Below are 112,683 nucleotides of genomic sequence, written 5' to 3'. Positions count from 1 at the left end.
CGCGCACGCTCCGACGGCAACAGCGTCGGCTACGACACGATCGCCGCCTCCGGCCCGCACGCGTGCTACCTGCACTGGACGCGCAACGACGGCGCGGTGAAGCCCGGCGACCTCATCCTCGTCGACGCCGGCGTCGAGGTCGACAGCCTGTACACCGCCGACATCACCCGGACGCTGCCGGTGTCGGGCACGTTCACCGACGTCCAGCGCCGTGTCTACGAGGCGGTCCGTGAAGCAGCCGACGCGTCGTTCGCGGCAGCAAAGGTGGGTGTGCCGTTCCGCCGCCTCCACGAGGCCGCGATGGAGGTCATCGCCGCACGCGTGGCCGAATGGGGTCTGCTTCCCGTGACCGCCGAAGAGGCTCTGGATGCCGACACCGGCGGCCAGCACCGCCGCTACATGGTGCACGGGACGAGCCACCATCTCGGGATCGACGTGCACGACTGCGCTCAGGCGCGGCGCGACATGTACTACGACGGGCTGCTCGAGCCGGGTATGGTCTTCACGATCGAGCCGGGTCTGTACTTCCAGATCGACGATCTCACCGTTCCCGAGGAGTACCGCGGCATCGGGGCCCGCATCGAGGACGACATCGTCATGACCGCCGACGGACCGGTCAACCTGTCGGCTGCGATCCCGCGCACCGCCGACGAGGTCGAGGAATGGATCGCCCGGCTCTCGCGATGACGTTCACGCCACCGGCATCCTTCACCACTCGTCCGACCCTGCGGGGCACCTTCGGCATGTCGGCCTCGACGCACTGGACGGCCACGGCGACCGCGCAGGCGGTTCTCGAGCGCGGGGGCAACGCGTTCGACGCCGCCGTCGCCGCGGCGTTCGTGCTGCACGTGGTCGAGCCGCACCTGAACGGCCCGGGGGGCGATCTCGTCGCCCTCATCCGACCGGCGGGAGAGAACCGTCCCCTGGTGCTGATGGGCCAGGGCCCGGCGCCCGCTGCCGCCGACATCGACCACTTCCGCTCGCGCGATCTCGACCTCGTGCCCGGAGCGGGCGGCCTGTCCGCCGCCGTTCCCGGCGCCGTCGATGCGTGGTTGATGCTCTTACGCGATCACGGCACCTGGGAGCTCGCCGACACCATCGCCTACGCCGTGGGCTACGCCCGTGACGGACACCCGCTCGTCGCGGGAGCCGCGGCCACGATCGCGCGGGTCGCCGACCTGTTCCGCGCGCACTGGCCGACGTCGGCCGAGAGATGGATGCCGACCGGCTCGCCGCCCGCACCCGACACGGTTCTGAAGAACCCCGCGTGGGCCGACGTCCTCGACGATCTCGTCGCGGCCGGCTCCGACGCCCCCGACCGTGAGGCGCGCATCGACGCGGCGCGGTCACGGTGGATGACCGAGGTGCTGCCCGAAGCGGCGGCGTTCATCCGGCGTCCGCATCGGCACGCCGACGGGCGCGATCATCCCGGCATCCTGGATGCCGACGACCTCGCTTCGTGGCGGGCGGGGTACGAGCCCGCAGTGACCGTGCGATTCCGCGGGTGGGACGTCTACAAAGCCGGTGTGTGGACGCAGGGCCCCGCCCTGCTGCAGACGCTCCGCCTCATCGAGGACGCCGACGACGCGGCCCTCGACCCCGCGACGGTCGAGGGGGCGCACCTGCTGCTCGAGGCCCAGAAGCTCGCGTACGCCGACCGCGACGCGTGGTTCGGCGACTCCGACCTCGCCGTCGATGTCGACGCCCTCCTCGACGACGATTACATCGCCGCGCGGCGGGCGCTCATCGGCTCCGAGGCCTCGACCGACCTGCGCCCCGGATCGCCCGACGGGCGATCGCCACGCCTGCCTCCCCTTCGTACCGAAGCGGGCTCGGCCGATGGGTCGACGGGCGAGCCGACCGTCGACCGTTCGGGGCAGACGCGCGGCGACACCTGCCACATCGACGTGATCGACCGGTGGGGCAACGCCGTGTCCGCGACGCCGTCGGGTGGCTGGCTCCAGTCGTCGCCGACCGTGCCCTCGCTGGGGTTCTGCCTCGGCACGCGGTTGCAGGCGACGTGGCTCGTGCCGGGCCACCCGGCATCCCTCGAGCCCGGCCGACGACCTCGGACCACGCTGACACCCACCCTGCTGACGCGGGGAGAAGAAGTCATCGCGATCGGCTCACCCGGCGGTGATCAGCAGGACCAGTGGCAGCTGCCCGTCCTGCTGCGTCTGCTGGTCGGCGGGTACTCCGGCCAGCAGGCGATCGACGCGCCGACGCTGAACACGACCGCGCTCATCGATTCGTTCTGGCCGCGCACCTGGACGCCGGCCGGCGCGACCGTAGAGGACCGCCTCGGCGACGAGGTGATCGCCGCCCTCGAGGCGCGCGGGCACCGGGTGCGCCGAACGGGTGACTGGTCGCTCGGGCGCGTGACCGCCGTCGGTCGCGATGCCGACGGCGTCGTATGGGCCGCTGCCAACCCGCGGGGTGCTCAGGGATACGCCGCCGGTCGCTGAGCCCGCGATCGCCCGCGGGCGAACGCCGTGGTGAATTCCGCGCCCTTATCCACAGGCGGGAAACGGGCGCGCGGGCGCATTCATTAGCATCCGGGCATGTCGTTCTCCGTCCAGCCCGACGAGATCGTCGGCATCGCCGATCGTGTCCGTCTCGCCCTCGACGACGCCCTCGACCGCTCGCACGCCTTGCGTGACGCGGTCGAGGCGTTGGATGTCGTTCTCGGCGGTCTCCCGCCGGCTCGCGCGGCGTTCGACGAGGTCGCTCGGGCTCGGGTGCAGCTGTCGCGTGGCATCGTGTCGCGAGGTCGGTCGGCCCTTTCGGTGCTCCGATCGGTGGTGCTCGCCTACGTCGAGGCCGACGGCGAGATGGCCGTGTCGACGACCCGCGCCGAGACCGGTTCGACTGCTTTCGACCCGGCACGGTTCGGTCGGGCGCCTCGATGACCCCCTCGATCGACGACGTCCCGGTCTGCCCGGCCGATCCTGAAGAGCTTCGTCGACTCGCCGCGTCCGTCGAGGCCGCGGGATCCGCCGTGAAACCCTCGGCCGATCGCGTCCTCTTCACATGGGGGCTGCTGTCGAGCGTGTACCGCTCCCCCGAAGCCCCCGAGCTGCAGCAGAGTCTGCGGCTGCTCGATCCGGCCGCCGCCGAAGTCGATACGGGCCTTCGTCGCGCGCGAGCGGCGCTCGAGACGCTGGCCGACGAGCTCGAGGCGGTGAACCGCCGACGCGACGCCCTCGTCGATGAACTCCGCAACCTCTCGGCGACGAAGGCTCTGACTCTCCCGGAGCCGGATGACGCCCTCGTCGGACGTCTGAGGGACGCCGCGCAGGCCGATCGGGAAGCCTCATTCCGGCGGGACTGCGCCACCCTCGTCGATGGGTGGGATTCCGCGGCGAGGGCATGCGCCGCGGCGCTGCGGACGATTCCCGACGTGTCGTGGACCCTCACCCGCGATCTCCCCGTCGATGAGGGTGAGCTGGAGGCTCCCTCAACCTCGATCCTCGACGAGGCCGCACTCCCGCTCCTCCACCGGCTCAGCCGTGGAGGGGCAGCGGATGCCGCTCGCCTCCTGCGCGAGAACCCGGAGTGGGCCGCGATCATCCGGCGCGGACGACCCGAAGCGGTAGCAGAGTGGTGGGCGGGGCTCTCGCCCTCGGCGGCTGCGGCGATCGCCGCAGGCGCGCCCGCCCTGGTAGGCAACCTCGACGGCGTCGCTCTCAAGGACCGCGTGACGGCGAACCGTAACCGCGCGGCAGCGCACCTGACCGAGCTTCGCGCGGCGCGTGACCGGGCGGTCGGCATCCATCCCTCTGCGGGTGGTCGACGATCCCGTGCCTTGCCCTCAGCCGGTATCGACGCCATCGAGCGGGAGACGGCCTATTTCGAGGCCGTGGCCGACGGCCGGAAACAGCTGTACGCGTGGGACTCCCACCAGGGCTCGCTCATCGAGATGTCAGGGAATCCGTCGACCGCGAAAGCCGCTCTCTTCGTCGTCCCCGGTACGAACACGACAGCCGACTCGTTCTATGGAGAAGACCCCGTGACCGGATTCGCGGATTGGCAGGTGCGAGGCGGCCGAGAACACGTCATTGCGTTCACCGTGATGACCGGCCCCATGCCTCAACTGCGGGATATTCCCTACGGCGGGGGTCCTCAGTGGAACGAATACGCGCACGATCGTGCACCCGAGCACGCGCGGTTCATCCAGGGTGTGCGCGCTACGGATCCGAGCCTCTGGACGATGAGCTATGAGCATTCTTACGGCGGCGGCGTCGGCAGCGCCGCCGAGGCGTACGGCGGCATCGTGGATACCCGGTTCTTGGCCGCGTCCGTCGGCGCGGTGGACGGGTACGCGCCTGCGGATGGGACAACCTATTACTCGGCGCAGGGGCCGGACGATATCAACCGCTACTACGCGGGCCTCCAACTGGGGCCGCTCGGGTTCGGTGAAGGTCCCGAGTCATTCGGCGGCGTCCAGATCGTCAATTCGGGGCTCCCTGGCACTAACCCGGCCCATGTCGCTCTGGGCGTTCCCCTGGTCGTGGCTGCGAGCGTCGAGCATCACAACGCGCTGATGAGCGATGACGAGGAAGTCAACGGGACAGTTCTGAACGCGGTCAATCAACTACTGAACAAGGCAAAGGCACACCGATGAGACGACTGACGGCACTCGGCGTACTAGTTCTCTCGGCATTCTTCGGCGGTTGCTCCGCACAGGCAGCCACCTATACCGAGGTGCGCGCCGAGACGCTGGATACCCTGCAAACAGTTTCGAACTTCGTCCCAGAGCCGAAGCAGATCCTCGTCACCCCAGAATTCGATCCGTATCCGTGCAAGGACGTACTGACCGCGCAACCCGCCGCAGGCGCTTTCTTCACGGGCCAATGGGCGCTTTTCGTTGGGGACGACTTCGATATCCCCCAATTTGTTCGAGAGGTCCCTCATCTTCTGGGCGACGACTGGCGAGTCGAAGAGCTTGGCATACCAGTGGAATTTGCCGAGGTATACCTCGTCCGAAGTGCCCCGCGTATGACCCTAAAAATCGAAGAGTCGACAATCGACGGTCGCAAAGCGCTCGATCTCCTGGCGATTTCACGTTGCGGTTCAATCACCGCAGATGAGCGCCTCGCAACCTGGCCACCACCTACTCCAGAGCCCGCACCCTGACTCGTGACGCAGCACGATTAGGCATACTCGCGCCTCGCAAGACCGCAACCGTTACTGCGCCGGCCAGGGCATCGGGTTCATGGGTTTCGACATCGCGCCCGAAAGCTTCCCGGGAGTGCGGATCGTCGATACCGGGCTGCCAGGATTCGACCCGTGGAAGCTCGCCGGCGCGTCGCCCCTCGTGATCAAGGACAGTATCGACCACCACAACGCTCTGATGAGCGACGACGAACATACCAACGGGGACGTGCTCCGTTTTGTCAAGAAATTCTTGAAGAGGGAACGGCGTGAAGCGGATACTCGCGGTCCTGGCATTGATAGCCGTGCTCGGACTTGGAGGATGTGGGATGAATAAGCCGACCTATGAGACCGTCCGTGGGGAAGTAACCTCCACCCTCGATGAGGTGGTGGCTGTCATCCCCGACCCGAAGGAGATTCAACCTCAATCCGAGGGCGAGCCCTACCCATGCGACGACCCGATGCTGCTCGCGGATCGAGAGGGAGCTTTCTTCACAGGGCACTGGTTCGTGTACGTGCCAGAGAGCTTCGATATCGATGCGTTCATTGCGAGCTTGCCCGGCCTTCTGGGCGACGACTGGGAGGTGCGTGATCCTCAGATCGAGGTCTCGTTCGCGAACGTTGACCTACTGTACAAACCGCTCAGCCTCACGGTGAGCGTCGAAGAAGCGTTGACGGGCGACCGTCCGGCAATCGAACTCCTCGCCATCTCACGCTGCGGCATCCTCCCCGACGACGCCAAACCTCGTGAGTCGCGAGGTGGCCGCGGGAGTTGAGACCGCCCTCACACCCCGCGGACGAACACCCCCACCACCGGAGCCAACCCCGCGCCGATATCGAGAGCCGGCCGCCGTGCGCCCTTCACCTCGAACGAGTGGCCGTCGCTGCCTAGACATTGCAGCCAGCCATCCTTCGGACGAGAGGTTCAGCCGAGTGAGACGCCCCCTTTGCATCGCAATTGTCATCGTGTCCGTTGGATTATTGGGAGGCTGCGGCATGTCCACACCGTCGTACACCGAAGTGCGCAGCGAAGCACTCGATGCACTGCAACTCGTTGCTGATTTCGTCCCGGGGCCGAAGGAGATCGTCCCAACCCCCGAGTTCGAACCGTACTCGTGCGACGACGGTCTGACCCTGAGCGGCGGGTCGGGTTCGTTTTATACCGGTCAGTGGGCAATCTTCGTGGACGACAGTCTCGACATCTCACGCTTCATCGAAGAAGTGCCCGAGCGATTGGGTGACGAGTGGCACGTCGAGGAGTTGGGAGTGCCGGTGAACTTCGCCGAGGTGTACCTCACTCGCGATTCGCCCCGAATGACGCTGACCGTTGAAAAGAACACCATTGATGGCCGCAAAGCCATCGACCTCCTCGCTATATCCCGGTGCGGACGCATCACGGACGAAGAGCGTTCAGCAACCTTCCCTCCGCCGACACCTCGATCAGCACCGTAGCGAGCGAGCGCGTCACCACACCCCGCGGACGAACTCCCCCACCACCGGAGCCAACCCCGCGCCGATGTCGAGAGCCGGCCGCCGTGCGCCCTTCACCTCGAACGAGTGATTGCCGTCGGCGACCCAGTGCACCCGGGCGTGCTGGCACGAGGCGACGACCTCGTCGAACTGCGACCGAGGATCGATGAATGGGTCGTTCTCCCCCTCGACGAACAGTTGTGGAACCTCGATGGCGGGCAAGTGGTCGCGTCGCGGCTTGTCGGGCCGACCGGGCGGGTGCAGGGGGTAGCCCAGGTAGACCAGCGCCGCGGGCGCGATGACCTTCTCGGCGCACGCGACCGACGCCATCCGCCCGCCGTACGACTTGCCAACGGCCGCCCAGGGTCCGGGGGCCGCGGTGCCGAGCCACGCCTGCACGCCGGCCCACGTCGCGACGGCGTGCGGGGCGGGTCCGGGCATGCGGCGACCGGCCTCGACGTAGGGGAACACGAAGCGCAGCACCGAGACGCCGTCCGCCACCAGAGCATCCGCCAGTCCGGCGAGGAACGGGTGCTCCATGCCCGCGCCCGCTCCGTGGGCCAGGGCGATCGTCGCCCACGGTGATTGCGCCCGTGCCCACAGTCCCGATACGTCTGAGACCCCCGTCGGCAGCGTGACGGGGATGCGAACGGGCTCGGTGCTCACCGTGGCGTGGAGTCGCCGTCTGAAGCTTCGGCGTCGTCGTCCCGGCGCGGTGACGGAGTCACGCGCTCGCCGTACCGGGGCGGCTCCTCGCCGCCCGGCGCGGGCGACGCAGCGGGCGTCGCCGTGGGTGCCGGCGGGCGCGGCGGAACGGCAGGGGCATCGCCCGCAGGCGACACACGCTCCCCGTACTGCGGGGGCCCTGCCTCACCGACAGGCGCGGTGACCGCCGGACGGGGCGCGGTCGAAGGAGCCTCGGCGCCCGGTGCCAGCCGCTCGCCGTACCGCGGTGGCGCCGTGTCGTCCGGGGCGGGGCGCGATACGACGGTGCGCTGCGTCCCCGTCGGGCCGACGATGCCGCGCGCCTTGTGCACACTGGCCGCGGCGACGCACACGTCGTAGTGGTCGGCGGCGACCTGCATGACCGAGGCGAAGTCACGACGACGGCGCACGATCGAGTAGGTGCCCAGGCTCAGCAGCATCCCGAGCGCCATTCCGACGAGCAGAACGCCGATGAAGGCGGAGATCTCCACGGTCGGCGTCCCGAGCACGAAGATGAACGCGAAGAGCAGACCGAGCATGAGACCGTTCAAGGCGCCCGAACGGGCGGCCGTGGCGTAGCCGAGCTTGCCGGTGATGCGCTCGATCGAGCGCAGTCCCGACCCGACGATGGCGATGTCGCGCGCGGGGACCTCACCGGCGATCAACGACGAGACCGTCTTCTGCGCCTGCTCGTACGTCGGGAACGAGGCGATCTTCTCGCCGACCTCGTCGCGACCGGCACCCGGACGCTGCGCGAACATACTCATTTCACCATCCTGTCACGCGCGCCTGACCGTTCCCGAGGTGTTCACCGAGACCTGCGGACTACGCTGGACCGGTGAGCACGCAGAGGGTTTTCGTCGCCCGCTTGACGGGCTGCACGGTGTTCGACCCGGCGGGAGACCGTCTGGGCAAGGTGCGCGACGTCGTGGTGATCTACCGCGCGTCGGCGGCGCCGCGCGTCGTGGGGCTCGTCGTCGAGATCCCCGGCCGTCGACATGTGTTCGTGTCCATCGGGCGCGTCACCTCCATCCAATCGGGTCAGGTCATCACGACCGGCCTGATCAACGTCCGCCGCTTCCAACAGCGCGGTGGCGAAGTACGGGTGATGGCCGAGATGCTCGGTCGCCGAGTGAGCCTCGTCGACGGCTCCGGTGGCGCGGTCATCGAAGACGTCGCGATCGAGCGCAACCGCCTCGGCGAGTGGGACGTGGGCCAGCTGTTCCTGCGTCGCCCGCGCACGAGCGCCTCACCGTTCGCCAAGGGGGCGACGACGTTCGCCGCCTGGGGCGAGGTGCGTGAGAACCAGGCGCCGGGCGAGGCGCAGTCCGCCGAACAACTCGTCGCCACGTACTCCGAGCTCAAGCCCGCCGATCTCGCCAACACCCTCCTCGATCTGCCCGAAGAGCGTCTGATCGAGGTCGCGGAAGAGCTCAGCGACGACCGCCTCGCCGACGCCCTCGAAGAGATGCCCGAAGACGAGCAGGTGCACATCCTCGAGCAACTGGGCGACGAGCGCGCCGCCGACATCCTGGATGCCATGGAGCCCGACGACGCGGCCGACCTCCTCGGTCAGCTGCCCGAGTCCCGCTCCGAGCAGTTGCTCGAGCTGATGGAGCCCGAAGAAGCCGACGACGTGCGCGCCCTGTTGCAGTACGGGCCCGACACCGCCGGTGGGCTCATGACGCCCGAGCCCATCGTGCTGTCGGCGGATGCGACGGTGGCCGAGGCTCTCGCCCTCATTCGCCGGCACGAGCTGCACCCCGCCCTCGCGGCATCCGTGTTCATCACCCTCCCGCCGTACGAGACGCCCACCGGGCGACTCCTGGGCACGGTGCACTTCCAGCGGATGCTGCGCTACCCGCCGCACGAGCGCCTCGGCGCCATCATCGACGACACCCTCGAGCCCGTGCCCGCCGACGCCACCGCGGCCGAGGTGGCGCGCCTGCTCGCCAGCTACAACCTCGTGTCGCTCCCCGTGGTCGATCAGGCGCATCGCCTCGTCGGCTGCGTCAGCGTCGACGACGTGCTCGACTATCTGCTGCCCGATGACTGGCGCACGCACGACGGCGACGATCCGACACCCAAGACGACGACCCGGCAGCTCTCGACGCAGAGCATCCCCACCCAGATCCCGCACACCCCGAGGAGGCGCTGATGGCACGCACAAACCGACGTCCCGCCCTCGACGCCCCACGCGGTCGCACCGGGGTGCTGGCGCCCCGGGCCCCCCAGCCCTCGCGCGACCGTTTCGGCCGCTTCACCGAGTGGGTGGCGCGGGCGATGGGTACGCCGACGTTCCTGGCCTCGCTGACGCTGTTCTGCGTCCTGTGGATGGGGTTCAACTCTCTCGCGCCCGAGGACTGGCGCTTCGACTCCGCCGCGATCGGCTTCACCGCCCTGACGCTCGTGCTCTCGCTGCAGGCGTCGTATGCGGCCCCCCTCATCCTTCTCGCGCAGAACCGGCAGGACGACCGCGACCGCGTGCAGATCGAGCAGGACCGCCAGCGCGCCGAACGCAATCTCGCCGACACCGAGTACCTCGCCCGCGAGATCGTCGCGCTGCGCATGGCCGTGCGCGACCTGACCGACGAGGTCATCACGAAGGACTCCTTGCGCGCCGAACTCAAAGCCGCCCTGGAGCGACTCGACGAGCACGACGAGCACCCGCGGACCGGCTCGTGACGGCGGAGCTCGCCTCGGCCGAACTCGCGGAGCGCGTCAGTACGGCTGTCGCGGCCGTCACCGATCCCGAATTGCGTCGTCCCCTCGGGGAACTCGACATGCTGCGCGGAGTCGAGGTTCGCGGCGCGATCGCCGAGGTCGCGATCGCGCTGACGATCGTCGGCTGCCCGGCCGCAGATCGCATCGAGCGCGATGTCCGGGATGCCGCGGCTTCGGTCACGGGCATCGAAGCCGTCGACGTGCGGATCGGCGTCATGTCGCCCGACGAGCGCAAGGCACTGACCGAGAAGCTCCGCGGTGGGAGGGCGAAGCGCGAGATGCCCTTCGGTCCCGATTCACTCACCCGCGTGATCGCGGTGACGAGCGGCAAGGGCGGCGTCGGCAAGTCGACCGTCACCGCCAATCTCGCCGTGGCCCTCGCTGCGCGCGGGCTCCGCGTCGGACTCGTGGACGCCGACGTGCACGGGTTCTCCATTCCCGGTCTGCTCGGTCTGGTCGACACCGACGGCCTGCCGCCGGCACCCACGAAGATCGACGACCTCATCCTCCCGCCCGTCGCCTACGGCGTGAAGGTCATCTCGATCGGCATGTTCCTGCGTCGTCCGGGAGAGGAGGCTGCGGGCGCGGTCGCCTGGCGCGGTCCGATGCTGCACCGCACCGTGCAGCAGTTCCTCACCGACGTGTTCTTCGGCGACCTCGACGTGCTGTTGCTCGACATGCCGCCGGGCACGGGTGATGTGGCGATCTCGGTCGGCCAACTGCTCCCCCACGCGGACGTGCTCGTCGTGACGACCCCGCAAGCGGCCGCGGCCGACGTCGCCGTCCGCTCCGGGCTCGTGGCCCGCCAGACGGGTCAGCGACCCATCGGCGTGATCGAGAACATGTCCGCGATGACCCTCCCCGACGGGACCCTGCTCGACCTGTTCGGCGCCGGGGGCGGTGAAGCCGTGGCCCGTGCCCTCTCGAGCGAGAACGACGACGTCCCCCTGCTGGCATCCGTCCCCCTGAGTTCCGTCCTGCGCGCGGGCGGCGACGACGGTCGTCCCGTCGTCATCGCCAGCCCCGACGACCCCGCCGCCCGCGCGATCACCGCCGCCGCCGCGGCCCTGGCGGTGCGCCCGCGCGGGCTCGCCGGCAAGCCGCTGCGTCTCGGCGTCTGAGGCCGCCCGGTCTCACCGACCCGAGGGAGGGAGTGGCGCCCGCGCGGTCAGGTGGCTTCGTCGTCGAACGGGGGACGCTCCCCCGCGACGAAGGGCGTCGTCTCGGGCTTCTCGCGCGCGGCCAGAGCCGCCGCGCCCGCCGCGCGCATGGTCGCGGTCGGCGTGTCGTCGAGCAGAGCCTCGCGGATGATGCGACGCGGATCGTACTGACGCGGATCGAGCTTCTTCCAGTCGACGTCGTCGAACTCGGGGCCCATCTCGTCGCGCATCCGCGACCTCGCGCCCTGCATGGTCTCTTTGGCACGCTTCGTGAACTTCGCCAACGCCTCTGCGTAGCGGGGCAGACGCTCGGGTCCGATGAGGACCGCGGCGATCACGCCGATCAGCATCAGCTTCTCGATCGTGAGGCCGAAGAACATGGCTCCAGATTACCGGCCGCGCCTGGGGGTCCCGCACCGATCAGCCGTCTAGCCTGAAACGAGGAGGTCCACGTGAGCGGTCAGCAGGCGAACGAGCGGTTCGTACAGGAGTCGACGGTCGAGCCCGAGCACATCGCTCGCGCACGGGCGCATGCGCTCGAACTGGGTGCGGCGCCCATCAGCGCGGCGGTCGGTGCGCAGGCGGCGGTCCTCGCGGCGGCATCCCGAGCCCTCAACATCGTCGAAGTCGGCACCGGCGGCGGTGTATCGGGCCTCTGGCTCCTCCACGGTTCGCCACGCGCGACCCTCACGACGATCGACAACGAACCCGAGCACCTCGGTGCTGCGAGGTCCGCGTTCATCGACGCGCGCGTGCCCGCGGCGCGTGCGCGGTTCATCACCGGCCGGGCATCCGATGTCCTCCCGCGCATGAACGAAGCGTCCTACGACATCGTGTTCATCGATGCCGATCCCGAGGGCGTCATCGAGTACGTCGAGCACGGTCTGCGATTGGTTCGCGCTGGCGGCACCGTCCTCATCCCCCGCGTGCTCGCGAACGGCGCGGTCGCCGATCCCGTGCGGCGCGACGCGGTGACTACGGCCTACCGCTCGCTCATCCAAGAAGTTCAGAGCTCGCCCGCCGTCATCGGCGCCTTGTCCACCACGGGCGAGGGCCTCCTGCAACTGACGACACGCCCGACCGACGTCTGAGACGGCCCAGCACTCGCACAGCCTACGTCCCGAGAAAACACGGAAGGCCGACCCCGAGGGGCCGGCCTTCTCACGTTGACGGTCGTCAGGCGGTGACGACGCCCCCGAGGACGTCGTACAGTTCTTTCGCCTCGGCATCGTTCACGGAGACGACGAGTCGTCCACCCCCCTCGAGCGGCACCCGCACGATGATCAACCGACCCTCCTTCACGGCCTCCATCGGTCCGTCACCGGTACGCGGCTTCATGGCTGCCATCGCGGCCCCCTTCTCATGATTGCTCTCCGACTAGTTTAGTCGGTCGCCGGCGCGACCCGCCGTCAAAGGTCGTCACCGGGCGACGCGAGGTCAGGGAATCTGCCAGTACGTGTTCCCGAGCGCGTACATGTTGTAGATCCACCACCACTGCCCGACCAGGGCGAGGGCGAGCATTCCGAGACGCCACGGCAACGATTTCGGCACCGCGAGGGCGCCGAAGAGCGGCGACGCCGGCACGAGTAGCCGGAAGACGCTGGACTGCGGGAAGAACACCAGCAGCAGGTATATGAGGTAGCTCGCCGACCAGAGGCGCACCTCGATCCCGAGCTTGTTCACCTGGGGCAGCAGAAGCAGACCGGCCGCGACGGCGAGCACCAGCAGGAAGAGGGAGATGTAGCCCATCTCGGGTCCGAGACCCCACTGCGTGAACCAGAAGCCTGCGGCCTTGACCCACCCGTCGACCGGCACGAACCCGCTCTCACCGCCCAGCCAGTTGCGCCGCCAGGCGAGCTCAGTGGCGAGGTAGGCACCCGGGTCGCCGGTCACCGCAGCGGCGATCCACTGCCATGAGAAGCCCACGAGGGTGGCCAGAGCGCCCAACGACACGATGTGCGCGACGTCGCGCGCGGGCAGCGCCTCGCGGCGACGGCGGAGGAAACGATGGATGCCGTAAAGACCGAGGAACAGAGCGAAGGCCAGGATGCCGGGGCGGGTGAAACCCATCGCCGGCACCAGCAGGTACAGCCAGCCCCACCGTCGTCGCTGGACGCACCGGATCGCCAGGAACAGGAGGAAGAGGAACAGCGTCTCGGCGTACCCGACCTGGAACAGTGCAGCGAGCGGGCCGCAGGAGAAGAGCACGACCGCCCACATCGCGGCATCCCCTCCGATGCGCTCCCGCAGCATGGCGTGCAGCACCGCGCAGGCCCCGTAGCCCGCGATGAGAGAGACGACGACGGCGCCGGCACCCCACGACCCGAGGAAGAATCCGACGCCGGCCGAGAGATACGCGTACAGCGGCATGAACGCCCAGGCGTTCTCGGCGATGTGCCCCGCCTCCGCCAGCGGAAGCTGCGACGGGTACCCCGACACCGCCACGGTCCAGTACCACTGGGCGTCCCAGCCGATCGCGAGGTCCGGCAGCGAGGGGGCGACCCCGAAGCGGGACCCCTCGGCCGACAGCGACGCCGCGAACAGGAAGAAGGCCGTCGTGATGAGACGTGCGAGCACGTAGACGATGGCGATGCGCGCCGCGACGGGGAGCCGCGTCCACGCGTTCCCGGTGGTGGAGACGGCGGCCGGGGCGGTCACGGCGCGCTCAGCCAGGCGCGGAGTCCGCGCTCGACCGCGTCGATCTGCGCGACGGGGACGCGCTCCTCGTCGTGGTGCGCGAGGTGCGGATCACCGGGGCCGTAGTTCACCGCCGGGATGCCGAGCGCCGAGAACCGCGCCACATCGGTCCAGCCGTACTTGGGTTTGGGCGTGGCACCGACGGCATCCACGAACTCCTTCGCCAGGGGTGCGTCGAGCCCCGGGCGCGCTCCCTCGGCGACGTCGACGATGTCGATCTCGAAGCCCGTGAACACGTCGCGGACGACGCGCGCCGCACCCTCGGCGTCGCGGCTGGGCGCGAAGCGGTAATTGACCTCGATCTCGCAGGCGTCGGGGATGACGTTTCCGGCGACGCCGCCCGAGATGCGCACGGCGTTGAGTCCCTCGCGATAGACGAGTCCTTCGACCTCGATCTCGCGGGCACGGTACTCGGCCAGGCGCGCGAGGATCGGTGCGGCCTTGTGGATCGCGTTCTCGCCGATCCAGGAGCGGGCGCTGTGCGCCCGCACGCCGTCGGTGCGGATGAGGGCACGGAGCGTGCCGTTGCAGCCCCCCTCGACCTCGCCGTTGCTGGGCTCGCCGAGGATCGCGAAATCGCCGGCGAACAGGTCGGGGCGGTTGCGCGAGAGGCGCCCGAGACCGTTGAGCGTGGAGTCGACCTCTTCGTGGTCGTACCACATCCACGTGATGTCGACCGCCGGGGCGACGAGCTCCGCCGCGAGTTTGAGCTGCACCGCGACACCGGCCTTCATGTCGACCGTGCCGCGCCCCCAGAGGAAGGCTTCTCCGTCGATCTCGCGGTCTTCGACCGGGAGATTGCGGTTGATGGGCACGGTGTCGATGTGCCCGGCGATGACCACGCGTCGGCTGCGACCGAGCGAGGTGCGGGCGACGATCGTGTCGCCGTCGCGAATGACCTCGAGGTGGTCGTAGGCGGAGACGGCGGCCTCGATGGCATCCGCGAGGGGGGTCTCGTCGTCGGAGACGCTGGGGATGTCGCAGATCGCCCGGGTGAGGTCGACGGACGAGGCGGAGAGGTCGAGCACGGGCATGCCCCCGATCATTTCACACGCGTCCGCGCCGGTAGCCTGAGGGTGTGAGCAACGAACGACGCATCAGCGGTGCCGGCCTCTCCACGCGGACCCTCGACGGAACGGTGCTCGACGCCTGGTTCCCGCAGCCGGTGCTCGGGTCCCCCGACGACCTTGATGCCGCACGGGAAGCCCTCGAGGCCTCCGCCGGTCCCGATGAGCGACGCGGTGTGGTCGTCGAGACGGTGGCGCTGACGATCGACGCCGACACGGCACCCTCCTCCACCGTCGACGCCTATCTGCGTCTGCACGCGCTGTCGCACCTGCTCGTGCGTCCGAACGAGATCAATCTCGACGGCGTCTTCGGACACCTCCCCAACGTCGCGTGGACCAACGCCGGTCCCGTGCACCCCGACGACGCGGCGCGTCTTCTCCCGCTGCTGAAGCGCCAGGGCATCGAGGTGCAGGGGCTGGACAAGTTCCCCCGTCTGACCGACTACGTACTGCCCGTCGGCGTACGCATCGCCGACGCGTCGCGCGTGCGCCTGGGCGCTCACCTCTCCCCCGGAACGACGGTGATGCACGAGGGCTTCGTCAACTTCAACGCCGGAACACTCGGCGCCTCGATGATCGAGGGCCGCGTCTCGCAGGGCGTCGTCATCGGCGACGGGACCGACATCGGCGGCGGCGCGTCGATCATGGGCACGCTGTCGGGCGGCGGCTCGCATCGCGTCTCGATCGGCGCACGAACGCTCCTCGGCGCGAACGCGGGTATCGGCATCTCGCTCGGCGACGACTGCGTGGTGGAGGCGGGCCTCTACGTCACCGCCGGCACGAAGGTGAGAGTCGGCGACGACACGCTCAAGGCCGGCGAGCTGTCGGGCCGCGACGGCATCCTGTTCCGTCGCAATTCCCTCACCGGCGCCGTCGAGGCCTCGGCGCGAGCCGGTGTCGGAGTGACCCTGAACGAGGTACTGCACGCCTGACGGCGCGAACCCCTCCGCGAAGAAGGACATTCGCGCGAAGAAACGCTGCGTCGCGGCCTCCCGCGGGAGGGGCGTTCTTCGCGACGATGGCGCTGCCGTCAGTCGCGCAGGCGCACCGATAGGCAGGTGACGCAGCCCTCGAGCTTCTCGAACTCGCTGACCTCCACGGCCACGACCTCGAGTCCGCGGGCGCGATGCGCGGCGGCCGTCCGCGGCGCATCCGTCGACATCAGCACCGTGCGCTCGTCGAGCACGACCACCGCGGTGCCGTGCTCCTCCGGAACGGCAGCGAAGGAGGAGAACAGCGCGGGGTCGTCGACGAGCGGCTCGAAGCCGATCACGGTGCCGTCCGGCAGTGCGGTCACGCCCGATTTCAGGTGCAGCACCTTCGTCACCGGGATCTCGCGCACCTCCCAGCCGCGCGGTTCGACGATCTCGCGCACCTGCGCGATGCCCGCGGCGTTCGTCCGCGACGATGCGCCCACGTAGACCGTGCGGCCGACCTTGAGCACGTCTCCGCCGTCGAGCGTCCCCGGCGCGACGATCTCGGCCGTCTCGATCCCGGATGCCACGACCCCGGCCCGCACGGTCTCCACCTCGCCGCGGCGCGAGGCGGCCCCCGCCCGGCACAGCACCGCGATGTCGCCGAAGATCACGACGGCATCCTCGACGAACACCCCGTCGGGCTGGTCGTCGGCCGGTGCGATCTCGACGATTTCCCAGCCGCGCGAGTGGAAGGCGTCGACATAGGCGTTCCACTGCGTGAGCGCGAGATCGGCGTCGACGGGGACACGATCGAGGTGGGTGAGCTCACCCTCGGCGAGCAGCGGCGAGGGGCGACGGACGAGCAGGCGCGGCATGCCCCGACCCTACTGGGTCAAGTCCGGGGCTTCGATCGGGGCCGCACGGCATCCGTTCCCGTGTCCCGCGCATCATGACCATGTCCCACATCGTGCCGGTGGGGTCGCCTTCAACCGCACGAAAGGGGACATGGCAACGCCCCGCCCCTCGCGCAGAGGGACGGGGCGTGGCGGACCGGCGGTCAGCCGATGCCGGGGTAGTTGCGCTCGGCAGCGCCCGTGTACAGCTGCTGGGGACGGCCGATCTTGGTCTGCGGGTCGGTGATGGCCTCGCGCCACTGGGCGAGCCAGCCGGGGAGGCGTCCGATCGCGAACAGCACCGTGAACATGCGCGTCGGGAAACCCATCGCCTTGTAGATCACGCCGGTGTAGAAGTCGACGTTCGGGTACAGGCGACGCTCTTTGAAGTAGTCGTCCTCGAGGGCGATCTGCTCGAGCTCCTTCGCCAGATCGAGCAGCGGGTCGCTGACGCCGAGGGCCTCGAGCACCTCGTCTGCGGCGCCCTTGACGAGCTTCGCCCGCGGGTCGTAGTTCTTGTAGACCCGGTGACCGAAGCCCATGAGCTTGACGCCGTCTTCTTTGTTCTTGACCCGCTCGACGAATCGCTCGACGCTCTCACCCGAGTCACGGATGCGGCCGAGCATCTGCAGGACGGCCTCGTTCGCGCCACCGTGGAGGGGGCCGGAGAGCGCCTGGATGCCGGCCGAGATCGACGCGAACTGGTTCGCCCCGGTCGAACCGACCAGACGCACAGTCGAGGTCGACGCGTTCTGCTCGTGGTCGGCGTGCAACATGAGAAGGAGGTCGAGCGCCTTCGTCATGACGGGATTGACCTCGTAGAGCTCGCTGAGCACGCCGAAGTTGAGCTTCAGGAAGTTGTCGACGAATCCCAGCGAGTTGTCGGGGTAGAGGAACGCCTGCCCGATGCTCTTCTTGTGCGCGTAGGCCGCGATCACGGGGAGCTTGGCGAGCATGCGCACCGTGTTCAACTCGACGTGCTCGGGGTTGTGCGGGTCGGACTCGGCCTCGTAGTAGGTCGACAGCGCAGCGGTCGCGGCCGACAGCACCGACATGGGGTGCGCGGTCGGGGGCAGCGACGAGAAGAAGCGCTTCAGGTCTTCGTGCAGCAACGTGTGACGGCGGATGCGCTCGTCGAATGAGGCCAGCTCGGATGCCGAGGGCAGCTCGCCGTAGATGAGCAGCCACGCCACCTCGAGGTAGGTGCTGTTCTTCGCGAGCTGCTCGATGGGATACCCGCGGTACCGCAGGATGCCCTGATCACCGTCGATGTAGGTGATGTCCGACTTCGTCGACGCGGTGTTCACGAAGCCGTAGTCGAGGGTCGTGTGACCGGTCTGCTTGGTCAGCGACGCGATGTCGATGCTCGGCACACCGTCGGTGCCCCGCAGGACCGGGAATTCGGCGGTGGAACCCCCCACCGTGAGGGTGGCCTTGTCGTGCTGAGTACCCGCGTCGCTCACCGCGCCTCCTTGCGATTTCTGGTCGCCCGTGTGGTCGATCGCGGGTCCTGAGGCCCCCGCGTCCTGTCGACCGGTGGATGCCACGGGTGTGTCATCCGGGTCGGCACGCGCACGGATGGTTGACCCGAGCACAGTGCTTTTACAGCCTAGTAGTCGCGCCGACGTACAGACGACACCGCCAAAGGATGTCCCCATCGAATGGAGGGATCCTCCTGTGCGCGTCGCGCGGCGTGCACGGGCGGCCCCGTATCGGCGGGCCGGGCGACGGGCGGTGGCTAGGCCTGGAGCCGCTCCGCCGCGGCGCCGATCCGCTCGTCGGTCGCCGTGAGTGAGAACCGCACGTGGTTCGGGAAGTGCTCCCCGTAGAAATGCCCGGGACCGACCAGGATGCCGAGATCGGCCAGGCGCCCCACGCTCTCCCAGGCATCGCGCCCCTCGGTCGCCCACAGGTAGAGGCCGCCCTCGCTGCGATCGATGGTGAAGCCGGCCGCCTCGACGGCGGGCTTGAGCAGGGCGCGACGGCGGGCGTACAGCTCACGCTGCGCGGCGACGTGGGCATCGTCGCCGAGGGCGACGGTCATCGCCCGTTGGACGGGAGCCGGCGGCATGAGTCCGAGATGCTTGCGCCCTATCAGCAGCCGCGCCACGAGCGCCGGGTCTCCGGCCAGGAACGCCGCGCGATACCCCGCGAGATTGGACTGCTTGCTGAGCGAATACACCGACAGCACGCCGGTGAAGTCGTCACCCACGACGGACGGGTCGAGCACGCTGGGCACGCGCTCGGCGTCCCACGGTGCGTCCCATCCGAGTTCGGCGTAGCACTCGTCGGATGCCAGGACCGCACCGATCTCGCGAGCCCGCGTCACGGCATCCCGCAATTCACTCGTCGACAGCACACGTCCGTCGGGATTGCCGGGCGAGTTAATCCATACGAGCTTCGCGTCGGCGGGCCAGTCCGCCGGATCATCGGATGCCACCGCCGTGGCGCCCACGAGACGGGCGCCGACCTCGTAGGTCGGATATGCCGCACGAGGGTGCACGACGGCGTCGCCCGGGCCGAGGTTCAGCAGTAATGGGAGCAGCGCCACGAGCTCTTTCGAGCCGACCGTGGGCAGCACGTTCGCCGCATCGAGACCGGGGACCCCGCGGCGACGGTCGTACCACTCGGCGATGGCCCCGCGCAGCGCCGGGGTCCCCGCGGTCTGCGGGTAGGAGTGCGCGTCGGTCGCGTCCGCCAGCGCCTCGGCGATCACGGCGGGGGTGGGATCGACGGGCGAGCCGATCGACAGGTCGACGATGCCGTCAGGGTGCCGCCGCGCGCGCTCCGCGTAGGGGGCGACGGCGTCCCAGGGATAGTCGGCGAGGTCGGCGACGCCCACGGCTCAGTGGCTCTGCGGGGGCAGCTGCGAGATGACGGGGTGATCCTTCGCGATCACGCCGACCTTGGCGGCACCACCGGGCGAGCCGATGTCGTCGAAGAACTCGACGTTGGCCTTGTAGTAGTCGGACCACTCTTCGGGGAGGTCGTCTTCGTAGTAGATCGCCTCGACGGGGCAGACGGGCTCGCACGCACCGCAGTCGACGCATTCGTCGGGGTGGATGTAGAGCGACCGTTCACCCTCGTAGATGCAGTCGACGGGGCACTCGTCGATGCAGGCGCGGTCCTTGACATCGACACACGGGAGGGCGATCACGTAAGTCACCCGCTCAGTCTAATCGCGCCGGGGAACGCGGCCCCCGCAGCGAGGCCGGGGACCTAGGATTCGGCGGGTCGAGAGGGCGCCGGGGAAGAGGCGGCGCGCAGCCGCGAGAAGTCGGGCCACATCGCCACGAGCACCATGAGTGCCGGACCCACGACGGTCCAGACCAGCGGAACCCACTCGGTTCCGGCCGTCGGAGCGGCGACGATCGCGGAGCCGCCGGGACCCACCTGCGAGAAGAGGTACGTGGCCGCGGTGATCCCGAGGCCGCCCGCGAGGGCGTTGATCCGGTCACCGGTGAGGGTGCGGAGCGCGACGAGCAGCGCGGCGCTCCCCACGGTCGCCAGGATCAGCCCGAGCGGGATCGGACCGACGAGGAACGCTTGGCCGACCGTTCCCGCCGTGCCGTAGAACGCGCCGATCAGGAAGGCGATCGCCCACCCGACGATCCGCAGAATCGTGGAACTCACCGCGTCAGTCTAGGAGCGGACGTCGATGGGGCGGCTGGGAACCCCGATCGCCGGTGACGTCGCTCGTCGCCCGAGCATCCGTCACGTCTCACGCCGCCAGCCCCCACATCCGAAGGAGCGCCGCCGTCACCGCAGCGCCCGCGACGACCACGAGGAACGGCGCCCGCGCCCACAGCAGCAGTGCCGCCACCGCCACGGCCGGAAGGCGCGCGTCCACGACGATCGCCGGTCCCGCCCCGAGCGTCTGCACCATCACGAGCGCGGCGAGGAGTGCCACCGTCAGCAGGTCGGCGATGCGCGCCGGGCGCGGGGCATCGAGCCAGCGCGCGGGGAGCAGATACCCCACCGCCTTCAGCGCGACGCAGATGATGGATGCCAGGAGCACCGCGGTCCACAGGGTCATGGCATCCCCTTCTCTTCCGCCGTGGCGCTCGGTGCGGGCGACGGTCGACGTGGATCGAACAGCCCCACCGTCACCGCGACGCCGGCGGCGGCGATGACGGGGATGCCGGGCATGAGCCACGGGGTGAGAAGCGCCGCGACCACCGCGGCACCGGCGGCGACCGCGAGGGGCTGGCGTCCGCGCAGCCGTGGCCACAGCAGCGCGAGGAACGCCGCCGCCGCGGCGGCGTCGAGGCCGTAGGTGCGGGGGTCGCCGAGCACGTCACCCAGAAGCGCGCCGACCAGCGTCGACACGTTCCAGCCGAGCCAGATCGCGATGCCGGTGACCCAGAAGCCCGCCTGCCGCGCACGCGGGGTGTCCTGCGACAGCCCCACGGCGACGGATTCGTCGATGGTGAACTGCGTGGCCGCGGCCTTCCGCCAGAAGTCGCCCGCGATGACGGGGGCCATCCGCATCGCGTAGGCCGCGTTCCTCACTCCGAGCAGAGCCGACGATGCGATGGCGGCCGGTGCCGCCGCGAGCCCTCCGGCCGCGACGACCCCGACGAAAGCGAACTGCGATCCCCCGGTGAACATCAGCAGGCTCAGCACGCAGGTCTGCCAGACATCGAGTCCGGATGCCACGGACAGGGCGTCGAACGAGATGCCGTAGGCGCTGGTGGCCAGCGCGACGGCGAGACCTTGCCGAGACGCCACACCCTCAGGTGTTCGGTGAAACGAACGCATGGACATCATCGTGAACGATACCGAGGCTGTTCGTCAAGTCGAACGATCGGTGAGCATAATGAACGCATGACGGATCTCGGTGACCGCATCGCGACGACCCTCCGACGCGAACGCGAGAGACGCGATCTCAGCGTCTCAGAACTCGCCCGTCGCGCGGGCGTCGCGAAGGCGACAGTGTCGCAACTGGAGACCGGCGGCGGGAATCCCAGCGTCGAGACCCTCTGGGCACTTGCATCCGCTCTCGAGGTGCCCTTCGCCGTACTGGTCGACGAGGGGGTCCGCTCCCCCACCCTGATCCGCGCGGGCGAGGCGGCGACGGCCGTACCCTCGTCGGCATCCGATTACCTCGCCGTTCTGCTGTCGGCGAGCCCCCCGTACGCGCGCCGCGACATCTACCTGCTCAGCGCGGAACCCGGTTCACCGCGGGAGTCCGACCCGCACCCCCGAGGCACCGTCGAACACCTGGTGATGGTCACCGGGCGCGGGCGCGTGGGCCCCGTCGACGACCCGTACGAGCTGTCGCCCGGCGACTACCTCTCGTATCCCGGCGATGCGCCGCACGTCTTCGAGGCGCTCACGCCCGGCATGAGCGCGGTGTGCGTGGTCGAGTCGCACTGACCGCCCCCTCGTCGAGTGTCCACGACACTCCGCGCGGACGGGGTCCCGGGCGGCGTTTCCTGGACACTCGGCAGGTCTCCGAAGCGACGCCGGTCGACGCGGGCGCCCGCGCGCGTTATCGTGCCGATCATGTCCCGCATCTTCGGCGTCGCGTTCTCGGCCGTCTATCCGCTCTACCTCGCGAAGGTCGAGCGAAAGGGACGCACCAAAGACGAGCTGGATGCCGTGATCCGCTGGGTCACGGGCTTCGACGACGAGGAACTCGCCCGCCACGCGGCGGGCACGACGACGTTCCGCGAGTTCTTCGACGAAGCGACGCTGAACCCGCGCGCCGACCTGGTGACGGGCGTGATCTGCGGCGTCCGGGTGGAGGAGATCGAGGATCCCCTCATGTACCGCATCCGCGTGCTCGACAAGGTCGTCGACGAGCTGGCGAAGGACCGACCCCTGGCGAAGGTGCTCCGCGATCCGGCGCCCGCGGGTGCGACGAAGGGCTGAGGTCGCGCCGCCCATCCGCCTGAGCGGAGGTTCCTGAGCTCGTCGACGGGACCGGTGACTTCGACAGGCTCAGCCACCTCGCGCCGCGCGCACGCGAAAGGCCCCGCCGAGCACGAGGCTGGGCGGGGCCGGTTCGAGAAGCGAACGCTTACGCGTTGGCATCCTGACGCTTGAGGCGCGAGGCGGCACGGCCTCGTTCGGTCGCATCGAGGTTGACCTTGCGGATACGCACGGCCTCCGGGGTGACCTCGACGCATTCGTCGTCACGGGCGAACTCGAGGCTCTCTTCCAGCGTCAGCAGACGCGGGGGCGTCATCGATTCGAAGGTGTCGGAGCTGGCCGCGCGCATGTTGGTCAGCTTCTTCTCCTTCGTGATGTTGACGTCCATGTCGTCGGCGCGCGAGTTCTCGCCGATGACCATGCCCTCGTAGACCTCCTGCGTCGGCTGCACGAAGAAGCTCATGCGCTCCTGCAGGGCGATCATCGCGAACGGGGTGACGACACCCATGCGATCGGCGACGATAGAGCCGTTCTGACGCGTGGAGATGTGACCGGCCCACGGCTCGTAGCCGTGCGAGATCGCGTTGGCGATACCGGTGCCTCGCGTGGTCGTGAGGAACTCTGTGCGGAAGCCGATGAGGCCGCGCGAAGGCACGACGAACTCCATGCGCACCCAGCCGGTGCCGTGGTTCGTCATGTTCTCCATGCGACCCTTGCGACCGGCGAGCAACTGGGTGATCGCGCCGAGGTACTCCTCGGGGGAGTCGATCGTGAGGTGCTCGAACGGCTCGTAGGTCTTGCCGTCGACCTTCTTGGTGACGACCTGCGGCTTGCCGACGGTGAGCTCGAAGCCCTCGCGCCGCATGTTCTCGACGAGGATGGCGAGGGCGAGCTCGCCGCGGCCCTGGACCTCCCACGCATCCGGTCGGCCGATGTCGACGACCTTGAGCGAGACGTTACCGATGAGTTCGCGGTCGAGGCGATCCTTCACCATGCGTGCGGTGAGCTTGTGGCCCTTGACCTTGCCCATGAGCGGCGAGGTGTTGGTGCCGATCGTCATCGAGATGGCGGGGTCGTCGACCGTGATGGCCTTGAGCGGACGCACGTCCTCGGGATCGGCGATGGTCTCGCCGATCGTGATGTCGGGGAAGCCGGCGATGGCGACGATGTCACCGGGGCCGGCGTCGTCGGCGGGGTAGCGCTCGAGCGCGCGGGTCTTCAGAAGCTCCGTGATGCGGGCGTTGCTAGTCGTGCCGTCGGCGCGCACCCAGGCGACGGTCTGGCCCTTCTTGAGCGTGCCGTTGAAGACGCGCAGCAGCGCGAGGCGGCCGAGGAAGGGGCTGGAGTCGAGGTTGGTGACCCACGCCTGCAGTGGCGCCTCGTCGTCGTACGCCGGGGCCGGCACGTGCTCGAGGATCGCACCGAACAGGGGCTCGAGGTCGTCGTTGTCGGGCAGCGAACCGTCGGCGGGACGGTTGAGCGACGCAGCGCCCGCACGGCCCGAGGCGTAGACCACCGGAACGTCGAGCAGCGCGTCGACGTCGAGGTCGGGCACATCGTCGACGAGGTCGGACGCGAGGCCCAGCAGCAGGTCGTGCGCCTCTTCTTCGACCTCGGCGATGCGCGCGTCGGGGCGGTCGGTCTTGTTGACCAGCAGGATGACGGGGAGCTTGGCCTCGAGGGCCTTGCGCAGCACGAAGCGCGTCTGCGGCAGCGGGCCCTCGGACGCGTCGACCAGCAGCACGACGCCGTCGACCATCGACAGGCCGCGCTCGACCTCGCCACCGAAGTCGGCGTGGCCCGGGGTGTCGATGACGTTGATCGTCACGGGAACGTCGCTGTGAACGCCCTTGTAGGTGATCGCCGTGTTCTTGGCGAGGATCGTGATGCCTTTTTCACGCTCGAGGTCGTTGGAGTCCATCGCGCGCTCTTCGACGTGCGCGTGGTCACCGAACGAGCCGGTCTGGCGGAGCATGGCATCGACGAGGGTCGTCTTGCCGTGGTCGACGTGCGCGACGATCGCGACGTTGCGGAGGTCAGGACGAAGGGCGTGCGCCATGGAGGGTCTCCAGGAAAATTCGGGGTGGCGCCCGGAATCGGGCCTGGCCAGTCTACCGGGCGCCCGCGACACTCCCGGCAGGCGACGTTCAGGAAAGGCTTCGGCACCCGAAGGAGCCGCAATGTCGCTCGTCCCCAGCGGGCGGATCCCGACGAGGGAGGACGCCGTCCGGCGCCCCGACCAGGGAGGACGCCGCCCCTCCCCGACCTACGACGAGGGGCGGCGTCCACCCGGACGCCGCCCCTCGTGGCACGGATCAGGATGCCGGGGTGTTCTTCAGCAGCTCGTGACGGAGTTCGCGGCGGGCGGCCTGCACCTCGACGTCGGGAACCGGGATGGCCGCGATGAGACGCTGCGTGTACGGCTCCTTCGGCGCGCGCAGGATCTCGTCGCGGGTGCCCTGCTCCGCGATCTTCCCGCGGTTGAGCACCACGATGCGGTCGGCCATGGCATCCACCACGGCGAGGTCGTGACTGATGAACAGGCAGGCGAAGCGGTGTTCCTTCTGCAGCTCGCTCAGCAGTTCGAGCACCCGCGCCTGCACCGAGACATCGAGCGCGCTGGTCGGTTCGTCGGCGACGAGCAGACGCGGCTGGAGCGACAGGGCGCGGGCGATTCCGACGCGCTGCTTCTGTCCGCCGGAGAGTTCGTGCGGGTAGCGGTTGCGGTAGCTGCGCGGCAGGCGCACCTCGTCGAGGAGCCTCTCGACCCGGGCATCCAGGGCCGCGCCCTTGGCCTCACCCGCGAGGAACAGCGGCTCGCCGATCGACTCCCCGATCGGCAGGCGGGGGTTGAGCGACGACGACGGGTCCTGGAACACGATGCCCACCCGGCGCCGCAGCGACTTGATCAGCTTGCGCGATCCGCTCGAGATGTCGACGCCGTCGACGACGAGGCGGCCGTCGGCGATGGGCTGGAGGCCGATCGCGGCGCGCCCGATCGTCGACTTGCCCGAGCCCGACTCCCCCACGAGGCCCACGATCTCGCCCTCGGCGATGCCGAGCGTGACGTCATCGACGGCGCGGAACGCGGCGACCCGGCCCTTCTTGCCGTACTCGATGGAGACGTTCTCGAGCTGCAGGACGGGGTGGGCGATCTCGGGGGCGGCCGCGGCGAGGGCGAGGGTTTCGGTGCGGGCGGGGCCTTCGGCCACCGCCGTGGCCAGTGCCTCCACCAGGTCGACGGACGACTCGCCCTCCAACGTCTCGCCCAGGCGGGGCACGGACGCCAGCAGCTCCTTCGTGTACGCGTCCTGCGGCGACCCCAGCACCTGAACGGCCGGGCCCTGCTCGACGATGTCGCCCGCCTTCATCACGACGATCCAGTCGGCGAGGTCGGCGACGACGCCCATGTCGTGCGTGATGAGCAGCACGGCCGAGTCAAGACGATCGCGCAGGTCGCGGATCAGGTCGAGGATCTCGGCCTGCACCGTCACGTCGAGCGCGGTGGTCGGCTCATCGGCGATGAGCAGGGCGGGCTCGAGGCTGATCGACTGGGCGATCATCGCGCGCTGACGCTGTCCGCCGGAGAGCTGGTGCGGGTACGACGCGAACGCCTTCGCCGGGTCGGGCAGTCCCACCAGCTCGAGCAGTTCGAGCGCTCGCGCCTTCGCCTGCGTCGGAGCGATGGGGGTGTGCGCGCGCAGCGCCTCGATGATCTGCGAGCCGACGGTCAGCACGGGGTTCAGAGCCGTCATCGGCTCCTGGAAGATCGCCGCGACCTCGGGACCGCGCAACTGCCGCATCTGCGCGGTCGACAGGTCCGTCACCTCGCGACCGTTCACCTTGATGCTGCCGGTGACGCGACTGTTGCGCGGCAACAGATCGAGCACGGCCATCGAGCTGACGCTCTTACCCGAGCCGGACTCGCCCACCACCGCGACGACCTGACCGCGGGCGATCGAGTACGTCAGGTGCTTGGCCGCGGGGACCCATACGTCGTCGACGGCGAAGTCGACGCTGACATCGGTCATCTCCAGGGCGGGGATGCCGGACTTCTCGGTCGTGCTCATGAGATTGTCCTCTCGTTCCCGCCGAGCGGGAGGGAGTGATCGGGGAATGAAAGAATCGGGGGATGCCACGCCAGACGTTCCGTTCGACGTTCACCCGGGTCCTGTGCGGGATCGTGTGGGCGATCATCGCCGTCGTGGCGATCGGCCTGCTCGTGACCCCTGCCGCGACCGACGCCCCGGCTCTGATCGTCGTGGGCGCGCTGGGGGCGGCGGCTTTGGTGGGCGGCATCCTGTGGTCGCCCTCGGTGTCGGTCGACGACGAGGGAGTCCAGGTCGACAACATCGCGCTTCGCTACCGCGTGCCGTGGTCCGCCCTCGTGCACGTCGACACCCGCTACGCGCTGCAGCTGCACACGCCCCACCGTCGCATCAGCGTCACCGCCGCACCGTCGCCCGGCGCGGCCGGCTCGCTGCGCGCCGCGCGGGCCCATCGCCGGAGCGAGAGCGCGTCGACGCCCCAGGTGCGTCCCGGCGACCTGCCGAACACCGATTCCGGCCGCGCGGCCGAGATGGTGCGCACCCGCTGGTACGCGCTGCGCGACGCCGGTCGCATCGAGGCGGGCAGGGCCGAGCAGACCCCCGTGGCCGTCGCCGCGCGCGTCGACAACGTGGTGCTGCTCGTCCTCGGCGCGGCCGGAGTCATCGCGGCGATCGCACTCGCGTGACGGCCACGCGGAGACGGTCGTCATGACGACGGTGTCTCCGGGTGCACCCGCGCCTGCGTGCTGGCCGGAGCGGTGACGGACGCGCCCGCCTGCTCCTTCGTGCGGCGCAGCGAGAAGCGCTTTTGGCGCGGGTCGAAGGCGTCGCGCAGGCCGTCGCCGACGAAGTTGACGAGTACGGCGAGCAGCACGATGAAGACGGCCGGCCACCAGAACAACCACGGGCGCGTCGAGAACGCCGACTGGTTGTCGGAGATGATCAGACCCAGCGACACGTCGGGCGGACGCACACCGAGCTGGAGGTAGCTCAGCGCGGTCTCGAGGAGGATCGCGGATGCTGCGAGCAGCGTCGCCGCGACGATCACGACGCCGATGGCGTTGGGCAGGATGTGCTTGAAGATGATCCGAGCGTCGCTGGCTCCGGCCACCCGGGCTGCTTCGACGAACTCGCGCTCGCGCAGGGAGAGGAACTCGGCTCGCACCAGGCGCGCGATCGTCGTCCACGAGATCATCGCGAGGAAGAACGCCAACGGCACGACACCCAAGCCGCCCGTCGCTCGGCCGACGACCGCACCGATCACGATGATCGGGATGACGATGAAGACGTCGGTGATGCGCATGAGCACCGCATCCACCCACCCGCGGTAGTAGCCGGCGAGGGCACCGATCACGGTGCCGACGGTCGTGCCGACGATGCTGATGACCAGCATGACGAGGATCGAGTTCTGAATGCCGCGCATCGTCATGGCGAAGTAGTCGATGCCGATTCGGTCCTGCCCGAGCGGGTGGTCTCCCACGACGAAGGGGAACACGGACAGGGTCGGTGCCCCACCGTTGTTCTGGGGGTTCAGCGTCGTGAAGTCGTATTTCCACCACCCGGGGATCGGGCCGAGGCCGATCGCGGAGACGGAGAAGATCGCCAACAGGACGAAGAGGATGCCGGAGACGACGGCGACCTTGTTCGCGAGGAACCGCCGCAGGACGAGTCGTCCCTGACTCACGCCGACGGTGTTGCGCTCGTCTGCGGGGGCCGGAGCATCCACGTTCGCGGGCTCGGGGAGCATCTGGGTCATGCGGAGACCTCCGGGAATCGGACGGCGGCGATCATGCGACGACTCGCACGCGGGGGTCGAGCGCCGCGTAGGCGAGATCGGCCAGGAAGTTGAACACGATGGCGGTGATGGCGATGACGATGAAGTACCCCATCACCGGGTTGACGTCGACGCGACGAATGGACGCGACGAACAACTGCCCCATGCCGGGGATGGCGAAAACCTGCTCGGTGATGACCGCGCCGCCGAGGAGCGCACCGACGTCGGTGGCGATCAGCGTCACGATCGGGATCAGCATGTTGCGGAGACCATGGCGCATGACCACGGTGCGCTCGGGCAGGCCCTTCGCGCGTGCCGTGCGGATGAAGTCCTGGTTCATCACCTCGAGCATGCCGGCGCGGGCGTAGCGGGTGTACCCCGCGAACGAGATCAGCAGCAGCGAGATCGTCGGCAGCAGCAGGTGGGTGAACGTGTCTATGCCGCTGATCCACATGTCGCCGTTGAACCCCGGAGTCGCCGCGCCGACGGTGGCGATCGGGCGACCGTTGATGCGGGGGTTGTCGACGTAGGCGGGCCACGACTGCATGTAGCGGTCGAGCACGACGAGGGCGAACGAGAAGAAGGCGACGATCGCTCCGATGCGTGCCGTCATCCCGCGGTCGGGGGCGCCGACGAGATAGCCGGTGATCAGACCCACCACGACGGCCACGACGATCAGGATGATGATCGTGGGCACCGTGGAGATGTCGAACAGTCCCTGCAGCACGTAGTACGCGATGTACGAGATCGCTCCATTGGCGGCCGCGACGATCAGCGCACGACGGTTCGACAGGCCCGAGATGAGCGCGGTGGTGATGACGACCACTCCGGCGATGAGCAGAAGAAGGCCCACCGGGCCGAAGCCGGGGTTTCGGAACCAGTCGGTGACGTTGAAGTACACCAGCAGGGCGATGGTCGCAGCGGCGGCGGTGCCGGCGACGATCGCGCGGCGACGAGCCGAGCCGCCGATCATGGCCTGCCAGATCACCGCCGCGACGACGGCGAGCAGCACGATCACCCAGATCGGTATCGACGTCGCCGATTCGAGGAAGCTGTTGAACCCGAGCGCCAGGAACTCCTTGAGGAGGACGGCCACGAGGAACGACGGCAGCGAGAAGAGGAAGAAGCTCAGCAGGGTGATACCGAAGTCGAACCCGCTGTACTGGCGGAGAGCCGATACGACGCCGACGACGATGCCCAGCACGATGGCCAGCACGAACGACGCCGTCACGAGCTGGAGGGTGGAGCCCACCGCGGTGGGCAGGATGTCGAGCACGGGGGCGTTGCTGATCGTCAGACCGAGGTCGCAGGTGCCGGCGAACGGGATGAGGCAGCCAGCAGCACCGCCGAGCCAGAGGAAGTAGCGCAGGGGGGCGGGGACGCTGAGGTCCAGCGCGGCGACGCGCGCGGCGATCAGCTGATCGCGGTTTGCGGCGGTGCTGTCGCGGAGGTCCTGGAGCGGGTCGCCGGAGTTGGCGGCGAGCACGTACATGATGAACGACGCGGCAAGGAGAACCAGGATCGAGACGGCGATGCGCCTGAGAATGAATCCGACCATCGCGGGAGGTCTTCTTTCGATCGGGTGACGGGCGCCGAAAAGGCGCCCTGGACAGGATAGTCGCGGGCGTGGCGAAACGGCGCTGCACGCACGCGAAGTGAGGCGCCGGAGCCGAGCGACTCCGGCGCCTCACGTGAGCTCAACGGGTCATCAACCCGCCAGCGTCCACTCCTGCGCGTTCCACACGATGCCGGTCTGGCCGCCGAAGTAATCGACGCCCGTCACGGAACCGTTGTCGGCGAACAGACCGGGCGACTGGAAGAGCGGAAGACCGTAGAAGTCCTTCGCCGTCGCCGTGTCGATCTGCACCTTGATGTCAGCGAGCGCGGTGGGGTCGACCGTCACCTGGCTCTCGTCGACGAGGGTGTCGACGGCGCTGTTGCTGTAGTTGTTGTAGTTTCCGCCACCGGCAGTCTTGAAGATCTGCGGAAGAGCGGCGTTACCCGCACCGGGCGAGACCCAGCCGAAGATCGACGCGTCGTAGCTACCGCTGCCGAGCAGCGAGCTCCAGTCGGGCGAACCGGCGTCCTCGATCACGAAACCGGCCTGCTGCGCCGACTGCTGGATGGCGCGGAAGCTGTCGACACGGTTCGGGTTGTTGGTGTTGTAGAGGATGCGCACCGTGGGGGTGGCACCGTTCAGCAGAGCCTTGGCACCCTCGATGTCGGGCTCGGTGAAGGCGTCGTATCCGCTGGAGGCGACGGCGGTGGTGTACTGGTCGCCCTCGGTGGGGAGGAAGATCTGCGAGTTGAGGACCTCTGCGTCGGGGTTGACCGGCGTGACGATCGACTCGAGGATCTGCTGGCGCGGGATCGTCTTGAGGAAGGCCTCGCGCACGTTCGCGTCGGCGAAGACGCCGCCGAAGCTCAGGTCGACGTGGTCGTAGGCGAGCTGGTTGCCCGAGTGGACCGTGGCGTTCGCGTTCTCGAGCGCGGTCAGCGTGTCGGCGGAGGCCTGCGGCTGGATGGCCTGCACCTCGCCGTTCTGGAGGGCCGTCACCTGGGCGTTCGAGTCGCCGATGAAGCGGATGATCAGCTGGTCGTACGAGGGCGACATCTCGCCCTTGTAGTTGGGGTTCTTACCCAGCGTGATGCTCTGCTCGGGGGTGAAGTCGGTCACGATGAACGGGCCGCTCGCGACGAGGAGGCTCTCATCGGTCGGCATCGCCGTGACGTCGTATCCGGTGTTCCAGAAGTCGGCGGCGGCCTTCAGGGTCGCGTTCGGCGCGACCGGCGCGGCGGTGTCGCCCTTGGGGAGCGTCTTGAGCAGGTCGACGAAGTCGGCCTCGGAGACGCCGGCCTTCTCGGCGAGCACGTGGGCCGGCTTGCCGATCGGGTTGACGAGCTCGTAGTCGACGTACGGCGTCGAGTAAGTCAGCGTCATCGACATGTTGTCGTCGCCGATCTCGGGGAACGCGGTGGTGTCGAGGCCTGCGGTGCTGCCGGCGAGGCTGAAGTACTGCGTACCGCCGTTGGTGACGTCACCGGTCGCCGGGTCGAGGATCGCGTCGTTGTAGTAGCCCGAGTTGATGGCCCAGTTGACGAGCATGTCGTCGGCGTTGATGGGCTCGCCGTCCGACCAGGTCAGGCCCTCGTTGAGGGTGTACTTGACCGTCAGCGGGTCTTCCGACACGGTCTCGTAGGTGCCGAAGTCGGTGTTGTTCAGAACCGAGAAGTCTTTGTCGAGGCGCTGGAAGCCACCGAGACCGAGACCGCCGCTGACACCCGTCAGGTAGCCGACCATGCCGTTGGTGTCGAGGTTGGCCTCGGGGGTGTCGCCGTTGAACGAGGTGAACGCGTTCGTCGTGGCGATCGTGATGGTGCCACCCGTGTTCGAATCGCCCTCGGGCGTGGCGGTGGTGGTGCATCCGGCGAGTGCCAGAGCCGCGACCGCGACTCCTGCTCCCGCCGAGAGGGCGCGCATGCGCCGAGTCTTTTCAGACACTTTGCCTCCAGTGCAAGGTTGACGAGCACCCCACCGCGCAGAACAGCCGGGGGGAGCCGTGGATACCGAAACGATAGGTACATGTCACCTGATGGTCAAAACATTTAGATGTTTCGTTACAGACCTTTAATCTCCGGGGCGCTCATCCGAGCATTCTGACAATCACACGGGTCGTCGCTCCTCGGCCGCCCTCTCGCCGGAGCGACGCTCATCGGCATCCCATAGGAATGTCTCGATGGCGCGGTGTTGAATGTCTCCCATGTCCCGGCATCCCTCGGCCACCCGCTCCGACGCGGCTGACCTGTCGACGTCGACGGTGACGCTCGGCCCCTTCCCCTCACCCATCGAGCGCTCCGACGGTTACGCACGCAGACGGCTGGCGTGGGAGGTCGTCCTCGTCCTGCTCATCAGCGTCGGCCAGTCCGCGATCTACTCGGTCGTGTCGTTCGTGCGGGCGGCCACGCGGGCGCCCATCTCCCAACAGCAGACGCAGCTGAACCCCTCGCGCAGTGCCGAGCCGCTGTGGGACGCGATCTACCAGTTCCTCGACATCTTCTTCTCCCTGGCCCTCGTGGCCGTCGCGATCTATCTGCTGTGGGAACCGGCCGGTAACGCCCTGCGCCGGACCGGTCTCGACTTCCGCCGGTTCGGGTCCGACGTGCTCCGCGGGCTCGCGCTCGTTCTGCTCATCGGCGTCCCCGGTATCGGGGTGTACGCCATCGGCCGGGCGATCGGTCAGAGCATCGCGGTCGTGCCGGCGCCGCTCGACTCGTCGTGGTGGGTGATCGCGCTGCTCGTGCTCGCGGCACTCCGTGCCGGCCTCACCGAGGAGGTCATCTTCCTCGGGTATCTGTTCGACCGGCTGCGCCGCCTGGGATGGTCGTGGACGGGAGTGATCGTCTCGACCGCGCTCCTGCGTGGGAGCTATCACCTGTATCAGGGGTGGCCCTCGGCGCTCGGCAACGTCGTGATGGGACTGGTGTTCGGCTGGTGCTACAAGCGCTGGGGGCGCGTCATGCCCCTCGTCGTGGCGCACACCGTCATCGACATCATCGCCTTCGTCGGCTACCCGCTCGCCGCCGCGTGGTGGCCGGGGATCTTCGCCCCGCCCGCGTCTCCTGCGAGCTGAGAGATACGACGCGGCCTACTGCGGGGGCGCCGACCAGGTCCAGAACGCCGGGGGCACACCGTCGGGTTCGGAGGTGTAGTCCACTCCCCCGACGCCTTCGGCGGAGACGACGGCGCCCGTGCGCTCGAACAGAGGCACGCCGGCGAACGCGGTGAACAGCGAGCGGTCGATCTCCTTCGCCTCGGCGAGGATGTCGACCGGATCGGTGTGCACGGTCAGCTCGGCGAAGAGATCGTCGGTGTTCGGGCCGTCGATGCCCTCGGCGAGGCGATCCCGCGCCGACCGGTAGAGGCTCTCGTCTTCTCCGACCCACGAGAGCGTGGCATCCGCGGTGTCGTCCGCCGTGGCTGCGCGCACGGCGATGCCGGCCCGCGCCCCCATCGACACGAGTCGCGGGAAAACCTGCGACGAGAGTTCGTCGGTCGCGTCGTAGGCCACCCGCAGGACGGCGGCGCGATCACCGAGCGCGTTGCGGGCGGCATCCACATCGCTGCCCGTGCCGGGCGCACCGTTGCCGGAGACCAGATCGTTGTACAACTGGCCGGTCGCCGATGACGACAGGAACGACTGCAGCGGTTGGGCGTCGGGGCGCATCGGGCCGAGCACGTCGCGAACGATCGACGAGCGGTCGATGGCCAACGTCATCGCCTGACGCAGATCGGATGCCGTGTCGTCGGCGAACCGCAGATGCAGGGTCTGGGTGGTGGGGCCGACCTGCACCTGATAGCCGGCGTCGGTGAGCGTCTCGCGCTCGGCCACATCGATCTCGCCGACGTTGGCGACGTCGACGACCCCCGCTTCGAGCGCGGAGAGCTGCGCGGCCCGGTCGGGGAAGAATCGGACGCTCAGATTTTCGAGGCCGGGGAAGTGCGCGCCCTGGTAGCTGTAGCGGCGGGCGAGGCTCAGCGTGTCCGCTGTCGACTCGGTCACCGTCCACGGACCCGCGGAGACGACGCTCGCCGGATCGACCGCGGTGCCGGCGGGCACATCGAAGCCGGTATTCCATGCCTGCGCCGCAGCCGTCAGCACGGGGTTCGGTTCGGCCGGTGTCTGCGGGTCGCCCTCGGGGACGGTGAGGATGGCGGTGAGCAGATCCTGCACGCTCACCCCGGCGCGTTCGGCGACGACGTGCACGGGGCGGTCGAGCAGCCACTGCCGGTTCCAGTCCGCGAAGGGTTGGTCGTAGGTGAGGGTCAGGGTGTCGTCGGACCGGTCGATGCTGGGTCGTGCGGTGCGTGCATTCGGGTCGGCCGGCATCGCGGTGTCGAAGTATCTGGTGCCCGAGACGATCTGACCGGCGTCGTCATAGGTCGCGTCGTCAAAGAAATGGGAGGTGACGGCCCAACCGAACAACAGGTCGTCGAGGCTGACCGGCGTGCCGTCGGACCAGACGCGGTCGTCGAACAGTTCGTAGCTGACCTTGAGAGGGTCGCCCTGCACACGGGTGATGCGACCGAAGCCGTCGTTGGGGACCACCTGCAGGTCGCCGTCGAGCGACCCGAGCTTCTCGTCGAGGAGGGATGCCACGGCCTGGTTGGCGGGGGTGTCTCCCGTGGAGCTGGCGGCGTTGAAGCTGGTGAGAGAGCCGACGACGCCCACCGTCAGAGTGGTGGGAGGCGCTTCCTGCTCGGTCTCGGGCGCGGGCTCCGGAGCCGAGCATCCGGCGAGGACGATCCCCACGGCGGCGAGGAGGGCGATCACGCGTCCTGGGCCGCCGCGTCGTCGGGTCGGTCGAAGTTCCTCGTTCACGCCGTGTTGCACACCCGGAACCTTACTAAACGCCCGCTGTGCGAAACCGGAGTGGGCGGGGTTCGACGTGCACGGTCCCTCCTCGCGGAGGCGACGGACGGGCTCCCGGCGACCGCCCCTGAGAGCGGTCGCCGAGAAGCCCGCGGGTCACGCGAACGCCTCCGGCGGCGGGCACGAGCACACCAGGTTGCGGTCGCCGTAGGCCTGGTCGATCCGGCGCACCGGGGGCCAGTACTTTCCGCGGATGAGCGAGCGCACGGGGTACACCGCCGTCTCGCGCGAGTACGGGTGCTCCCACTCGCCCACGACGACCGTCTCGGCCGTGTGCGGGGCGTTCACGAGCGGGTTGTCGTCGGCGGGCCACTCCCCCGCGGCGACGGCGAGGGCCTCGTGCTTGATGGCGATCATGGCATCCACGAACCGATCGAGCTCGGCGAGGTCCTCGCTCTCGGTCGGCTCGACCATGAGCGTGCCGGCGACGGGGAACGACATCGTCGGGGCGTGGAAGCCGTAGTCGATGAGGCGCTTGGCCACGTCGTCGACGGTGACGCCCGTCTGTTCCTTGAGCGGACGCAGGTCGAGGATGCACTCGTGCGCGACGAGGCCGCCCTCCCCCGCGTACAGCACCGGGTAGTGCTCCCGCAGGCGGGTGGCGATGTAGTTCGCCGACAGCACCGCCGCGGCGGTCGCCTGACGGAGTCCCTCGGCGCCCATCATGCGCACGTACGCCCACGAGATGGGGAGGATCCCCGCCGACCCGTGGGGAGCCGCCGACACGGGGCCGCCGTCGAAGGTGCCCCCGGCGTGGTCTGCGCGCTGCGAGAACGGATGCGACGGCAGGTGCGGCGCGAGGTGCGCCTTGGCCGCGACCGGGCCGACGCCGGGTCCGCCACCACCGTGCGGGATCGCGAACGTCTTGTGCAGGTTCAGGTGCGACACGTCGCCGCCGAGATCGCCGAAGCGAGCGAAGCCGAGCAGCGCGTTGAGGTTCGCCCCGTCGACGTACACCTGACCGCCGGCGTCGTGCACGGCTTGGGTGATCTCGAGCACGTCGTGCTCGTAAACCCCGTGCGTCGAGGGGTACGTGATCATGAGCGCCGAGAGCTCCGCGGCATGCTGCGCGATCTTGGCCCGCAGGTCGCCGAGGTCGACGTTGCCGGCCTCGTCGCACGCGACGACGACGACCTTCATGCCCGCGAGGATCGCCGAGGCGGCGTTCGTGCCGTGTGCCGACGAAGGGATGAGGCACACCGTGCGCTCGGTGTCGCCGTTCGCGAGGTGGTAGCCGCGGATCGCCAGCAGGCCCGCGAGCTCACCCTGCGACCCGGCGTTGGGCTGCAGCGACACCGCGTCGTAGCCGGTCACCTCGGCCAGCCACCGTTCGAGCTGGTCGATCATCTCGAGGTAGCCGTGCACGTCGGCCTCGGGGGCGAAGGGGTGCACGCGCGAGAACTCCGGCCACGACACCGCCGCCATCTCGGTGGCGGCGTTCAGCTTCATCGTGCACGAGCCCAGCGGGATCATTCCGCGGTCGAGTGCGTAGTCGCGGTCGGCGAGCGACTTGAGATAGCGCATCATCGCCGTCTCGCTGCGGTGCGTGTGGAAGACGGGGTGGGTGAGGTATTCGTCGTCGCGGTGCAACGCGCCGTCGACGTCGCGGAGGGCGATCCCCTCCGGCACGTCCTCGGTCGCGAGGCCGAAAGCTTCGAGGACGGCCGAGATGTCGGCATCCGTCGTCGTCTCGTCCACCGACACGCCCACGGTCGCATCGTCGACCCAGAGCAGCTGGTAGCCGCGCTCGCGGGCGCGGTCGACCACGTCGTGCGCGCGCCCCGGCACGTGCACGCGCACGGTGTCGAAGAACGCGTCGCTCGCCAGCGTCAGGTCGTACGCACGGAGGGCGGATGCCAGGGCGTCGGCCTTGCGCGCGACCCGCGTCGCGATCGCGCGGAGTCCGTCGGGTCCGTGGTACACCGCGTACATCGCCGCCATGACGGCGAGCAGCACCTGGGCCGTGCAGATGTTCGAGGTCGCCTTCTCGCGACGGATGTGCTGCTCGCGCGTCTGCAGCGACAGGCGGTAGGCGGGGGCGCCCACGGCATCCTGGGACACGCCCACCAGACGCCCGGGCAGCTGACGCTCGAGCCCGGCGCGGACGGCCATGTAGCCGGCGTGCGGGCCACCGAAGCCGAGCGGCACCCCGAAGCGCTGGGTCGTCCCCACCGCGACGTCGGCGCCGAGCGCGCCGGGCGAGCGCAGCAGGGTCAGGGCGAGCAGATCGGCGGCGGCGACGACGAGGCCGCCGGCGGCATGCACGGCGTCCGCGACGGGCGAGAAGTCCCACACGCGCCCGGTGGCGCCGGGGTACTGCACGAAGGCGCCGAACGCGTCGGGGAATTCGCCGTCGAAGGAGGTCTCGTGGATGCGGATCCCGACGGCGGCGGCGCGATGGTGCAGCAGGGCCTTCGTCTGCGGCAGAGCGTCGACGTCGACGAGGAAGACGTCGGTCTTGGCCTTGGACGCGCGGCGGGCGACCAGCATGCCCTCGACGACGGCGGTGGATTCGTCGAGCATCGACGCGTTCGCCGTGGCGAGTCCCGTCAGGTCGGTGACCATCGTCTGGAAGTTGATGAGCGCTTCGAGACGGCCCTGCGAGATCTCGGGCTGGTAGGGCGTGTAGGCCGTGTACCAGGAGGGGTTCTCGAGGACGTTCCGCGCGATCACCGACGGAGTGAAGGTGTCGTAGTAGCCGAGGCCGATCAGCGGGCGGGCCGAACGGTTGATCGAGGCGAGTTCGCGCAGCTCGGCCAGCGCCTCGGCCTCGGTGGCCGCGGGCGGGATGGAACTGGTGGCGCGGGCCTGCACGTGGATGGATGCCGGGACGGCGGTCTCGACGAGCGCGTCGACGCTTTCGTAGCCGACGACCTCCAGCATGCGCGCCTGCGCCGCGGCGTCGACGCCGATGTGGCGGTCGGTGAAGGCCGCCGGGGTGCCCGCATCCGTGCGGGGAGGAAGGAGAGTGCTCATGCGGTGAGGTCCTCGTAGGCGGCGCGGTCGAGGAGATCGCCGGGCAGGTCGCCCTCGACGCGGATCTTGATGAGCCAGCCCCCGGCGAAGGGTTCGGCGTTGACGAGCGACGGGTCGTCGACCACGGCGTCGTTCACGTCGATGACCGTGCCGGTGAGCGGGGCGTAGAGCTCGCCGACCGACTTCGTCGACTCGATCTCGCCGCAGACGTCGCCCGCGGACACCGCGGACTCGGCTGCGGGGAGCTCGACGAAGACGACGTCGCCGAGTTTCTCGGCCGCGAAGTCGGTGATGCCGACCGTGGCGATGTCGCCCTCCAGGGCGATCCACTCGTGCTCGGACGTGTAGCTGAGGGCGGTGAGGTCGGTCATGCGTTTCTCCGATAGAAGGGAAGGGCGGTGACGGTGGCGGGGATGCGGGTTCCGCGCACGTCGATGGTCAGTTCGGTTCCGGGTTCGGATGCCGCGGGGGCGACGAACGCCATCGCGACCGGGTAGCCGAGGGTGGGGCTGAGGGCGCCGCTGGTGATCTCTCCGACGCTGTCATCGCCGTGCAGCACCGCGTATCCGGCGCGACCGGCGCGCCGACCCTCGGAGACGAGCCCCACGAGAACGGGCGCGTCGGCGGGTCCGGACGACAGGCCATCCTTTCCGACGAACGCCTCCTTGTCGACGGCGACGACCCGGCCGAGGCCGGCCTGGGCGGGGACGATGTCGCGGGAGAGCTCGTGCCCGTAGAGGGGCATGCCCGCTTCGAGCCGCAGGGTGTCGCGCGCGGCGAGACCGCACGGGACGAGCCCCATCTCGGAGCCCGCGGCGAGAGCTGCGTCCCACAGGGCACCCGCGTGGGTGGTGGGGATCAGCAGCTCGTAGCCGTCTTCGCCGGTGTATCCGGTTCGCGCGACGAAGAGCGGCGCTCCCTCGAAGGTGCCGTCGGTCCAGGCGTAGTAGCCGAGTTCGTCGAGCGCGGTGCCGGAGATCTCGACCCCGGGCGTGGAACTCAGGATGCCGCGAGCCTCGGGCCCCTGGAGGGCGATGAGCGCGAAGTGGTCGGTGACGTCTTCGATGGTCGGGCCGGTGGAGCCGGCGACGAAGGCGAAGGAGCGTGGTCCGGTCCCTTCGGGGACCTGGGATGCTGCGCGGGTCCCGGCCTCGCTCGGCGCCGACCCGGTGGGAGCCTCCGATCCGGGAAAGCCCTCGCCGGTCTCGGTGTCGGTGCGTGACGCAGCGTCCGACGATCGGCCCCAGGCGACCCGAGCCGTCTCGAGGGCCGCGGCCACGGCATCCCGGTTGCCTGCGTTGGCGATCACGAGGAAGTGCTGCTCACCGGTGCGGTACACGATGACGTCGTCGACGATGCCGCCGCTCGCGGCGAGCACGAGGGAGTACTTGGCCTTGCCGATCTTCATCGTCGACAGGCGGCCCGCGAGCACGTAGTCGAGGAAGCCTCCGGCGTCGGGGCCCTCGACGGTGAACTCGGCCATGTGCGAGATGTCGAACAGACCGGCGGCCTCACGGACGGCGCGGTGCTCGGCCAGGTCGGAGGTGTAGCGCACGGGCATGTTCCAGCCGCCGAAGTCGGTGAACGAGGCGCCGAGGGCCTCGTGCCGATCGTGCAGCGGCGACGTGCGCGGTGGAGCGGGGGTGTTGGTCATGAGTTCTGCCGTTCGCGATGACGGACAGACGCCGGTCAGCGCCTGAAGAACTCCCCCTCTGTCATGGGCCTGAGAGTTTCGCCCACGACGTCGTTGACGTCGAGGGCTTTCACCGTCGGCGGATCCGGCGCGGTGCACCCGGATCACTTTCCAGAGTGGCCCGATCGACGCGGTACGCGTACCTGAGAGATTGGCGGGGAGGCTTGCTCCTTCGGTGCCCGGCTGCGTGCGCCGGAGCTCTCCCGCATCGATCATGGGGCCGTTGTGGACTTGTGCGGTCAGCCTACCGGAGGGGGGCGCGGGGCACAGCCCTTGCGATCAACTCAGACGTCCGCTCGGCCCGTCAGTAGGAGCCGCCTCGCCAGACGTCATCGGGGAGGCGGATGCACGCCGAGAAGGATGACACGTGTACCTCCTCCCGACCCGGGTCGAACCGAACGATCCAAGACGACTGATAGGCGCCGGTGATCTCGACGATGGAATCGCCGTCACTCTCCCATCGATCGACTCCGACACCGTCTGCATCTGAGTAACGCTGCTCGACGGGATCCAAGAGTCGCGGTGCGGTCGCCTCCGCGCGAACGTGCACCGTGAGCCCGCCAGCCCACTGTTCGCCACCGTCGCGGGTGCAGGAGAGGAATGACCCGGTCTCGTTCTGGTCGATAGACACCACGAGATCCTCGGGCAGCGTATCCGCTATCTCTTTCTCAACCGCCATGGTGCGTGCCTTCGCGTCTGGCAGAGATAGGCCGGGGTCGAGGTCCCCCCCGGGCGAGGCGCAACTCGAGAGAGTAACCAGCATGACCAAGGTGGCGGCACTGACCTGGATGCCCCTCATTTCTCCCCCTTCAGGATGGCGTCGCGGATGTCGTCGAGCGCCAACCGGTTCTCGGGCCCGTCCGAGGCGATCAGCTGATGGCTTGCGAACGGATCCAGCGACATCCGAACGGACGGGTTGTCGGGGGCAATGAAGGGTGCGAGCTCCCCGCCAAACGGCGCGTCATAGTCACCGGGTCGATCGTAGATCCGGCTCTGGAATCCCGGCATGACGTCGGGGTTGCGCCCGCCTCCCACCCACCCGAGATCCTGTGCCATCGAGAGGAAATCGGTGTAGCTCCAGTGGAAGTACTCGGTCGTCGGATCGGCCGTCCATCGCTCCGGCACCCAGGCTCCCGCGAACGAATTGACGACGTCGTAGTGTGTGCCGGCGAGCTCGGAGGCGGTCACTGGAACGAGACCCCAGCTGTATCCACCTGCGATCTGCTGGGCTCCCGCGATGGCGGTGTCCGAGCGCATCTCGGACACGAAACGCGTCAGGCTCTCGCCAGCCGGGAGCGCTCGTTGCTGATCATTGGCCTCACCTATTCCCAGCGCCTGATCGACTGGTCCCGCGCTGTTGTCGTCGCCTGGAAACTCCACGCCCTTCCAGACGAAGGCGAGCATCCCGCTGTCCTGTTTCGTCAGCCACTCCGGCAGCTGCTGCGCCCCACCCCCGTAGAAGCTGTCCAGCGACGTGAACGTTCCCGGCACGAATGTCAGGACGCGCTTCGTTTCCGGCCCCGGTGTGCCGATCATCTCTGCTATCCGCTTCTGCTCGGGCTGATAAAGCACGAGCTGAACGTCTCCGGCGACGACGAGACCGAGGTAGTCGCGCTCCGTGCGCAGACGTTCAAGAGCGCTGCGACGTTCGGCCTGCAGAGTCGCCGCCGCCCCTTCGTCGAACAGCGACTCGAGGCGCTCGATCTCCCGCTCCACCGTCGGCAGCCGATCCTGTGCCACGACACGGTTCGCCGCGACGCGGGCGAGCACTGGCACGCCGCCGAGCGCCCCTATCAGCTCGGGCGCCCCGTTGATCAGCGCCGTCTGCCGTCCGGGCGTCAGCGCGTCCCACCACACCTTCACCGCGCCCGACGCGAGAGGACGTCGTCGAAACCTTTCGATCCAGTCGGGGTGATCAGCAAGGATCTGACTCATCCGGCCCGCTCCGCCTCGGGCGATCTCGACCAGCGGCGTGAGCAGCGTCTCGGCGGCGAGCGCTTCCGTGCGCATCTGCCAGGTGATCCGCGGCCCGATCGGGGACGAAACCACTCCACCCGCCGCAATGGGCAGCGGGGGCGGCTCGCCGATCCCGGCGAGGTCGCGGCACGCGTCGTCGATCACGGCGGCGACGTCCAACCGCAGGCGCGCGATGGCGGACTCGACGTCCGCGCTACCGGACGCCGGGCCTGTCGTCTCGGTCGGGATCGCTGCGGCCTCCTCGACGAGCAGAGAACGCCTCCACTCCAGCACCGCGAGCGCATCGGCGAGTTCACCCAGCACAGCACCCACTCGCGCGAACGCCTCACTCGTCTGTCTTCCGCCCGCGGAGAGGCCGCTCATCTTTTCCGTGAGCTCCGCCGCCTCGGGGGCGTCGTAGGTCGCGCCCAGGTCGCTCCACCCTACGACGACCTCGTCGGCCGTCGGTGCGACCGCCGTTGCGCGATCGCGCAGGCGGTGCGCGGCGTGATCCAGCTCGTCGGCACGCACGGGCACGGATGGCACGGTGAGACCCTGCTCACTCACGCGATTCTCCAGCGTCCGTGCCCGCGCGAGTCGGCGGCGCGGTCGGTGTCCACGGCCATCGCGGCATCCGCGCGGCAGTACTCGACGACGGCGCGCTCGGCGGCCGACAACACCGCTCCCCCGTGCTCATCGAGTGCCGTCGCGCGCTCCATCCAGGGGTCTACCGCTCGGGCGAAGGCGCGAGCGAGATCGGGGGCCGGGGCCACGGCATCCCGCACGTCGTCCACGACGAACCGAACGCCGCACATGGTCTCGGCGAGGGAGTCGAGACGCCGTGCCGTCCGCGACGCCAGGTCGAGGAAGCCGTTCACGTCGATCGCATATCGGTCAGCCATGCCGAGACCCTAGAGAAATGCGCCCGGCTGCCTCAGAAATTCTCCACAGGCCGCGCGGGGTGAACTGCTAACGCCTGCTCCCGCCTGCGCATGTCCCGCAAGAACGCCGATGGACCGGCTCACCCGCGCGGGAGCTCGATCGCGGACGGTCGAGTCGCCCGCCGCACGACGCGGAAGCCTGCTCGTCGGGCTCAGCCCCGCGTGCAGCTCCCGGATGCCACCGGCGCCGCCAGAGCATCGATCTGCGCCAGGACGGGCTCGAGCTCGACCGGCGTCATCGCGTACCCGACGTTGTCGTCGGTGTCGGAGCGGGCGAAGACGATCCCGCCGACTTCACCACCCGTGGTGAGAAGTGGTCCGCCTGAGTTGCCGGGGCGGACGATCGCGGCGAGGGCGAAGATGTCGCGCGGCGACGACGACCCGTCGTAGATGTCGGGGACGGGAACCGTTCCCTCCGACAGCACCTGGGCGCTCCCCGAGGTGAACGGCCCTCCGCCGGGGTATCCCTGCACCACGGCGGGCGATCCGACGTCGAGCGTCGAGACGACGGGGAGGGGCGTGGCATCCAGTCCGTCGACGGACACCACGGCGATGTCGTCGATGGGGTCGAAGTAGACCACGCGTCCTTCGCGGGCGGGGCGACCGGGCAGCTCCACCACCGGGGTGTCGACACCGGCGACCACGTGGGCGTTCGTCATCACGCGGTCGGCGGCGACGACGAACCCCGACCCGCTCGACGTCACACCGCACGCGTAGGCGGTGCCGGAGATGCGGGCGACCGACTGCGCGGCCTGCGTCAGGGCCGGATCGTCGAGCGCGACCGCGGGGGCGCTCGGCACGGGGCCGATCTGGATGAGCTGTCCGAGGCGCGGGATGCCCTCCGCGAAGACCGTTCCGCGGAGCTCCGCGAGTGCGCCTCGCACCGGCGCCGGCGTCAGATCGTCGATCGTCCGGACGACGGCCGACGAGCCGAGGGCCGCCGACACGACCGGCACCCCCACGGGCGTCAACGACCCGGCGGCGAACGAGATCGCGAGCGCCGCGGCGGCGACGTTGACCACTCCACCGAGCAGGCGTTCAGGCACCCGCAGCTTGATGCGATCGGCGCCACGACGGATGAAGCCGCCCACGGCGGTGCCGAGTCCCGATCCGATGAGCAGGAGCAGGATGCCGGTGAGGATCATCGCCGGACCGCGCCACGACGGTGAGGTGACCCACTGACCCACGAAGGGCGTCGCCCAATACGCGGCCACGGCACCGACGGCGAGACCGGCGAAGAAACCGATGGTGGCGAGGAATCCCCGCGCCAGGCCCGTGATGAGCGCGATCACCAGCAGGGCGATCAGAACGATGTCGATGATCGGCATCCGACCTCCCCAATCCAACTCTCACGCTAAGCCGTGCGTCTGAGAGAACCCTTTCGACGCGGCCGGGGCACGCGCCGTTCCGGAGTCGGGGTCGGGCTGGACCGGGGCGCGATCGGCGGGTTGGGGCGGGCGAATCCCGCCCCGATCGGCGGATCCCGCCCCGAACCCGCCCGTACCCGAACCATGCCGTGTCGACGCAGCAGCCCCTGCGCGCCCGGCCGGGCCGTCACCGCGGTGCGGGGCGCGGGTTGTGCACCGGGGCGGACATTCCCCGCCCCGCTGCACAACGCGTGCCCCGCACCCGCCCGCCCCGCCACGCCAACCGCACCCGCCCACCCGGCCACCCCGCCACGCCTCCACGCCGGCCGCACCCGCCGACCCGGCCACGCCGACCGCACCCGCCCACCCCGCCACGCCGGCCGCACCCGGACCCGCTTGCCCGCCCGCCCGGCCGACACCCCACCCGGCCCGGAACCCCACCCGCCCTCGACCCGCCCCGCGACGGCACGCGCCGGACCCGCCCCCACCCCGCCTCCCACCGCCCCCGGACCGCCCCCGCCCCCGCCCCGATTCGCCCTTCGAGTCGAGATGACACTAAGATCGTCACGGAGATATGGTCACCATGACAAGAACCCCCGCCCCCGAGACCCGCGACGCCGACGTGCGCGTCGCGGTGTCGACCGTCATCTTCAGCGTGCGCCGAGATGAGCACGACGAACCGGTGCTCTCGCTCCCCCTCGTCCGTCGTACCCGAGACCCCTTCGACGGCAGGTGGGCGCTGCCCGGCGGCTGGCTCGACGCCGCTGAGGGGCTCGACGTCGCGGCATCCCGCACCCTGGCCGAGACCACGGGACTGACGCCGAGCTACCTCGAGCAGCTCTACGCCTTCGGGGCCGTCGACCGCTCCCCCACCCGCGTCGTGTCGATCGTCTACTGGGCGCTGCTGCGTTCCGACGAGGTCGACGCCCAGGTCGCCGCCCACGCGCGAGAAGGAGACGCCCCCGAGAACGTCGAGTGGTTCGACGCCACCGACCTGCCGGCCCTGGCCTTCGATCACGACGACATCGTGGAGTACACGCTGTGGCGCCTGCGCAACAAGGTGGGTTACAGCCGGATCGCGCACGGTCTGCTCCCCGACGAGTTCACGCTGGCCGACCTGCGCGAGGTCAACGAGACGATCCTCGGCAAGAGGCTCGACCCCGCGAACTTCCGCCGCCAGGTCGACACGTCCGACACCCTCATCCCCACCGAGCGCTTCCGCACCGGAAGCCACCGCCCCGCCCGTCTGTACCGCTACAACCGCGATGTGGAGCTCGCCGACCGCGGCCCGCTCCCCACCCGTCACTGATCGGAACGCCCATGGCCGCCACACCCCTCACCCTGCAGCCCCGCCCCGCGATCGACCCGAGTGTCGATCACGCGATCCAGGCGATCGTCTCCGGCGCGTCGATCGACGCCACCTGCACCACCGACCTCGCCGTCGGCCCGTGGGACTTCGACACGCGCCCCGGTTACGGCCCCGGCTCGTCGATGGGCGACGTCATCCCGACGGGTGCGCCGCGCCAGGGCGAGCTACCGCAGCGGTACCGCGATGCGTCCGACGACGAGCTCGACGCACGGATCCGCGCGGCGAAGAAGACCCTCGGCGACCGGGTCGTCGTGCTCGGGCACTTCTACCAGCGCGAAGAGGTCGTGCGGCACGCCGACTACGTCGGCGACTCCTTCCAGCTCGCCAATGCGGCCCTCGAGCACCCCCAGGCCGAGGCCATCGTCTTCTGCGGCGTGCACTTCATGGCCGAGACCGCCGACCTGCTGTCGACGCCCGATCAGGCCGTCATCCTGCCGAACCTGGCCGCCGGCTGCTCCATGGCCGACATGGCCGACATCGACCAGGTCGAAGAGTGCTGGGAGCAGCTCGAAGACGTGCTCGGCGACCTCGAGACACCGGATGCCGAGGGCCTCGTGCCCGTCATCCCGGTGACGTACATGAACTCCTCCGCCGCCATCAAGGGCTTCGTGGGCCGACACGGCGGCATCGTCTGCACGTCGTCGAACGCGCGGACCGTGCTCGAGTGGGCGTTCGCGCGCGGTCGCCGCGTGCTGTTCTTCCCCGACCAGCACCTCGGTCGCAACACCGCCAAGGCGATGGGCGTGCCGCTCGAGCAGATGCCGATGTGGAACCCGCGCAAGGCCCTCGGCGGCTCGACCGCCGAGCAGGTGCAGGACAGCCGCGTCATCCTGTGGCACGGCTTCTGCTCGGTGCACCGCCGCTTCACCGTCGACCAGATCGACCGTGCGCGTGCCGAGCACCCCGGCGTCCGCGTGATCGTGCACCCCGAGTGCCCCATGGACGTCGTGGATGCCGCTGACGAAGCCGGGTCCACCGACCTCATCCGCAAGGCGATCGCCGCAGCGACCGAGCCCACGACCTTCGCGATCGGCACCGAGATCAACCTCGTGCAGCGCCTGGCCGCCCAGTACCCGCAGCACGAGATCTTCTGCCTCGACCCCGTGGTCTGCCCCTGTTCGACGATGTACCGCATCCACCCGGGCTACCTCGCGTGGGTCCTGGAGTCGCTCGTCGCCGGCGAGATCGTCAACCGCATCACGGTCCCGACCGACGTCGCCGCCCCCGCCACCGTCGCGCTCGAGCGCATGCTCGCGGCCAAGCCCAGCGGTGCGGTGAAATGACCACCGTCGTCGTGGTGGGCAGCGGCATCGCCGGTCTCACGGCGGCGCTGCACGCGGCGGAGAACGGATGCCACGTCACGATCGTGACGAAGGGCGAGCTCTCCGAGACCAACACGCGCTGGGCGCAGGGCGGCGTGGCCGCCGTCACCCACCCCGCCGACAGCGTCGCCTCGCACGCGGCCGACACCCGCACCGCGGGCGCGGGGCTGAACGACCCGGCCGCGGTGGACGTGCTCGTCGGTGAGGGACCCTCGCTGATCGCCGAACTCGTCGCGCGCGGCGTCGACTTCGATCGCACGCCCGACGGCGACTTCGCCCGCGGTCTCGAGGCGGCGCACGCGATGCCGCGCGTGCTGCACGCCGGCGGTGACGCGACCGGGGCGGAGATCCAGGCGGCCCTCGGCGCTGCCGTCCGCGCCGCCGGGCTGCGCGTGCGCGAGCACGCGCTGTTGCGCGACCTCGTGCTGCGCGGCGGCCGCGTCGTCGGCATCGAGCTCGACGGCGGCGAGCGCATCGACGCCGACGCCGTGATCCTCGCGACGGGCGGCGCCGGGCAGCTCTACGCGCACACCACGAATCCCCGGGGGGCGACCGGTGACGGCGTCGCCGCGGCGATACGCGCGGGGGCGGCGGTCGCCGACCTCGAGTTCGTGCAGTTCCATCCCACCGCCCTCGCCGTCGGCGCGCCCTTCCTCGTGTCCGAAGCCGTGCGCGGCGAGGGCGCGACCCTCATCGACGATGCCGGACACCGCTTCGGCTTCGATGCCCACCCCGACGGCGAGCTCGCTCCGCGCGACGTCGTCGCCCGGGCGAACGCCCGAGCCATGGCCGCCCAGAACGGACGACCGGTGCGTCTGGACGCCACAGCGCTCGGCGCGGAGCGTCTCGCGCAACGCTTCCCCACCATCGACGCCGCCGTGCGCGAACGCGGTCTCGACTGGGCCGTGGACCCGATCCCCGTGACGCCCGCGGCGCACTACCTGATGGGCGGGGTCGTGACCGACCTCGATGGGCGCACCACGGTGCCGGGGCTGTACGCGGTGGGCGAGACGGCCCGCACGGGCGTGCACGGCGCGAACCGACTGGCATCCAATTCGCTGCTGGAGGGGGCGGTGTTCGGTGCGCGGGCGGGCGACGCCGTGGCGCGCGACCGCGCGTGGCCGGTCGCCCCTCCGGTGGAGCGGGAGGTCGACGCCGCGACCTCGCCGCTCTCGCGCCCGGCACCGGATGCGGTCCCCTTCTCGCGTGCGGCGCTGCAGCAGCTGATGTGGGCCGAAGCCGGCCTCGTCCGCGACGCCGTCGGTCTGGAACGCGCGGCCGGGATCCTCGCCGCGTGGAGCGCCGACCCCTCTTCCCGCTCGATCGAGGACGCCAACCTGCTCCTCGTCGCCCGCCGCGTCGTCGCCGCCGCCCGCGCGCGCACCGGATCGGTCGGAGCGCACTTCCGTTCGGATACCGGGTCGCCGATGCTCCGCGCGCGGAGCGGCACCGCTGCGGGCGAGCCCGTCCGCGCCGCGATTGCGGATCATGCGGTCCACGCGACACCTCGCCCCGCCGCCGCGCTCGACGGCGCGGCATCCTCTCCCCTTCCCCAGGAGGTCCTCGCATGCTGACCCGTGCCGCCATCGACCGCGTCGTCTCGGCCGCCCTCGAAGAGGACGCGCCCTGGGGCGACCTCACCAGCGACACGCTCATCCCGGCGGATGCGACCGCGCGGGCCGCCCTCGTCGCGCGCGTCGACGGGGTCTTCTCGGGCGCGGCCGTGTTCGCGGCCGCCTTCACGTTGACCGACTCGTCCGTCGTGGTCGAGCAGCGGGTCACCGACGGTCAGCACTTCGCGGCGGGCGACACGCTCGCGGTGGTCACCGGGCCCGCGCGAGCGGTGCTCACCGCCGAGCGGATCGGCCTGAACTTCGTGCAGCGCATGTCGGGGATCGCGACGCTCACCAACCGATATGTCGCCGAGGTCGCGCACACGGGAGCCCGCATCGTCGACACCCGCAAGACCACGCCGGGCCTGCGCGCGATCGAGCGCCAGGCTGTCCGCGACGGCGGCGGCCACAACCATCGCTTCTCGCTCTCGGATGCCGTGATGGCGAAGGACAACCACCTCGCCGTACTGACGGCGAGCGGACAGTCGGTGACGCAGGCTCTCGAGAGTGCGATCGCAAGACTCCCGCACACCACGCACGTGGAGGTCGAGGTGGACCGACTCGATCAGATCGACGCGGTGCTCGCCGCGGGAGTCGGCACCATCATGCTCGACAATTTCTCGCTCGACGACCTGCGGGTGGGGGTCGCCCGCATCGCCGGCGCCGCGCAGATCGAGGCCTCGGGCGGGGTGACGCTCGACACCGTGCGCGCGATCGCCGAGACGGGAGTAGACGTCATCTCGGTCGGGGCCCTCACCCACTCGGCTCCGTCGCTGGATCTGGGCCTCGACATCCGCATCGAGACGGCGTGACGCTCTACCTCGACAACGCCGCGACCACGCCCGTCCGCCCCGAGGTGCTCGAGGCCATGGCCCCCTACCTCACGCGGTTCTTCGGCAACCCGTCGAGCCATCACGAGGTGGGTGAGGCCGCGGCATCCGCCCTCGACGATGCCCGTCGCCGGGTCGCCGCCGTCCTCGGCATGCGCGCCGGCGATGTGGTGTTCACCTCCGGCGGCACCGAGTCGAACAACGCCGCGATCAAAGGCCTCGTCCTCGGATCCGGGCGCCGGCACCTCGTCACGACCGCGATCGAGCACGAATCGGTGCTCGCCTCGGCCGACTACCTCGCGCGCCTGCACGGCGTCGAGGTCACCCACGCGCCGGTCGACGCGACGGGCACCCTCACGACCGAGGTGCTCACCGACGCGCTCCGCGACGACACGGCGTTGGTGAGCATCGGTTACGCCAACAACGAGGTCGGCACGATTCAGGATGCCGCCGCCCTCGCGGCGACAGCTCACGCCCGCGGGGTGCCGTTGCACCTCGACGCCGTCCAGGCGGCCGGGTGGCTGCCGCTGTCTGATCTCGGAGCGGATGCCGTGACCGTGGCCGGCCACAAGATCGGCGCACCCAAGGGCACCGGCATCCTGGCCGTCCGGGGCCGGCTGCCGTTCGAGCCGCTGCTGCACGGGGGCGGACAGGAGCGCGGGCGCCGCTCGGGGACTCCCGACGTGGCCGGGGCGGTGGCCATCGCCCGCGCGCTCGAACTCGCGGAGGCGGAGCGTCTCGAGGAGGCCGCGCGGCTCTCGGCCCTTCGCGACGCCTTCATCGCCCGGGTGCTCGCCCTCGTCCCCGGTGCCCGGCTGACCGGGCACCGGACCCGGCGGCTGCCGGCCACGGCGAGCTTCGTCTTCCCGGGCACCAACGGCGAGACGGTGCTGCTCGAGCTCGAGCGCCGCGGGATCGTCTCCTCCAGCGGATCCGCGTGCGCCGCGGGCAGCGACGAGGCCTCGCACGTGCTGACGGCACTCGGCGTCGCTCACGACGACGCGCGCACCGCCGTGCGTTTCACCCTGCCGCACGCCCTCACGGCATCCCTCGACCCGGTCGCCGATGCGGTCGCCGACGCTGTTTCGGCCATAGGATCGCGCGGGTGAGTTCCCCCGCGGTCACCGTCATCGTTCCCGGCTACGACGTCGCCGAATACGCCGAAGAAGTGCTGGACTCGCTTCGCGCACAGACCCACGCCCGGTGGGCGGCCGTGCTCGTCGACGATGCGTCCACCGACGAGACGACCCGCATCTTCGCCGACGCCGCTGCCGCCGACCCGCGGTTCCGGTTCGTGCGCCACGACCGGCAGCGCGGCCTCGGCGCCGCGCGCAACACCGGACTCACCCACGTGGACACGCCGTACACCGCGTTTCTCGACGCCGACGACCGGATGCGTCCCGACGCGCTGACGCGCCTCACCGACACCCTCGAGCGCACGGGCAGCGACTTCGTCGTGGGTGCGTACGTCCGTCTGCGACCGGATGCCGAGGGCCCCGGCTACACCGCGGGCGACGTGCAACCGTGGGTCACCGCGGCCACCGACCCGGCGCGGGAGCAGACGACCCTGGCCGAGCACCCCGCGGCATCCGGGAACATCGTCGCGTGGTCGAAGGTGAGTCGCACCTCCTTCTGGCGCGCGCACGACCTGCGATTCCCCGAGGGGCGTTACTACGAGGATCAGGTTCTCGCGCAGCGCATGTACACACTCGCCGAGACGTTCGACGTGGTCCCCGACGTTGTCGTCGAGTGGAGGCAGCGCCGCGACGGCGGCTCGATCACGCAGCGCCTCGGCGAACTCGACGTGCTGCGCGACTACCTCGACGCGCTCGGCGAGGGCATCGCCGTGCTTCGGGCGGCCGGGGCCGACGCGGCGGTGCGGGAACGCGCGGCGCTCATCCGCACGCTCGACCTCCCGCCGTTGCTGCGCATCGCCGAGACGCACACCGACCCCGCGTACGGGGTGGCCCTGGAGGCGTTCGTGGAGACGCTGCCGGCCTGAGAAGGCCGCCGGGCGGGGCAGCCGTGCCCGGATAGGCGTGAAGCCCGCGCCGGGCTGCGCGGGCCGCACCGGGAGGACGCTAGGCCGGCGGCTCGTCGGCGCGACGCTCGGGCAGCGCGGCATGTGCGAGACCCGCCGCATCGTGCTGCTCTTCGGCGAGCACGAAGGAGGCCGCGAGCTGCTCGGCGGCGAGGCTCGCGTAGAGCCCGCCGGCGGCCAGCAGCTCACTGTGCGTGCCCGACTCGACGATGCGTCCGGCGTCGACGACGTGAATGCGGTCGGCACCGATCACGGTCGACAGGCGATGCGCGATCGACAGCGTCGTGCGTCCGTGCGAGGCGGTCTCGAGAGCTTCCTGCACGATGCGTTCCGACACCGTGTCGAGGGCGCTCGTCGCCTCGTCGAGCAGAAGCACCGGCGGGTCTTTCAGCAGCACGCGCGCAATGGCGATGCGCTGCTTCTCCCCACCCGACAGGCGGTACCCGCGCTCACCGACCACGGTGTCGTAACCGGCCTCGAACGACGCGATCACGTGGTGGATGTTCGCGGCGCGGCAGGCGGCCACGATCTCGTCGTCGGTGGCATCCGGTCGCGCGTAGCGCAGGTTCTCGCGCACGGTGGCGTGGAAGAGGTAGGTCTCTTGAGAGACGATGCCGATCTCGTCGACGATCGAGGCGCGGTCGAGGGTGCGCACGTCGGCACCCGAGAACATCACCGCACCGCCGGACGCCTCGTACATGCGCGGGGTCAGGTAGAGGATCGTCGTCTTGCCCGCGCCCGACGGTCCGACGAACGCCACGTGCTGCCCCGGCTCGACGGTGAACGACACCCCGTCGAGCGTGGGACGCGTGTGGGCCGGAGCATCGGGATAGCGGAACTCCACATCGCGGAATTCGATACGGCCCAGCGGTCCGGGAGCCGCCGACACGGGAAGCGCGTCGGGCACGTCGACGATCGCCGGCTTCAGGTCGAGGTACTCGAAGATGCGGGCGAACAGCGCCGACGAGGTCTGCACGTCGAGCGCGACGCGCATCAGCCCCATCAACGGCATGAGCAGCCGGGCCTGCACCGTGGTGAAGGCGACGATCGTGCCCGCCGTGATCGCCCCGGCGCCCCCGCCGATGAGGTAGCCGGAGACGAGGTAGATGATCGCCGGCACGCTCGACATGATGACCTGGACGACGGCGAAGAAGCCCTGGCCGCTCATCGCCCGACGCACCTGCAGATGCACCTGGTTGTCGTTCTCGGCGTCGAAGCGTGCCGACTCGGTCCGTTGGCGGTTGAACGACTTCGACAGCAGGATGCCCGACACGCTCAGCGTCTCTTGCGTGATGGCCGACAGCTCCGACAGCGACTCCTGCGTCTCGCCCGCGATGCGCGCCCGCACCTGGCCGACCCTGCGCTGCACGAAGATGAGGAACGGCATCAGGGCAACCGCGATGAGCGTCAGGCGCCAGTCGATGAGGATCATCGCGACCAGCGATGCGATGACGGTCACGGCGTTGCCGAGGATGCTCGTGACGGTGTTGGTCAGGACACCCGAGACACCGCCGACGTCGTTCTGCAGCCGCGATTGGATGACACCCGTCTTCGTCCGGGTGAAGAAGCCGAGTTCCATCGACTGGAGGTGATCGAACAGACGCGTGCGGAGGTCGCCCGTCACGCGATTGCCCACCGTGGCCGTGAGCCAGGTCTGCCCGACGTTCAGCCCCGCCGAGAAGAGGAAGAGCACGATCATCACGCTGACGAGCTCGGCCAGCAGGACGAGGTCGGGGCTGGATCCGTCGACCGGGAACAGCGCGTCGTCGAAGATCCTCTGCACGAGCAGCGGCGGGATGACGGCCACCGCGGCGCCCACCACCACGAGGACGGCGGTGAAGACGATCCGCCAACGGTAGGGACGGAACAGCTCGACGACCCGGCGGCCCAGGTCGGCGACGCGCGGCGCCTGGGCGTTCCGACGGCGCTGCACGTCGGCGTCGACGCCGCGGAACATGCTTCCGCCCACACCACCCGGGTTCATGCGGGCCAGCCTACGTCCGACCACCGACACCGGCTCCGCCTGCCCTGCGTCGGAGGCGCCCGCTAGACTCGGGCCTCGCCCTCCGCGGCATCCCTCCCCCGGGTTTTTCTCTCGACGTCGGAATATCCCGACGTTCCGCTCCGTTGTCGCTCATCGCAGTCACCCCCGTGGCGCCACGAAGCCCCCCGTACGAAAAGGACCTCGTCATGGCCGCCACCGGCACCGTCTCCTCCGCTCCGCCCCAGACCGCGTCGGGCGTCACCGCCGAGCAGAGCCGCGTCATCTGGCTGCTGCTCACCGCCGCCTTCGTCGCGATCCTGAACGAGACGACGATGAACGTCGCGATCCCGTTCCTCATCCGCGACCTGGGTATCACCGCCGTCGCCGCCCAGTGGCTGACCACCGCCTTCATGCTGACGATGGCGGTCGTCATCCCGATCACCGGGTTCCTCCTGCAGCGCTTCACCACGCGCCAGGTGTTCGTCACCGCGATGTCGCTGTTCTCGGCGGGCACGCTGGTCGCCTTCCTCGCCCCCGGGTTCGAGGTGCTCGTCGTGGCCCGGGTCATCCAGGCGTCGGGCACCGCGATCATGATGCCGCTGCTGATGACGACGATCATGACCATCGTGCCTCCCGCCCAGCGCGGTCGCATGATGGGTCGGGTCAGCATCGTGATGGCCCTCGCGCCCGCCATCGGCCCGACCATGTCGGGACTCGTCCTGCAGTCGCTGGGCTGGCACTGGATCTTCGGCATCGTGCTGCCCATCGCGCTAGTGGCCCTGTTCGTCGGTGCGCGATGGATCCACAACCTCGGTGAGACCCGCAGGGCCCCCATCGACGTGGCCAGCGTCATCCTCTCGGCGTTCGGTTTCGGTGGCCTCGTGTTCGGCCTCAGCCAGATCGGCGGCGGACACGGCGGCGACGCCGGAGCCGCCGACGCGTCGGTGGTCACCCTGGTCGTGTCGCTGGCCATCGGCGTCATCGGCCTGGCCTCGTTCGTGTGGCGTCAGCTGCGCCTGCAGCGCACCGACTCCGCGCTGCTCGACCTGCGTGTCTTCCGTTCCCGCAACTTCACCCTGTCGGTGACCCAGCTGGGCGTGATGTCGCTGGCCTTCTTCGGCGCGATCACGCTGCTCCCTCTGTACCTGCAGACGGTGCTCGAGAAGACCCCGCTCGAGACCGGGCTCGCCGTGCTGCCCGGCTCGCTCGCGATGGGCCTCGCCGGCCCCGTCATCGGTCGCGTCTACGACCGGTTCGGCACGCAGATCCTGCTGGTCCCCGGCGCGATCATCGTCAGCGCGACCCTGTGGTTCTACACCACCCTCGGAACCGACACCTCGTTCCCCCTGCTCATCGTCGTGCAGACGGTGATGATGCTCGGCCTCGCCCTGTCGTTCACGCCGCTGTTCACGGCATCGCTCGGCTCGCTCGAACCGCGGTTCTACTCGTACGGGTCAGCCATCGTCGGCACCGTGCAGCAGGTCGCCGGAGCGGCGGGCATCGCCCTTCTCGTCACGATCATGTCGTCGGTCTCGGCCTCGACCGGCACGGGACTCGAGGCGGATGCCGCCGGCACACGCGCGGCGTTCCTCATCGCGGCGATCATCTCGCTGCCGCTCATCGTCGGCGCGTTCCTCATCCGCAAGCCCGCGGACCAGCTCGAAGGAGCGGCGACGCCGGTGCACTGAAGGCGGGCGGTGATAGCCGCTCGGAGGGAGCGGGAACCGCGGCGCGATGACGTGAAAGGCGCTTGCGGCTCAGAGCGATTGGGCGGGTACCGCCGCCGGTGCGCGGACGCGAGCGGCTGAGCGCCAGCGGCTCAGAGCGAGCACGAGCCACCGGCGGACGGACGCAAGCAGCTGACCGCGAGCGGCGCTAGCGGCTCAGAGGGAGCAGGAACCGCCGCCGCAGCACTGCGATGCGGGAGGCGCAGCCTCATCCGCCTCGTCGGCGGGAGCGTTCAGCAGCGTGATCAGCGGCTTCTCGGCGGGCTTCGCGTCAGACATCGTGTCACCGGACATGCGATCCATGCTACGCCCGTGCGTACGCGACGGGGCCGCGGGTGCAGTCGACGCATCCGGGCCGCGCGACTCCGCATTCTCGAGCCATCCGTCAGACCCCCGTCGGCGCGTCAGCGTCGACGGCTCCGCACCCCGGACGCAACCGGTCTGCACACGACGAGCCCGCCTCCGCGGTCTAGCACTTCGGACGAAGCCGGAGGGTCTGGCGTAGCCCCCTCCCCCGGCATCCGCAACCCCCGCCCTCCGGGCGCCGCCCGTTCCTAGCGTGGCATCGACCCCCGATTGAGAAAGAGAGAGTCGACCCATGACCGATCTCAGCGGAAAGCGCATCGCCTTCCTGGCCACCGACGGATTCGAAGACAGCGAGCTCACCAGCCCGTGGGAGGCCGTGACCTCCGCCGGCGCCGAAGCCGTGCTGGTCTCGCCCAACGAGGGCAGCATCAGCGGCGAGAAGGGCCACGAGCAGAAAGTCGACCTGGCAGTCTCGGGCGCGTCCGCCGGCGACTTCGACGCCCTGGTCCTGCCGGGAGGCGTTCAGAACGCCGATGACATCCGCATCGTCAAAGACGCCGTGTCGTTCACCCGCGGTTTCTTCGATCAGCACAAGCCGGTCGCCGTCATCTGTCACGGCGGCTGGATCCTGACGGAGGCCGACGTGCTCGGGGGCCGCACCCTCACGAGCTACCCGACGCTGCAGACCGACCTGCGCAACGCCGGCGCGACGTGGGTCGACGAAGAAGTGCACGTCGACGAGGGCCTCGTGTCCAGCCGCAACCCCGACGACCTGCCGGCCTTCAACGCCAAGCTCGTGGAAGAGGTCGCCGAGGGGAAGCACTCCGGCCAGACGGCCTGACGCCACTGTCGGACGAAAGCCCCCGCGCCTCGGTGCGGGGGCTTTCGCGTGCGCGAAGGGTCAGCCCGCGCTCTGACACGACGGGCACCACTGCCCGCCGCCCTTGGTCCCGGGGATGTCTTCGACGACGCCTCCGCAGTCCGGACAAGGCTCACCCGTGCGACCGTGGACCCGCATCGCGGCGACCTTCGCCGCCTTCTGCTCGGCGATCGGGACGCCGCGGCGGGCGATCACCGCGGCGGTCATCGTGTCGTGCAGCGCGCTCCACAGGCGTGTGATCTCGTCGTCGGTGAGCGCGGCCGCGTGCATCACCGGCGACAGCCGCGCGGCGAAGAGGATCTCGTCGGAGTAGGCGTTGCCGATCCCGGCGAGCGTCTCCTGTTCTTGGAGCAGCGCCTTCAGCTGCTTGCGCCGACCGCCGAGGGCCTCGGCGAGCATGGCCCGGGAGTACGCGGGATCGGCGGCGTCCGGGCCGAGCTTCGCGACCGAGGGGACCTCGTCCGCGGCATCCACGACGTGGAGCTGGACCGACAGCCAGTCGCCCGCATCGGTGATGCCCAGCACCGCGTCGCCGAACATCAGCCGGGCGATGACCGCCGCGACCGGAGTCTGGCCCGACCGTTCCGCGGAGAGGCCCTCATCCCACGTCGCCCAGCCCGCCCGCCCGAAGCCGAGACCCAGGTGCACGCCGTCGAGATCGACGTCGATGTGCTTGCCGTGACGGGTCACGCCGGCGACGACCCGGCCGATCACCTCCTCGAGGGGGCGCGCGCGAGTCTTGAGCGCCCGCCCTTCGACGAGTTCGACCCCGGTCACGGCGCGCCCGACGAGACGCCCGCGCAGGAACGACGCGAGCGCCTCGACCTCAGGAGCTTCGGGCACGGCGCGCTCCTCAGGCCTCCGGCTGAGGTGCGGACGGCTGTGCCGGCGGCACGGTGGGCGCGGGGTACGTCGGCTTGTCCGCGGACGTCGAGGGGCGGCGCGTCGTCTCCGCGAACGCGTCGGCCACGACCCGGCCCTGGATGATCTGGGTGAGGTCGATGCCGGTCGCCGCGCGCACGGCTTCGAACGACGAGCGCAGGCCGGTGGCCGATTCCGTCGCCAGGTGGCCGCTGGCGCCCTCGCCGCCGAGGACGGTGATGTTGCCGACCCGGTCGTAGCCCTTCGCGAACTCCGCCATCATCGGAACGAGCGCCTCGAGCGCGCGCTGCGCCAGCAGCGCCTCCTGGTTGTGCGACAGCGCCTCGGCCTCGGCGCGAATGGCTTCGGCGCGGGCCTCACCGGCCAGGCGCACAGCCTGAGCGTCGGCTTCGGCGCGCACGCGCACGGCGGCCGCTTCCTGCTCGGCGATCGCGGCGCGCGCCTGCGCCGCCTTGATCTGCGAGTACGATTCGGCGTCGGCGTCCTTCTGACGTTGGTACAGGTCGGCGTCCGCGACGCGCGAGACCTCGGACTCCAGGCGGGCCTGGGTGTTCTGCGCCTCCTGCTGCAGGACGGCCTGCCGGCGCTCGGCTCGCGTCAGCGCCTCTGCCTGCTCGGCCTCGGCGTTGGCGCGACCGACCTCGGCCTTCGCCGCGGCGCTGTTCTTGTCGAGCTTCGTCTGCTCGATCAGGTTCGCCTCGTCCGTCGCGATCTGGCGTGCACGGATCTCGCGCACGGCGTTGATGCGGGCGACCTCGGCCTCTCGCTTGACGCGCTCGACCTCCGTCGCACCGAGGGCGGAGATGTAGCCGTTGCTGTCGGTCACACCCTGGATCTGGAAAGAGTCGAGGATCAGCCCCTGCGACGACAGGTCACCCTTGATCCCCTCGGCGATCTGGTCGGACAAGCGCTGACGGTCGCGCATGAGCTCTTCGACGGTCAGGGTCGCGACGACACCGCGCAGCGCACCCTCGAGCTGCTCGGTGGTGAACTGCTCGATCGCCTTGTCCTGCGAGGCGAAACGTTCGGCCGCCCGGCGCACCTGCTCGGGATCGGATCCGATCTTCACCAGGGCGACGCCGCTGACGTTGACGGTGACGCCGTTCGACGACTGCGCCGTGGGCTCCATCTTGATCTGGCGCGCTCGCAGCGAGATCATCTCGCCGCGCTGGGTGAGCGGATTGACGATGGCCCCGCCGCCGGTGATCACCGTGATGCGCGACGACTCGCCGTCGGCGCCCTTCTGACGCTTACCGACGATGACCAGGGCTTCGTCGGCCTTCGCGACCCGGTACCAGCCGCGCACGACCAGGGCGAGCACGGCGATGATGACGACCGCGATCACCACGACGATGGCCACGACGACTCCGACGGCTCCCAATGCGGCGAGTTCCATGCTTCTCCTTCGACGGGCGCCGCCGGGGCGGCGCGGGGAATTCCCTCCAACCTAACGGGGGCCCGTGCGGCCATGTCCACCCTTTACGCGCACGATCGCGTCGCACCGGGGTGGGGAGGAGCGTACCGTTGGGGGGAGGCGGCCCGAACCGCCGAAGAAGGGTCCCCCACATGAAGATCGTCTCGTCGCAGGACTGGCGCGATGCCATCCGCTTCGACGTCCCCGTCCTGGTCGCCGATGTCGTGCCGGGCGAAGCCACGCGCTGCGTCGCCTGCGGCGCCGATGGTCCGCTCTACGAGCGCACCGAGCTGTGGGCGGTCAAGCACCGCCACCCCAAGCACCACGATGGTTTCGTCCGCTTCTACTGCGACGCGCACAAGCCCGCCGCCGCTCCCCCGCCGCCCGTCGCCCCCGTCACCACCGCTCGCGCCCGTGCGGCAGCGGCCCCGCGCGCCGAGCGGCGCAGCGCGAGCCCGAAGCCGACGCCGATCACCGATCGCCCCACCCGCGCCATGTGCCCCGACTGCTTCGTCGAGGTCTCCGTCGGAGGCGACTGCGGCATGTGCGGCGCGCAGGTCGTCTGACCACACACGCATGACAGAACAGAACCGCCCCGGGATTCACCCCGGGGCGGTTCTGTCGTCGACGCGCGTCAACGGGCCGAGATGGTCCATCCCGCCTCGTGCGACACGCCCGGGTCGAGCGAGACGACGCCGGTGTCGAAGTCGTAGGCGTCGTCATTGAAGGCGTCGGGCGCGCAGGTCATCGGCTCCACCGCCAGCCCGGCGCGGTGTCCGGGCGTGCCGGGGCCGGTGGGCAGGTCGGCCGTGTGGATCTGCACCCACGGGCACTCCCCCGCCCAGCTCATCGCCACACCGGTGCCCGACGGATCGGTGACCGTCACCTCGGCCCGGCCGTCGGCATCCCGGATCAGCCCGGTGTACGCGTGGTCGATCTCGACCGCCCCGAGGACGCGCTCGTCGCGGAAGTCGAACCGGTCGGCGTCGACGGTCACGGATGCCAGGGCCACCGGCGACAGGCGGTCCGGCGTCACCTCGAGCACGGTGTCGGCCGGGAGGGCGAGGGTCCACTCGTCGAGGGTCGCGGGGCCGGCGACGAGGTAGGGGTGCGGTCCGGTCCCCCAGGGCGCGGGCGTGTCCGACAGATTCGTCGCGCGGACCGTCTGCGTCAGGCCGTCGGCCCCCAGGCGATAGGTCGTCGACACGACCACCCACCACGGGTACCCCGCCTGTGCGGTGATCGTCGCGCGCAGCGTGACGGCGTCGTCCGAGGCGTCGGTGATGTTCCAGTCGGCCCACGACAGCAACCCGTGAAGGGCGTGTCCGCGGTCGGGCTCGGTGAGGGGGAGCTGATGCTCGACGCCGTCGAAGTGGTGGACGCCGTCGACCACGCGGTTGGGCCACGGCGCGAGCGTGGTTCCCCGGTAGGCGGGGCGGAGCTCGTCGGCCTCGAACGGCACGACGAGGTCACGACCCTCGTGAGTCAGTGAGCGGAGCGAGGCACCGACGCTCGCGATGGCGGCTTCGTAGCCGTGCGCGCGGAGGACGACGGGGGTACCCGAGACGAGCGTAGGGGTCTCGGTGGGAACGGCAGTGGTCATGTCGCCATTATCGCGGTCGCGCTGGGCGAGCCATGGCATCCCGTGCCGTCGGGCCGGTCGGGCCGGCTTCCCGCCGCACTTCGGCGCACTTCAGGGCAATCCGCTGGTCGTCGGTTCATGTGGGCCGCGGCCCCGCGGCCGGCGCGAGAGCCCCGAGAACGACGAATGCCCCGACCATGACGATCGGGGCATTCGGGGAGGGCGCTTACTTGAAGGCGTCCTTGACGTTCTCGCCGGCCTTCTTGACGTTGGCCTTGCTCTGGTCGCCCTGACCCTCGGCTTCGAGACGCTCGTTGTCGGTCGCCTTGCCGAAAGCTTCTTTCGCCTTGCCGGCGATGTCTTCAGCGGCGTTCTTGATCTTGTCGTCGAGTCCCATGGCGGCTCCTCCCGTGTGGTCCTCGGGTATTTCCCGATGCCACTCACGGTAGATCGCCTCCCCTCGACCGGCGGGGGGCTTGAAATTCGTCTCGGCGTGAGGCACCGCCGCGAGTTAGGTTCGAGAGGTGCGCGTGCGTCCATCCCACTCCCTGCTCCCCTCGGAGGCTCTGACGTGAGCACCCTCGCCGATTTCCGAGACCTCCTCGACGATGCCCCTCGCGAGCCGCAGGGCAACGGTCGTGCCGGCCGCATCGCCCTCATCGTCTTCCTCGTCGTCACCTTCCTGGTGCTCGGCAGCGCGGGCGGATACGTCTGGTGGGCGTCGTCGGCCGCTCTTCCCGCACCGACCGTCACGTCGCAGACACCGATCGCGTCCGCGGGGCCGGCGGCATCCATCGCCCTGCCCGCCGAGGGCGAGATGCTGATGAGCGTCGAGGGCGGCGAGGATTATCTGGGACCGGATGCCGCGGGGGCCTTCGCCTCCACCGGCGGTAACGACGCGCGACCCATCGCGAGCATCGCGAAGCTCATCACGGCCCTCGTCGTGCTCGACGCCCACCCCCTCGACGGGCCCGGCGATCCCGGCCCGACCATCGCGTTCACCGAGGCCGACACCGACCTGTACGACCAGTTCTACGTGCAGGATGCGGTCATCGCGTCGATGCCCGACGGGCTGAAGATGTCGTTGCACGACTCGCTGGCCACCATGCTGATCCCCTCGGCGGCGAACTACGCCGTCGCCAACGCCCGCTGGGCGTTCGGCTCCGAAGGGGCGTACGTGCAGGCGGCGCGATCGTGGCTGAGCGCGAACGGCCTGAACGACACGCGGATCGTGGATGCCACCGGGATCGACGAACGCAACACGAGCACGCCCAGCGACCTCGTGGCCCTCGGCCGCATCGCGGCGGCGAACCCCGTGGTCGCCGCGATCGTCCAGACGCCGTCGATCGCCGTCCGTGGCCCCGGGGTCGTCACGAACACGAACGACCTCCTCGGGACCCTGGGGATCACGGGCATGAAGACCGGCAATCTCGGCGACGGCACCTTCAACCTCCTCTTCACGTCCACCCTCGACGTCGGCATCGGCGCACCCCTCGAGGTCACGGGTGTGCGGATGAGCGGCGCGACCCACGACAGCACCGACGAAGACGTCGCGCGCCTGCTCCGGAGCCTGCGAGACGGGTTCCACGACGTGACCCTGGGGGTTGCCGGCGATGACATCGGCACGATCTCCACGCCGTGGGGCTCGCGCGCGTCGCTCGTCCTCGCGAAGAACGCGGCGCTGCGCACCTGGTCGGACACCCCCGTCACGGTGAACCTCGACACCAGCACGCCGCAGAACTACGCCGAGGGCGAGGTCGTGGGCACCGTGACCTGGACCGCCGGCCCGCAGACAACGGCATCCGAGGTTCAGATCAAGGGCGAGATCGAGGAACCGACCCTGTGGTGGCGCCTGACCCACCCGACCGAACTCGGCTGACGCGTCGCGAGATCGCGCGGGTCACACCGCCGGCAGCTCCGCGTGAGCGACGACGGCATCGCCGGTGTCACGCAACTCCATTCGGGCGGCGTCACCGCGCAGCACCGCCGCGTTCATGCGACACACGATGGGCACGTCTGAACCGAGCACCTCTCCGGCGGTGAACTCCGTGCCGTCCTCGCCGACGAAGACGAGCTCGTACGTCGCCCCCACGTCGAGTCCCGTGGCCTCGAGATATGCCTCCGTCCCCCAGGTGTGGGCGACGACCTCCGCCGAGACGTCGACGCCGCCGACGTCGTCGCGCACCTCGATCCGCTCGACGGCCCCCAGCGTCCCGGGCGGGCCCGACGGTGCGGGCGCGGAGAACGCGCCGGCACCGTTGGCACCGACCACGAGACCCGCGACGAGGCACGCCGCGCCCACGAGCGGCGCGACCCACCGGCGGCCACGCCGCGCGACGGCAGTCTCCGGTACCGCTCCGATCGCCGTCGGGTCACCGCTGTCGACCGACCTCTCGATCCGTGCGAACAGGTCGCCCGTATCGCGCGGGGTGGTCCAGCCGAGGTCGCCCTGGCGCAGCCGCCCGGCGACCTCGTCGAGCGCGGCGAACTCCTCGGCGCGCGCACGGTCGGAACGTCGCAGCCCCTCGAACTCGGCCGACTCGGCGGGTGTCAGTTCCCCCGCCAGCGCAGCGGCGACCAGTTCGGCCCAGCGGTCATCGGGAGTGCGCATCCGGCTCCTCCATCTCTTCGAGGTGCGCCCGGAGGGCGCGGAGTGCGTGAAAGGTTCGGGTGCGCCAGGTCGCGACGGGGACGCCCGTGGCATCCGACAGCTCCTGGTACGTGCGACCGTGGAGGTGGATCGCGACGACGGCCGTACGGTGGGCCTCGGTGAGCACCGACAGCGCCTCGAGCATCCTCAGACGCTCGAGCGGATCGATGGCCTCCGCCGCCCGGCTCTCGAGTTCCGCATGATCGCCGATGAGGGGCAGCCGGGCGCGGGCGCGGACGGCGTCCACGATCACGTTCCGGGCGATCGAGAACAGCCAGGTGCGCTCGGAGGCTTCGCGGGAATCGAAGCGCTCCCGCGCCCGCCACGCCCGCAGGAACGTCTCCTGCACGCAGTCCTCCGCGAGGGGACGGTCGCGGAGTGCGTTCACGGCATAGCCGAGCAGCGCACTGCCGTTGTCGTCGAACGCGCGACGGAGGTCGAATCCCGTCCCCGCGGTGCGTCGTCGAGACGCGTCCATGCGCCTCTCCCTGCTCTGTGCGGCGGACTCCGTCATGCGCGCCCGTCCTTCCGAGGCTAACGGTCGCCCCGACGGCGGCCGTGCGGGGTATACGTCGCCGACGGGCTCGGCGTTCATCGCGGAGCAATTCGCCGCGGCGATGAACGCCCGGGCGCTCACGGTCGTACACGCCCCTAACCGGACGCTCCGCGTCCCGATCGAAAGGCACGACGATGACGAAGAAGACGTACGCCCGCCCGCTGACGATCGGCGCCCTGGCCGGTGTCGCCCTGCTGGCCGTGGGATCCCCCGCGTTCGCCGACACCGAGGTCGACGAACCGTCGCAGTTCACCAGCGCCTTCACGGTGATGGCGACGCCCGACCAGGTGATCAACAACGACGGGGTCGCCACACCCGGCCAGAGCGGTGCGACCGGCACGTTCACGTTCCGCATCAATTCCGACCAGGAGATCATCTGCTACGACATCCGTCTCGAGGGCGTCACCGGCGACTATCAGAGCCCCGCGAAGACCGCGACGCACATTCACGAGGCAGCCGTCGGCAAGCCCGGCCCGCCGCGCATCGCCTTCCCCAACCCCGCGCCGGTCGGCGACGGCCCGCGCACCTCGTCGGGATGCCTGCAGGGTCCCTTCACCACCGGGGTCGTCGCCAACGGTGCCGACACGGGGACGAACTTCTCGCTGAAGCAGATCGAGGCGAACCCCGCCGGCTTCACCGGTGACTCCCACACGGTCGATTTCGCCGCCGGTGTGGTGCGCGGCCAGCTGACGTCCATCCCCGTCGGCGGTGTCGACACCGGCGCCGGTGGAGCGGCGGCGAGCGAGTTCTCCGGCTGGGGACTCGCCGCCACGGCCGGCGGGCTGGGCCTCGTCGCCGCCGGCGCCCTCGTCGTGCAGCGCCGCCGCGCGGCCGCGGCCAAGTGATCGACGCGCGGCGCGGTGCGCGCCGGCAGACCCCGCGGGGATGGCCGGCGCGCGCCGCGTGCGCGCTCGCACTGGTCGCCGTGCTCAGCTGCGCGGGCTGCGGCGCGGTGCCGCAGGCGGCCTCCCCCGCATCTCCGCCCGCGGCCCCGGCCTCGGTCCCGACCCCTCCCGCGACGATCGATCCGCCCGACGGGGAGGCGGCCACCCCGTCTGCACCCGTCGCCCCCGCACGCGTCGTCATCCCGAGCCTCGCGCTCGACGAGCCCCTGATCGAACTGGGGATCGCCGACGACGGCGGCATGGAGGTCCCCGTCGACTACGACGAGGTCGGGTGGTTCTCCGGCGGTGGGCGCCCCGGCGGAACCGGACCCACCGTCATCGCCGCGCACGTCGACTCGCCCACCGGCCCGGCGGTGTTCCAGGCTCTAGAGGACCTCGCGGTCGGCGACGTCGTCGAGGTGTACGGCGTCGACGGCGTCTTGCAGCTCTACCGCGTCACCGAGACCGCCGACTATCCCAAGTCGGCCTTCCCCACCGCCCGCGTCTTCGGGGCGACCGCCCGCGACGAACTGCGGCTGATCACCTGCGGGGGCGTCTTCGACCGTGATGCGGGTTCGTACGTCGACAACCGGGTGGTCTACGCCGACCCGGCGTGATCGCGGGCCGTCACGACGACAGGTTGTCTCGCGCCCACAGCGCCGCGCTCGTGCGGTCGGCCACGCCGATCTGTCGGAAGATGCTGCCGAGGTGGGCCTTGACCGTGCGTTCCGAGATGCCGAGCTCGGCGGCGACCTGTTTGTTCGCCCGCCCATTGGCGACGAGGCGCAGCACCTCCTCCTCGCGTGCGCTGAGGCCGGCGCTCGGGGCTGAGTCATCGGGGAGCAGCGCTCCCGCCACGCGCGGATCGAGCGGGGCGTGGCCGCTCGCCACCGCCCGCACGGCGGCACGGAGGTCAGCCGGCTCGGCATCCTTCAGCTGATAACCGGTCGCGCCCGCGGCCACCGCGCGTCGCACCTGATCGCGATCGCCGAAAGAGGTGAGCACGAGGACCCGGATGCCGGGATGCTCCGCACGAACGGCACGTGTCGCCGCGACGCCGTCCATGACCGGCATCGAGAGGTCCATGACGACGACGTCGACGGCCACCTCCCTCACCGCGGCGAGCGCCTCCGCGCCGTTGGCGGCCGTGCCGGCGACGACGATGTCGCCATCGACGGTGAGGACGGAGGCGAGACCCTCGCGCACCATCGAGTGGTCGTCGGCGACGAGGACGCGGATCATTCGGACTCCCGGGACGGATCGTGGAGGGCAACGCGCAGGCGCCATCGGGTGCCTGCGCCGGGGGCGGTCGACAGGGCCAGTTCGGCACCCGCGTCTGTGGCGAGGTCGCGCAGCACCCGGGTGCCGAGGTGGCCGTCGGCGGGAGGACGGTGCAGCGTCGTCGGGTCGAACCCGGGACCGTCGTCCTCCACCCCCAGCTCGGTGGCGGCATCCACGCGCGCGATGGTGACGGTCACCGCACAGGGTGCCGCGTGGGTGACGGCGTTGCGGAGCGCCTCCTGGGCGACCCGGTAGAGCAGACGCTCGTGGGACTCGGGGAGCTGATCGAGGGGCGCGCGCAGGTCGAGCGTCACCTCGACGCCGCGCGTCCGGGCAGTCGCCGCAAGGTCGCGGAGGGCGGATGCCACTCCCGCGGCGCCGAGACTCTCGGGGTAGATGTCCACGAGGAGCGACCTCAGCACGCGCACGTTCCCGCGCACCGCCCCGGCGACCTCGCGCATGCGGACGGCGTCCTCGGTCCCGCCGCGTCGGTCGGCGTCGACCGCAGCGCTCTCCGCGGAGTAGCTGGTGGCGACGAGTTCCTGCACCGGGCCGTCGTGCAGCGTTCCCGCGATGCGGCGGCGCTCGGCGTCCGACGCGTCCACGGCGCGCTGGAGCAGTTCGGCGCGCCGCACCTCGGCGCCCCGGAGCTGACGCAGCAACGTCCACACGATCGGGGCCGTCAGCACGACGAACAGCAGCAGGCTGCTCGTCGTCACGCCCGCGAACCCGCGCCAGAGATCGGCGGAGCGCACGGCGACGGGCTCGTAGGGGTAGTACACCTCGAACAGCACCTGCGCGCCGCCGGGCGTCCACATCGGGCGGTACACCTCGAGCAGGCGCGAGCCGCTCTCGAAGACGTTCTCGTCCTCCGACAGGTCCGAGACGGCGGCTCGGGTGGCCGGCGTCGCGAGCGCTTCCCACTGCGCGTCTTCGAGGGGGAAGGTCCGCCCGATGAGCTGCGGCTCGTCGGCGTAGAGCACGCGCCCCTGTGGGCTCCAGATCTTCACGCGGATGACGTCGTCGCCGAGGATCTGAGCGCGCGCGGTCACATCGAACGCCGCGACCGCGGCCGGATCCCCCGCGGCCAGCGCGTCACTGAGCACCGGCTGCACCACCGCTTCGGCGAGCACGTTGGTCACCTGGGCGGCGTCGTTGACCGCCTCACGCTCGGCGAGCCACTGGGCCCCGAACCCCGCGAGGGCCGCGACCGCGATGAGCACCGCCACCAGACCCGCCGCCAGTCGCACGAGGACCGCTCGGGTCGACAGCCGTCGCGAGCGCTCCCGCGGCGCACGAGCGGCGACGAGTATTTCCCACGGGGGGAGAGGCGAGGAACCGGATGCCACTCAGTCGTCTCCCCCGTGACCGCCCCCGCCGCCGTGCCCGCCGCCGTCGTCACCGCCGTGCCCGCCGCCGTCGTCGCCCGACCGGCCGTCGCCACCCGACCCGCCGTCGTCGCCCGAGCCGCCGGTGTCGCCACCGCGATCCTCTGTCGTGCTCGAATCGTCGGCTCCCGACCCGCCCTGCGTCGAGCGGTCGTCGCCGGGTTCCGTGCGCTGATCGCGCGGAACGTCGCCGCCCCGGTCATCGGTCGAGCCGGCACCGGGCGCATCGCCGCCGCGGTCGTCGCCCGTCTCCACCCGCTCATCGCGGGGCGCGTCTCCCCCGTGGTCGTCGGGGGTCGACGTGGGTGCGGGCGTGGCCGACGGCGTCGGGCTCGTCGACACCGCCACGGTCGGCGCCGGGATCGGCACCGACTCGGCGAACGACGGATTGCCCCACAAGCCGATCGCGGCGGGGGCCGCGGCGAGCGCGAGCGCGCCGGCTCCGATGAGGATTCGCTTCTTCATGTCATCCGTCCTTCCGCCCATTGTCGCGTGCACCGCGGGGCCTCGGACTCCAGCCTCCCCACCTCGTCGCGATCGGGCCATCGGACGATGGTCGTAGTACCAAGGTCCGGTAGCCCATCCCCCGGGCCTCCGGCGACGGTGGGTACAGCTCACACCGACGAAACGAGGCCCCCATGAGCAGCAAGACCTCCGCCAGCACCCGCCTGGCCCGCACCACGGCGATCATCGCGGCCGCGCTGGTCGCGGCATCCGGAATTCTCGTCCCCGCCGCGGCGCAGGCGAAGACCACCTCCGCCGGCGGCGACTACGCGGTCACCGTCAACGGCACCGTCTACAACCCCGCACCCGGCAAGGACGCCAAGATCAAGGACGTCGCCGTCTCCGGTCCGATCACCGTCAGCGGCCGCAACAACCGTTTCACGATCGACCCGTCGACCCTCGGCGTCTACGACTACACCCTCACAGGAGCCGCCGACACGCAGCGCATGGTCACGAGCCCCACGGTGGTGTTCGCGTCCAAGGTGCCGACCCTCAGCACGGCGCAGCGTGCCGGTGCGCGTCTGTCGAGCCTCGAGGTGCGCGACGACTCGATCGTCGCGATCTTCAGCACCTCCGGCGGCAAGCTCAAGATCCAGGCCAAGGACGGCGCCCAGGGCGGCATCTTCCAGATGGAGCCGGAGTTCGCCGCCCCCGTCGAGATCGTGCACACCCTCGGTCCCGGCCTCTTCTACTTCGTGAACCAGTACACCGGCAAGATCAACTTCGGCAGCGGTGTGGATGCCGTCGCCTCCGGTCCCGACGCGCATCAGATGCTGCTCGGCAAAGACAGCCCGCAGGTGGCCACGAAGACGTACCAGGATGCCACCGTCACGAAGTGGACGGTCGCCTCGGGCGGCCGCATGGGCGGTGTTCTCGGCGAGGATGCCATCGAGCTCTCCGCGGGCGCCACCAACTGCACGAGCCAGTGCCAGGCGCAGAACCGCATCAACGGTTCGCTCCCCGTGCCGCCGAACCCGTCCAACCCCACCCCCATCGGCGGCTGACGGCCCGTGAGTGTCCCCGGCCCCGTGGCCGGGGACACTCGCGTGTCGCGACCAGCGGACGAGCACCCCCGGCCCTGTGGACGGGGGTGCTCGTCTGCCGTGATCGGCGGCTTGCGCGATTCGCGGTCGCCGCCGAGGGTGGAGGGGGCGCTAGCCTCCTAGCTGTGAGTCAGAGGGTTCCCGCGCGGTCGTTCGCCAGCCACCTGGCGTTCTTCGTGGTCTTCACCGCCCTGTTCGCGGGCGGCGTGTTCCTCACCTTCGTCGCCGCGCCGCTGTTCGCACTCACGCCGCTGCAGTGGGGCATCGCGCTGTTCATCACGCTGTCGGTCGGTGTGTCGGCGGCGTGGGAGCTGCGATGTCTGCTCCGTGCGCGTCGATCGACGGATCGTCACGACCGGCCGGGGCGGGTCTGACGGAGGAACCGGAACCTCGCGCCGCGCATGACCCGTCGCCGCTGCCCACTCAGTTGTTGAAGCGGAACTCCACGACGTCGCCGTCCTGCATGACGTAGTCCTTGCCCTCGAGGCGGGCCTTGCCCTTCGAGCGGGCTTCGGCGACCGAGCCGAGCTCGACGAGGTCGGCGAACGAGATGACCTCGGCCTTGATGAAGCCCTTCTCGAAGTCGGTGTGGATGACACCGGCCGCCTGCGGAGCCTTCGCACCCTGCGGGATCGTCCACGCGCGCGCTTCCTTCGGACCCGCGGTGAGGTAGGTCTGCAGGCCCAGCGTGTCGAAGCCGATGCGGGCGAGCTGGTCGAGGCCGGACTCGTCCTGACCGGTAGATGCCAGCAGCTCGGCGGCATCCTCGGGGTCGAGGTCGATCAGCTCCGATTCGATCTTGGCATCCAGGAAGACGGCCTTCGCGGGCGCGACGAGCGCCGACAGTTCGTCTTTGCGCGCGGGGTCGGTGAGCACGGCCTCGTCGACGTTGAAGACGAAGATGAAGGGCTTCGCGGTCAGCAGACCCAGCTCGCGGATCGGCGAGAGGTCGATTCCGGATGCCGACAGCAGCACGCCGCGCTGAAGAGCGTCCTGCGCCGCCTTGGCGGCCTCGAGCACGGAGGGGTCGAGCTTCTTGCCCTTGACCTCCTTCTCGTACCGGGTGATCGCCTTCTCGAGCGTCTGGAGGTCGGCGAGCTGGAGCTCGGCGTTGATGGTCTCCATGTCGCCGGCGGGGTTCACCTGGCCGTCGACGTGGACCACGTCGTCGTCGGCGAATCCGCGGACGACCTGGGCGATGGCATCCGCCTCGCGGATGTTGGCGAGGAACTGGTTTCCCAGGCCCTCTCCCTCGCTGGCTCCGCGCACGATGCCCGCGATGTCGACGAACGACACCGCGGCGGGCACGAGGCGCTCACTGCTGAACACGTCGGCGAGCTTCTGCAGCCGCGCATCGGGAAGGTTCACGACCCCGACGTTGGGCTCGATCGTGGCGAACGGGTAGTTCGCGGCGAGCACCGAGTTCTTGGTCAGGGCGTTGAAGAGGGTCGACTTGCCGACGTTGGGAAGGCCGACGATTCCGATGGTAAGAGCCACGGGAGTCCAGGTTACCCGGCCCGCGCGCACCTCACCGCGTCAGGGTCGTCGCGCGCGGAACGCGTGCGTGACGTACGGCAGCGCGACCGACCCTCCGTCGGCCAGGTCGGGGAGGGATGCCACGACCTCCTCGATCGCCGCGTCGACGCGAGCCCGCGTCGCGGGGTCGGCGGTGATGACATCGCTGCGCGAGACCACCAGGTCGCTCAACTGGTCCCTGGTGAGGCGGCGCTCCCAGCGCCACTCCTCGTGCTCGAGGCCGCCGAACGGGTCCGCCACGCGCGGACCGGTCGATGCCAGCAGCGCCTCCGCGTTCGACCCGCCCATCGCGGCGGTGAAACGCCGCACCCAGTCGACGCTGTCGTCGCGGATGTTCCAGATCAGCCCGAGCACGCCCCCGCTGCGCAGCACCCGCGCGACCTCGCGCGACGCCGGTCCGACGTCGACCCAGTGCCACGCCTGGCCCATCAGGACGGCGTCGAGGGCGGCGTCGGGCAGAGGGAGTCGCTCGGCCGTTCCGGCGAACGTCGGAACCCCGCGGACGTTCTCGCGGAGGGCGGCGAGCATGTCGGCATCCGGGTCGACGGCCACCACGTCGGCACCCGATTCGACGATGGTGCGGGTGAGTTTGCCCGTGCCCGCGCCCACGTCGGCGACCCGCAGCGCGCGGCCCCGCTCGCGCACCGGCTCCAGCAGCCACGCGACCGCCTCGGCCGGGTACCCCGGACGGCCGGATTCATAGGCGGCCGCCGCTTGTCCGAACGAGGTCGACTTCTCGCGATCGGTCATGCCCAGACCCTACGCTCGGCCCCCGACATCGGTCGTGCCACCCGCTCCGCCCCGCGGCTCGTCGACCTTCTCGGGGCGCGGCGGCGTACTCAACGCAGAAGATCCGCAGCGCGGAGCGGCGCGGTCATGGCGCGCGACCCGCTGCCTGCTCGAGATCTCCTGCATCGTGCACGACTCGCTCGCGAGAGCACGGCGCGTCCACCCCGAACCGGATGCCGCCGACCCCGGCGCGCCTCACTCCCCCGACGCGGCGGCGGGTGAGGGTGGATCCGTGGCATTGGACTTCACCGCGATCGACTTCGAAACGGCGAACTCCAGCGGTGCGTCCGCGTGTGCGGTCGGACTCGCCCGCGTGCGGGGTGGCCGGGTGGTCGCGACCGCCGCCTGGCTGATCAAGCCGCCGGCCGGACACGACGACTTCGCCCCCATCAACGTCGGCATCCACGGCATCCAGCCCGCCCACGTGGTGAACGCGCCGTCCTGGAGCGATCAGCTCGCACGCCTCACCGCCTTCGCCGGCGCCGACGTGCTGGTCGCGCACAACGCCGGCTTCGACATGTCGGTGCTGCGTCGCGCCTGCGCCGCGACGGGCGACGAGTGCCCGCCCTATCGCTACCTGTGCAGCGTGCAGATGTCGCGCAAGACGTACGCGCTCGCCTCGTACCGGCTGCCGCTCGTCGCCGCCGAGGCCGGATGCTCCCCCTTCGCTCACCACGACGCCCTCGCCGACGCCGTCGCCTGCGCCGAGATCACCATCGACTGCGCGCGCCGCGCGGGCGTCGACGACGTGCACGCCCTGGCGGCGCACCTCGGCGTGCGGGTCTCGCAGATCGCGGTCGAAACCGTCGAACGCGCCGTCGCCTGACGTCCCCCGGCGGCGTCTCTCCGGCGATGTCGGAGGTCTGGTGCATGCTCGGAACATGGATGCCAGCACCCTCCTCTTCGTGATCCTCGCCCTCGCCCTCGGCGTCGCCGCCGGGTGGTTCGTGGGGTCGTCGCGGGCGTCCGCGCGGGCCGCGGAGCAGCAGCACGCGCTGGGCTCGCGCGCCGCCGCCGCCGAGACGGCGCGGGCGGGGCTCGAGGCTCAGCTCGATCACCAGGTCGCGCTCTACCGGGAGCTGGTCGGCCAGTCTCGCGCCGACCAAGCCGCGCGAGAGGAACGCGAGCGTCGCGAGCAGACGGTCCTGCGCGCACTCGACCCGGTGCGCGACACGCTCGATGCGATGCAGCGCAAGGTCGACGGCCTCGAGCGCGACCGGGTGGAACAGTACTCCGCGCTCGGAGAGCAGTTGCGGCTGTCGCGCGAGGCCGACGAAGCCCTCCGCGCCACCACCGAGTCGCTCGCCTCGGCGATGCGCTCCGGCACCACGCGCGGAGTCTGGGGCGAGACGCAGCTGCGGCGGGTCGTCGAGGCGGCCGGCCTCACCCGCTACGTCGACTTCGACCTCCAGACGACGATCTCCAGCGACGCCGGCGCGGGTCGCCCCGACATGGTCGTGCGCCTCCCGGGCGGCAAAGCTCTCGCGGTGGATGCCAAGGTCCCCCTCGAGGCCTACCTGCAGGCGAGCGCCATCGCCGTCACGGCCGCGGGCGAAGAAGGGGCGCGCCGCGCCGCCCTCCTCACGAAGCATGCACGCGCCGTGCGCGCCCACGTCGACGCCCTCGCCAAGAAGGCGTACTGGGCGGGCCTGACGACGAGCCCCGAGTTCGTCGTCTGCTTCCTGCCGAGCGAGTCGTTGCTGGCGTCCGCGCTCGACGAGGATCCCGCCCTGCTCGACTACGCCTTCACGCGTCGAGTGGCTCTCGCCTCCCCCGTCAACCTCTGGGCGGTGCTCAAGACCGTCGCCTTCACGTGGACGCAGCAAGACGTCTCAGATGAAGCACGCACCCTCTTCGCCCTCGGCACCGAGTTGTACGACCGGGTGGGCGTCCTCGCGAGTCACGCGGGCGACCTGCGTCGCGCCATCGAGCGCACGGTCGACAGCTACAACAAGTTCGCGGGGTCGCTCGAGACGCGGGTGCTCGTCACCGCGCGCAAGTTCCCCGGCATCGACGAGACGAAGCTCGACGTGGTCGCGGCCCCCGGCGCGCTCGATGCCGTGCCCCGACGGTGGACGGCACCCGAGATGATCGACCGGGAGTCCGACCAGCGACGGCTGTCGGCCGCGCAGACGGATCACGACGTCACGTCGACGCGGCTCCCGGGAGCCGACCTCGGCGAGGTGCGCGAGAGGGCCGGGATGGCAGATGATGCCGGACCGGTATGAGGGCGAGCCTGTGGCTCAGGCGCCTCCGGGCACCCAGCTCAGCAGGCTGATGACGGCAGCGGAGACGCCGACGAAAGCGCCGACCATCCACCAGGCGCTGACTTCGTGGCCTTCGGCGCGGCGCACGCGCAGCAGAACGTCGGGGCGGCGGGCCGGGTCGACGGCGCTGGCGATGACCGCCTGGGCACCTGTCTGAGGTGCGGTCTGGTTCGTCGGAGCTGTAGTCACGGACGATCCCCCTTCGGGTCTCGGAAGAACACAGCGTCGCCGTTGACACTGCTGACGATTCTGCCAGAGTCCGCGCGACGAACCGGTCACGCTTGCGTCACGACACGCCCGGCTGTCTCTGCACGCCGCACCCGGCCGCTGGGCGCCCGTGCCCGCGCCCGCTGCTCCCGCACGCCGCGGCACTGCCTCCGGCACGCCGAAACGGCACCTCGCCGGCGAGACGATCGCCCTCGGCGACCGCCTGTCGGCATGATGCCGTCTCGCGAGAATCCTCACTCAGCCCGAAAAGGGCGAGCGTCACGCAGCCCCTGAGGACGAGCGTCACGCATCCCGGAACGGCGAGCGTGACTCACTGCACGGGGGCGAGCGTCACAACCACTTCGACGTCAGGTGCTCCGAGGTGATGCGGCGCAACGTCCCCGACGCGCCACGCAGAACGACGCTCTCGGTGTAGAGGAAGTCGCCCTCGCGTCGCACGCCCTGCACGAGCTGGCCGTCGGTCACGCCCGTGGCGACGAAGATCGTGTTCTTACCCTTCACCAGACCGTCGGCCTCGTACACCTCGCCGTCGATCAGGAGTCCGGCATCCCGGCCCTTCTCCTTCTCGTCGTCGGTGCGAGGCGCGAGCACGCCCTGGATGTGACCACCCAGCGCCTTGATCGCGCAGGCGGTGACGATTCCCTCGGGGCTGCCGCCGATACCGACGCACATGTCGGTGCGGGCGTTGTGACGGGCAGCGTTGATACCGCCGGCCACGTCGCCGTCGCTCATCAGACGGGTGCCTGCGCCGGCTTCGCGGATGTCGGCGATGAGCTGCTCGTGCCGCGGGCGGTTCAGCACCGAGACGACGATCTCGTCGACGGGCTTGCCGAGGGCCTTGGCCAGAAGGCGGATGTTCTCACCGATGGGGAGGCGGATGTCGACGACGCCCACGCCCGCGGGACCGGTCACGAGCTTGTCCATGTAGAAGACGCTCGACGCCTCGAGCATCGTGCCCTGGTCGGACACCGCGATCACCGACAGGGCGTTCTGGCGACCCGCCGCGGTGAGCGAGGTGCCGTCGATCGGATCCACGGCCACGTCGCACTGCGGGCCGCGGCCACTGCCGACGCGCTCCCCGTTGTACAGCATGGGCGCGTTGTCCTTCTCGCCCTCACCGATCACGATCGTGCCGTCGAAGTTGACGGTGCTGAAGAAGGCGCGCATCGCGTCGACCGCGGCGCCGTCGGCGGCTTCCTTGTCGCCTCGACCGATGAAGGGGACGGCGCGGATGGATGCAGCCTCCGTCGCCCTCACCAACTCCAGAGCCAGGTTGCGGTCGGGGTGCAAAGGGCTCATGTCGGCAGTCAGGCTCACCATGGGGCCACTGTATCCAGCGAAGCGGCGACAATCGCGGGATTTCAGCGCTCGCGAGGCGAAGGAATCACACTTCTTAACGATTCCGCAGAAGTGGCCGGTTCCTGTCACGCGCGCCACGTCACGATCCGACGCCTTCGCTAGGCTGACGGTGTCCCGACAACACCAAGGAGCACCTCCATGCCCGTCGCTACCCCTGAGCAGTACGCCGACATGCTCGACCGCGCCAAGGCCGGCAGCTTCGCGTACCCCGCGATCAACGTCTCGAGCTCGCAGACCATCAACTCGGTGCTCCAGGGCCTGACCGAGGCCGGCTCCGACGGCATCCTCCAGGTCACCACCGGCGGCGCCGACTACTTCGCCGGCCACACCGTCAAGGCCCGCGCCACCGGCGCCCTCGCCTTCGCCCGGTATGTGACCGAGGTCGCCAAGAACTACCCCATCACGGTGGCCCTGCACACCGACCACTGCCCCAAGGACGCCCTGCCCGGCTTCGTCCTCCCCCTCTTGGAGGCCTCCGAAGAAGAGGTCAAGGCGGGCCGCAACCCGATCTTCCAGTCGCACATGTGGGACGGCTCGGCCGTTCCCCTCGACGAGAACATCGACATCGCCGCCGATCTCCTCCCCCGCATGAAGAACATCAACGCCATCCTCGAGATCGAGGTCGGCGTCGTCGGCGGCGAAGAAGACGGCGTCCAGCACGAGGGCTCGAACGACGCCCTATACACCACGGTCGCCGACGTCACCAAGGCCGTCGAGCGCCTCGGCCTCGGCGAGAACGGCCGCTACATCTCGGCCCTCACCTTCGGCAACGTGCACGGCGTGTACAAGCCCGGTGGCGTCAAGCTCCGTCCCGAGCTGCTCGGCGAGATCCAGGAAGGCATCGCCGCGCACTTCGGCACCGGCCCCAAGCCCCTCGACCTCGTGTTCCACGGTGGCAGCGGCTCGACCGACGACGAGATCGCCCTGGCCGTCGCCAACGGCGTCGTGAAGATGAACATCGACACCGACACCCAGTACGCCTTCACGCGCTCGATCGCGGGCTACATGTTCTCGAACTACGAGGGCGTGCTGAAGCTCGACGGCGAGGTCGGCAACAAGAAGCAGTACGACCCCCGCGCCTGGGGCAAGGTCGCCGAGTCGGCGATGGCCGTGCGCGTGGTCGAGGCCACCAAGCAGCTCGGCTCGTTCGGCCACTCCCAGAGCTGATCCGCCCCGCTCCCGCGAACGCCCCGGTCGTCGACCGGGGCGTTCGTCGTTTCCGGATGCCGGGACCCCGCGGCACGACGCGCGCCCCTCAGCTCCGATACATCTCGAGCACCGTCTGCGCCCCCTCCGGCACCGACAGCACCTCGACGGCATCCCCCGCCCGAACGTCGCCGGCCCGTCGCACGCGCAGATAGGCGCCGAGGCGTCCCTCGTCGGAGAAGCGCTTCACCCACCCGCGCGCCGCGGGGCCGCCGACCCACCGCGCGAACGTCGCGCACGGGGTGCGGGGCATGGTCACCTCCACTTCGACGGTGTCGCCGATGCGCCAGATCTCGCCGATGCGTGCGCCGTTGACGTCGAGACCCTCGATGCGCAGGTTCTCCCCGAACCAGCCCGCGTCGAGGTCGCGACCGAGCTCGCCCTCCCAGAACGCGGCGTCCTCCTGGGCATAGGCGTACACCGCCTTGTCGGGACCGCCGTGGTGCTTCCGGCTCGCCTGCACATCGGCGCGGACGCCCAGCTTGCCCACGCGGACCGCGCCCTCGAGCGGGCGCTTGTCGATGGCGGTGACGCCGACCGATCCGGCATCCGGATGCAGGGTGTGGACGGCGCAGACGGCGACGAGACGGGGCATGCGTCGATGCTAGATCGTCCGCGCTGGGTCGCCTCCCGCTCGCCGCCGCACACGCGAAGCCAACCGGCCGACACGAGGCGACCGGAGAAGGCGGGAGCAGCCGCGCTCCGCCGCCCGGCCCGGACTCACGGTGTGTCGAACGTCCGCCGCATCACGACGCGGTCGCCGTCGACCGTGCGGATCTCGACCGCGTCGATGTCCGCCGTGGCGAGATCGGTGCCGGCACTCAGCTCGGTCGTGGACCCCGGGCCGGCGCGCCAGGTCGACAGCACGCTCGTCGAGCCCGCGCCGTCGGTGACCGCGAGGGCGTACGGCCAGCCGCCGGGCGGGGCGTCCAGGACCTGTCCGGTGTACTGGCACACGAGGTCGATGCGCGTTCCCCAGGGCACGGAGGTGAGCTTGACCGAGGCTTCGAGGGGTGCGCCGCCGATATCATCGAGCGCATAGACCGCCCCCGACGGCTGAACCGCTCCGCTGATCGCGATGACGCTCGGCACGGCGACGGCGAGGAGGGCGACGGATGCCGCCAGCGTCCACGCCGTGATGCGGCGCGCGCGCCGACGTCGCGCGCTTCGCACGAACCGGCCACGCAGCGACGAATCGGGCGCCGCGATCGGCACAGGGCCGGTCGACTCCCCCACGGCGCGTGCTCGCTCGACGGACAGGCGCGACAGCAACCCGGCGGTCGGCGCGAGTTCGGCGACGGACGCGCGGCATTCGGCGCACACGGCGAGGTGCGCCTCGAACTCCGCTCGATCCGGGGCGTTCAGGGCTCCGAGGACGTAGGCGCCGTCCGAAGTGGACAGGCGCTCGTGATCGGGGGTCATCGGGTCACCCCTCTCTCCTGCAGTGCGAGCCGCAGCGCGCGCACGGCGTAGTGCAGACGCGACTTCACCGTTCCGGCGGGAATGCCGAGTTCCTCAGCAGCCTGGGCGACGCTGCGTCCGCCGTAATAGGCGCTGACGATGACGGCACGGTGGTCGGGGGTGAGGGTGGCCAGGGCTTCCTCGACGAGCAGCGCGTCGAACATGGCATCCGTGTCGTCGTCACGCACCCGTTCGGGTACCTCGTCGACGGGCAGTTCGTGACGGCGCCGCGCGCTGCGCGCCTCGTCGATGACGATGTTGCGGGCGACGGTGTACATCCACGACCGCAACGAGGAGGGATCGTCGCTCATCACCCGCGGCGTGCGCCAGGCGCGCAGAAGCGTCTCCTGCACCACATCGTCGGCGCCGGCGTGATCGCCGGTCAGGCTGACGACGTAACGCCAGACGGGAACGGCGTGCGCGTCGTACAGCGCCGTCAGCTGCGCGTGCTCGTCCCGCACCACGGCATTCCCTCTCCCCGTCTCGAGAAACCTTCTCCGGAGTACACGGGATGCCGGCTCACGCGGTTCAGTTCGGGACGCTGCCGATGATGGCGGTCATGAACTGCTGGTCGCCGACCAGGGCGAGGGTGACGCAGACCCCGGCGATGAGCGCGGTGACGACGAAGCCCGCGATGGGGATCCAGAACGCGATGCGACCGCGCCGCAGCCGGCGCCAGGTGAGGAGCGCGGTGAGCAACCAGCCGATGCCGTAGACGAGCGCGGCGGCGGCGCCCCAGACGTACCCCGCCTGCAGGTTCGTGTAGGTGGCGTCGACGCCCAGCACGCCGGCGGCCGACTCGGCGTAGCGCGGGAAGTCGAGCAGCTGCACGATGGTCGACACCGTGGAGACGAGCCCGTAGGCGAGCAGACCGCCCGTGATGATGCGGTCCCAGAGCGGTCCGCGCAGAGCCCCGGGTCGAGGACCGGCCGCGGGGGCGGGCGTCGGCGTCGGTGCAGGCTGCTCGGGCTGCGGGGCCACACCGGCGTCGAGGGCCTCGGTCACCTCGGGTCGCCGGATGCGCGCGCGCTGCTCCTCGGGGGTGGCGTATTCGCCGTACTGCGGGCGCGGCCGGGCCTCGGGGTTCTCGGACGACGCGTCGCTCACGCGCTGCTCCGACCGCCGAGCGCGCGGCTGTCGCGCTGGCCGTTGGCATCCTGACGCAGCTCCTTGGGGAGCGAGAAGATGAGGTCCTCCTCGGCGGTGCGCACCTCTTCGACGTCGCGGTACCCCGCGCCGGCCAGCTCTTCGAGCACCTCGGTGACCAGCACCTCGGGAACGGAGGCGCCACTGGTCACGCCGACCGTCTGGACGCCCTCGAGCCACTCTTGCTTGACCTCGTCGACGTAGTCGACCCGGTAGGCCGCCTTCGCGCCGTATTCGAGCGCGACCTCGACGAGGCGGACGCTGTTGGAGGAGTTCGCCGAGCCCACCACGATCACGAGATCGGCGCCGACGGCGACCTTCTTGATCGCGACCTGGCGGTTCTGCGTGGCGTAGCAGATGTCGTCGGAGGGCGGGTCCTGCAGCTGGGGGAAGCGCTCGCGGAGGCGGCGGACGGTCTCCATCGTCTCGTCGACCGACAGGGTGGTCTGCGAGAGCCACACGACCTTCGACGGGTCGCGCACCTCGATCTCGTCGGCGTGCTCGGGCGAGTTCACGACCGTGACGTGCTCGGGTGCCTCACCGGCCGTGCCCTCGACCTCCTCGTGGCCCTCGTGGCCGATCAGCAGGATCTCGAAGTCGTCGCGGGCGAAGCGCACGGCCTCGCGGTGCACCTTCGTCACGAGGGGGCAGGTGGCGTCGATCGCCTGGAGTCCCCGATCGGATGCCGCGGATACGACGGCGGGCGAGACGCCGTGGGCGCTGAAGACCACGTGCGAGCCGGTGGGGACCTCGTCGACCTCCTCGACGAAGATCGCGCCCTTCTTCTCGAGCTCGGTGACGACGTGGATGTTGTGCACGATCTGCTTGCGCACGTACACCGGAGCCCCGTAGCGCTCGAGGGCCTTCTCGACGGCGATGACCGCGCGGTCGACGCCGGCGCAGTATCCACGGGGTGCGGCCAGCAGCACCTTCTTCTGTCCGACGACGGGGATATCCTGGAGCCGCCCGCGTCGACCCGGGATACGGGGAACGGGCAGGTGCACGGCAGGTGAGCTCACCCCGCGATTCTACGGGGGTGCCCCTGGACGCCGGCCGAACCTCCCCCACCGAGACCCGCATGGATACGATGAGCCCCTTCCCGTCCGAGACCCCGCCGCCTCACGCGGCCCCCGCCGACGACGCGCATCCCCGCGAGTGACATGACCTCCTTCCAGCCCGAGACCGTCGCGGGGCAGGCACCGCCCGCCGACAGCGTGCACCCTCGCGACTCCCGCACCGACGCCCCCACCTCGGTCTCCCGCCTCAACGACACGATCCGCGGCTTCATCGAGCGCTGGGGGTCGGTGTGGGTCGAGGGCGAGATCACCTCCTTCAACCGCCGCGGCGGGAACGTGTTCGGGCGCCTGAAAGACCTCGGAACCGAGTCGACCGTGGCGTTCCGCATCTGGTCGAGCACGCTGAACCGTCTGCCGAAAGACCTCAAGGTGGGCGACCACGTCGTGGCGTGCGTCAAGGCCGACTACTTCCCCCGCACCGGCGACTTCTCGTTCTCGATCTCGGCGATGCGCCACGTCGGTCTCGGCGAACAGCTCGAGCGCCTCGAGGCCCTGCGCGTGCAGTTGCGGTCGGAGGGCCTCTTCGACCCGGTCCGCAAGAAGAAGCTGCCCTTCCTCCCCCACTGCATCGGCCTCATCACGGGCGAGAACTCGGACGCCGAGAAAGACGTGCACCGCAACGCGGAGTTGCGTTGGCCGCGGGTGCGCTTCCGCACGAAGCACGCCGCCGTGCAGGGTGAGCGGTGCGTCCCCGAGACGATCGCGGCGCTGAAGGCGCTGGATGCCGACCCCGACGTCGACGTGATCGTGATCGCGCGCGGCGGCGGCGACCCGCAGACGCTGCTCGGCTTCAGCGACGAGCGGCTGCTGCGCGCGGTGGCCGCGGCATCCACTCCGGTCGTCAGCGCCATCGGGCACGAGAACGACCGCCCCCTTCTCGACGACGTCGCCGACGTCCGCGCCTCGACGCCCACCGACGCCGCCAAGCGCGTCGTCCCCGACGTCAGCGAGCAGCGGGCGCTGGTGGCGCAGCTGCGCGCACGACTGACGGGCCGCCTGACCCAGCGTGTGCTGCACGACATCGCCCAGCTCGAGCAGGTGCGCTCGCGCCCGGCGCTGCGAACGCCCCACTCGATGCTCACCGCACGGGCTCAGGAGCTGTGGATGCTGTCGAACCGCGGCCGCGACATCGTCGACCGCCGCATCGAGGGTGAGCGGCGTCGCACGAGCGAGCTCGGCGCGGGGCTCCGCGCGCTCTCCCCGCTCGCGACGCTGGCCCGCGGATACGCGATCGCACAGCTGCCCGACGGCTCCGTCCTGCGAGACGCGGCCGCTGCCCCGGCGGGGACCGTCCTGCGCGTGACGGTCGAACAGGGCAGCATCGCCGCCCGCTCCGAGGGAGCCGTCCCCGACGCCGTCGCGCACGAAGCGGCGAGCGCGGACGGGGCCGGAGACCCGCAGCCGGACGCGGCGACGCGCACCGATGCGCCCGCATCCGCGGAACGACCCCTCGACGCCGAGGCAACCGGCGACGGGGTGTCGGCGGGTCCCGCCTAGAATGGATGCCATGACCGCGACGACCCCCGGCTCCGCCGCCGACGTCGCGTCCCTCTCGTTCGAGCAGGCTCGCGACGAGCTCGTGCGCGTCGTCGCCGAGCTGGAGCAGGGCGCACCGACGCTCGAAGAATCCCTGGCCCTCTGGGAGCGCGGCGAGAAGCTGTACGCCCGCTGCGAAGAGTGGTTGCTCGGTGCGAAACGCCGGCTCGACGCCGCCCGTGGCGAGGGAGACGACTGATGGCCCGCGTCGTCGCGCACCTCGGCCGCCCCGAGACCCCTCAAGAGACGGCCGACCGCAAAGCCGAGTCGTCGCGTCGCTACCGCTCGAGCAAGACGTTCCGCAATCTGATCGCCGCCCTGCTCGTGATCATCGCCGTCGTCGTCGTCGTCATCGCGGCGGTCCCCCGGGGCGAACCGGCCCCGCGGCCCGCGCCCGACGTGCCGGCTCTGGCCGCCGACCTCGAGGCCGAGCGCGGGCGCCCCGTGCTGTCGCCCTCGCTGGGCGAGGGGTGGCGAGTGAATCAGGCCACCGTCGAGGGGGTCGGGGGAACCGAGGCGTGGACCATGGTCTACGTCCGCTCGGGCGAGTCGGGTTTCCTGCGCGTCGCTCAGGGTTTCGACGCCGATGAGGCGTGGGTCGGTCAGGTGCTCGACGGCACCCGCAGCTCCGAGACCACCGAGATCGACGGCATCACCTGGAACGTCTACCGCCCCGCCAACCCGTCGGGCACGGGCAACATCGACTACGCCCTGGCCACCGCGGCCGGCCCCGATTACGTGCTGGTCTACGGCGATGCAGCCCCCGAGACGGCGGCCTTGGCGGCCGCATCCGTCACCGCTCAGGTCGAGCAGTTGAGAGAGGTCCCGTGAGCGAGCGCATGACCCCCCGTCAGGTGTGGCAGCAGATGGTGGAGGGGAACCGGCGATTCGTCGCGGGCACCCCCGCCCACCCCCGGCAAGACGTAGAGCGTCGCACCGAACTCGCGAGCTCGCAGCACCCGACCGCGGCACTGTTCGGCTGCTCCGACTCGCGCCTGGCCGCCGAGATCATCTTCGACGAGGGGCTCGGCGACCTGTTCGTCGTGCGCAACGCCGGTCAGGTCATCTCGGATTCGGTCATCGGCAGCCTCGAGTACGCCGTGGGAGTGCTCGAGGTGCCGCTCATCGTGGTCCTCGCGCACGACGCCTGCGGCGCCGTGGGGGCCGCGATCGACAGCACCGGCCCTGACGCCCCGACCCTGCCGGCCTACATCTGGCGTCAGATCGCCCCCATCGTGCCGGCCGTGCGCCGCGTGCAGCGGGCGAGCGCGGTCGACGGGCGACTGCCCGAGCACGTGGACCCCGAGCAGGTCGGTCGCGAGCACCTGCGCCACACGGTGGCCGAGTTGCTGCGCGCCTCCGAACTCATCAGCGAAGCGGTGGCCGAGGGCCGTACCGCCGTCGTGGGCGCCAATTACCGTCTCGACGAGGGAGCCGCGTTCCCCGTCGTCATCGTGGGCGACGTGGTCGACGAGCGCGTCGAACCCGCCCGCAGCTGAGAACCACCGAACACCGACCTGGAGGAACGACGACGTGACCGACATCGAGTACCGCATCGAACACGACACCATGGGTGAAGTGCGGGTGCCCAAGGACGCCCTCTACGCCGCGCAGACGCAGCGCGCCGTCGAGAACTTCCCCATCTCCGGGTCCGGGCTCGAATCGACGCAGATCGCCGCCCTCGCGCGCATCAAGAAGGCCGCCGCCCTCGCCAACAAAGAACTCGGCACCCTCGACGGGCAGATCGCGGATGCCATCGCGCAGGCCGCCGACGAGGTCGTCACCGGCCGCCACGACGCGCAGTTCCCCGTCGACACGTACCAGACCGGCAGCGGCACCTCGTCGAACATGAACATGAACGAGGTGCTCGCGACGCTGGCGACCGGCATCCTCGGTTCGACCGTTCACCCCAACGACCACGTGAACGCCTCGCAGTCCTCGAACGACGTGTTCCCTACCTCGGTGCACATCGCCGTCACGCAGGCCCTGATCACCGACCTCATCCCTGCCCTCGAGCACCTCTCGACGGCGCTCGAGACCAAGGCCCACGCGTGGAAGGGCATCGTGAAGTCGGGTCGCACCCACCTCATGGATGCCACCCCCGTCACCCTCGGCCAGGAGTTCGGCGGATACGCCCGTCAGATGCGCCTGGGCATCGAGCGGGTGCAGGCGGTGCTCCCCCGCGTCGGCGAGGTGCCCCTCGGCGGCACCGCGGTCGGTACCGGCATCAACACCCCCCTGGGCTTCCCGCAGAAGGTCATCGAGCTGCTCGCGGCCGAGACCGAGCTGCCGATCACCGAGGCGAAGGACCACTTCGAGGCCCAGGCCAACCGCGACGGACTCGTCGAGGCGTCCGGCGCGCTCCGCACCATCGCGGTCTCGCTCACCAAGATCAACAACGACATCCGCTGGATGGGCTCGGGACCGAACACGGGTCTCGGCGAGCTGCACATCCCCGACCTGCAGCCCGGATCCTCGATCATGCCCGGCAAGGTCAACCCGGTCGTCCCCGAAGCGACCCTGATGGTCTGCGCGCGCGTCATCGGCAACGACGCGACCGTCGCCTGGGCCGGCGCCTCGGGCTCGTTCGAGCTCAACGTCGCCATCCCCGTCATGGGCACGGCGCTGCTGGAGTCCATCCGCCTGCTCTCCAACGCCATGCGGGTACTCGCCGACAAGACCATCGACGGCCTCGAAGCCAACGTGGCCCGCGCCGAGGCCTTCGCCGGCATGTCGCCCTCGATCGTCACGCCCCTGAACAAGGTCATCGGCTACGAGGCAGCCGCCAAGATCGCCAAGCACTCCGTCGCGAAGGGCATCACCGTGCGCGAGGCCGTCGTCGACCTCGGCTACGTCGAACGCGGCGAGATCACCGAAGAGGTGCTCGACGCCAAGCTCGATCTTCTGTCGATGACCCACCCCGGCTGAGCACCCCACGCACGTCCACGACGCCGAGGCGCGCCATAATCGGAAGATGAGCCCTGCGACGAGACCCGTCTCGACGCGCGGGAGGCTTCTCGGTGCGATCCTCGGCGTCGTGCTGCTCGGCATGATCCTCGCGGGCGGCGTCACCTTCCTCGTGCAGAGCGATCGCGTGATCGCCAACGCCCAGCGTCAGCTCGACGGGTTCGTCGCCACGGTGTCCGTGAGCGGCCAGGATGCCGCCGACCTCGTGCGGGCGGCCATCCCGGGCCGCACCGACGGCACGATCGCCCTCTCCGACGGTCAGGTTCTCGCAGCGACGCCCTCGCCCCCCGGCCTGCGCGTGGCCGACGAGGCCGAGCTGGTGGCATCCCTCGCACAGCTGGTGGCGGAGGGGCGTCTCACGGGCCGCCTCGACAGCGATCAGGGCCCCCTGCTGTACGCCGCCGTTCCGACGCGCGGCGGCACCGTCGTGCAGGTCATCTCGGTCGACCAGCGGATGGAACTCGTCACACTCTCGACCCTCACCTACGGCATCACGGCGTTGGCGGTGCTGATCCTCATCGGCGTCGCGGGGTACTTCGTCACCGGCCGCCTGTTCTCGCCGCTGCGGCGCCTGCGCGCCACGGCCGACGCGATCACGATCGACGACCTGGGCACCCGGCTGCGCGCCCGCGGCAACGACGAGATCTCCGATCTCACCACCTCGGTCAACTCCATGCTCGACCGTCTCGCGATGTCCGTCGACGCGCAACGCCAGCTGCTCGACGACGTGCGGCACGAGCTGAAGACACCCATCACCATCGTGCGCGGCCACCTCGAGATGATGGACCCCGCCGACCCGCACGACGTCGCCGAGACGCGCGACCTCGGCATCGCCGAACTGGACCGCCTCTCGCGCCTCGTCGACGATATCGACGCCCTCGCCGACATCGAAACCGGTTCGCTCTCGGACGCCGTCATCGACGTCGGCGCGCTCACCGACCGCGTCGCCGAACTCGCCGGTGCGATCGCGGGCCACACCTGGAGCGTCGAGCGGCGTGCCCGCGCGCGTATCCGCGGCGATGCGGACCGTCTGGTGCAGGCCTGGCTCCAGCTGGCCGACAACGCCGCGAAATACACCCCCGAGGGCAGTCCCATCGAGATCGGCAGCTCCGTCGACGACGGCACCGCCCACCTGTGGGTGCGCGATCACGGCGCCGGCATCCCTCCGGCCGCCCGCCATCGCGTGTTCCGCCGCTTCGATCGATTGTCCACCCGTCGGGGTGTCGAAGGTTCGGGCCTCGGTCTCTCGATCGTGGATGCCATCGCGAAGGCCCACGACGGACACTGCGCCGTCGTCGACACCCCCGGCGGCGGCGCCACGGTCGTCCTCCACATCCCCGTCGCCGGTGCGCAGTCGCCGGCCGAACTCCCCACGCCCGTCCGCGCGGGAGACGTCGTCATGCAGAGAGAGGCCACCGGATGACCCGCATCCTCATCGCGGAAGACGAGGAGCGCATCTCCTCCTTCGTGGCGAAGGGGCTGGAGTCCGCGGGCTACCAGACGGTGATCGTCGACGACGGTGCGGAGGCGCTCGACACGGCGCTCGCCGGCGAGGTGGATCTGGTGCTGCTCGACGTGGGCCTGCCCTCGCTCGACGGTTTCGAGGTGCTGCGGAGCATCCGCGGCCAGGGATCGACGATCCCGGTGATCATGCTCACCGCGCGCACGAGTACGCGCGACACCGTCGACGGGCTCGACGCCGGAGCCAACGACTACGTCGCGAAACCCTTCAAGTTCGACGAACTGCTGGCACGCGTGCGCTCGCGCCTGCGCGAGCCGGTCACGGCAGGTCCGATGACGATCGGCCACGGCGACGTCTCACTCGACATCCTCGCCCGTCGCGCGACGGTAGCCGGCCGCGAGATCGATCTGAGCGCCCGTGAGTTCGCGCTGGCCGAGGAGTTCCTGCGACACGCGGGGCAGGTGCTCAGCCGCGAGCAACTGCTCAGCCGCGTCTGGGGGATGGACTTCGACCCGTCGTCCAACGTCGTCGACGTCTACGTGCGGTATCTGCGCGCGAAGGTCGGGTCGGGCCATATCGTCACGGTGCGAGGGGCCGGCTACCGCTGGGAGTGAGTCAGACGCCGCCCGAGACCCCGAAAACCCCCGGCGGGGGGCACCGGGGGTTTCTGGAGAGACGCGTCCGGTGGTCTTCCGGCTCACCCGAAGAGCGGTGACCTGCGCGTGACGTGTTCTCTTGTTTCCATGGGGGAACCGCCGAAGCGGTGACGAGGTTTCCCTCGTCGACGTTGTCTACTCTGACGGGTTTTCGTGAGAGACCGGGGAGTCGAAGATGAGAAAATTCTCATCTGATCCCCCCGCCACTCCCCGACGAGAAGGGCCGGGATGCCACGGCATCCCGGCCCTCCACGTCGTCAGGTCTTACGACAGCTCCCCGGCCTCCAGCAGCTCGGTCACCAGCGCCGCGATGGCGGAGCGCTCCGACCGTGTGAGGGTGACGTGGCCGAACAGACCGTGGCCCTTGAGCGTCTCGATGACCGACGCGACGCCGTCGTGACGACCGACCCGCAGGTTGTCGCGCTGACCGACGTCGTGGGTCAGCACCACGCGGGAGTTCTGGCCGATGCGGCTGAGGACGGTCAGCAGCACGTTGCGTTCGAGCGACTGCGCCTCGTCGACGATGACGAAGGCATCGTGCAGCGACCGACCGCGGATGTGCGTCAGCGGAAGCACCTCGAGCATGCCCCGCGCGAGCACCTCCTCGAGCACGTTGCCCGAGACGACCGAACCGAGCGTGTCGAAGACCGCCTGGCCCCACGGGCCCATCTTCTCGGCCTGGCCGCCCGGGAGGTAGCCGAGCTCCTGTCCACCGACGGCGAAGAGGGGGCGGAACACGATGATCTTCTTCTGCTGCTGGCGCTCGAGCACGGCCTCCAGTGCCGCGCACAGAGCGAGGGCGGACTTGCCGGTTCCGGCTCGCCCACCGAGCGAGACGATCCCCACCTCCGGGTCGAGCAGCAGGTCGAGCGCGATCCGCTGCTCGGCCGACCGGCCGTGCAGGCCGAACGCCTCGCGGTCGCCGCGGACGAGACGGTACTCGCCCTTGCCGGTGACGCGGCCCAGGGCCGAACCCCGCTCGGAGTGGATGACGAGACCGGTGTTGACCGGCATGCCCCGCACCACGTCGCTCACGGCGACCTCGGTCTCGTACAGGTCGGCGAGGTCGTCACCCGACACGTCGATGGTGGCGATGCCCGTCCACCCGGAGTCCATCGCCTGCTCGGCGAGGTACTCCTCGGTGTTCAGGCCGAGGGATGCCGCCTTGACGCGCATCGGCAGATCCTTCGACACGACGGTCACCTCGGCGCCGTCCTTGGCGATGTTCATCGCGACGGCGAGGATGCGGCTGTCGTTGCCGCCCGTACGCATGCCCGAGGGCAGGACGCTGGGGTCGGTGTTGTTCAGTTCGACGCGGAGGGAGCCGTTGTCGCCGACGGCGACCGGGAAGTCCAGGCGGCCGTGCTCGATGCGGAGCTCGTCGAGGTGCCGCAGAGCCTGGCGGGCGAAGTACCCGATCTCGGGGTCGTGACGTTTGCCTTCGAGTTCCATGATCACGACGACGGGGATCACCACCGCGTTCTCGGCGAAGCGGAAGAACGCCCGCGGGTCGCTCAGAAGGACGGAGGTGTCCAGGACATACGTGCGGAGCGCCTGATCGGCACCCGCTTCGGACTCAGTGCTCTCGACGACGTGACGCTGGTCGTACGGTGCTCGTGTAGCCACAACCCACTCCCGACCCGGGTGCTGCACCCGGTTGTCACGAGTCGACCTGTGGGTCACGAGTCGCAATCCGAAGGCCGACTCGATCGGACTCCGTGTCCGATGTCCTCACCGTACGATGCTCCGAGAGCGGTGAGGGTCGTTAACACGCCGCGAATATGACGAGTTCGTGAACACCTTGTTCGCGCGGTCGATCGCACGAAAGTAGTTCGGGGCGTGCCGCTCGTGCCGCCCATGCGAATGGCAGACCCTTCGACCGGCTTCGGGCCCGAGCTCGCCCGATCGCGCGGGCTACTGCCCGAATCGGCGATCGCGCGCCGCGAAGTCGCGGATGGCGCGCAGGAAGTCGACCTCGCGCAGATCCGGCCCGAGGGCCTCGACGAAATAGAACTCCGAATGCGCGGACTGCCAGAGGAGGAAGTCGCTGAGGCGTTGCTCCCCGGAGGTGCGGATGACCAGGTCCGGATCGGCCTGACCGCCCGTGTACAGGTGCTCGCCGATCTGCTCGGGAGTGAGGCTCGCGGCGAGCTCCTCCAACGACCCACCCGACTCGTCGTGCTTGGCGATGATGGAGCGCACGGCATCCACGATCTCGCTGCGCCCCCCGTACCCGACCGCGAGGTTCACGTGCAGGCCCTTATGGCCGCGCGTGCGCTCGGTGACCTCGTGGAGCACCTCGGCGAGCTCGGGCGGCAGTCCGTGTGCGCGCCCCACGTGCTTCACCCGCCAGTTCGGCTCGTGCGACAGCTCGCGGGCGAGTTCGGCGATGATCTCGAGCAGGTCCTTCAGTTCTTTGCTCTCGCGTTTGACGAGGTTGTCGTTCGACAGCAGATAGAGCGACACGACCTCGATGCCGAGGTCGTCGCACCACCGTAGGAACTCGTGCATCTTCGCGGCGCCGGCACGATGCCCGTGGGCGGCGCTGTCGTAACCGAGCTGGCGCGCCCAGCGCCGGTTGCCGTCGATCATCATCGCGACGTGGTGCGGCACGGTCGCCGGCATGCGGCGGCGGAGACGCGAGATGTACAGACGATAGAGGGGGCCTCGCCCCTCGTTCTTCCACACGCGCGCCACCCGCATACGCTACCGCGTCCGACGCTCGCCACACGCGGGTTCGTCGGTGTGGCCGCCGGGGCGACGGGTGAACACCGGCGCCATGTTCCCCCCGGAGCATGGGAGCGGACGTAGTGTCGAGATGTGACACGTCCGACGCCCGCAGACGGCCCTGAGATGCCCCAGCTCCCCCTCATCGACGCGGGCGCGGTGGGTGCCGCGGTCGAGCTCAAGCCGACGTGGCGCGGATGGATCCATGCGGGCACCTTCCCCGTCGCCATCGCCGCGGGCATCGTCCTGATCGCGGTCGCGCAGGGCGGACCCGCCAAGTGGGCCTCCGCCGTGTTCATGGCGACCTCCATGCTGCTGTTCGGCAACTCCGCGCTCTACCACCGCTTCCGGTGGAAGCCGACGACGCTGGCAGTGCTCAAACGCATCGACCACGCCAACATCCTGCTGCTCATCGCGGGGACCTACACGCCGATCGCCGTGCTGGCGCTGCCGACACCGAAGACCGTCCTGCTGCTGTCGATCGTCTGGGGCGGGGCCGTGCTCGGCATCCTGTTCCGCGTGTTCTGGATCAACGCGCCGCGCTGGCTGTACGTCGCGCTGTACCTCGCGCTCGGGTGGGCGGCGGTGATGTACCTCGGCGACCTGCTCGCCGCGAACGTCGCGATGATGGTCCTGGTCGTCGTCGGCGGCTTGCTGTACACCGCGGGCGCCATCATCTACGCGCTGAAGAAGCCCAACCCGTGGCCCGGGCACTTCGGGTTCCACGAGATCTTCCACGTGTGCACCGTGCTGGCGTTCCTCTGCCACTGGACGGCGTGCCTGCTCATCGCGCTGCAGCCCGCCTACCACGGCGGCTGAGTGCGGCATCTCCCGCGACGACCGGCCGCCGTGCCGCTCGGCCCCGGGCCGGCGGAGGCGACGTCATCGTCGGTGCGAGGAGGATCCGGATGCCGACGGCCTCCGGATCCGCGGTCGTCGTGGCCCGAGTGCGGCGTGTGCCGCGCTCGCGCCTCCACCTGGACGATGCTCCCCGGGGACCGTGCCCGGCGGGATCAGCGGCGCGGCGAGGTGGGGTCGATGTCCTCGTCGTCGGTCTCGCTGGCCGCGGCGGCCGCGCGCGCCTGCTCTTCGGCATCCAGCTCGGCGTTCACCTCTTCGCGGTAGCGACCGCGACGGATGCGACGCAGCATGTCGAACACGAGGAGGAACACCGCGATCGCGATGAAGGCGATCGCGGCGAAGCCGAGCGGGCCGGGGGTGACGATCGACTCATCGGGGGTCACCACCGGTGAGGGCGTGGTCGCGAGGGCGACGATCACGGAGAGCATGGAGTCCTTCGGTGCGGGAGCGCGTAGCCTGGAACTCCAGCCTAAAGCCCGGGGAGACCATGACGACGCAAGAGCTGCTCGACGACCGCTACGGGCGCACGCGCTCCCCGCGCCGACGCCTTCTCGGCTGGTCGATCGTCGCGGTGCTGGCCCTCGGTGCGATCGGCTACCTCGGCTGGACCACCGTCGCCAGCAGCGCCGGGTCGGTCACCGCGACCGACACCGGGTTCTCGGTCATCGACGACCGGTCCGTCTCGGCGACCTTCCAGATCACGGCGCCCGTCGGCGAACCCGTCGCGTGCGCCCTCGAGGCCCGCGACGAGGAGCACGGCACCGTCGGGTGGCGGGTCGTGGAGTACCCGGCATCCGAAGAGCATTCGCGCGCTTTCACGGAGACGATTCCGACGCTCTCGCTGGCCACGACGGGTTTTGTCAACGCCTGCTGGGTGCCGTAAACTCGCGGGATCACGACGCGCCCCGGCTCGATGCCGGGGCGTTCGACATATGCCCGGCGGTTGTGCGCGACCGCCGCTCGCCCCTCGAAGAAGGAGTACCCGTGTCCAACGACGCTCAGGTGACGTTCCTCACGCAAGACGCCTACGACCGGCTCCACAATGAGCTGGAGCACCTCTCGACCACGGGTCGCGAAGAGATCGCGAAGCGCATCGAGTCCGCGCGCGAAGAGGGCGACCTGAAGGAGAACGGCGGCTACCACGCCGCCAAGGACGAGCAGGGCAAGCAGGAGGCGCGTATCCGCACCCTCCAGCAGCTGTTGAAGGATGCCAAGGTCGGCGAGGCCCCCGAGAGCCACGGAGTCGTGGAGTCGGGCACCGTCGTGACGGCCGTGATCGCCGGCGGCGAAGAGAAGTTCCTGCTCGGCAACCGCGAGATCGCCGCGGACTCCGAGCTCGACGTGTACAGCGAGGCATCGCCGTTGGGCGCCGCCATCCTCGGTCTCAAGGAAGGCGACAAGGGCTCCTACACCGCGCCCAACGGCAAGGAGATCGCGGTCGAGATCGTCAAGGTCGAGACCTACTCGGGCCAGTAGGCCTCCGTCGCCCACGAGCCGCTTCCCCGGGTGGGAGGCGGCTCGCGGCGTATGCGGGCACGGCGCAGGGCGGCTCGCGGCGTGAACGGGTACGGGGAGCGCGCCGACGCCCGCCGACTCCGCCGCGCCGGCGTAGCCGTCGCCGAGCACCGGTCTGCCGCACCGGGGCACGAGATGTGCACCGGGGCGTGCGCCGACCGCCCCGCTGCACATCGTGCGCCCCTGTGTGACGGAGTCCGCAGGGGCGACGACTTCGGAGTGTCAGTCGGGAACGACGGTCGCCACGAACCCGGCGTCTTCCAGCGTCGAGATCACGAGCGCGCGATGCTCGGCCCCCCGCGTCTCGACGCTCAGCTGCAGGATGACCTCGCTGATCTGCAGCCCCTGCCCGTGACGGGTGTGGAGCACCTCGATCACGTTCGCGCCGACACCGGCCAGCAGCTCCGACACGCGGGCGAGCTGCCCGGGGCGGTCGGGCAGGGGGATGCGCAGCGACATGTAGCGACCGGATGCCGACAGGCCGTGCGCCACGACCCGCTGCAGCAGGAGCGGGTCGATGTTGCCGCCCGACAGGATCGTGACGGTGGGGCCGCTGGCCGTGACCTTGCCGGCGAGGATCGCGGCCACGCCGACGGCGCCCGCGGGCTCGACGACCTGTTTCGCGCGCTCCAGCAGCACCAGGAGCGCCCGCGCGATGTCGTCCTCGGTGACGGTGACGACCTCGTCGACGTACTGCCGGATGAGCTCGAACGGCAGGTCGCCGGGACGCGCCACGGCGATGCCGTCGGCGATGGTCGGCGTGGTCGGAACCTGCATCGGGTAGCCGGCGGCCAGCGACGACGGGTAGGCGGCGGAGTTGTGCGCCTGGACGCCGATGATGCGTACCTGCCGCCCCTCGGCCGCGGCGCGGGCCTTCACGGCGGCCGCGACACCGGCGGCCAGCCCTCCCCCGCCGATGCCGACGATCACCGTCTCGAGGTCGGGCATGTCCTCGACCAGCTCGAGGCCGAGCGTTCCCTGGCCCACGATGATGTCGCGGTGGTCGAACGGGTGGATCAGCACGGCGCCCGTGCGCTCGGCGAACTCCGCAGCGAGGCGCAGCGGGGTCTCGACGGTCGCCCCCTCGAGGATGACCTCGGCGCCGTAGCCGCGCGTGGCGAGGAGCTTGGGGACCGGCACCCCCAGCGGCATGAAGATGGTCGCGGCGATGCCGAGCTGCTGCGCCGCCAGTGCCACACCCTGGGCGTGGTTTCCGGCCGACGCGGCGACGACGCCCCGGGCGCGCTCTTCAGCGGTCAGGCGCGACAGGCGGTAGGTCGCCCCGCGGATCTTGAACGAACCGGTGCGCTGCAGGTTCTCGAGCTTGAGGTTGACGGGCACACCGAGCAGTTCGCTGAGGTGCAGCGATTCGTCGAGCGGGGTGCGCGTGATGATGCCGCGCAGAGCCTGCGCGGCATCCTCGAACTCGGCAAGGGTGGGAGTGTCGTTCATGATCTCCTTGCGCGTTCGCGCGGGACGGTCTGCCAGATGAGATCCGGGGATGCCAGGGCTTCACCCTCGTGCCGCCACGCCTTCGAGGCGAGGTACACGGCGACGACGTTGACGAACGCCGCCAGCGGGACGGCGAACAGGGCACCGGCGATGCCGCCGATCATCGCACCACCGGCGACGACCAGCACGACGGCCAGCGGGTGCACCTTCACGGCGGAGCCCATGAGGATCGGCTGGAGGATGTGACTCTCGACCTGCTGCACGCCCAAGACGACGATCAACATGAACAGGGCGATGAGCGGACCGTTGTAGACCAGCGCGATGAACACCGCGAGGGCGCCCGTCGCCACCGCCCCGACGAACGGGATGAACGCGCCGAGGAAGACGAGCACCCCGATCGGGATGGAGAGCGGGACGCCGAGCAGGAAAGCGCCGAGACCGATGCCGACGGCGTCGATGGTGGCCACGAGCAGCTGCGTGCGGGCGTAGCTCTTGACGGTCCGCCACCCGGCGCGCCCGGCGCCGTCGACGGCGGAACGGGCGGCACGGGGGAAGAGCTTGGTCGTCCAGCGCCAGATGCCGCCGCCGTCGGCGAGGAGGCAGAGCAGGATGAAGAGCGTCAGCAGCACCCCCGTCGCCACGTGGCCGAGGGTCGTGCCGATGGCGAGGGCGCCGGTCCACAGCACCTCCGCCTGCTGCTGCAGGAAAGAGCCGGCCTGGCGCAGACCACCGTCGATCTGTTGGGCGCTGAGGTGGAGGGGTCCGTCGATGAGGTACTGGCGGAATTGCTCGACCGCCAGCGTGGTGCGTTCCCGCACCGACCCGAACTGGCGGGTGATCTGCCAGACCGCGAGCCAGACGAGTCCCGAGATGATGGCGATCGTGCCGAGCACCGTCACGACGATCGCGAGCCACTTCGGCCAGCGATGGCGCAAGAGGAACGAGAAGCCCGGCCACACCAGCGCCGTCACGAGGATGGCCACGAGCAGCGGGATGACGAGGAGCTTCAGCTGGATGACGAGGAAGACGACGACGGCGAGGGCCGCCGCGATGACGAGCAGGCGCCACGCGTAAGCGGTGGCCTGTCGTAGGCCCGGCGGGACCGGAGGCTGGAGGTCGCTCGAGACGGTGCGCCGTTTGAGGGCGTCGAGGAACGATCCACGCGGTTCGGGATCGGTGCCACTCATCCCGTCAGCCTACCGCCGCCCTCCCGCATCGTCGGCGGAAGGGGATGTCGGTGGTCGAGGCTACCGTGGGGAGCATGACGACGACGCTCCGTCGCGCCGACGCGCGCCGCATCGCCCTGGCCGCTCAGGGCTTCGCCCGCCCGCGTCCCGCCACCGTCGGCACGCGCCAGATCACCGCCGCCCTGCACCGCCTGCGGATCCTGCAGATCGACTCCGTCAACGTCTTCTCCCGCTCGCACTACATGCCGCTGTTCGCCCGTCTCGGCTCGTACGACACCGCTCTGCTCGACCGGCTGGCGTTCTCGCGCCGTCCGAGCTGGGTCGAATCCTGGGCGCACGTGGCATCCCTGGTCTCGGTCGACGACTGGCCCCTGTTGCAGTTCCGACGAGACGACATGCGCCGCAAGTACGGTCACGACGCCTGGGCCGCGGCGAATCAGCCCCTCCTGCAGTGGCTGCGCGACGAGTTGGCCGAGCGCGGGCCCTTGCGTCCGGCAGAGATCGACCACGACGCGCGCAGCGGCTCCCGTGGCGCCTGGTGGGGCTGGGACGACGTCAAGAACGGTCTCGAGCGGTTGTGGTTGTTCGGCGACGTGGCGATCGCCGGACGCCGCGGCTTCGAACGGCGTTACGCCCTGGCCACCGACGTGCTGCCCGCGTCCGCGCTCGAGACCGCGGTCCCCCGCGCCGAGGCGATCACCGAGCTCGTCCGCCGCGCCGCCGTCGCGTACGGCGTCGCCACGGCGTCCGACCTGGCCGATTACTGGCGTATCCGCGATCGGCCCGCCGTGCTCGCCGGCATCCGCGATCTCGTCGACGCCGGCGAACTGCTTCCGGTCGAGGTCGAGGGTTGGAGCACCGCGGGTCGTCCCGCCAAGGCGTGGCTGCACCGAGACGCCGCCCGCCCACGGAAGATCGACGCCGCGGCGATCCTGACGCCCTTCGACCCGGTGGTGTGGTTCCGCGACCGCGCGGAGCGACTGTTCGACTTCGACTATCGCATCGAGATCTACACCCCGGCGCCGCAGCGCCGGTTCGGCTACTACTCGCTCCCGATCCTCGTCGGTGACGACATCGTGGGTCGACTCGATCTCAAGGCCGACCGCGCCGCGAGCGCCCTCCGCGTGCAGTCGGCGTGGTGGGAGGCCGCCTCACCCCCGGATGCCGCGGAGCGCATCGCCGCCGAACTCCTCGCGGCCGCGCGCTGGCAGGGTCTCGAGAGGGTGACCGTGTCGCGGTGGGGCGACGCGGCGGACGCCGTCGCGGGAGCGCTGGCGGCGGAGCGGCACGAGCACCCCGACGGCCGGTTGAACTGAAACGCCCCCTCCGCCGGAGCGGAGGGGGCGCGTTCGGTCAGAACTGCACGCGGGGTGGTTCCGCGATCGCGGCGCCGTCGATGACCTCGAAGAACTCGCGTTCGTGGAAACCGAGCTGGCGGGCGAACAGGTTGTTGGGGAACACCTTGATCTTGGTGTTCAGCTCGCGGACACCGCCGTTGTAGAACCGGCGCGAAGCCTGGATCTTGTCTTCGGTGTCGACGATCGAGTGCTGCAGCTGGAGGAAGTTCTGGCTCGCCTGCAGCTGCGGGTAGGCCTCGGCGACGGCGAACAGCGACTTCAACGCCTGCTGCATGTGTCCCTCTGCGACGCCGGCCTCAGCGGGGCTCTGCGCCGACAGCGTCTCGGCGCGGGCGCGCGTGACGTTCTCGAACACCGCCTTCTCGTGCGCGGCATACCCCTTCACCGTCTCGATGAGGTTCGGCAGCAGGTCGGCACGCCGCTTGAGCTGCACCGTGATGTCGCTCCATGCCTCGTCGACCCGCACGTTCAGCGCGACGAGCGCGTTGTAGGTGGCCCAGAGGTAGATGCCCGCGATCACCAGGATGCCGACGATCACAATGACCGGTACGAGCCACTCCCACATAAGTCCCCACACTTCCGTTCGAGAGATTGCTCTTCAGTGTAACTACGGGGTGGGGCGGGGACCGGGCGGTGCTCAGGACTCCCAGGGGATCTGGATCGAGTCCACGTCGATCCAGGCGGCCCGGACCGTCTCGTACCCCCGGTGGGACTCGAACCCACACTGAAGCGATTTTAAGTCGCCTGCCTCTGCCATTGGGCTACGGGGGCCCTCTTCCACCGTATCGTGGGGCGGCTGCGGCACGCCGCGGTCCATCCCGCGGACCCCGGGGGGCCACCGAGCCCGGATAACGCGTCCCGGCATGTCGGCCATGGACTCCGCCGGACGACGCCACGCCCGCAGAGCCCTTGCAATCGGCATCCGAAGAACGACGAGACCCCCGCACCCGACGGGCACGGGGGTCTGTCGTTCACGTGTTACTTCGCGGCGACCGGCTCGGCCTTCTTCTCGGCCGGGGCCGGAGCGTCGGCCGCGGGAGCGGCGGGACGCGGACGGGCGGCGAACTCCTCGAAGGCTGCGCGAGGCTGCTGCACGGCCTCGAGCGACACGACCTCACGGCCGTGGACGAAGTTCTGCATCCAGTCGCCGATCACGCGGAACTTGCGCTCCCACGTGGGCATGGCCAGACCGTGGTAGCCGCGGTGGGCGAACCAGGCGATCAGGCCGGTCAGGGCGATGTTGCCCGACTGGAATGCGCCGTTGTACAGGCCGAGACCCGCGACGGCACCGAGGTTCTTGTGGAAGTACTGCTTGGGCTCCTCGCCACGCAGGACCGCCACGATGTTCTTCGCCATGAGCTTGCCCTGGCGCACCGCGTGCTGCGCGTTGGGGACGCAGAAGCCACCGACGCCGCCACCCGAGAGGTCGGGAACGGCAGAGACGTCACCGGCGGCCCAGGCACCCTCGACGATGTCCTCGTCGGTGCCGACCCGCAGGTCGGGGCGCGTGCGGATGCGACCGCGCTCCTCGACGGGCAGGTCGCCGCCGCGGACGACGGTGGGGTTGGCCATGACGCCGGCGGTCCAGATGATGAGGTCGGTCGGCAGGTTCTCGCCGGTCGACAGCTCGACGACGCCGTCGACGGCGCCCTTCACCTGGGTGTCGAGGTGCACGAAGGCACCCTTCTTCGCCAGGTCGGCGAGCACCCACTCGCTGGTCTTCTGCGACACCTCGGGCATGATGCGGCCCATCGCCTCGATGAGGTGGAAGTGCGTGTCGTCGAACGTCAGCGTGGGGTACTGCTTGAGCAGCGACGACGCGTAGGCGCGGAGCTCGGCGAAGACCTCGATGCCGGCGAACCCGCCGCCGACGACGACGACGGTCAGCAGACGGTCGCGCTCGGGACCCGCGGGAAGCACCGAAGCCTTGTCGAAGTTCGAGGTGAGGCGGTCGCGGATGGCGACGGCCTCTTCGATGGTCTTCAGGCCGATGGCGTTGTCTGCGATGCCGGGGATCGGGAACGTGCGCGAGACGGCGCCGGCGGTCACGACGATCTGGTCGTAGGACTGCTCGTAGCTCTCATCGCCCGCGATCGGGGTGATCGTCGCCGTCTTGGTCGCGTGCGAGATGCCCGTGACCTTGCCCGCGATGACCGTGGTGCGCTTGAGGTGGCGACGAAGGCCGACCACGACGTGGCGCGGCTCGATCTCGCCCGCAGCGACCTCGGGGAGGAACGGCTGGTACGTCATGTACGGCAGCGGGTCGACGAGCGTGACGTCGGCTTCGCCTCGACCGAGGAGCTTCTCGAGCTTCCACGCGGTGTAGAAACCTGCATAGCCCCCACCGACGATGAGGATTCTGGGCACGGTAGTGGTCACGATGGGAGGGACTCCTCGTTAGTGATGCGGCTCGGCTCGCGGGAGGTGCGTGCCTGTCGGGATCGCCGGGCAGCAGCACTGACGCCGAGCGCAATCATTATAGCGGCCAGCGTGGCAGCACCGAGCGGCAACGACCCGTACAGCACGCTATCGCGCGACGGCAGCAGAGGCGAACTCGCCTGCGGTGCCGACTCGACGGGTGGCAGCGGCGGGATCGTGACCGGGCTCTCGCTGGGCTCGGGAGCGGGCTCGGCGTCTGCTCGGCGGTAGAGCCGGATCCATTCCTTGAGACTACCCAGCGGGTTCTCGCTCACGCTCGCCACCGGGCTCGACGACACGGCTCCCGCGGCATCCACCAGTCCGTACCCGTACAGCTTGTCGGGCTTGGCCGAGGCGCCCGCCGCCGGCTTCGCCGTCTGGATCAGGCGGTTGAGGACGTTGTCGGCGTCGAGTTCGGGGTGCGCGGCACGCACCAGCGCGGCGATGCCCGCGACGATGGGGGCCGCGCCGCTCGTGCCGTTCCACTGCACCAGACTGCCGTCGGCGGAGACGCCGATCAGCCGCTCGCTCGGGGCGGAGAGGCCGATCGTGATGCCCTGCGTCGACGCACTGTTGCTCGCGGCGCCGCCCGGGTCGACACCGCCCACGGCCAGCACGCCCGGGATCGTGGCGGGTGCGCCGACCCGGTCGGTGCCACTCCCCCGGTTGCCGGCCGCCACCACGACGACGACGTTGTTGTCGAAGGCGTACTCGAACGCCTCATCCCAGCTGCGGTCCCAGTCCAGGGTGTTGGTCGTCAGCGAGAGGTTGATGACGGTCGCGCCGTTGTCGACGGCCCACTTCATGGCCTCGGCGATCTGCTCGGTGAACGGTTTCGAGGTCGTCGCGCCGAATCCGACCGAGATCGACAGCAGCTCGGCCTCGGGCGCGACGCCGATCATGCCGCGACCGTTCCCGGTGCCGCGGGCGGCGGCGAGCGAGGCGACCCAGCTGCCGTGGTTGGCATCCACCGCACCGACCGGCGTGCGCCCGTCGGACGACCCCACGCCCGAGACGTCGATGCCGCCCACGACGGCACCGCTGAACTCCGCCGGCCCGCGGCCGATACCGGTGTCGATGACGGCGATCTTCTGTCCGGCTCCGCGCGTGGTCTTCCACGCCTCGCGGACGCCGTACTGGTCGAGCCAGTACTCCGCCGCGCGCACCGAGTCCGTCGGGTCTTCCGCCACGGGGCCGGCCGGAGCCTGCGGAGCCGTCGTCGACGGGGGCGGGACGGGCGTCGCCGTCGCGCCCGTCAGCACCGTCACCAGGATGACGGATGCCACAGCGACGGCGATGCGCTTCATCCGCCGGTTCCGGGGCTCTCGCACTGGCAGCGTTCGGGCGACCACGTACCGCGCGCCAGAGCTCGGTCGCCGATCGGGTTCACGCCCGGACCGGCCGCGAGCGCGTGCCCCGCGAGCGCGTGCAGGCACTTCACGCGCGTGGGCATGCCGCCGGCCGAGATCCCCGCGATCTCATCGGGCTCCCCGTAGGCGGCCCGGTCGCGGAGATACGCCTGGTGCGCCGCGTCGTACTGCAGCTGCAGTTCATCGCTCTCGGCGAGCTCGTCCGAGAACTCCTTCATGACGTGCCCGGCCTCGAGCACCGACATCGCGGCGGTCGCGGCGGGGTGGGTGAGGTAATAGAACGTGGGGAACGGGCTGCCGTCGTCGAGACGGGGCGAGGTCGCCACCACAGTCGGATTACCGCACGCGCATCGGGCGGCGATGCCGATGACTCCGCGGGGAACGCGTCCGAGCTGCGCCTTCAGCACGGCCAGATCGGCGTCGGATGCGGGGGGAAGAGGTGCGGTAGTCATCGCTTCCAGGGTACCCGGCCCCTCCGCCGCGCGTCGGAAGGCGGAACGGATGCCGTCAGGGTGCGGGAGCGTCGGGCGCGGGCGTCGGGTCGGGCACGCCGATCGTCGGCACGGCGACCTGGGCCGCACCGGACGCGGTGACCGAGCGCACCAGCTGCGCCATCCAATCGGTCCGCGTCTGGCCCACGTCTTCGCTGACATCGTCCTGCTCCTGAGGCGTCGCCGACGCGGGCAGATCGTTGTCGATGAGGTAGACCACCTCGCCCGGGAAGGTGTAGCCCAGCCGCTCGCGGGCCTGCGTGCGGATGTACGCGGGGTCCGACCACCGGTCGCGCTGCATCTGCAGATCCTCGACCTCGGACTGGCTGATGGTCACCGCGCTCTCGAGCGCCTGGATCTGCTGACGCTGGTCCATGTACGTCCCCACCGTGGGTACGAGCACGAAGGTGCCCAGCACGACGAGCCCGAGCATGATGACGACGAACCCCGAGACCCGCACGCGGCCGAGCCAGTCGCGCACGTCGACGCGGCGTTCGGGCGCCGACGGCCGCGGCGTACGGTCGGGCCGGGCTCGGGCCGCACGCTTCGGCGTCTTCTTCGCCGTGGGAGCCTCGGATGCCACGGGACGGCGGGGAGGCAGAGTCGGTCGTTCCACGCCTGCTCCCTTCTTTCCTCCGTGCCGTGTCGATCAGGCCGCTGGCGAGTCTACGTCGCGACTCGGGGGCGCTCCGGGGACGCGCCGGGGGCTCGGCATCCCCTCAGACGGGGTGGGGGTGGTCGGCCGGAACAGCGGGATCGGGACCGCCGGGTACGGCGCCTCGTTCGCGTCGGGAACGAGAAGGGAGGGGGAGCCTCACGGCTCCCCCTCCCTCGGATCGAACGATCAGCCCTTGAAGCGGGGGAACGCCGAGCGGCCCGCGAAGACCGCGGCGTCGCCGAGGTCTTCCTCGATGCGGAGCAGCTGGTTGTACTTCGCGACGCGCTCGCTGCGCGCGGGGGCGCCGGTCTTGATCTGTCCGGCGTTGACGGCGACGGCGAGGTCGGCGATCGTGGTGTCCTCGGTCTCGCCCGAACGGTGCGAGAGCATCGAGGTGTAGCCCGAGCGGGTGGCCAGGTTGATGGCGTCCAGCGTCTCGGACAACGTGCCGATCTGGTTCACCTTCACCAGCAGCGAGTTGGCGATGCCGAGGTCGATGCCCTTCTGCAGACGCTGGGGGTTGGTGACGAACAGGTCGTCGCCGACGAGCTGCACCTTGGAGCCGATGGCATCCGTCAGCTTCTTCCAGCCGTCCCAGTCGTCCTCGGCGAGCGCATCTTCGATCGTGACGATCGGGAAGTTGGCGACGAGATCGGCGAAGTAGTCGACGAGGGTGTCGACGCTCCACTCCTTGCCCTCGACGGTGTAGACGCCGTCCTTGAAGAACTCGGTGGCGGCGACGTCGAGGCCGACGGCGATGTCCTGACCGGGAGTGAAGCCGGCCTTCTCGATCGCGCGGATGAGGAAGTCGAGGCCCTCGCGGTTGCTGGGCAGGTCGGGGGCGAAGCCGCCCTCGTCGCCGAGGCCGGTGTTGTACCCGGCGGACTTCAGCTCGCCCTTGAGGACGTGGTAGACCTCGGTGCCCCAACGGAGGGACTCGCTGTAGGTGTCGGCACCGATGGGGGCGAGGAAGAACTCCTGGAAGTCGATGCCGTTGTCGGCGTGCTCGCCACCGTTGATGACGTTGAACAGCGGAACGGGCAGCAGGTGCGCGTTCGGGCCGCCGAGGTAGCGGAACAGGGGCAGGTCGGCGCTGTCGGCGGCGGCCTTGGCGACGGCGAGCGACACGCCGAGGATGGCGTTGGCGCCGGTGCGCGACTTGTTCTCGGTGCCGTCGGTCTCGATGAGGATCTCATCGATGATGCGCTGTTCGCTGGCTTCGACGCCCTCGATGGCGGGGCCGAGCTCGTCGACGACGGCGGCGACGGCCTTGAGCACACCCTTGCCGCTGTAGCGGCTCTTGTCGCCGTCGCGCAGCTCGTAGGCCTCGAACGCGCCGGTGGACGCGCCCGAGGGGACGGCCGCCCGCTGGACGATTCCGTCGTCGAGGAGCACCTCCACCTCGACGGTCGGGTTACCGCGCGAATCCAGGATCTCGCGCGCGTTGACAGCCTCGATAAGTGCCACGAAGGACTCCTCGTTGGTTCTGGGGAAAGAGGGCGGAGCGTCGTCGGTCCGTCGTCGAGTCTAGTGATCTCGCTCGGCGGGCGTGGGGCCGGTTCGGACATGAGGCGGTGGCGAGGTGGCTGAGCCCGTCGAAGCCACCGGTCCTCACCCGCCGGGCACGAGGTGGCCGAGCCTGTCGAAGCCACCGGTCTTCACGGGCCGGCCACGAGGTGGCTGAGCGTGTCGAAGCCACCGATGGGCGCCGCGGTCCGGTTCCTTCGACGGGCTCAGGGGCCTCCTCAGGCTCCGGGGCCCGCCATGGGATCCACCACGATCGCCACGGCCACCCCGTCCCAGCCCTTGCGGTCGAGGGTCTGCAGCGCGGTGGCGTCGAAGCGGGGGTCGGCGCCGAGCATCTCGACGCCCCGGCGCGCCCCCCGGACCTTCGTGTCGGAGGTGTCGGCGTCGGCGACCTCTCCCCCGCGCACGACGTTGTCGAGCACCACGACGGTGCCGGGTCGACCGAGGCGCGCCGCCCAGTCGAGATAGGTCTCGTTGGATTCCTTGTCGGCGTCGATGAAGACGAGGTCGAACGGCTCCTCGTCGGCGAGCGTCGGCAGCACGTCCGCTCCGCGACCGACGCGCACCTCGACCCGGTCCGAGACTCCGGCGCGCGCGAGGTTGGCGCGGGCGATCTCGGCGTTGGCCGACTCGGCCTCGATGGTCACGACCCGGCCTGAGGGTCCGACGGCGCGGGCGAACCAGATCGTCGAGTATCCGCCGAGCGTTCCGACCTCGAGCACGCGGCGCGCCCCGGCGATGCGCGTGAGCAGGTGCAGGAACTTCGCGTTGACGGGGGCCACCTCGATCGCGGGGAGCCCGGCGTCGTGCTGCGCGGCGAGCGCGGCCTCGCCTGCGGGGTCGGCCCCGACGAGGGTCTCGGTCAGGAACGCGTCGACGTCTTCGTGGGTCCGCACTCCCCCAGCCTGTCGGCGTGCGGGCGGCGGGTCAACGCTCTCCGCGCAGGTGGGCGCGGGTCATCTCGTCGTACTCCTCGTCGGACAGGTCGTCGAAGCCCCTCGCCTCGACCCGGTCCGAGCGCATCCAGCGGATCATGAAGATGACGAGGATCGGCACGTCGGCGAACTCGGCGATGAACCAGATCATGTCGCCCGCGAGGTGCTGGTCGTGCAGCAGCGACGGCCACCATGGCGCCGTCTGCCCGGCATCCGGGATCAGATCCAGCACACCGTCGTTGAGGCGCAGCAGCAGCCCGGGCACGGAGTCGATCAGCAATTCGACGAACGCGAGCAGGAACTCGATCGCGATGAACGTGCCGGTGTGCACCGCACCCAACGCCATCATCGGCAGCACCATCGCGAGTCCGACGAGCGGCACGACCACGCCCAGCGAGGCCTCGATCGCGGGATGCACGCGCAGGAAGCCAGCGATCGGGGTGAGGAAGAGGCAGAACACCGCCGCGATCACGATCGTCGCGACCATCGCGTTGCCGAAGATGCGCGTGAGGCGCGCGGCGAGGATGCGCTCGCGCAGCGCCCCCGGAACGAGATCGAAGGGTCGCCCCGCCGCGATGCCCGCCGGCACGGCGAAGATCAGCAGAGCGATGCGCGTCGAGAACGCCCACCGCAGCTCCGCCGAGTACACCCCGAGGAAGCCGAGCTCGATCACCGCGTACGGCAGCAGTCCGAGTGCGAAGAACCCGATCGTGCGGAGCACCGGCCACGGTTCGCCACGACGGCGCACCCGCCGGACGCCGAACAGATACACGGCGGATGCCACGACGAGCACGCCGAGCGTGAGCGGATCGGCGCGCCAGGTGCTGAGGAAGACATCGACGGGAGGCGTGGGGGCACGGTAGATCCGTGAGCTATGCGTCCGCCGGGGATCGGGGCGTGCCGAACTCCGGAGAATTCGAAGCGTCCCGCACCTCGAGCGCGCGAATCCGCGGCGACGCGCGCCCGCCCCACCCGGAACTCAGGAGTTCGGCACGTCCGCGGGGTCGGGCACATGGCCAGTGCGCGCTCCGGATGCCGGCTCGAGCGCCGCGAGCACGGCGGGCAGCAGCGCCTCGGCGGTGCGGCGATAGCCGAGCGCGCTCGGGTGGAACCGGTCCACACTGAACATCTCGTCGGGCCGCTCGGCGAACACCGGCCCCACGGCACGGGAGAGCGCCACCACACGGCCCCCGGCCCGGTGGACCGCGGCGGCCTGGGCGGCCGCGAGCTGACGCGACGAACGGGCCGCGAGGGCGCGCAGCGGCTGCGGAATCGCGCGGAGGGTCCCGAGGTCGGGGCACGTGCCGACGACGACCGGCACCCCGAGGCCGCGCAGTTCGCGCACGATCCGCTCCAACTGCTCCGCCGAGCGCGACGCCGGGATGCGGTGCGTCACGTCGTTCCCGCCCACGATGATCACCGCGACATCCGGCTCGTATCCGTCGGGGAGCGAGCCGACCTGCGCGGCGAGCGCCGACGTCTCCGACCCGACCACGGCGGCGGTCCGCAACCGCACCGGGCGACCGGCCGATCGTGCGACCCCCTTCGCCAGGCGCGCGCCGAGCGTGTCGCGCCGGTGGGTGGCACCCAGCCCCGCCGCGATCGAATCGCCGAGAAGCAGCAGCTCGACCGGGCTGCCGGGATGCTTCTTGCGGCGCCATACGCGATCGGCGTCGATCGCCTGCTCTCCGAGCGGCTTGCCGATGCGCCGCCGGGCGATCGCCGCTTGGCGCGCGATCAGGGTGCGGGCCCCGACCGCCCCCGCCCCGAGGATCGCGACCGCGGACGCGGCCGTCACGGCGAAGGGCCGACGAGGGGACATGCGTCGATGACACCCCTCGCCGGTGAACGCGGGGTGGACGTGGCGTGACGGTCGGCGGACGCCCGGCTCCCGACATCCGGTGAATCGCCTCCACGACGCGGACGCCGGTCGCATCCCGCCCTCGCGCGGTCAGACCCCGCGCCGCCCCCGCGCCCGGAGCACCATCGCCAGCACGAGCACCGCGATGGCGAGCCCGATGTCGAGCACGAGGCCGGCGACCAGCTCGTCGCGCCCGGTCACCCCGGTCACGGTCACGATGCTGCCGATGACGATCACCCCGAACGACAGCGCGAGCTGCTGGGCGGTGCTGAACATGCCGCCCGACAGGCCCGCCGCCTCGACCGGAACCTCCCGCACGACCAACTGCGTCAGCGGCGAGAAGATGAGCGCCTGTCCGGCCCCGAGCAGCACGAGGGCCGGCTGCAGCCACAGTCCGATGTCGCTCCCCCAGGCGAACGCGAGGGTCGCCGTCATCGCCACGAGCGCGACGATCTGCAATGCAACCCCGAGCACGAGCGTCGCGTCGCCGAGCCGGCTCTGGATGCGGGCGACCGCCAGCGACATCCCGGCGAAGACCACGGCGAACGGCAGCAGCGCCATTCCGGCCTGCAGTGAGGTCAATCCCCCGCCCTCGACGGCACGGGGGAAGACGTAGAGCAGCGCCGAATACCCCGCGAAGAACAGCGCAGCGGCAACGAGACCGAGCTGCAGGGGGCGCAGGCGCAGCACGCTCGGGGGCAGGAGCGGAACGCGGCCCGACCGCTCGATCGCGTTCTGGTGACGCCACATCGCCACCAGTGCCACAGCCGCGAGCGCCAGCACCGCCCACACCGGCCAGGACCAGCCCCACGCGGGGCCGAAGGTGAGGGCGACGGATGCCGCGAGGATGCCGACCGCGAGCACCGCCGACCCCACGAGGTCGATCGCGACCACCTCGTGCGCGCGGGAGCGCGGTGCCAGCGGTGCGCAGGCGATCGCCGCGACAGCGATCAGCGCGACCACGACGAACACCGCGCGCCAGCCCTCGACCGGGCCGAACGAGGTCGCGGCGAGAGCGCCGCCGGCGACCTGACCGACCGCCGCGCCGATGCCGCCGCTGGCACCGAAGGCGGCGATGGCCCGGGTGCGCGCCGGACCCTGCGAGGTCGCCTGGATCGTCGCGAGCACCTGTGGCGTGCACAGCGCCGCCCCGAGTCCCTGCGCGACGCGGGCCGCGATGAGCGTCTCGATCGAGGGAGCGAGGGCGCACGCGACGGCCGAGGCGAGGAAGAGCCCCATGCCGACGACGAACAGGCGGTGACGACCGAAGCGGTCGCCGAGCCGTCCGCCCAGGATCAAGAACACCGCGAACGGGATGCCGTATCCCGCCACGACCAGTTCGAGCGCCACGTCGCCCGCGCCGAAGCGGTCGCGCAGCGCCGGCAGGGTCACGGTGACGGCGTTGAACGCGAACGTGCCCGCGAAGGGTCCGAGCAGGAAGCCCACATAACGCCACGTCGGGACGTCGTACGCGCCGGGGCGGAGGGGCGTCGGAGCCGACCCGGTTTCGGGGTGCGCAGTGCTGGTCATGGTGCCAGGATGAACCGGATGCCATCCTGGTACCAGGAGTCTGCTCATCCTGGTACTGAGAGCACTCCCCATCGCGAGGATGGGGGCAGCGCGCGGCTCTAGGCTTGCCGGAGAACAGGAGACCGCATGCCCCGCTCGGACGAGACCCGCGCCGCCTTCGCGGCGTTCCTGCGCAGCCGCCGCGCCCGCCTGAGCCCCTCCGACGTCGGGCTCCCCGAGGGTGCGCGCCGTCGTGTCGCCGGGCTCCGCCGCGAAGAGGTCGCCCAGCTCGCCGGTGTCGGACTCACCTGGTACACCTGGCTCGAGCAGGGCCGGCCCATCGCGGCATCCGCCCAGGTCGTCTCCGCGATCGCCCGCGCCCTGCGCCTCAGCGATGACGAGCGCGACCACCTGTTCGCTCTGGCCGACCTCCCCGTGCCCGATCGCGACAGTCGGCCCTGCGTCGGGGCCGCCCACCTCGACCTGCTCGAGAAGCTGCTGCCCTACCCCGCCGCGGTGCAGACCGCGCGGTTCGACATCCGCGCCTACAACCGGGCCTACCGCCACCTCTTCGACGACCTCGACCAACTGCCCGCCGACCGTCGCAACTGCGCCGTGCTGCTGTTCACCGATATCGCGTGGCAGCGGGCGCACGTCGACCTCGACCACGCCCAGCGCCGCATCGCCGCCCGGCTGCGCGCCGCCTTCGGCCGCCACCACGACGAGCCCGCGTGGCAACGGTTCATCGCCGAGCTCGAAGAGCAGTCGCCACGATTCGCCGATCTCTGGCGCCTGGGCGACGTCGGGAGCGAGCGCACCGCGACGAAGCACCTGGTGCACGCGCGGGTCGGGGAGCTCCACCTCGAGATGTCGAGTCTGTGGCTCGACGATGCGCTGGGCTCGCGCGTCGTGTGGTTCTCACCGCGCGATGCCGCCACCGCTTCGCGTCTCGAACGCCTCGCGGCCGAACACCCCGACGAGGCATTGATCAGCGCCGTCGCCTGAGGCGCTTTCCTCCACCTCGGTCAGGAGGTCCTTGAGTTTGTCGAAGGGAGGCCCCTGAGCCTGTCGGAGGGAGGCCCCTCAGCCTGTCGAAGGGTCCGGGGCCCACGCGCGGCCCGGTGGCTTCGACAAGCTCAGCCACCTCGCTATCCGAGGTCCCTGAGCCCGTCGAAGGGTCCGGGGCCGGCCTCAGCCGAGGGGTTTGAGCTCCAGGTCGTCCGCGGTGGTGCCGGTGCTCACCGTCGCGAACGAGGTGTACCCGTCGGCCGCCGAGCGCTCGAGCAGCGCCTTCATGTTCTTCGCGCGATGCTCGACGCGCACGCGCGCGCCTCGGGCGATCAGCGCCGACTTGAGCGCGAGCAGCTGTGCGAACGGCACGTCGCGGTCGTGCACGAGGACGATCGCCTGCTCCCCGCCGGCGTCGGTGGCGGGCAGCAGGTCGACGATGCGTTCGAAGCCGATCGAGAAGCCCACCGCCGGGACCTGCTGGCCGAGGAAGCGGCCGATCATGCCGTCGTAGCGTCCGCCCCCGCCGAGCGAGTAGTCGACGCTCGGGTGCGCGAGCTCGAAGATCGTGCCCGTGTAGTACCCCATGCCCCGCACGAGGAAGGGGTCGAACACGAGCGGCGCATCGGCGCCGCGGGCGGCGGCGACGGTCTCGCCGAGCGCGACGAGGTGGCCGATGACCTCGTCGGGGATGCCGTCGGGGAGGGCGGCGCGGATGCCGACCTCGTCGAACGAGGGCGACGACGCGGGCCGGTTTAGGTACGCAGCGAGCGCATCGACGGCGTCCGCGCCGGCTCCCCGCTCGCGCAACTCGGCGACCACACCCGAGGGTCCGACCTTGTCGAGCTTGTCGATCGTGATCAGCACGCCGGGACGCTCATCGGGGGTGAAGCCGAACACGTCGAGCATCGCGTCGAGCACGCGGCGGTCGTTCACGCGGATCGAGCCGCCCGTGAGCCCCAGAGCATCGAGCACGTCGAGGCTCGCGATCATGAGTTCGGCCTCGGCGCGGGCGGTGCCATCGCCGATGATGTCGATGTCGCACTGCAGGAACTGCCGGTAGCGCCCCTTCTGCGGACGCTCCGCGCGCCACACCGGCGCCATCTGGATCGCGCGGAACACCGTCGGCAGCTGCGCGCGGTTCGTGGCATAGAAACGGGCGAGCGGAACGGTGAGGTCGTACCGCAATCCCAGGTCGGCGAGGGCGGCCGGGTCGTCGGCCGCGGCGCGGATGCCCTCGGCATCCATCCCCCGTTTCAGGATGCTGAACGACAGCTTCTCGTTGTCGCCGCCGATCCCGGCGTGGAGGCGGTCGTAGTCCTCCATGACCGGGGTTTCGATCTCGTCGAAGCCGTGCGCGCGGTAACGCTCACGGATGACGGCGAGCACGCGCTCGCGACGAGCCTTGTCAGCGGGGAGGAAGTCGCGCATGCCGCGCGGCGGGTTCACGGATGCCACGGTCCCATTCTTCCAGAGCGGCTCCGACGCTCCGTCGCCTCGACGCGTCGCGGTCCGGTCGGGCGCCCGATGCGCATGATCCCGTCGAGATCGTCCACTCGGACGGGGCCGGTTCGAGCGGAGCGGTCAGCTCGCGTCGGCCTCCGCGGCCCGCACCTCGGAGCGCAGGGTGCGCACGCGCTCGCGCAGGGCGCGCTCCGCGTCCCACCCGCGTGTGCGGGCGAGGTGCACGAGCGCGAGCAGCGCGTCGCCGAGCTCCGCCTCGGTCTCGGGATCGGCCAGGTGATGCGTCGGCGCGCAGACTCCGACCTGCATGGCCTTGCCCATCACCTTCTGCGCCAGAGCGAGCGAGGGCATGTGGTCGCTGACGCCGTCGAGGACGCTCGTGCGCTCGCGCTTCTCGGCCGCCTTCGCCGCGTTCCAGTGAACGAGCACCTCTTCGGGGGTGGTCGCCACGGCATCCGCGAACACGTGGGGATGACGCCGCACCATCTTCTCGGTCAGGCCGCGCGCCACATCGTCGATGTCGAAAGGGTCGTCGGGGTCGCCTGCGGCGATCTCCGCGTGGAACAGCACCTGCCACAGCAGGTCGCCGAGCTCCTCGCGCAGGTCGGCCCGGGTTCCCGCCTCGACCGCGTCGATCACTTCGGCGCTCTCTTCCACGAGGTACGGCACGAGGTCGCGATGGTCGATCTCCTGCGTCCATACGCACCGCTCCCGCACGGCGTGCATCGTCTCGGCGGCCTCGCGCAGGGCGTCGTCGCTCACGGTCTCTCCCTCCGCGGACCCGGCGGCTCCGCTGACTGCGAGTATCCCCCGGCTCACCGGTCGGCGGTGGCGGCGCGTGCCGAACTCCGGATATTTCCGGATGCCGAGACCCCGACGCCGCGAAACACTGCGGGCTCCGCCCCTCACCCCGGAGAAAATCCGGAGTTCGGCCCCCGCAGCCGTCGCTCGACGTCATGTGTGATCTGTCGGCAACAGGACGCCGATAATCTGGGGCGTGTGCGTGATCTGACCCCGACCGAGGCCATCGACCTCGTGGGCCGCTTCGAAGCCGGCCAAGAGCTCCCCGAACAGATGCGTGCCGACGTGCGCCTGCTCGGATCACTGCTGGGCCGTGTCCTCCGGGAGAGCGGCTCCCCCGGCCTGTACGACGACGTCGAACGACTGCGGACGGCGACGATCCAGGCCTACACCGACGAGACACCGGCCGCGTTCGAGCGGGCCGCGGCCATCGCCGACGACTTCTCGATCGAGCGCGCCGACGAAGTCGCCCGCGCCTTCACGGCGTACTTCCACCTCGTCAACCTGGTCGAAGAACACCAGCGCGTCCGCGTCCTTCGCGAGCGCGGTGACCAGCCCTCGCGCAGCGGCATCCCCGACACGATCGCCAGCGCCTTCGAGAGACTGTCGAGCGAGGTCGGGGAAGAGACCGCCCTCGCGCGCCTCCAGGCCCTGCGCTTCCACCCGGTCTTCACCGCGCACCCCACCGAAGCCCGTCGCCGCGCGATCTCGACGAGTATCCGTCGCCTCTCGGAACTCCTCGGCGAACGTGACGCGGCGGGCGAGAACGCCGCCGAGACGCGCCGCACCGAGCGCCGCATGCTCGAGGAGATCGACACGCTGTGGCGCACCGCTCCCCTTCGCCGCGAGAAGCCGTCACCGGTCGACGAGGTGCGCTCGGTCATGGCCGTCTTCGACGAGACGCTGTACACCGCCGTGCCGCACGTGTATCGCCGCATCGACGACATCCTCCAGGGTGAGAACGCGGGATCCCGCGCGCCCATCGTGAAGCCGTTCGTCCGGGTCGGTTCCTGGGTCGGCGGAGACCGTGACGGCAACCCGTTCGTCACCGCTTCCGTCACCCGCAAGGCCGCCTCGATCGCGAGCGAGCACGTGCTCCTGGGCCTGGAGCGCACGGCGCTGCGCGTAGGGCGAGGACTGACCCTGGATGCCGGCACCACCCCGCCGAGCGACACCCTCGTCGCCCTGTGGCACCGTCTCCGCGCCGCCGACGAGGACGCCGCGACCGAGATCGCCGAGCGCTCCCCCGAGGAGCCGCACCGCCGCATCCTGCTGCTGCTGGCCCGCAAGATCGCCGCGACGCGCACCCGCAACGCCGACCTGGCGTACCGCGACCCCGAGCACCTGCTCGCCGATCTGCGAACGGTGCAGGAGTCCCTCGTCGCTGCCGGCGCCGCGCGCCAGGCGTACGGTGCGCTTCAGCGACTCGTCTGGCAGGTCGAGACGTACGGTTTCCATCTCACCGAACTCGAGGTCCGCCAGCACTCCGCCGTGCATCGCAAGGTGCTCGACGAGCTCCGCGCCGGCGGTCAGCGCAGCGAGCAGGCCGACGAGGTGCTCGAGGTCTTCCGCTCCATCGCATACGTGCAGGAGCGCTTCGGACCCCGCGCCGCCGGTCGCTACATCGTCTCGTTCACGCAGTCGGCCGAAGACCTCGCGAACGTGCACGAGCTCGCCTCGCACGCGATGGGCCCGGGCGAGGCGCTCCCGGTCCTCGACGTCATCCCGTTGTTCGAGACGTTCGCCGATCTGCAGGCGGCCCCCGGCATCCTCGCCGAGATCGTCACGCACCCCTCGTTCGTGAGCCGACTGGATGCCACCGGTCGCCGTCTCGAGGTCATGCTCGGTTACTCCGACTCCTCCAAGGACGTCGGCCCCGTCGCCGCGAACCTCGCGCTCTACGAGGCGCAGGCGCAGATCTCTACCTGGGCTGCCGCCGAGGGCATCGAGCTGACGCTCTTCCATGGCCGCGGTGGCGCGCTCGGTCGAGGTGGCGGACCCGCCAACTCGGCCATCCTCGCCCAGCCACCCCACTCGGTGGACGGTCGGTTCAAGCTCACCGAGCAGGGCGAGGTCATCTTCGCCCGCTACGGCGACCCCGATATCGCGATGCGCCACATCGACCAGGTCGCGGCTGCCGTGCTGACGGCATCCTCCCCCTCCATCGAGCGGCGCAACCGCGGCGCCGCCGACGCGTTCGCCGACGTCGCGCGCACGATGGATGTCGCCTCGCGAGAGCGCTTCTTCGCTCTGGTGAAGGCCCCTGGCTTCGCGCCGTGGTTCGCCACGGTCACGCCGATGGAAGAGCTCGGTCACCTCGCGCTCGGCTCGCGCCCCGCCCGCCGAGGACTGTCGGTCGAATCGCTCGAAGACCTCCGCGCGATCCCGTGGGTGTTCTCGTGGACGCAGGCGCGCATCAACCTCGCGGGATGGTTCGGACTCGGCACGGCACTCGACGCCGTCGACGACGAGCAGCGTCTTCGCGAGGCATACGAGCAGTGGCCGCTCTTCCGCACGATGATCGACAACGTCGCGATGAGCCTCGCGAAGGCTGACGAGCGCATCGCCCGCCGCTACCTCGCGCTCGGCGACCGCGACGACCTCGCCCAGCTCGTGATGGACGAGATGCTGCTCACCCGCTCGTGGGTCGAGCGCATCACCGGCGGCGATCTGCTCGGCAACAAGCCCGTTCTGCAGCGCGCCGTGAAGATGCGCAGCCCCTACGTCGACGCCCTGTCGCTGCTGCAACTGCGGGCGCTCCGCGCCCTGCGCGATGCCTCGCCCGAGTCGGAGATCCCGGATGCCGAGCAGCAGCGCCTCCTGCTCCTGTCGGTGAGCGGAGTGGCGGCGGGCCTGCAGAACACCGGCTGAGAACCGTCCACGATGCGCCGGGCCCGCACGGGTGCCGGCGCACGTTTTCTGTGCCGTCAGTCCTGGAGTCGACGGTCCGCGGAGTGCCGGGCGAGACTGCGGCCGTACCTCTCCGTCAGCTGCACCATCAGATCCGGCGTTTCGCGGTCGAGTCCGAAGACGTAGCCGGGGAAGTCGAGCTCCCTCTGTGCGGCCCAGATCTCCTCGTGGCGATCGGGCGGGAGGATGAGCAGCGGATCGCCGACCGCGACCCAGGAGATGGGGACGACGGTCCCCACCGGTAGAACAGTGCGCACGTGGACAACGGCGTTGATGCGCACCTCGCTGCGGTCACCGATCTCGGCTCCGTTGAACACCCGTGTGCCGGTGGCGAGGAACACCTCGTCTCCGATGTCGGCGCCGGCGACGCTCGCCATCGGTCCGATCAGCGTGTGAGCCCCGACATGCACCGCGTGCGTGGAACTGGCGCGCACGAGCGCGTTCTCCATGACGATCGTGTTCTCACCCAAGACGACGCGACTGCCCTCTGACGTGATCACCGCCCCGTGCAGCACTTGGCACCCGGCGCCGACCGTCACGTCGCCGCTGATCACCGCCGTCGGGGCGATGACGGCATCGGGATGGATGCGGGGTTCGACCCCCAGGTGTGTGTAGCGCATGACGACGTCCCTTCTCCGGTGCCGTCAGCGTAGACCCCGGCGCCGGGCGACTCGAAGTTCCCGGAAACGACGAAGCGCCGGTGCGCACTCCCCGGAGGGAGTGAGCACCGGCGCTGAGGCCGTACAGTAACGCGGGCCCTCGCTCTCAAGAGGGGCCCGTAAATGCGAAATGGCCACCCGGCGTTGGGTGGCCATTTCGTCTAAAGGAAGTCCGG

Annotated in this window: 111 protein-coding genes, 1 tRNA gene and 2 riboswitches (1 of these 114 only partly in view); of the genes, 47 read left to right on the top strand and 65 right to left on the bottom strand. The window is 70.3% G+C overall.

From position 1 onward, the window contains the following. The 8 genes from QRO03_RS08105 to QRO03_RS08070 all read left to right on the top strand — a co-directional run. Window positions 1–687, top strand: partial view of an aminopeptidase P family protein gene (locus tag QRO03_RS08105; RefSeq protein ID WP_285137013.1) — the 3' end only. 750 nt of this gene lie to the left of the window's left edge; 687 of the gene's 1,437 nt are visible here — the last part of the coding sequence; its start codon lies beyond the left edge, outside the window; its stop codon occupies window positions 685–687. Beyond that, entirely contained in the window at window positions 684–2,465 is a 1,782-nt protein-coding gene (locus QRO03_RS08100; protein WP_285137012.1) for a gamma-glutamyltransferase family protein, read from the top strand. The genes QRO03_RS08105 and QRO03_RS08100 overlap by 4 nt, the downstream gene beginning before the upstream one ends. A 96-nt stretch (window positions 2,466–2,561) precedes the next feature. Next, window positions 2,562–2,909: a hypothetical protein gene (locus QRO03_RS08095; protein ID WP_285137011.1), complete on the top strand. Its 348-nt coding sequence runs from the start codon at window positions 2,562–2,564 to the stop codon at window positions 2,907–2,909. A 140-nt stretch (window positions 2,910–3,049) separates the two neighbouring features. Further along, window positions 3,050–4,624, top strand: a complete 1,575-nt coding sequence (locus QRO03_RS08090; RefSeq protein WP_285137010.1) for an alpha/beta hydrolase family protein — start codon at window positions 3,050–3,052, stop codon at window positions 4,622–4,624. Next, window positions 4,621–5,136: a hypothetical protein gene (locus QRO03_RS08085; protein ID WP_285137009.1), complete on the top strand. Its 516-nt coding sequence runs from the start codon at window positions 4,621–4,623 to the stop codon at window positions 5,134–5,136. The genes QRO03_RS08090 and QRO03_RS08085 overlap by 4 nt, the downstream gene beginning before the upstream one ends. Window positions 5,137–5,215: 79 nt before the next feature. Beyond that, window positions 5,216–5,491, top strand: coding sequence for a hypothetical protein (locus QRO03_RS08080; protein ID WP_285137008.1), 276 nt, complete (start codon window positions 5,216–5,218; stop codon window positions 5,489–5,491). Next, window positions 5,484–5,930, top strand: a complete 447-nt coding sequence (locus QRO03_RS08075; RefSeq protein WP_285137007.1) for a hypothetical protein — start codon at window positions 5,484–5,486, stop codon at window positions 5,928–5,930. The genes QRO03_RS08080 and QRO03_RS08075 overlap by 8 nt, the downstream gene beginning before the upstream one ends. 220 nt (window positions 5,931–6,150) lie before the next feature. Beyond that, complete coding sequence (locus QRO03_RS08070; protein WP_285137006.1) at window positions 6,151–6,606, top strand: hypothetical protein; 456 nt, start codon at window positions 6,151–6,153, stop codon at window positions 6,604–6,606. Between the two features lie 12 nt (window positions 6,607–6,618). Here the strand turns inward: QRO03_RS08070 and QRO03_RS08065 are convergent, their stop codons facing one another. Both QRO03_RS08065 and QRO03_RS08060 read right to left on the bottom strand, forming a co-directional pair. After that, the gene (locus QRO03_RS08065; protein WP_285137005.1) at window positions 6,619–7,290 is read right to left on the bottom strand and encodes an alpha/beta hydrolase family protein; all 672 of its coding nucleotides are present in this window, start codon (window positions 7,288–7,290) and stop codon (window positions 6,619–6,621) included. Next, window positions 7,287–8,096, bottom strand: coding sequence for a YflT domain-containing protein (locus QRO03_RS08060; RefSeq protein WP_285137004.1), 810 nt, complete (start codon window positions 8,094–8,096; stop codon window positions 7,287–7,289). Before QRO03_RS08060 ends, QRO03_RS08065 begins: the two co-directional genes overlap by 4 nt. A gap of 71 nt (window positions 8,097–8,167) precedes the next feature. On the opposite strand from QRO03_RS08060, the gene QRO03_RS08055 reads away from it, so the two are divergent. The 3 genes from QRO03_RS08055 to QRO03_RS08045 are packed head-to-tail and all read left to right on the top strand — an operon-like array spanning window position 8,168 to window position 11,174. Next, window positions 8,168–9,487: a magnesium transporter gene (locus QRO03_RS08055; RefSeq protein WP_285137003.1), complete on the top strand. Its 1,320-nt coding sequence runs from the start codon at window positions 8,168–8,170 to the stop codon at window positions 9,485–9,487. Then, window positions 9,487–10,014, top strand: coding sequence for a DUF1003 domain-containing protein (locus QRO03_RS08050; protein ID WP_285137002.1), 528 nt, complete (start codon window positions 9,487–9,489; stop codon window positions 10,012–10,014). Before QRO03_RS08055 ends, QRO03_RS08050 begins: the two co-directional genes overlap by 1 nt. Next, complete coding sequence (locus tag QRO03_RS08045; protein ID WP_285137001.1) at window positions 10,011–11,174, top strand: Mrp/NBP35 family ATP-binding protein; 1,164 nt, start codon at window positions 10,011–10,013, stop codon at window positions 11,172–11,174. Before QRO03_RS08050 ends, QRO03_RS08045 begins: the two co-directional genes overlap by 4 nt. A gap of 47 nt (window positions 11,175–11,221) precedes the next feature. On the opposite strand, the gene QRO03_RS08040 is transcribed toward QRO03_RS08045, so the two are convergent. Then, entirely contained in the window at window positions 11,222–11,593 is a 372-nt protein-coding gene (locus QRO03_RS08040) for a twin-arginine translocase TatA/TatE family subunit (protein WP_055953679.1), read from the bottom strand. Between the two features lie 72 nt (window positions 11,594–11,665). Here QRO03_RS08040 and QRO03_RS08035 point away from each other — a divergent pair, with 72 nt between their 5' ends. After that, window positions 11,666–12,304 (top strand): O-methyltransferase, encoded by a 639-nt coding sequence (locus QRO03_RS08035; protein WP_285137000.1) that lies wholly within the window; start codon window positions 11,666–11,668, stop codon window positions 12,302–12,304. Window positions 12,305–12,389: 85 nt separating this feature from the next. On the opposite strand, the gene QRO03_RS08030 is transcribed toward QRO03_RS08035, so the two are convergent. The 3 genes from QRO03_RS08030 to dapE all read right to left on the bottom strand — a co-directional run bounded on the left by QRO03_RS08030 (window position 12,390) and on the right by dapE (window position 14,944). Next, complete coding sequence (locus tag QRO03_RS08030) at window positions 12,390–12,560, bottom strand: DUF3117 domain-containing protein (RefSeq protein ID WP_074615842.1); 171 nt, start codon at window positions 12,558–12,560, stop codon at window positions 12,390–12,392. A 90-nt stretch (window positions 12,561–12,650) separates the two neighbouring features. After that, a complete protein-coding gene (locus tag QRO03_RS08025) occupies window positions 12,651–13,871 on the bottom strand; it encodes a putative hexosyltransferase (RefSeq protein WP_285136999.1) in 1,221 nt (406 codons plus the stop codon). After that, entirely contained in the window at window positions 13,868–14,944 is a 1,077-nt protein-coding gene (gene dapE / locus QRO03_RS08020) for a succinyl-diaminopimelate desuccinylase (RefSeq protein WP_285136998.1), read from the bottom strand. Before dapE ends, QRO03_RS08025 begins: the two co-directional genes overlap by 4 nt. A 44-nt stretch (window positions 14,945–14,988) precedes the next feature. On the opposite strand from dapE, the gene dapD reads away from it, so the two are divergent. Further along, window positions 14,989–15,909, top strand: coding sequence for a 2,3,4,5-tetrahydropyridine-2,6-dicarboxylate N-succinyltransferase (gene dapD / locus QRO03_RS08015; RefSeq protein ID WP_285136997.1), 921 nt, complete (start codon window positions 14,989–14,991; stop codon window positions 15,907–15,909). A 98-nt stretch (window positions 15,910–16,007) separates the two neighbouring features. Here the strand turns inward: dapD and ddaH are convergent, their stop codons facing one another. From ddaH to QRO03_RS07980, 7 genes are all read right to left on the bottom strand, one after another. After that, entirely contained in the window at window positions 16,008–16,769 is a 762-nt protein-coding gene (gene ddaH, locus QRO03_RS08010) for a dimethylargininase (RefSeq protein ID WP_285136996.1), read from the bottom strand. Window positions 16,770–16,951: 182 nt separating this feature from the next. Beyond that, the gene (locus QRO03_RS08005; RefSeq protein ID WP_285137319.1) at window positions 16,952–18,250 is read right to left on the bottom strand and encodes a citrate synthase; all 1,299 of its coding nucleotides are present in this window, start codon (window positions 18,248–18,250) and stop codon (window positions 16,952–16,954) included. Window positions 18,251–18,525: 275 nt separating this feature from the next. Then, the gene (gene dapC / locus QRO03_RS08000) at window positions 18,526–19,629 is read right to left on the bottom strand and encodes a succinyldiaminopimelate transaminase (protein WP_285136995.1); all 1,104 of its coding nucleotides are present in this window, start codon (window positions 19,627–19,629) and stop codon (window positions 18,526–18,528) included. A 3-nt stretch (window positions 19,630–19,632) separates the two neighbouring features. Next, entirely contained in the window at window positions 19,633–19,953 is a 321-nt protein-coding gene (gene fdxA / locus QRO03_RS07995; RefSeq protein WP_055953658.1) for a ferredoxin, read from the bottom strand. Between the two features lie 53 nt (window positions 19,954–20,006). Then, a complete protein-coding gene (locus QRO03_RS07990; protein ID WP_285136994.1) occupies window positions 20,007–20,420 on the bottom strand; it encodes a histidinol dehydrogenase in 414 nt (137 codons plus the stop codon). Window positions 20,421–20,508: 88 nt separating this feature from the next. Further along, window positions 20,509–20,823 carry an AzlD domain-containing protein gene (locus QRO03_RS07985; RefSeq protein WP_285136993.1) on the bottom strand — a complete coding sequence of 105 codons (315 nt, stop codon included), beginning with the start codon at window positions 20,821–20,823 and terminating at the stop codon, window positions 20,509–20,511. Then, a complete protein-coding gene (locus QRO03_RS07980) occupies window positions 20,820–21,548 on the bottom strand; it encodes an AzlC family ABC transporter permease (protein WP_285136992.1) in 729 nt (242 codons plus the stop codon). The genes QRO03_RS07985 and QRO03_RS07980 overlap by 4 nt, the downstream gene beginning before the upstream one ends. Window positions 21,549–21,614: 66 nt before the next feature. Here QRO03_RS07980 and QRO03_RS07975 point away from each other — a divergent pair, with 66 nt between their 5' ends. After that, complete coding sequence (locus tag QRO03_RS07975) at window positions 21,615–22,166, top strand: helix-turn-helix domain-containing protein (protein WP_285136991.1); 552 nt, start codon at window positions 21,615–21,617, stop codon at window positions 22,164–22,166. Window positions 22,167–22,295: 129 nt separating this feature from the next. Further along, a complete protein-coding gene (locus QRO03_RS07970) occupies window positions 22,296–22,664 on the top strand; it encodes a DUF2200 domain-containing protein (protein ID WP_285136990.1) in 369 nt (122 codons plus the stop codon). Between the two features lie 148 nt (window positions 22,665–22,812). Here QRO03_RS07970 and typA read toward each other — a convergent pair whose 3' ends face one another. Both typA and QRO03_RS07960 read right to left on the bottom strand, forming a co-directional pair. Beyond that, complete coding sequence (gene typA / locus QRO03_RS07965) at window positions 22,813–24,723, bottom strand: translational GTPase TypA (protein WP_285136989.1); 1,911 nt, start codon at window positions 24,721–24,723, stop codon at window positions 22,813–22,815. Window positions 24,724–24,979: 256 nt separating this feature from the next. Further along, window positions 24,980–26,734 carry a dipeptide ABC transporter ATP-binding protein gene (locus QRO03_RS07960; protein ID WP_285136988.1) on the bottom strand — a complete coding sequence of 585 codons (1,755 nt, stop codon included), beginning with the start codon at window positions 26,732–26,734 and terminating at the stop codon, window positions 24,980–24,982. A gap of 62 nt (window positions 26,735–26,796) precedes the next feature. Here QRO03_RS07960 and QRO03_RS07955 point away from each other — a divergent pair, with 62 nt between their 5' ends. Then, a complete protein-coding gene (locus QRO03_RS07955; RefSeq protein ID WP_285136987.1) occupies window positions 26,797–27,399 on the top strand; it encodes a PH domain-containing protein in 603 nt (200 codons plus the stop codon). 20 nt (window positions 27,400–27,419) lie between these two features. Here QRO03_RS07955 and QRO03_RS07950 read toward each other — a convergent pair whose 3' ends face one another. From QRO03_RS07950 to QRO03_RS07940, 3 genes are all read right to left on the bottom strand, one after another. Continuing rightward, a complete protein-coding gene (locus tag QRO03_RS07950; protein ID WP_285136986.1) occupies window positions 27,420–28,469 on the bottom strand; it encodes an ABC transporter permease in 1,050 nt (349 codons plus the stop codon). A gap of 31 nt (window positions 28,470–28,500) precedes the next feature. Then, window positions 28,501–30,045: an ABC transporter permease gene (locus QRO03_RS07945; protein ID WP_285136985.1), complete on the bottom strand. Its 1,545-nt coding sequence runs from the start codon at window positions 30,043–30,045 to the stop codon at window positions 28,501–28,503. A gap of 150 nt (window positions 30,046–30,195) precedes the next feature. Next, window positions 30,196–31,968: an ABC transporter family substrate-binding protein gene (locus tag QRO03_RS07940; RefSeq protein ID WP_285136984.1), complete on the bottom strand. Its 1,773-nt coding sequence runs from the start codon at window positions 31,966–31,968 to the stop codon at window positions 30,196–30,198. 280 nt (window positions 31,969–32,248) lie between these two features. Here QRO03_RS07940 and QRO03_RS07935 point away from each other — a divergent pair, with 280 nt between their 5' ends. Then, window positions 32,249–33,118: a CPBP family intramembrane glutamic endopeptidase gene (locus tag QRO03_RS07935; RefSeq protein ID WP_285136983.1), complete on the top strand. Its 870-nt coding sequence runs from the start codon at window positions 32,249–32,251 to the stop codon at window positions 33,116–33,118. Between the two features lie 15 nt (window positions 33,119–33,133). Here the strand turns inward: QRO03_RS07935 and QRO03_RS07930 are convergent, their stop codons facing one another. From QRO03_RS07930 to QRO03_RS07895, 8 genes are all read right to left on the bottom strand, one after another. Beyond that, the gene (locus tag QRO03_RS07930; protein ID WP_285136982.1) at window positions 33,134–34,819 is read right to left on the bottom strand and encodes an ABC transporter substrate-binding protein; all 1,686 of its coding nucleotides are present in this window, start codon (window positions 34,817–34,819) and stop codon (window positions 33,134–33,136) included. 195 nt (window positions 34,820–35,014) lie between these two features. After that, the gene (gene gcvP, locus QRO03_RS07925) at window positions 35,015–37,894 is read right to left on the bottom strand and encodes an aminomethyl-transferring glycine dehydrogenase (RefSeq protein ID WP_285136981.1); all 2,880 of its coding nucleotides are present in this window, start codon (window positions 37,892–37,894) and stop codon (window positions 35,015–35,017) included. Continuing rightward, entirely contained in the window at window positions 37,891–38,265 is a 375-nt protein-coding gene (gcvH, locus tag QRO03_RS07920; protein ID WP_285136980.1) for a glycine cleavage system protein GcvH, read from the bottom strand. The genes gcvP and gcvH overlap by 4 nt, the downstream gene beginning before the upstream one ends. Then, on the bottom strand, window positions 38,262–39,548 hold the full coding sequence (locus QRO03_RS07915; RefSeq protein WP_285136979.1) for an aminomethyl transferase family protein: 1,287 nt from the start codon (window positions 39,546–39,548) through the stop codon (window positions 38,262–38,264). Before QRO03_RS07915 ends, gcvH begins: the two co-directional genes overlap by 4 nt. A gap of 48 nt (window positions 39,549–39,596) precedes the next feature. Next, a riboswitch (glycine riboswitch) is annotated at window positions 39,597–39,708 on the bottom strand. Further along, window positions 39,709–39,803, bottom strand: a riboswitch (glycine riboswitch). It lies immediately after the preceding riboswitch. Window positions 39,804–39,891: 88 nt separating this feature from the next. After that, window positions 39,892–40,386 carry a hypothetical protein gene (locus QRO03_RS07910; protein WP_285136978.1) on the bottom strand — a complete coding sequence of 165 codons (495 nt, stop codon included), beginning with the start codon at window positions 40,384–40,386 and terminating at the stop codon, window positions 39,892–39,894. After that, complete coding sequence (locus tag QRO03_RS07905; protein ID WP_285136977.1) at window positions 40,383–42,110, bottom strand: hypothetical protein; 1,728 nt, start codon at window positions 42,108–42,110, stop codon at window positions 40,383–40,385. Before QRO03_RS07905 ends, QRO03_RS07910 begins: the two co-directional genes overlap by 4 nt. After that, on the bottom strand, window positions 42,107–42,445 hold the full coding sequence (locus QRO03_RS07900; protein ID WP_285136976.1) for a hypothetical protein: 339 nt from the start codon (window positions 42,443–42,445) through the stop codon (window positions 42,107–42,109). The genes QRO03_RS07905 and QRO03_RS07900 overlap by 4 nt, the downstream gene beginning before the upstream one ends. Window positions 42,446–42,636: 191 nt before the next feature. Continuing rightward, window positions 42,637–43,812, bottom strand: coding sequence for a MarP family serine protease (locus tag QRO03_RS07895; RefSeq protein ID WP_285136975.1), 1,176 nt, complete (start codon window positions 43,810–43,812; stop codon window positions 42,637–42,639). A gap of 622 nt (window positions 43,813–44,434) precedes the next feature. Between QRO03_RS07895 and QRO03_RS07890 the strand changes: the two genes are divergently transcribed. Genes QRO03_RS07890 through QRO03_RS07865 form a run of 6 tightly spaced genes read left to right on the top strand, consistent with a single transcriptional unit; the run spans window position 44,435 to window position 50,987 of the window. Continuing rightward, window positions 44,435–45,160: an NUDIX hydrolase gene (locus QRO03_RS07890; RefSeq protein ID WP_285136974.1), complete on the top strand. Its 726-nt coding sequence runs from the start codon at window positions 44,435–44,437 to the stop codon at window positions 45,158–45,160. Between the two features lie 11 nt (window positions 45,161–45,171). Further along, window positions 45,172–46,503 carry a quinolinate synthase NadA gene (nadA, locus tag QRO03_RS07885; RefSeq protein ID WP_285136973.1) on the top strand — a complete coding sequence of 444 codons (1,332 nt, stop codon included), beginning with the start codon at window positions 45,172–45,174 and terminating at the stop codon, window positions 46,501–46,503. Beyond that, window positions 46,500–48,116: an L-aspartate oxidase gene (nadB, locus tag QRO03_RS07880; RefSeq protein ID WP_285136972.1), complete on the top strand. Its 1,617-nt coding sequence runs from the start codon at window positions 46,500–46,502 to the stop codon at window positions 48,114–48,116. The genes nadA and nadB overlap by 4 nt, the downstream gene beginning before the upstream one ends. Continuing rightward, window positions 48,110–48,967 carry a carboxylating nicotinate-nucleotide diphosphorylase gene (nadC, locus tag QRO03_RS07875; protein WP_285136971.1) on the top strand — a complete coding sequence of 286 codons (858 nt, stop codon included), beginning with the start codon at window positions 48,110–48,112 and terminating at the stop codon, window positions 48,965–48,967. Before nadB ends, nadC begins: the two co-directional genes overlap by 7 nt. Then, window positions 48,964–50,094: a cysteine desulfurase family protein gene (locus QRO03_RS07870; protein ID WP_285136970.1), complete on the top strand. Its 1,131-nt coding sequence runs from the start codon at window positions 48,964–48,966 to the stop codon at window positions 50,092–50,094. Before nadC ends, QRO03_RS07870 begins: the two co-directional genes overlap by 4 nt. Then, on the top strand, window positions 50,091–50,987 hold the full coding sequence (locus QRO03_RS07865; protein ID WP_285136969.1) for a glycosyltransferase family 2 protein: 897 nt from the start codon (window positions 50,091–50,093) through the stop codon (window positions 50,985–50,987). Before QRO03_RS07870 ends, QRO03_RS07865 begins: the two co-directional genes overlap by 4 nt. A 79-nt stretch (window positions 50,988–51,066) precedes the next feature. On the opposite strand, the gene QRO03_RS07860 is transcribed toward QRO03_RS07865, so the two are convergent. Then, window positions 51,067–53,010: an ABC transporter ATP-binding protein gene (locus QRO03_RS07860; protein ID WP_285136968.1), complete on the bottom strand. Its 1,944-nt coding sequence runs from the start codon at window positions 53,008–53,010 to the stop codon at window positions 51,067–51,069. Between the two features lie 206 nt (window positions 53,011–53,216). Between QRO03_RS07860 and QRO03_RS07855 the strand changes: the two genes are divergently transcribed. Beyond that, a complete protein-coding gene (locus tag QRO03_RS07855) occupies window positions 53,217–54,698 on the top strand; it encodes an MDR family MFS transporter (protein WP_285136967.1) in 1,482 nt (493 codons plus the stop codon). A 195-nt stretch (window positions 54,699–54,893) separates the two neighbouring features. On the opposite strand, the gene QRO03_RS07850 is transcribed toward QRO03_RS07855, so the two are convergent. Next, entirely contained in the window at window positions 54,894–55,031 is a 138-nt protein-coding gene (locus QRO03_RS07850) for a hypothetical protein (RefSeq protein ID WP_285136966.1), read from the bottom strand. 304 nt (window positions 55,032–55,335) lie between these two features. Here QRO03_RS07850 and QRO03_RS07845 point away from each other — a divergent pair, with 304 nt between their 5' ends. Next, the gene (locus QRO03_RS07845; RefSeq protein ID WP_285136965.1) at window positions 55,336–55,884 is read left to right on the top strand and encodes a type 1 glutamine amidotransferase domain-containing protein; all 549 of its coding nucleotides are present in this window, start codon (window positions 55,336–55,338) and stop codon (window positions 55,882–55,884) included. A 60-nt stretch (window positions 55,885–55,944) separates the two neighbouring features. On the opposite strand, the gene QRO03_RS07840 is transcribed toward QRO03_RS07845, so the two are convergent. Beyond that, window positions 55,945–56,766 carry a DNA-formamidopyrimidine glycosylase family protein gene (locus QRO03_RS07840; protein WP_285136964.1) on the bottom strand — a complete coding sequence of 274 codons (822 nt, stop codon included), beginning with the start codon at window positions 56,764–56,766 and terminating at the stop codon, window positions 55,945–55,947. 10 nt (window positions 56,767–56,776) lie between these two features. Further along, on the bottom strand, window positions 56,777–58,201 hold the full coding sequence (locus tag QRO03_RS07835; protein WP_285136963.1) for a flotillin family protein: 1,425 nt from the start codon (window positions 58,199–58,201) through the stop codon (window positions 56,777–56,779). A gap of 170 nt (window positions 58,202–58,371) precedes the next feature. On the opposite strand from QRO03_RS07835, the gene QRO03_RS07830 reads away from it, so the two are divergent. Next, window positions 58,372–58,785, top strand: a complete 414-nt coding sequence (locus QRO03_RS07830; protein WP_285136962.1) for a glucose-6-phosphate dehydrogenase — start codon at window positions 58,372–58,374, stop codon at window positions 58,783–58,785. A gap of 68 nt (window positions 58,786–58,853) precedes the next feature. On the opposite strand, the gene QRO03_RS07825 is transcribed toward QRO03_RS07830, so the two are convergent. Both QRO03_RS07825 and QRO03_RS07820 read right to left on the bottom strand, forming a co-directional pair. Continuing rightward, window positions 58,854–59,822 carry an aldose 1-epimerase family protein gene (locus tag QRO03_RS07825; RefSeq protein WP_285136961.1) on the bottom strand — a complete coding sequence of 323 codons (969 nt, stop codon included), beginning with the start codon at window positions 59,820–59,822 and terminating at the stop codon, window positions 58,854–58,856. Between the two features lie 205 nt (window positions 59,823–60,027). Continuing rightward, window positions 60,028–60,198, bottom strand: a complete 171-nt coding sequence (locus QRO03_RS07820) for a CsbD family protein (protein ID WP_082484862.1) — start codon at window positions 60,196–60,198, stop codon at window positions 60,028–60,030. A 174-nt stretch (window positions 60,199–60,372) separates the two neighbouring features. On the opposite strand from QRO03_RS07820, the gene QRO03_RS07815 reads away from it, so the two are divergent. Beyond that, window positions 60,373–61,680 carry a D-alanyl-D-alanine carboxypeptidase family protein gene (locus QRO03_RS07815; protein ID WP_285136960.1) on the top strand — a complete coding sequence of 436 codons (1,308 nt, stop codon included), beginning with the start codon at window positions 60,373–60,375 and terminating at the stop codon, window positions 61,678–61,680. Between the two features lie 21 nt (window positions 61,681–61,701). Here QRO03_RS07815 and QRO03_RS07810 read toward each other — a convergent pair whose 3' ends face one another. Both QRO03_RS07810 and QRO03_RS07805 read right to left on the bottom strand, forming a co-directional pair. Beyond that, entirely contained in the window at window positions 61,702–62,412 is a 711-nt protein-coding gene (locus QRO03_RS07810; protein WP_285136959.1) for an anti-sigma factor, read from the bottom strand. Continuing rightward, a complete protein-coding gene (locus tag QRO03_RS07805) occupies window positions 62,396–62,929 on the bottom strand; it encodes a sigma-70 family RNA polymerase sigma factor (RefSeq protein WP_285136958.1) in 534 nt (177 codons plus the stop codon). Before QRO03_RS07805 ends, QRO03_RS07810 begins: the two co-directional genes overlap by 17 nt. A 212-nt stretch (window positions 62,930–63,141) precedes the next feature. Between QRO03_RS07805 and QRO03_RS07800 the strand changes: the two genes are divergently transcribed. Next, window positions 63,142–63,852, top strand: coding sequence for a CHRD domain-containing protein (locus tag QRO03_RS07800; protein WP_285136957.1), 711 nt, complete (start codon window positions 63,142–63,144; stop codon window positions 63,850–63,852). Beyond that, the gene (locus QRO03_RS07795) at window positions 63,849–64,508 is read left to right on the top strand and encodes a class F sortase (protein WP_285136956.1); all 660 of its coding nucleotides are present in this window, start codon (window positions 63,849–63,851) and stop codon (window positions 64,506–64,508) included. Before QRO03_RS07800 ends, QRO03_RS07795 begins: the two co-directional genes overlap by 4 nt. A 10-nt stretch (window positions 64,509–64,518) precedes the next feature. On the opposite strand, the gene QRO03_RS07790 is transcribed toward QRO03_RS07795, so the two are convergent. From QRO03_RS07790 to QRO03_RS07780, 3 genes are all read right to left on the bottom strand, one after another. Further along, window positions 64,519–65,133 carry a response regulator gene (locus QRO03_RS07790; RefSeq protein ID WP_285136955.1) on the bottom strand — a complete coding sequence of 205 codons (615 nt, stop codon included), beginning with the start codon at window positions 65,131–65,133 and terminating at the stop codon, window positions 64,519–64,521. Next, complete coding sequence (locus QRO03_RS07785) at window positions 65,130–66,422, bottom strand: sensor histidine kinase (protein ID WP_285136954.1); 1,293 nt, start codon at window positions 66,420–66,422, stop codon at window positions 65,130–65,132. The genes QRO03_RS07790 and QRO03_RS07785 overlap by 4 nt, the downstream gene beginning before the upstream one ends. Before the next feature lie 99 nt (window positions 66,423–66,521). After that, the gene (locus QRO03_RS07780; protein ID WP_285136953.1) at window positions 66,522–67,025 is read right to left on the bottom strand and encodes a hypothetical protein; all 504 of its coding nucleotides are present in this window, start codon (window positions 67,023–67,025) and stop codon (window positions 66,522–66,524) included. A gap of 173 nt (window positions 67,026–67,198) precedes the next feature. Here QRO03_RS07780 and QRO03_RS07775 point away from each other — a divergent pair, with 173 nt between their 5' ends. Together QRO03_RS07775 and QRO03_RS07770 are read left to right on the top strand one after the other, a co-directional pair. Further along, window positions 67,199–68,068: a hypothetical protein gene (locus QRO03_RS07775; protein ID WP_285136952.1), complete on the top strand. Its 870-nt coding sequence runs from the start codon at window positions 67,199–67,201 to the stop codon at window positions 68,066–68,068. 164 nt (window positions 68,069–68,232) lie between these two features. Continuing rightward, complete coding sequence (locus QRO03_RS07770) at window positions 68,233–68,481, top strand: hypothetical protein (protein WP_285136951.1); 249 nt, start codon at window positions 68,233–68,235, stop codon at window positions 68,479–68,481. A 49-nt stretch (window positions 68,482–68,530) separates the two neighbouring features. Here the strand turns inward: QRO03_RS07770 and ychF are convergent, their stop codons facing one another. Beyond that, entirely contained in the window at window positions 68,531–69,604 is a 1,074-nt protein-coding gene (ychF, locus tag QRO03_RS07765) for a redox-regulated ATPase YchF (protein ID WP_285136950.1), read from the bottom strand. A 39-nt stretch (window positions 69,605–69,643) separates the two neighbouring features. Then, window positions 69,644–70,393, bottom strand: coding sequence for a class I SAM-dependent methyltransferase (locus tag QRO03_RS07760; RefSeq protein WP_285136949.1), 750 nt, complete (start codon window positions 70,391–70,393; stop codon window positions 69,644–69,646). A gap of 271 nt (window positions 70,394–70,664) precedes the next feature. On the opposite strand from QRO03_RS07760, the gene QRO03_RS07755 reads away from it, so the two are divergent. Then, on the top strand, window positions 70,665–71,258 hold the full coding sequence (locus QRO03_RS07755; RefSeq protein ID WP_285137318.1) for a 3'-5' exonuclease: 594 nt from the start codon (window positions 70,665–70,667) through the stop codon (window positions 71,256–71,258). A gap of 55 nt (window positions 71,259–71,313) precedes the next feature. Continuing rightward, complete coding sequence (locus tag QRO03_RS07750; RefSeq protein WP_285136948.1) at window positions 71,314–72,660, top strand: DNA recombination protein RmuC; 1,347 nt, start codon at window positions 71,314–71,316, stop codon at window positions 72,658–72,660. A 15-nt stretch (window positions 72,661–72,675) separates the two neighbouring features. Here QRO03_RS07750 and QRO03_RS07745 read toward each other — a convergent pair whose 3' ends face one another. Together QRO03_RS07745 and glpX are read right to left on the bottom strand one after the other, a co-directional pair. Further along, the gene (locus tag QRO03_RS07745; protein WP_055953550.1) at window positions 72,676–72,888 is read right to left on the bottom strand and encodes a hypothetical protein; all 213 of its coding nucleotides are present in this window, start codon (window positions 72,886–72,888) and stop codon (window positions 72,676–72,678) included. A gap of 369 nt (window positions 72,889–73,257) precedes the next feature. Next, window positions 73,258–74,247 carry a class II fructose-bisphosphatase gene (gene glpX, locus QRO03_RS07740; protein WP_183420109.1) on the bottom strand — a complete coding sequence of 330 codons (990 nt, stop codon included), beginning with the start codon at window positions 74,245–74,247 and terminating at the stop codon, window positions 73,258–73,260. A 177-nt stretch (window positions 74,248–74,424) separates the two neighbouring features. On the opposite strand from glpX, the gene fbaA reads away from it, so the two are divergent. Continuing rightward, window positions 74,425–75,453: a class II fructose-bisphosphate aldolase gene (gene fbaA, locus QRO03_RS07735; RefSeq protein ID WP_285136947.1), complete on the top strand. Its 1,029-nt coding sequence runs from the start codon at window positions 74,425–74,427 to the stop codon at window positions 75,451–75,453. 88 nt (window positions 75,454–75,541) lie between these two features. On the opposite strand, the gene QRO03_RS07730 is transcribed toward fbaA, so the two are convergent. The 5 genes from QRO03_RS07730 to QRO03_RS07710 all read right to left on the bottom strand — a co-directional run bounded on the left by QRO03_RS07730 (window position 75,542) and on the right by QRO03_RS07710 (window position 79,118). Continuing rightward, on the bottom strand, window positions 75,542–76,087 hold the full coding sequence (locus QRO03_RS07730) for an MOSC domain-containing protein (protein ID WP_285136946.1): 546 nt from the start codon (window positions 76,085–76,087) through the stop codon (window positions 75,542–75,544). A 125-nt stretch (window positions 76,088–76,212) separates the two neighbouring features. Next, a complete protein-coding gene (locus tag QRO03_RS07725; protein WP_285136945.1) occupies window positions 76,213–76,914 on the bottom strand; it encodes an anti-sigma factor family protein in 702 nt (233 codons plus the stop codon). Then, complete coding sequence (locus QRO03_RS07720) at window positions 76,911–77,417, bottom strand: sigma-70 family RNA polymerase sigma factor (RefSeq protein ID WP_285136944.1); 507 nt, start codon at window positions 77,415–77,417, stop codon at window positions 76,911–76,913. Before QRO03_RS07720 ends, QRO03_RS07725 begins: the two co-directional genes overlap by 4 nt. A gap of 64 nt (window positions 77,418–77,481) precedes the next feature. Beyond that, complete coding sequence (locus QRO03_RS07715; protein ID WP_285136943.1) at window positions 77,482–78,060, bottom strand: DUF6264 family protein; 579 nt, start codon at window positions 78,058–78,060, stop codon at window positions 77,482–77,484. After that, entirely contained in the window at window positions 78,057–79,118 is a 1,062-nt protein-coding gene (locus QRO03_RS07710; protein WP_183420114.1) for a 4-hydroxy-3-methylbut-2-enyl diphosphate reductase, read from the bottom strand. The genes QRO03_RS07715 and QRO03_RS07710 overlap by 4 nt, the downstream gene beginning before the upstream one ends. Window positions 79,119–79,259: 141 nt before the next feature. On the opposite strand from QRO03_RS07710, the gene xseA reads away from it, so the two are divergent. From xseA to QRO03_RS07675, 7 genes are read left to right on the top strand one after another with little or no spacing between them, the layout of a single operon-like run. Continuing rightward, window positions 79,260–80,672, top strand: a complete 1,413-nt coding sequence (gene xseA / locus QRO03_RS07705; RefSeq protein ID WP_285136942.1) for an exodeoxyribonuclease VII large subunit — start codon at window positions 79,260–79,262, stop codon at window positions 80,670–80,672. A 10-nt stretch (window positions 80,673–80,682) separates the two neighbouring features. Continuing rightward, window positions 80,683–80,910 carry an exodeoxyribonuclease VII small subunit gene (locus QRO03_RS07700; protein ID WP_176776630.1) on the top strand — a complete coding sequence of 76 codons (228 nt, stop codon included), beginning with the start codon at window positions 80,683–80,685 and terminating at the stop codon, window positions 80,908–80,910. Beyond that, complete coding sequence (locus tag QRO03_RS07695) at window positions 80,910–81,542, top strand: DUF4245 family protein (RefSeq protein WP_285136941.1); 633 nt, start codon at window positions 80,910–80,912, stop codon at window positions 81,540–81,542. Before QRO03_RS07700 ends, QRO03_RS07695 begins: the two co-directional genes overlap by 1 nt. After that, a complete protein-coding gene (locus QRO03_RS07690) occupies window positions 81,539–82,210 on the top strand; it encodes a carbonic anhydrase (protein ID WP_502883016.1) in 672 nt (223 codons plus the stop codon). Before QRO03_RS07695 ends, QRO03_RS07690 begins: the two co-directional genes overlap by 4 nt. A gap of 34 nt (window positions 82,211–82,244) precedes the next feature. Next, entirely contained in the window at window positions 82,245–83,639 is a 1,395-nt protein-coding gene (locus tag QRO03_RS07685; protein WP_285136940.1) for a class II fumarate hydratase, read from the top strand. Window positions 83,640–83,685: 46 nt separating this feature from the next. Next, entirely contained in the window at window positions 83,686–85,101 is a 1,416-nt protein-coding gene (locus QRO03_RS07680) for a sensor histidine kinase (protein ID WP_285136939.1), read from the top strand. Continuing rightward, complete coding sequence (locus QRO03_RS07675) at window positions 85,098–85,754, top strand: response regulator transcription factor (RefSeq protein ID WP_285136938.1); 657 nt, start codon at window positions 85,098–85,100, stop codon at window positions 85,752–85,754. Before QRO03_RS07680 ends, QRO03_RS07675 begins: the two co-directional genes overlap by 4 nt. Before the next feature lie 306 nt (window positions 85,755–86,060). Here QRO03_RS07675 and phoH2 read toward each other — a convergent pair whose 3' ends face one another. Beyond that, entirely contained in the window at window positions 86,061–87,422 is a 1,362-nt protein-coding gene (phoH2, locus tag QRO03_RS07670; protein ID WP_285136937.1) for an RNA 5'-3' helicase PhoH2, read from the bottom strand. Between the two features lie 288 nt (window positions 87,423–87,710). Further along, the gene (locus QRO03_RS07665) at window positions 87,711–88,499 is read right to left on the bottom strand and encodes an isoprenyl transferase (RefSeq protein WP_285136936.1); all 789 of its coding nucleotides are present in this window, start codon (window positions 88,497–88,499) and stop codon (window positions 87,711–87,713) included. Window positions 88,500–88,649: 150 nt separating this feature from the next. Between QRO03_RS07665 and trhA the strand changes: the two genes are divergently transcribed. Beyond that, a complete protein-coding gene (trhA, locus tag QRO03_RS07660; protein ID WP_285136935.1) occupies window positions 88,650–89,342 on the top strand; it encodes a PAQR family membrane homeostasis protein TrhA in 693 nt (230 codons plus the stop codon). A 194-nt stretch (window positions 89,343–89,536) separates the two neighbouring features. Here the strand turns inward: trhA and QRO03_RS07655 are convergent, their stop codons facing one another. Further along, on the bottom strand, window positions 89,537–89,812 hold the full coding sequence (locus QRO03_RS07655) for a hypothetical protein (protein WP_285136934.1): 276 nt from the start codon (window positions 89,810–89,812) through the stop codon (window positions 89,537–89,539). A gap of 59 nt (window positions 89,813–89,871) precedes the next feature. On the opposite strand from QRO03_RS07655, the gene QRO03_RS07650 reads away from it, so the two are divergent. Both QRO03_RS07650 and greA read left to right on the top strand, forming a co-directional pair. Further along, on the top strand, window positions 89,872–90,267 hold the full coding sequence (locus QRO03_RS07650) for a DUF4307 domain-containing protein (RefSeq protein WP_285136933.1): 396 nt from the start codon (window positions 89,872–89,874) through the stop codon (window positions 90,265–90,267). A gap of 101 nt (window positions 90,268–90,368) precedes the next feature. Next, window positions 90,369–90,860, top strand: coding sequence for a transcription elongation factor GreA (gene greA, locus QRO03_RS07645; RefSeq protein WP_243223212.1), 492 nt, complete (start codon window positions 90,369–90,371; stop codon window positions 90,858–90,860). A gap of 261 nt (window positions 90,861–91,121) precedes the next feature. On the opposite strand, the gene ilvA is transcribed toward greA, so the two are convergent. Both ilvA and QRO03_RS07635 read right to left on the bottom strand, forming a co-directional pair. Further along, on the bottom strand, window positions 91,122–92,351 hold the full coding sequence (ilvA, locus tag QRO03_RS07640; RefSeq protein WP_183420125.1) for a threonine ammonia-lyase: 1,230 nt from the start codon (window positions 92,349–92,351) through the stop codon (window positions 91,122–91,124). Beyond that, the gene (locus QRO03_RS07635; protein WP_285136932.1) at window positions 92,348–93,538 is read right to left on the bottom strand and encodes an AI-2E family transporter; all 1,191 of its coding nucleotides are present in this window, start codon (window positions 93,536–93,538) and stop codon (window positions 92,348–92,350) included. Before QRO03_RS07635 ends, ilvA begins: the two co-directional genes overlap by 4 nt. 74 nt (window positions 93,539–93,612) lie before the next feature. Between QRO03_RS07635 and QRO03_RS07630 the strand changes: the two genes are divergently transcribed. Beyond that, window positions 93,613–94,854 (top strand): winged helix-turn-helix domain-containing protein, encoded by a 1,242-nt coding sequence (locus tag QRO03_RS07630; RefSeq protein WP_285136931.1) that lies wholly within the window; start codon window positions 93,613–93,615, stop codon window positions 94,852–94,854. Window positions 94,855–94,891: 37 nt separating this feature from the next. Here the strand turns inward: QRO03_RS07630 and QRO03_RS07625 are convergent, their stop codons facing one another. From QRO03_RS07625 to QRO03_RS07575, 11 genes are all read right to left on the bottom strand, one after another. Continuing rightward, a complete protein-coding gene (locus QRO03_RS07625; protein WP_094734002.1) occupies window positions 94,892–95,461 on the bottom strand; it encodes a LemA family protein in 570 nt (189 codons plus the stop codon). 133 nt (window positions 95,462–95,594) lie between these two features. After that, window positions 95,595–95,667 (bottom strand) — tRNA-Leu (locus QRO03_RS07620). A gap of 207 nt (window positions 95,668–95,874) precedes the next feature. Next, window positions 95,875–97,263, bottom strand: coding sequence for an NAD(P)/FAD-dependent oxidoreductase (locus tag QRO03_RS07615; RefSeq protein WP_285136930.1), 1,389 nt, complete (start codon window positions 97,261–97,263; stop codon window positions 95,875–95,877). An 8-nt stretch (window positions 97,264–97,271) separates the two neighbouring features. Next, window positions 97,272–98,621 (bottom strand): S8 family peptidase, encoded by a 1,350-nt coding sequence (locus QRO03_RS07610; protein ID WP_285136929.1) that lies wholly within the window; start codon window positions 98,619–98,621, stop codon window positions 97,272–97,274. Beyond that, the gene (locus QRO03_RS07605) at window positions 98,618–99,136 is read right to left on the bottom strand and encodes a DUF501 domain-containing protein (protein ID WP_285136928.1); all 519 of its coding nucleotides are present in this window, start codon (window positions 99,134–99,136) and stop codon (window positions 98,618–98,620) included. The genes QRO03_RS07610 and QRO03_RS07605 overlap by 4 nt, the downstream gene beginning before the upstream one ends. 55 nt (window positions 99,137–99,191) lie before the next feature. Then, window positions 99,192–99,791: an FtsB family cell division protein gene (locus tag QRO03_RS07600; RefSeq protein WP_285136927.1), complete on the bottom strand. Its 600-nt coding sequence runs from the start codon at window positions 99,789–99,791 to the stop codon at window positions 99,192–99,194. A 228-nt stretch (window positions 99,792–100,019) separates the two neighbouring features. Beyond that, window positions 100,020–101,300: a phosphopyruvate hydratase gene (gene eno, locus QRO03_RS07595; RefSeq protein ID WP_285136926.1), complete on the bottom strand. Its 1,281-nt coding sequence runs from the start codon at window positions 101,298–101,300 to the stop codon at window positions 100,020–100,022. A 278-nt stretch (window positions 101,301–101,578) separates the two neighbouring features. Further along, window positions 101,579–102,256 (bottom strand): O-methyltransferase, encoded by a 678-nt coding sequence (locus tag QRO03_RS07590; RefSeq protein WP_285136925.1) that lies wholly within the window; start codon window positions 102,254–102,256, stop codon window positions 101,579–101,581. Window positions 102,257–102,287: 31 nt separating this feature from the next. Then, window positions 102,288–103,079, bottom strand: coding sequence for a cytochrome c oxidase assembly protein (locus QRO03_RS07585; RefSeq protein ID WP_285136924.1), 792 nt, complete (start codon window positions 103,077–103,079; stop codon window positions 102,288–102,290). Window positions 103,080–103,274: 195 nt separating this feature from the next. Continuing rightward, a complete protein-coding gene (locus tag QRO03_RS07580) occupies window positions 103,275–104,117 on the bottom strand; it encodes an SGNH/GDSL hydrolase family protein (protein ID WP_285136923.1) in 843 nt (280 codons plus the stop codon). A 129-nt stretch (window positions 104,118–104,246) separates the two neighbouring features. Beyond that, complete coding sequence (locus QRO03_RS07575) at window positions 104,247–105,686, bottom strand: MFS transporter (protein ID WP_285136922.1); 1,440 nt, start codon at window positions 105,684–105,686, stop codon at window positions 104,247–104,249. Between the two features lie 126 nt (window positions 105,687–105,812). Here QRO03_RS07575 and QRO03_RS07570 point away from each other — a divergent pair, with 126 nt between their 5' ends. Then, complete coding sequence (locus tag QRO03_RS07570; RefSeq protein WP_285136921.1) at window positions 105,813–106,670, top strand: helix-turn-helix transcriptional regulator; 858 nt, start codon at window positions 105,813–105,815, stop codon at window positions 106,668–106,670. A 186-nt stretch (window positions 106,671–106,856) separates the two neighbouring features. Here the strand turns inward: QRO03_RS07570 and hisS are convergent, their stop codons facing one another. Together hisS and QRO03_RS07560 are read right to left on the bottom strand one after the other, a co-directional pair. Next, window positions 106,857–108,104 (bottom strand): histidine--tRNA ligase, encoded by a 1,248-nt coding sequence (gene hisS / locus QRO03_RS07565; protein WP_285137316.1) that lies wholly within the window; start codon window positions 108,102–108,104, stop codon window positions 106,857–106,859. Window positions 108,105–108,257: 153 nt separating this feature from the next. Continuing rightward, window positions 108,258–108,863: a nucleoside triphosphate pyrophosphohydrolase gene (locus QRO03_RS07560; RefSeq protein WP_285137315.1), complete on the bottom strand. Its 606-nt coding sequence runs from the start codon at window positions 108,861–108,863 to the stop codon at window positions 108,258–108,260. A 273-nt stretch (window positions 108,864–109,136) separates the two neighbouring features. On the opposite strand from QRO03_RS07560, the gene QRO03_RS07555 reads away from it, so the two are divergent. Beyond that, complete coding sequence (locus tag QRO03_RS07555; protein ID WP_285136920.1) at window positions 109,137–111,809, top strand: phosphoenolpyruvate carboxylase; 2,673 nt, start codon at window positions 109,137–109,139, stop codon at window positions 111,807–111,809. A gap of 56 nt (window positions 111,810–111,865) precedes the next feature. Here QRO03_RS07555 and QRO03_RS07550 read toward each other — a convergent pair whose 3' ends face one another. Beyond that, on the bottom strand, window positions 111,866–112,468 hold the full coding sequence (locus QRO03_RS07550; RefSeq protein ID WP_285136919.1) for a gamma carbonic anhydrase family protein: 603 nt from the start codon (window positions 112,466–112,468) through the stop codon (window positions 111,866–111,868). Window positions 112,469–112,683: the final 215 nt, after the last annotated feature.

The organism is Microbacterium sp. lyk4-40-TSB-66 (assembly GCF_030209475.1).
Lineage (GTDB): Bacteria > Actinomycetota > Actinomycetes > Actinomycetales > Microbacteriaceae > Microbacterium.
Note: the sequence above shows the minus strand (reverse complement) of the source record. Positions and strands in the feature narration are given on the sequence as shown.

Excerpts from the sequence above, each read along its gene's own strand:
- QRO03_RS08100 (WP_285137012.1), top strand. The coding sequence starts at position 684 with ATGACGTTCACGCCACCGGCATCCTTCACCACTCGTCCGACCCTGCGG.
- QRO03_RS08095 (WP_285137011.1), top strand. The coding sequence starts at position 2,562 with ATGTCGTTCTCCGTCCAGCCCGACGAGATCGTCGGCATCGCCGATCGT.
- QRO03_RS08085 (WP_285137009.1), top strand. The coding sequence starts at position 4,621 with ATGAGACGACTGACGGCACTCGGCGTACTAGTTCTCTCGGCATTCTTC.
- QRO03_RS08080 (WP_285137008.1), top strand. The coding sequence starts at position 5,216 with ATGGGTTTCGACATCGCGCCCGAAAGCTTCCCGGGAGTGCGGATCGTC.
- QRO03_RS08075 (WP_285137007.1), top strand. The coding sequence starts at position 5,484 with ATGAATAAGCCGACCTATGAGACCGTCCGTGGGGAAGTAACCTCCACC.
- QRO03_RS08070 (WP_285137006.1), top strand. The coding sequence starts at position 6,151 with ATGTCCACACCGTCGTACACCGAAGTGCGCAGCGAAGCACTCGATGCA.
- QRO03_RS08060 (WP_285137004.1), bottom strand. The coding sequence starts at position 8,096 with ATGAGTATGTTCGCGCAGCGTCCGGGTGCCGGTCGCGACGAGGTCGGC.
- QRO03_RS08050 (WP_285137002.1), top strand. The coding sequence starts at position 9,487 with ATGGCACGCACAAACCGACGTCCCGCCCTCGACGCCCCACGCGGTCGC.
- QRO03_RS08040 (WP_055953679.1), bottom strand. The coding sequence starts at position 11,593 with ATGTTCTTCGGCCTCACGATCGAGAAGCTGATGCTGATCGGCGTGATC.
- QRO03_RS08030 (WP_074615842.1), bottom strand. The coding sequence starts at position 12,560 with ATGGCAGCCATGAAGCCGCGTACCGGTGACGGACCGATGGAGGCCGTG.
- dapE (WP_285136998.1), bottom strand. The coding sequence starts at position 14,944 with ATGCCCGTGCTCGACCTCTCCGCCTCGTCCGTCGACCTCACCCGGGCG.
- ddaH (WP_285136996.1), bottom strand. The coding sequence starts at position 16,769 with ATGCCGCGCCTGCTCGTCCGTCGCCCCTCGCCGCTGCTCGCCGAGGGT.
- QRO03_RS07985 (WP_285136993.1), bottom strand. The coding sequence starts at position 20,823 with ATGACCCTGTGGACCGCGGTGCTCCTGGCATCCATCATCTGCGTCGCG.
- QRO03_RS07980 (WP_285136992.1), bottom strand. The coding sequence starts at position 21,548 with ATGCGTTCGTTTCACCGAACACCTGAGGGTGTGGCGTCTCGGCAAGGT.
- QRO03_RS07975 (WP_285136991.1), top strand. The coding sequence starts at position 21,615 with ATGACGGATCTCGGTGACCGCATCGCGACGACCCTCCGACGCGAACGC.
- QRO03_RS07970 (WP_285136990.1), top strand. The coding sequence starts at position 22,296 with ATGTCCCGCATCTTCGGCGTCGCGTTCTCGGCCGTCTATCCGCTCTAC.
- typA (WP_285136989.1), bottom strand. The coding sequence starts at position 24,723 with ATGGCGCACGCCCTTCGTCCTGACCTCCGCAACGTCGCGATCGTCGCG.
- QRO03_RS07960 (WP_285136988.1), bottom strand. The coding sequence starts at position 26,734 with ATGAGCACGACCGAGAAGTCCGGCATCCCCGCCCTGGAGATGACCGAT.
- QRO03_RS07955 (WP_285136987.1), top strand. The coding sequence starts at position 26,797 with ATGCCACGCCAGACGTTCCGTTCGACGTTCACCCGGGTCCTGTGCGGG.
- QRO03_RS07950 (WP_285136986.1), bottom strand. The coding sequence starts at position 28,469 with ATGACCCAGATGCTCCCCGAGCCCGCGAACGTGGATGCTCCGGCCCCC.
- QRO03_RS07945 (WP_285136985.1), bottom strand. The coding sequence starts at position 30,045 with ATGGTCGGATTCATTCTCAGGCGCATCGCCGTCTCGATCCTGGTTCTC.
- QRO03_RS07940 (WP_285136984.1), bottom strand. The coding sequence starts at position 31,968 with ATGCGCGCCCTCTCGGCGGGAGCAGGAGTCGCGGTCGCGGCTCTGGCA.
- QRO03_RS07935 (WP_285136983.1), top strand. The coding sequence starts at position 32,249 with ATGTCCCGGCATCCCTCGGCCACCCGCTCCGACGCGGCTGACCTGTCG.
- gcvP (WP_285136981.1), bottom strand. The coding sequence starts at position 37,894 with ATGAGCACTCTCCTTCCTCCCCGCACGGATGCGGGCACCCCGGCGGCC.
- gcvH (WP_285136980.1), bottom strand. The coding sequence starts at position 38,265 with ATGACCGACCTCACCGCCCTCAGCTACACGTCCGAGCACGAGTGGATC.
- QRO03_RS07915 (WP_285136979.1), bottom strand. The coding sequence starts at position 39,548 with ATGACCAACACCCCCGCTCCACCGCGCACGTCGCCGCTGCACGATCGG.
- QRO03_RS07910 (WP_285136978.1), bottom strand. The coding sequence starts at position 40,386 with ATGAGGGGCATCCAGGTCAGTGCCGCCACCTTGGTCATGCTGGTTACT.
- QRO03_RS07900 (WP_285136976.1), bottom strand. The coding sequence starts at position 42,445 with ATGGCTGACCGATATGCGATCGACGTGAACGGCTTCCTCGACCTGGCG.
- QRO03_RS07895 (WP_285136975.1), bottom strand. The coding sequence starts at position 43,812 with ATGCCGATCATCGACATCGTTCTGATCGCCCTGCTGGTGATCGCGCTC.
- QRO03_RS07890 (WP_285136974.1), top strand. The coding sequence starts at position 44,435 with ATGACAAGAACCCCCGCCCCCGAGACCCGCGACGCCGACGTGCGCGTC.
- nadA (WP_285136973.1), top strand. The coding sequence starts at position 45,172 with ATGGCCGCCACACCCCTCACCCTGCAGCCCCGCCCCGCGATCGACCCG.
- nadB (WP_285136972.1), top strand. The coding sequence starts at position 46,500 with ATGACCACCGTCGTCGTGGTGGGCAGCGGCATCGCCGGTCTCACGGCG.
- nadC (WP_285136971.1), top strand. The coding sequence starts at position 48,110 with ATGCTGACCCGTGCCGCCATCGACCGCGTCGTCTCGGCCGCCCTCGAA.
- QRO03_RS07860 (WP_285136968.1), bottom strand. The coding sequence starts at position 53,010 with ATGAACCCGGGTGGTGTGGGCGGAAGCATGTTCCGCGGCGTCGACGCC.
- QRO03_RS07855 (WP_285136967.1), top strand. The coding sequence starts at position 53,217 with ATGGCCGCCACCGGCACCGTCTCCTCCGCTCCGCCCCAGACCGCGTCG.
- QRO03_RS07850 (WP_285136966.1), bottom strand. The coding sequence starts at position 55,031 with ATGTCCGGTGACACGATGTCTGACGCGAAGCCCGCCGAGAAGCCGCTG.
- QRO03_RS07845 (WP_285136965.1), top strand. The coding sequence starts at position 55,336 with ATGACCGATCTCAGCGGAAAGCGCATCGCCTTCCTGGCCACCGACGGA.
- QRO03_RS07835 (WP_285136963.1), bottom strand. The coding sequence starts at position 58,201 with ATGGAACTCGCCGCATTGGGAGCCGTCGGAGTCGTCGTGGCCATCGTC.
- QRO03_RS07830 (WP_285136962.1), top strand. The coding sequence starts at position 58,372 with ATGAAGATCGTCTCGTCGCAGGACTGGCGCGATGCCATCCGCTTCGAC.
- QRO03_RS07825 (WP_285136961.1), bottom strand. The coding sequence starts at position 59,822 with ATGACCACTGCCGTTCCCACCGAGACCCCTACGCTCGTCTCGGGTACC.
- QRO03_RS07820 (WP_082484862.1), bottom strand. The coding sequence starts at position 60,198 with ATGGGACTCGACGACAAGATCAAGAACGCCGCTGAAGACATCGCCGGC.
- QRO03_RS07810 (WP_285136959.1), bottom strand. The coding sequence starts at position 62,412 with ATGCGCACTCCCGATGACCGCTGGGCCGAACTGGTCGCCGCTGCGCTG.
- QRO03_RS07805 (WP_285136958.1), bottom strand. The coding sequence starts at position 62,929 with ATGGACGCGTCTCGACGACGCACCGCGGGGACGGGATTCGACCTCCGT.
- QRO03_RS07800 (WP_285136957.1), top strand. The coding sequence starts at position 63,142 with ATGACGAAGAAGACGTACGCCCGCCCGCTGACGATCGGCGCCCTGGCC.
- QRO03_RS07790 (WP_285136955.1), bottom strand. The coding sequence starts at position 65,133 with ATGATCCGCGTCCTCGTCGCCGACGACCACTCGATGGTGCGCGAGGGT.
- QRO03_RS07780 (WP_285136953.1), bottom strand. The coding sequence starts at position 67,025 with ATGAAGAAGCGAATCCTCATCGGAGCCGGCGCGCTCGCGCTCGCCGCG.
- QRO03_RS07775 (WP_285136952.1), top strand. The coding sequence starts at position 67,199 with ATGAGCAGCAAGACCTCCGCCAGCACCCGCCTGGCCCGCACCACGGCG.
- QRO03_RS07760 (WP_285136949.1), bottom strand. The coding sequence starts at position 70,393 with ATGACCGATCGCGAGAAGTCGACCTCGTTCGGACAAGCGGCGGCCGCC.
- QRO03_RS07750 (WP_285136948.1), top strand. The coding sequence starts at position 71,314 with ATGGATGCCAGCACCCTCCTCTTCGTGATCCTCGCCCTCGCCCTCGGC.
- glpX (WP_183420109.1), bottom strand. The coding sequence starts at position 74,247 with ATGGTGAGCCTGACTGCCGACATGAGCCCTTTGCACCCCGACCGCAAC.
- fbaA (WP_285136947.1), top strand. The coding sequence starts at position 74,425 with ATGCCCGTCGCTACCCCTGAGCAGTACGCCGACATGCTCGACCGCGCC.
- QRO03_RS07730 (WP_285136946.1), bottom strand. The coding sequence starts at position 76,087 with ATGCCCCGTCTCGTCGCCGTCTGCGCCGTCCACACCCTGCATCCGGAT.
- QRO03_RS07725 (WP_285136945.1), bottom strand. The coding sequence starts at position 76,914 with ATGACCCCCGATCACGAGCGCCTGTCCACTTCGGACGGCGCCTACGTC.
- xseA (WP_285136942.1), top strand. The coding sequence starts at position 79,260 with ATGACCTCCTTCCAGCCCGAGACCGTCGCGGGGCAGGCACCGCCCGCC.
- QRO03_RS07700 (WP_176776630.1), top strand. The coding sequence starts at position 80,683 with ATGACCGCGACGACCCCCGGCTCCGCCGCCGACGTCGCGTCCCTCTCG.
- QRO03_RS07695 (WP_285136941.1), top strand. The coding sequence starts at position 80,910 with ATGGCCCGCGTCGTCGCGCACCTCGGCCGCCCCGAGACCCCTCAAGAG.
- QRO03_RS07680 (WP_285136939.1), top strand. The coding sequence starts at position 83,686 with ATGAGCCCTGCGACGAGACCCGTCTCGACGCGCGGGAGGCTTCTCGGT.
- QRO03_RS07675 (WP_285136938.1), top strand. The coding sequence starts at position 85,098 with ATGACCCGCATCCTCATCGCGGAAGACGAGGAGCGCATCTCCTCCTTC.
- QRO03_RS07665 (WP_285136936.1), bottom strand. The coding sequence starts at position 88,499 with ATGCGGGTGGCGCGCGTGTGGAAGAACGAGGGGCGAGGCCCCCTCTAT.
- trhA (WP_285136935.1), top strand. The coding sequence starts at position 88,650 with ATGCCCCAGCTCCCCCTCATCGACGCGGGCGCGGTGGGTGCCGCGGTC.
- QRO03_RS07655 (WP_285136934.1), bottom strand. The coding sequence starts at position 89,812 with ATGCTCTCCGTGATCGTCGCCCTCGCGACCACGCCCTCACCGGTGGTG.
- QRO03_RS07650 (WP_285136933.1), top strand. The coding sequence starts at position 89,872 with ATGACGACGCAAGAGCTGCTCGACGACCGCTACGGGCGCACGCGCTCC.
- ilvA (WP_183420125.1), bottom strand. The coding sequence starts at position 92,351 with ATGAACGACACTCCCACCCTTGCCGAGTTCGAGGATGCCGCGCAGGCT.
- QRO03_RS07635 (WP_285136932.1), bottom strand. The coding sequence starts at position 93,538 with ATGAGTGGCACCGATCCCGAACCGCGTGGATCGTTCCTCGACGCCCTC.
- QRO03_RS07630 (WP_285136931.1), top strand. The coding sequence starts at position 93,613 with ATGACGACGACGCTCCGTCGCGCCGACGCGCGCCGCATCGCCCTGGCC.
- QRO03_RS07625 (WP_094734002.1), bottom strand. The coding sequence starts at position 95,461 with ATGTGGGAGTGGCTCGTACCGGTCATTGTGATCGTCGGCATCCTGGTG.
- QRO03_RS07610 (WP_285136929.1), bottom strand. The coding sequence starts at position 98,621 with ATGAAGCGCATCGCCGTCGCTGTGGCATCCGTCATCCTGGTGACGGTG.
- QRO03_RS07605 (WP_285136928.1), bottom strand. The coding sequence starts at position 99,136 with ATGACTACCGCACCTCTTCCCCCCGCATCCGACGCCGATCTGGCCGTG.
- QRO03_RS07580 (WP_285136923.1), bottom strand. The coding sequence starts at position 104,117 with ATGTCCCCTCGTCGGCCCTTCGCCGTGACGGCCGCGTCCGCGGTCGCG.
- QRO03_RS07575 (WP_285136922.1), bottom strand. The coding sequence starts at position 105,686 with ATGACCAGCACTGCGCACCCCGAAACCGGGTCGGCTCCGACGCCCCTC.
- QRO03_RS07570 (WP_285136921.1), top strand. The coding sequence starts at position 105,813 with ATGCCCCGCTCGGACGAGACCCGCGCCGCCTTCGCGGCGTTCCTGCGC.
- hisS (WP_285137316.1), bottom strand. The coding sequence starts at position 108,104 with ATGCGCGACTTCCTCCCCGCTGACAAGGCTCGTCGCGAGCGCGTGCTC.
- QRO03_RS07560 (WP_285137315.1), bottom strand. The coding sequence starts at position 108,863 with ATGCACGCCGTGCGGGAGCGGTGCGTATGGACGCAGGAGATCGACCAT.
- QRO03_RS07550 (WP_285136919.1), bottom strand. The coding sequence starts at position 112,468 with ATGCGCTACACACACCTGGGGGTCGAACCCCGCATCCATCCCGATGCC.